Consider the following 109,391-nt stretch of genomic DNA (forward strand, 5'->3'; position numbering starts at 1 on the left):
ATCATGACGCGGTCGAAATCGTCGATGGGCCTGTTGCCGGTGGCGCTCGCCGCCGGCGCGCTCTACCGCATCGCCGCGCGCAACCTGCTCGACCGCTCCATCGCCGCGGTCGGTGCGGTCCTGCTCGTGCTCGCCTTCGGCGTCGTCGTCGCGCTGGAATGGCAGGTGATCGCCAGCTTCCTGGAGGACCCGCAGCACTTCACCGGCCGCGCCGCGATCTGGTCGGCCGAGACCGCCTTCATCCGCGACCATCCGCTGATCGGCTCGGGCTTCGGCACCTTCGGCAATACCGGCATCCGCTCGCCGATCTATCAATATGTCGGCGCCGGCTGGGTGTCGCAGATCGGCGAGGGCCATAGCGGCTATCTGGAGATGCTGGTGACGCTGGGCGGCATCGGCTTCGCCATCGGCATGGCGGGACTGATCGTGCAGCCCTTCATCCAGTTCTGGCGCCCCGGGCGCGGCAGCTATCTGGACGCGCTGCTGTTCACGCTGTTCGTGTTCGACGTGCTGCACAATTTCATGGAATCGGATTTCGTCCAGGTCACCTCGGCGCAATGGGGCCAGATGCTGATGGTGATCGCGCTCCTGCGCGTCACCGCGCGCGAGGCGAAGGAGACGCTGGCATGACGCCGTTCTTCTCCGTGGTGATCCCGGTGTTCAACCGGGCGGATGTGCTGGGCGCGGCGCTGTCCTCCGTGCTGGCGCAGGGCGAGCAGGATTTCGAGATCGTCGTGGTCGATGACGGCTCGGCGGACGATCCCAAAGCGGTGGTCGACGCCCTGGCCGATCCGCGCATCCGCCTCCTGCGCCAGGACAATCGTGGCGGCGGGGCGGCGCGCAATACGGGCATCGGCGCGGCGCGGGGGCGTTTCATCGCCTTCCTGGATTCCGACGATGTGTTCCTGCCGGGTCATCTTGCAACCATGCGCGGGCTGCTCGCGGGCACCGCGCGGACCGCCGGCTATGCCCGTATGCTGGTCGACCGTGGCGACGGGCGCACCTTTCTCAAGCCGCCGCGCGCGATCGCGCCGGGCGAGGACATGGCGCGCTATCTGCTCTGCGACCGCGGCTTCGTGCCGACGATCACCACGGTGGTGCCGGTCGATCTCGCTAAGGCGACGCTCTACAACGAGAACCTCCGCGAAGCCGAGGACACGGATTTCGCCATCCGACTCGCACTGGCCGGTTGCGCCTTCGTGATGGCCGAGGCGCCCGGGGCGGTATGGCACGACCGCTACGATCCCAGCCGCCAGTCGGCCGGGCGCAGCAGCGCGCGGATGGCGGCCTGGCTGGACGCCATGAAGCCGAGGATCCCGCGCAAGGCGTGGCTCGGCGGCCGTGGCTGGGCGGTGGCGAAGGGCGTCGCGCTGCGCCATCCGCTGCGCGCCTTGCGTTATTATCTGAGCGCGCTGGTCCATGGCTGTTACCGCCCGGGGCTGGCGGCCATCGTGTTCTTGCAGATCTTCCTGCCCGACAGCGTCTATCGCGCCGTCGCCGATCACGCGATCGGCTGGCTGCGCGTGGGCTTGCGCCCGGCGCGGGACGAGCGCGTCGCAATCCCGACCGAACGGCCATGCTGACACGCCGCGCCGCGTTGGCGGGCCTCGGCGGATCGCTGCTGGCGACGCAGGCCGCCGCTCTGCGCCCCAGCGAAGACGACACGCCGCCGCTGCGCGCGCTGGCGAGCGCGAACGGTTTGCTGTTCGGCGCGGCCAACAACACCTACTGGATGCGGGACCCTGACTTTGCGTCCGCCTTCGCCCGCGATTGCGGGATTCTCGTCCCGGAATACGAACTCAAGCGCGAGGTCACCGAACCGTCGCCGGGCGTCTACGATTTTTCCGGCGCCGATGCGCTGCGCGACGATGCGCGGGCGCGCGGCATGCTGTTTCGCGGCCATCCGCTCGTCTGGTTCGCCGCCAATCCGCCCTGGCTCGAAGCCGCCGTGGCGGCGGCGCGGGACAAGACGATCTTCACCGATTTCGTTCGCGCCGCCGTGGGACGCTATCGCGGCGAGGTGCATTCGTGGGACGTCGTCAACGAGGCCGTCGAACCCAAGGACGGCCGCGCCGATGGATTGCGCGATACCTTCTGGCTGCGCAAGTTCGGCCCGTCCTATATCGATCACGCTTTCGCGGCGGCTCGGGCGGCCGATCCGCACGCCTTGCTCGTCTACAACGAATACAGCATCGAGACCGACAGCCCCGAGCGCGACCTGCGCCGCCGCGCGACGCTCAATCTGTTGGAGGGACTGATCGCCCGTGGCGCGCCCATCGGCGCGCTCGGACTGCAAGGCCACATCACGGCCTTCGGCCCACCGGTCAATCAGAAGAAATTCGCTGCTTTCCTCGATGCGGTGCGCGCCATGGGCCTGAAGCTGCTCGTGACCGAGCACGATGTCGACGATAGCGGCGGGCCGGCCGATGCCGCGAGCCGCGACCGCGCCGTCGCCGACGCCTCGCGCCGTTATCTCGATGTCGCGCTGGACAATCCGGCGACGCTCGGTGTCCTGACCTGGGGATTATCGGACCGCTTCCTCAAGCCCGAAGGCGCGCGCGATGCGCTGCTGCGCGGCACGCCGCGCATGCTGCCCTATGATACGGCGATGCGGCCGACGCCGATGCGCGACGCGATCGCGCGGGCGTTGATGGGCGCGCGAAAGCGCTAAGCGGCCTTCCTCGTCGTCGCCGCCGCGATCCGCCGGCGCAGATGCGCGGCCAGGCGCGGTGCGGCGAATTCGGCGCCGAACATGAAGCGCAGCAGCGGGCCGAAACTATTCGCCGCCGCCAGGCCCACGAAATAAAGACCGGGCACCGAGGCCTCGAATTGATCGCTCAACACCGGCGTGCCGTCGACCTGCTCGACCCTGCCGCGCAGTTCGGCGTCGAGGAAGGGCAGGCGGGCGAGGTCGGGCTTGTAGCCGGTCGCTGCCACGACGTGGTCGGCGAGGAGCGTGCTCGTGGCGCCCTGGTCGTCTGTGAGATCGAGCGCGACGCGGCCGTCGGCCAGCCGCGCGCCTTGCAAGGTGACGCCGAGCGCCTTGGGGATCGTTCCCTCGACCTTGTCGCGCGTGAACCAGCCCGGCGCGGGGCCGAGATGGCGGCGGGTGACTTCCAGGCGCAGCGCCTTGGGCAGGCGATGAAAGAGGAGCGGCGCGTTCACGCAGAAGAAAGAGCGCCAGCCCGGCCCGATGCCGGTATCGGGCTTCTGGATCTGGCCGATGATGGTGGGCTCTTCGTCGCCCGGCGCGATGTGATAGGCGATCGTCTTGCTGCGCGCGACGATCTTCACGCGGGCGCCGGCCTCGTGGAAGCAGAGGGCGGTGTCGATGGCCGAGGCGCCGGCGCCGAGCACCACGACATCCTTGCCGCGGAACCGTTCCGCCGTCTTGTGGTCGAAGGAATGCGAGACGTGGCTCGCGGGAAGCTGCTTCAGCTCCTCCGGCAGCGATTTGAACCAGGTGATGCCGACGGCCATCACCACGCGCCTGGCATGCACCACCGCGCCGCTCTCGAGCGTCAGCGTGTAGCCCTTTTCGCCGCGCAGGAGGTTGATGACGTTGAGCCGTTCCAGAGTCGGCACGTATGTCCTGGTGAACCAGTCGGCATAGGCGATGAAATCCTCGAGCGCGACCGGGATCTTCTGCGCCGAATAGACCTTGCCGTTCGCCGCGCACCACGCTTCAAGCGTGGACGCCTTGTCCGGCGCCGACAGGTTGGAGGCGAAGCCTTCCGACTTCAGGCACATGCCCTTGGGCATGTGGTCGCGCCAGGTGCTCATCGGCTTGCCGAAGATGCGGAAGGAGACGCCGGCCGCCTGCAGATGGGCGGCGAGCGAAAGGCCGTAGGGGCCGGCTCCGACGATGGCAACCTCGACGCAATTCAGCATGGAGCAACATCCCCGTCCCAATTCGGGACAATTCCGATTTCGGCACGGCGAAATCCGCATTTCGCCGCATCCTGGCGGAATGTTCCAAGCCGCGTGCCATCTTCAGAATTGATTGAGGCTCGATCATTACGATTACGTCATGGGCCCGCGCATCCTTCTCAGCACGACCGTGCAATGGCCGTCCTTTGCGCGGCTGGCCGGGGCCTTTGCCGGGGTCGGCGCCGAGGTGGAGGCGCTGCTGCCGTCCGGCCATGTCGCGGGCAAGAGCCGGTTCGTGGCGCGCACGCACGCCTACGATCCTTTGTTTCCGCTCGGCGCGCTGGCGCGCGCGGTTGTGGCCGCGGCGCCCGATCTGGTCGTGCCGTGCGACGATCGCGCCCTGGCGCATCTTCTCGCCCTTCCGGGACGCCATGCGGCGCTGGTCGAGCGGTCGCTGGGACGCCTGGAGAGCTATGCGACGCTCACCGCGCGGCGCGATTTCATCGGCGCGGCGCACGCGGCCGGTATCACGGCGCCCGACACCATCCGCCTCGGCGGCGCGGCCGATTTGGAGGCCGGGCTTGCCGCCATCGGCTTTCCCGCCGTCCTGAAGGCGGATGGGAGCTGGGGCGGCGACGGCACGGCCGTCGTTCATAATCCGGCGGAGGCCCGCGCCGTCTATGAGCGGCTCGCCGCGACGCCGTCGCGCGGGCGCAGCGTGCTGCGCGCGATCCTGCGCCGCGACGCGAATTTCCTGCGCGAGGCGCTGTCGCCACCGGTCCGCACGGTCAATCTCCAGGCCTTCGTGCCGGGCAGGCCGGCCACCAGCGCCTTCGCCTGTTGGAAGGGCCGGGTGCTGGCGAGCATCCATATGGACGTGCTGGAAACGCTCTATCCGCGCGGGCCGGCCACGGTCATGCGGCGCATCGACTGTCCGCGTATGGAACAGGCGGCGGTGCAATTGGCCGAGCGGTTCGGCCTTTCCGGCCTGCACGGCCTCGATTTCGTCCGCGACGAAAAGGGGCAGCCGCACCTGATCGAGATGAATCCGCGCGCCACCCAGGCCAGCGCTTTCGCCCTCGGACCGGGCCATGACCTGGCCGCCGCGCTCGCCGGCTGCGTGACCCCGGCGGCCCGCTGGCCGAGGCCGCTGCTCACCGAAAACCCGGTGATTGCGCTCTTTCCCCAGGAATGGCGGCGCGATCCGCAAAGTCCCTGGCTCCACAGCGCCTATCCGGACGTGCCGTGGGACGATCCCGGCGTGCTGCGCGCCTGCCTGGCCCCGGGCCAGAAGCCGCCGGAACGGCGCGATCCCGAACGTTCACCGGCATTAACCCTTCGTCAGGCGGTGGGGCGGTAAATCTGGCAGTCGAAGCAAAAGGCTCGCACGCGTCGCCCGCGGCGAAAAGGGCATGTCGTTCCAGGGGATTAACCCAAACTCCGCCGCGCCCGACGCCAGCAACGGCCCGAGCCTTTCCGACATCCTGTCCGGATTGCGCGCGCGCACGGGGCTGATCCTGTGCGTGACCGCGCTCGTGGTCGCGCTCGCGGTGGTGATCGTGACGCTGCTGCCGACGCGCTACACCTCGTCGTCGGTCGTGATGCTCGACCCGCGCAAGAACACGATCGCCGATCTGTCGTCCGTGCTGACGGCGCTGCCGACCGACCCGTCCTCGATCCAGAACCAGCTCCAGGTCCTGCAGTCGCGCGACCTCGCCGCCGAGGTCATCGCCAAGCTCAAGCTCTATGACGATCCGGAATTCAACCCATCGCTGCAGCAGAGCGTCGGCGGGCTGCTGGTCTCGTCGCTCAATCCGCGCAACTGGTTCGCCGAGCGCGACGCCGCCACGGCGATCGACCCGGCGGTGCAGAAGGACGCGATCATCGACGCCTTCCTGAGCCATATGTGGTCGGAGTCGCTCGGCCTTTCGACCACCATCACCGTTTCGTTCAGCTCGCGCGACGCCAAGAAGGCGGCGCTGATCGCCGACACCGTCGCGCAGACCTATGTCGACGATCTGGTCGAAGCCAAGCTCAGCGCCTCGGAAGCGACGAGCACCTGGCTGACGCAGCGCATCCGCGAACTGGGCAGCCGGGTGGCGGCGCAGGACGCCGCGGCGCTGACCTATCGCGCCCAGCACAATCTGGATTCCAGCGCCGGCGGCACCTCGCTGATCGAGGCCCAGCTCGGCGGCATCAACGGACAGATCGTGCAGGCGCGCGCCGACCTCTCGGCCAAGGCGGCGATTTACAACCAGGTCCAGAACCTCATGAAGGCGGGCAATCCCGTCGACATCTCGCAGATCGTGGCCTCGCCCCTGATTATCCAGCTTCGCACCCAGCAGGCCGATCTGTTGCGCCAGCAATCGGCGCTCGCCATTCCCTACGGCCCCAAGCATCCCAAGCGCATCGAGGTCGACAACCAGCTCAAGGACCTGCAGCAGAAGATCGACGAGGAGGGCGCGCGCATCGCAAGCTCGCTCGCCAGCGACGTCGCGGTGGCGCGGGCGCAATTGAACTCGCTGCAAGGCAGCTTCAGCACGACGCAGCACCAGGCCTCCGGCCAGGACATGACGGCGGTGAAGCTGCGGGCCTTGCAGGCCGACGCGGATACGTCGCGCAAGCTGTACGACGCGTTCCTGGGCCGCCTTACCGCGATCCAGGATCAGGAGGGCCTGCAATATCCCGACGCGCATGTGATCAGCCGCGCCCCGGTGCCTTCGGCGCCGAGTTCGCCGCAGCGCATGCTGATCGTGTTGGCGTCGATCCCGGCCGGTCTTCTGCTCGGATGCCTCGCCGCGCTTCTTGCCATGCGCTTCGCCGGCGTGCAGCGGCCGGTGCCTGTCGTCGTCCGCCCAGCGGCGCGGCCGGTCGCGCCGGTGCCGGCTCCCATTCCCGTTCCGGTCGCCGCGCGCGCCGGACCGCCGCTGCTCGCCGACGTGCCGGGCGCGCTGGCCGAAGGCGCCGCGGATCACATCGTCGACTGGCCGGCCTCGCCCTTTGCACGCGCCATCGGGGCGCTGCTCGGGCGGGTGATGCCGAACCGCAATCTCGGGACCGGACGCATCGTCGCCGTGACGACCTCCGAATCGCCCGCCGCCGGCACCACGGTCGCGCTGGCGCTGGCGCGCGCGGCCGCGGCACGGGGCCTGCGCACCATCCTGGTCGACGGCCATCTTGCCAAACCCGTCCTGGCGGAGGCGGCCCGCATCCGTCCGCAAGCCGGCCTGCTGGAGGTGCTCGCCGGCGCCGTGCCGCTGGGCCGGGCGCTGGTCCGCGATCCGCGCTCGGACGCAATGCTGCTCGCGCTGGCCCGGCCACCGCGCGATCCCCAGGCGGCCGTCGCCTCGCCCAAAGTGGGTGAGCTCTTCGCGCATCTGCGCACCATCTGCGATCTCGCCATCGTGGCGGCGCCGTCCGTGCTCGAATCCTCCGAGGCGCCGTCGCTCGCGCGCCTGTCCGATGCCGTCGTCATGGTCGCCCATCCCGATGAGCGGCCCCGGCCCGGCCTTTCCCAGGCGCTGGCGGCGCTGGTCAAAGGGCGCTCGGCCCCGGTCGGCGTGGTGCTGGTCCGCTAGCGCGGCCATTTACCTCATCCGGAGACATGGCGGGCAATTTACACGGAAACGGCCAAGTCCGGCTTGCCCTGACCCCCTGCTTCCCGTTAAGTGCGGCCCGTTCAAAGCTATGGGGCAATCGCCATATGCCGTTTGACTTGAATAGTACTCCGTTTCGCATCGCCATCGGCGCTGTGCTTCTGATTCTCGGCCTGGTGCTCGGCTGGTTCGGCCACAAGGCGTTCAGCGCGCCGCCGGACATCCCGGTCGCGTCGCAATATGACGACTGGCGCCTGACCTGCCCCAAGCGCAGCGAGAAGGATCTTGGCTGCGAGATGCAGCTCGACGTGCCCGACGACAAGGGCCAGACCGAGCTTGCGCGCCTGCAGATTTACAAGCCGAAGAACTCCGCCACGAGCGAGATGCTGGTGACCGTGCCGTTCAACGTGCTGCTTGATCCGGGCATCGGCATCGTGTTCGGCACCGACAAGCCCAAGCTCTATCAATACGAGTATTGCGGCGGTCTGGGCTGCGTGGTGCGCGTCAAATACGACGCGGATGTCGAGAACGCGATGGTCGCCGCCAGCCAGGCGAAGATCCTGCTCGCCGGTCTGGACGGCAAGGCCGCGGCCCTGCCCTTTTCCCTCAAAGGCTTCGTGGAAGCGCACAAGGCGTTCGTGAGTGACGCCGCCAAGCGCCGTTCCTGGTGGTGGAGACTCTGGTCGTGATGTCATTCCGTTCAACGTTCGTCGGCGCGCTGGCGCTGAGCCTGCTTTCCATCGGCGCGGCGCAGGCCCAGGGCGCGCCCGCCGGCGGCGGCGCTCCGGTCCAGCCGTCCGAAACCAAGCAGTTCGGCGATTGGATGGTGCGCTGCTATCCGGTGAAGTCGCCGTCGCCCTGCGACATGTTCGAGCTTCTGGCCAACAAGCAGAACCAGCAGCGCATCCTCTCGATCTCGATCGCCTATGTGCCCAGCAGCGACAAGCACGTGATCCAGATCGCGGTGCCGCTCGGCGTGCTGATCCAGAAGGGTCTCGTGCTGTCGGCGGACACCTATACCTCGCCGATGCTGCACTACCGGCGCTGCGATCGCGGCGGCTGCTATGTCGAGATGCTGATGCAGCCCGACGCGGTGGGCGCGCTGTCGAGCGGCGGCGACGCCGGCAAGATCATCGTCTATGCCGATGCCGGCAAGGCGTTCGAGATTCCCTTCTCGCTGAAGGGCTTCAACGACGCGCATGGCGCCATGCAGGATCTCGCCCGCAAGAAGACGCAGGCCAATCCGCCGGCCGAAGCGCCGGCGCCCGCTCCGGCACCCGCCGCGCCGGCGCCCGATCAGACGCCCGCGCCTTCGCCATAGGGCTTCGTCCGGATTCTGGAACGATGGAAAGGGCGGGACGGCTAAGCCGTCCCGCCCTTTAATTTTGCCGTCAGGGATCGCAACGCCGAGCCGATGCGGTCGCGGAAGGCGATGCCGATCGCGATCGCGATGACGGCCACGGCGATCGCCGGCCAGCCGCCCAGCGAATGCCACACCGACTTGACGGCGGCCCAGCCCGCCGCGCCCAGGACGAGCAGCGACGCCGACCAGATCAGCGCCGACGTCACATTGGCGATCTGGAACGGCCAGAAGCGCATCTGCGAAATGCCGGCGACCAGCGGCACGGTGGCGCGAAACGGCCCCAGGAAGCGGCCGATGAAAATTCCCCACACCCCCCAACGGCCGAAGAACACCAGCGCGGTATCCATCTGCGCGCGATAATGCGAGATCGGCCAGGTCGAGAGGACGTGCGCCTTGAAGCGGTGACCGATCCAATAGGAGATCCAGTCGCCCAGGATGGCGCCCACCGCCGCCGCCGCCCAGACCGGGAAGTAGCTCCAGAAATCCGCATCGATGGCGCGCAGCAAGGCGCCCAGCGCGATCAGGATCGTCGTGCCCGGCACGAGGAAGGAGAGCCCGGCGAAAGATTCGCCGAAGGACACGATGAAGGCGATGGCGAAAGCCGATTCGGGATGGTGCCTGGCGAAGGCGAGCAGCCAGTCGGCCGCGTCCGAGATCCAGGCGAGGAAACCGTGCATCAAGATGAAATCCGCTTAAGGAACGCCGCGCGAGTGGGAGTGTTACAAGTTGGATATGGTGGCATTTGGGCCGCCTGTCCAACGCGGCCGCGACAGTTTCGACATATTTCGGGACTTTTCGTTTGTTAATTGACCCCTCGGCGGGGGCACTGCCAGATATCTCACGGTACAAGCGAGACAAGAATGAGTGGTCCCGGCAGCCAGAAGGGCGTTTTCAGCGTGGCGGCGGAGCAGACGGATCGGGCCTGGCGCTGGAGCGCGTCCCGCCTTCCCGGCGGCAGGACCACGCTTTGGGTGCTGCTTGGGCTTCTCCTGATCGGCCTGATCGGCTGGCGAATCTACTCCGCCGGCTCGGCCAGCCACAACACCCGCTTCGGCATGGGCGGGCCGCAGGCCGTCGGCGTGGCCACGGCCACCAATGGCGACATGGACATCACGCTCAACGCGCTCGGCACGGTGACGCCGCTCGCCACCGTGACCGTGCGGCCCCAGGTCGGCGGCCAGATCGTCAAGATCGCTTTCACCGAGGGCCAGATGGTGAAGGCCGGCGACGTCCTGATGCAGATCGATCCCGCGCCCTTCCAGGCGGCGCTCGACCAGGCCAAGGGCCAACTCGCGCGCGACGCGGCGAACCTGAACAACGCCTTGGTGGATTTGAAGCGCTTCGAAATGCTGAACCAGGCCAAGGCGATCTCGCAGCAGCAATATGCGACGCAGCAGGCGCTGGTGGACTCCGACCGCGGCGTCGTCCTGTCCGACCAGGCCAATGTGAAGAGCGCCGCGATCAATCTCGGCTATGCGCGCATAACCGCGCCGGTCGCCGGACGCGTCGGCCTGCGCCAGGTCGATCTCGGCAATGTGGTGTCGGCCGGGCAGACCAACGGCGTCGTCGTCGTGACCCAGGAGCAGCCGATCTCGGTGCTGTTCTCGCTGCCGGAGGACAACATCGCCGACGTCATGGCGCGCACCCGCTCGGGCGCGACGCTCACCGTCTATGCCTATGACCGCGGCCAGACCGTGCAGTTGGGCACCGGAACGCTCGCGACCGTCGACAACCAGATCGACACGACGACCGGCACGGTGAAGGCCCGTGCCCTGTTCGACAATTCCGACGGCAAGCTGTTTCCCAACCAATTCGTCAATGTGCGCCTGCTGGTCGATACGCGGCACGACCAGACGCTGGTGCCGGTGGCGGCGGTGCAGCGCGGCGCCGAGGGCAACTATGTCTTCGTCGTGCAGCCGGACAAGACCGTGGCGCAGCGCACCGTGACGCTCGGTCCCGGCAACGCCACGATGGTCGCGATCGCCCAGGGACTGAAGCCCGGCGACGTCGTCGTGGTCGACGGTGCCGACCGGCTGCGCGACGGCGCCGAAGTCAGCCTGCCCAACGCGCCGGCGCCCACCGCCCAGCCGAGCGTCGCGCCGGCGGGCGCCGCGGGCGGCGGCGATGCCGACCGCGCCGCGCGCCGCGCCAAGATGCAGGCCGCCCTCAAGCAATATTGCAGCGCCGATCTGGCGAAGTATTGCCCCAACGTCGCCCCGGGCCGCGAGACGATGATGTGCGTCATGCAGAATCGCGACAGCTTCAGCGACGCCTGCACGGCGGCGCTCAAGAAGCTCCGGCGCGCCGGAGGCGGCGGCCGGCACGGCGGCGGAGGCGGCGGACCCTAGACGGGACGCAGCCCCATGAATCCTTCCGCCCCCTTCGTCCTGCGTCCCGTCGCGACATCGCTTCTGATGATCGCGATTCTGCTCGTCGGCCTCGTCGGATATTCCTATCTGCCGCTGTCGGCGCTGCCGGAGGTCGACTACCCGACCATCCAGGTCCAGACCTTCCTGCCCGGCGCCTCGCCGGAAGTGATGACCTCTTCGGTCACCGCGCCGCTGGAAAAGCAGTTCGGCCAGATGCCGGGCCTCGACCAGATGTCGTCGGTCAGTTCCGCTGGCGCCTCGATCATCACGCTGCAATTCGATCTTAGCCTCAGCCTCGACATTGCCGAGCAGGAAGTGCAGGCCGCGATCAATGCCGGCGGCAATCTGTTGCCGCAGAACCTTCCGGCGCCGCCGGTCTACGCCAAGGTCAATCCGGCCGACGCGCCGATCATCACGCTGGCGATCAGCTCCCGGACGATGCCGCTGACGCAGGTGCAGGACCTCGCCGACACGCGCATCGCGCAGAAGATCTCGCAGCTTTCCGGCGTCGGCCTCGTCAGCATCGCGGGCGGCCAGCGCCCGGCGATGCGCATCCAGGCGAACCTTCAGGCGCTCGCTGCCTACGGCCTCAACATCGACGATCTGCGCACCACCATCGCCAACGCCAATTCGAACGCGCCCAAGGGCAGTTTCGACGGCGCGGCGCAGTCCTACACCATCGACGCCAACGACCAGATCCAGAGCCCACAGGACTACAAGGACATCGTCGTCGCCTACAAGAACGGCTCGCCGGTGCATCTCTCCGACGTGGCCAGCGTGGTGGAGAGCGCCGAGAACGTGAAGCTGCTGTCCTGGATGAACAAGACGCCGGCGATCCTGCTCAACGTGCAGCGCCAGCCGGGCGCCAACGTCATCGCGGTGGTGGATTCGATCAAGGCGATGCTGCCGCAGATCAAGGCGGGGCTGCCGGCCGGCGTCGACGTGACGGTGCTGACCGACCGCACCACGACGATCCGCGCCTCGGTTTCCGATGTCGAGTTCGAACTCGCCCTCGCCGTCGTGCTCGTCGTGCTGGTGATCTACCTGTTCCTGCGCAACATCCCGGCGACCTTCATCCCGAGCCTGTCGGTGCCGCTTTCGATCATCGGCACCTTCGCCGCGATGTACCTGCTCGGCTACTCGCTCAATAACCTGTCGCTGATGGCGATGACCATCGCGGCCGGCTTCGTGGTCGACGACGCCATCGTGATGATCGAGAACATCACCCGCTATCTCGAAGCCGGCGATACCCCGCTCGAAGCCGCGCTGAAAGGCTCGGGCGAGATCGGCTTCACCATCGTGTCGCTGACCGTGTCGCTGATCGCGGTGCTGATCCCGCTGCTCTTCATGCAGGAAGTCGTCGGGCGGCTGTTCCGCGAATTCGCGGTGACGCTCGCCATCACCATCCTGATCTCCGCCCTGGTCTCGCTGACCCTGGTGCCGATGCTGTGCGCCAAGCTCCTGCGCCGCCACAAGGAGCCCAAGCCGGGCTCGATCGCGGAGAAGGCGGAAGCCTATTTCAACCGCGTGATCGCCCAATACGACCGGGCGCTGCAATGGGTGCTCGACCGCCAGCCCCTGACGCTGCTGATCGCCGTCGCCACGCTGGCGCTGACGGTCGTGCTCTACATCGTGATCCCCAAGGGCTTCTTTCCGACCCAGGATACCAGCCTGGTGCAGGGCATCACCGAGGCCGGGCCTACGGTCTCGTTCGACGAGATGTCGCGCCGCCAGCAGGCGCTGGCTGCGGCGCTGCTCGAAGATCCCAATGTCGCGAGCCTCTCCTCCTTCATCGGCGTCGACGGCAACAACGCGACGCTGAACAGCGGGCGCTTCCTGATCAACCTGGTGCCGAAGGACGAGCGCTCCGACAGCATCACCGACGCGGTTTCCGGCATCCTGGACCGCGCCCGGCAGGTGGCGGGGATGTCGCTCTATCTCCAGCCGGTGCAGGACCTGACGATCGATTCCACGGTCAGCCGGGCGCAGTACCAGTTCGTGCTCGAGGACGCGAGCACGGCGACGCTGACCGGCGCGGTGCCGAAGCTGCTCCAGGCGCTGTCGGCGCGGCCGGAACTCCGGAACGTCTCGACCAGCTTCCTCGACCGCGGCCTGTCGGCGACCGTGATGGTCGACCGCGACACCGCGGCGCGCTTCGGCATCACCGCGGCGACCATCGACAACGCGCTCTACGACGCCTTCGGCCAGCGCATCATCTCGACCATCTTCACCCAGTCCAACCAGTACCGCGTGATCCTGGAGGCCGATCCGGGGATCCAGAACTCGCTGGGCTCGCTCGGCGACATCCATCTGCCTTCGGCCGGCGGCGGACAGGTGCCGCTATCGGCCTTCGCCCGCGTCGACTCCAATCCGGTGCCGCTCGAGATCGACCATCTGGGCCAGTTTCCCTCGGCCTCGATCTCCTTCGACGTCGCGCCCGGCTATTCGCTCGGCGCCGCGGTGGACGCGGTCAAGGCGGCGGAGGCCGCGGCGAACCTGCCGGCCAGCATCACGACCGTGTTCCAGGGCTCGGCGCTGGCGTTCCAGTCGGCGCTGTCCAACGAATTGCTGCTCATCCTGGCGGCGATCGTCACCGTCTATATCGTGCTCGGCGTGCTCTATGAGAGCTTCATCCATCCGATCACCATCCTTTCGACGCTGCCTTCGGCCGGCGTCGGCGCGCTGCTGGCGCTGATCGTGTCGGGCAACGATCTGGGCATCGTCTCGATCATCGGCATCATCCTGCTGATCGGCATCGTCAAGAAGAACGCCATCATGATGATCGATTTCGCGCTGGAGGCCGAACGCAACGAGGGCAAGACGCCGCGCGAGGCGATCCACCAGGCCGCGCTGCTGCGCTTCCGCCCGATCCTCATGACCACGGTCGCCGCTTTGTTCGGCGCGCTGCCGCTGATGGTCGGAAGCGGCACGGGATCGGAGCTGCGCCATCCGCTGGGCATCTCCATCGTCGGCGGGCTTCTTGTGAGTCAGCTTTTGACCTTGTTCACCACGCCGGTGATCTACATCTATTTCGACCGGCTGGGCGGCCAGATCCGCGACTGGCGCGCGAGGCGCGCGACATGAGCTTCTCCGAGACCTTCATCCGCCGGCCGATCGCCACCACGCTCCTGACCATCGGTCTGGCGCTGGCCGGCGGCGTCGCCTATTTCCTGCTCCCCGTCGAGGCGCTGCCGAACATCGACGTGCCGACGATCTCGGTGACCGCGTCCTTGCCGGGTGCCAGTCCGCAGACGGTGTCGACCAGTGTGACGACGCCGCTGGAGCGGCATCTGGGCGTCATCGCCGATGTCGACGAGATGACCTCGACCAGTTCGGTCGGCTCGGCCCGCATCACGCTGCAGTTCAATGCCAAGCGCAATATCGACGGCGCGGCGCGCGATGTGCAGGCGGCGATCAATGCGGCGCGGGCCGATCTTCCCGCCTCGCTGCGTTCCAACCCGACCTATCGCAAGGTCAATCCGGCCGACCAGCCGATCCTGATCCTATCGCTGACCTCGACCACGCTGTCGCCCGGGCAGATCTACGATTCCGCCTCGAACATCCTGCAGCAAAAGCTCTCCACGGTGGACGGCATAGGCCAGGTGCAGATCGCCGGCGGCTCGCTGCCGGCGGTGCGGGTCGAGCTCAATCCGCGCGCTTTGTTCAAATACGGCATCGGGCTGGAGGACGTGCGCGCCGCGCTGTCGGCCGCCAACGCCAACGCGCCCAAGGGCGCGGTGGAGGAAGGCACGCAGCGCTATCAGGTCTATGTCAACGACACCGCCACCAAGGCCAGCCAGTACAAGACGCTGATCGTCGCCTACCGCAATGGCGCGGCGGTCAGGCTCACCGACGTGGCGGAGGTCGACGACAGCGTCGAGGACGTGCGCAATATCGGCATGTCGAACAACCAGCCGGCCATCCTGGTGCTCCTGTTCCGCACCCCTGGCGCCAACATCATCCAGACCGTCGACAATGTGAAGGCGGTGCTGCCGCAGCTCCAGGCCGCGCTGCCGCCCTCGATCCATCTCGACATCGCGATCGACCGCACCGGCACGATCCACGATTCGCTGCGCGACGTGCAGCGCTCGATGATGGTCTCGATCCTGCTCGTGATGTTCGTCGTCTATCTCTTCCTGCGCGACGGGCGGGCCGCAATCATTCCCTCCGTCGCGGTGCCCCTGTCGCTGATCGGCACCTTCGGGGCGATGTACCTGCTCGGCTACACGCTCAACAACCTGTCGCTGATGGCGCTGACCGTCGCCACCGGCTTCGTGGTGGACGACGCCATCGTGGTGCTGGAGAACGTCTCGCGCCACATCGAAGGCGGCATGTCCCGGCTCGAGGCGACGATCGCCGGCACGCGCGAGGTCGCCTTCACCGTGCTGTCGATGAGCATCTCCCTCGTCGCCGTGTTCATCCCGATCCTGCTGATGGGCGGCATCGTGGGGCGCTATTTCAACGAGTTCGCCATGGTGCTGACCGTGGCCATCACCATCTCGCTGATCGTGTCGCTGACGACCACGCCGATGCTCTGCGCCATCCTCGACCTGCACCGGGTCGGCCGCGGCCAGGGCCCGCTGCTGCGCCTTTCGGAGCGCGCCTTCAACGCGGCGCGCGATTTCTACGCCCGCACGCTTTCGGTTGCCCTGCGGATACCGGGCTGGATCGCGCTTGTCCTGCTGGTCACGATCCTCGCCAATTTCGTCCTCTACTATTACGTGCCCAAGGGCTTCTTCCCGGACGAGGATACCGGCCAGGCGTTCGGCATGATCCGCGCCGGTCCGTCGATCTCGTTCCAGCTGATGAAGCAGAAATTCGCCCAGTTCATGAAGATCGTGAGCGAGGATCCGGCGGTCCAGGACGTCACCGGCACGATCGGCGGCGGCGGCGGCGGACCGCGCGGCGGCGCCACCAACACCGGCAGCGTCTTCGTCCAGTTGAAGCCGCTCGCCGAACGCGGCGGGCTGACGACCGATCAGGTGGTCGCGCGCATCACGCCGAAATTCTCCGCGGTCACCGGGGCGCGGCTGTTCCTGAGCGGCGGCCGCGACGTCCGCGTGGGCGGGCGGCAGAGCAGCGGGTCCTATCAGTACACGATCACCGCCGACACGCTCGAAGAGCTCGAGCAATGGCTGCCCAAGATCACCGACGCCTTCAACGACATGCCCGAGATCGACCAGGTCAATTCCGACCGCGGCGACCAGGGGCTCGAAATCGCGCTCAAGATCGACCGCTCCACCGCGGCCCGGCTCGGCGTCAGCACCTCGCAGATCGATAACACGCTCTACGACGCGTTCGGCCAGCGCCAGGTTTCGACGATCTACGAGGACATGAACCAGTATCACGTGGTCATGGAGGTGGCGCCGCAGTTCTGGCAGAGCCCCGAGACCCTCAAGGACATCTACGTCAGCACTTCCGGCGGCTCGATCAGCGGCACCCAGGCGTCCGGCGCGGTGGCCGGAACCACCATCGTCACGCCGACGGCCGGAGCGGCGGCATCCGCCACCGCCGTCGCGGCGCCGACCGCGGCCGACGTCGCCGCCGATCTGGTGCGCAACCAGCAGGCCAATGCCCTGGTCAACAGCGCGCGCGGCGGCGCCTCGACCGGCGCCTCGGTCTCGACCCGGCAGGAGACGATGATCCCGCTATCGGCGGTGGCGAGCTACGGCCCCTCGACGGCGCCGCTCGGCATCAACCACCAGGGACCTTTCGTGGTCACGACCTTCTCGTTCGAACTCGCCAAGGGCGTATCGCTCGGCCAGGCGACCGTAGCGATCCAGAAGAAGATGGCCGAGATCAAGGTGCCGGTCTCGATCCAGGGCATGTTCGCCGGCACCGCCAAGGCGTTCACCGACTCGGTCAACAGCCAGCCGGTGCTGATCCTCTCCGCCCTGATCACGATCTACATCGTGCTGGGCGTGCTTTATGAGAGCTATGTGCATCCCTTGACGATCCTCTCGACGCTGCCCTCGGCGGGCGTCGGCGCGGTGCTGGCGCTGTTCCTGTTCCATGTCGAGTTCAGCCTGATCGCCATGATCGGCGTCATCCTCCTGATCGGCATCGTGAAGAAGAATGCGATCATGATGATCGACTTCGCCATCCAGGCCGAACGGCACCAGGGACTGAGCCCGCGCGACGCGATCTACCAGGCGTGCCTGCTGCGCTTTCGGCCCATCATGATGACGAGCTTCGCCGCGATCCTGGGCGCGTTGCCGCTCGCTTTCGGCTATGGCACCGGCTCGGAGCTGCGCCAGCCGCTCGGCATCTCGATCGTCGGCGGATTGCTGCTGAGCCAGATCCTGACGCTGTACACGACGCCCGTCGTCTACCTTTACCTCGACCAGTTCCGGCGGTGGTGCAAGGTATACTGGGAGCGGTTCTACGCCTGGCTCCTGGGCGAAGCGCCGCCGATGGCGGCAAAGTGAACAACCTCTCCCGCAAGCGGGAGAGGTCACAAATTCGGCAGGTTCTCGGTGTCCGGCGCGCCGTTGCGGATTTCGGCGTTGCGGTGCTGGCGATAGAGGCTGCGCGTCGTGGCGTAGAGGTCGACCGAGGTCCGCTCGATCTGGTCCAGATTGTCGACATTGCGCGCCCTGAGATCGACGATCTCCGAGCCGGCGCGGATCATCGAAAAGAGGGTCGAGTTGTTCCACTTCAGGTAGGTGAAGGGGTCCAGCGCGACGTCGCCGCCGATGCCGACGACATCGCGCGGATTGCTGGGGCCGGCCAGCGGCAGCACGAGATAGGGCCCCTCATCGGCGCCCCATACCGCCAGCGTCTGGCCGAAATCCTCGCCATGGCCGGGAATGCCCATCCTGGCGGCGACATCGAACACACCCCCCACTCCGAGTGTGGAATTGAGGACGGCGCGGCCGAGCGTCTCGCTGCCCCGGGTGGTCTCGCCCTGCAACAGGTCGTTGGCGAAGATCACCGGCGAATCCAGGTTCGACAGGAAGTTGTGGATGCCGTCGCGCACGAAGCCCGGCGTCACGTGGTTGTAGAACACCGCGACGGGGCGGGCGACCGCATGATCGACCGAGTGATCGAAGTCGAAAATCTGCCGATTGGTCTGCTCATAAGGGTCGTTTTGACCGGTCGGGTCGGTGGTGGCGCAGCCGGACAGTGCGGCGGCCAGCGACAGAACCGCGAGGAAGGAAGGAATACGCGTCATTGCCCCATACCCATGCATTGGCAGAATCGATCTCAGTTCCGAATATAACTCAACATATTGGGATTGGTGCCCCCGACCGACAAGGGGCCGCGACAATGCGCCAAAAGAAAGCAGTTTTATTCAAATGCCGCCATACCACTGATAGCCCTGATCCTCCCAGTACCCGCCCTTGCCGCCGCCGATCCGGTCGTAGCTCGCGACCAGATCGATCCGCTGCACATATTTGGGCATTTTATAGCCAAGTTGGCGCTCCGCGCGCACCCGGATCGGGGCGCCGTTCGCGACCGGCAGGGCCTCGCCGTTCAATTCATAGGCAAGAATCGTCTGTGGATGAGTCGCCTCGAGCAGGTCGAGGCTCTCATAATAGAACGGAGGGGGAATGAGATTTCCTTGGGCGTCAACATCCTCCGTCCCCATCGGATCGGCGCAATAGAACACGACATAGCGCGCCTCCGGCTTCGGCCCGGCCAAGGCGAGGATGGCGGCCAGCGGCGCGCCGGTCCATTGCCCGATGCAGCTCCAGCCCTCGACGCAATCGTGGCGTGTGATCTGGGTGCGCGGCGGGAATTTGCGGATATCGGCGAGCGACAGCTTGAGCGGGTTCCTGACCAAGCCGCCGACCGGGATGATCCAGTCCTTGAAGCCCTGGGACAGGTGGACGTTGTAGTCGTTGGTGTTGGGGTTGAGCGTGCCGTTGGGCCGGAACACCGCCGCGATGTCGGCCTTGGCGAACTCCGGCGCCAGCGCATGGCCGCCGGCGAACAGCAATTGGGCGCGCCGCGTCAGCTTCTCGACCTCGCCCAGCAGGTTCACCGCCCAGGGCGCGTCCGCGATGCCGGTGCAGCCGGCCAGCACCAGCGTGGCGAGCGCGGCCGTGCCGCGCACGAGCACGCCGCGGCGCGAGGCGCGGTCAGACATCGCTCCTCTCCTTCTCGATCGCGAAGTAGCCGGTGATCATGGAGCGCAGGCCGTTGAGCGGCGCCGACGCGATCAGCGCCGCCATATGGACGAAGAAGAAGCCCAGGAAGGAGAACGCGACGATGAAATGGAGGGTGCGCGCGCTCTGCCGGCCGCCGAACACCCAGAGCAGGAAGGGAAAGGCGCTGTCCATCATCGGCGACATGGTGAGGCCGGTCAGCACGATCAACGGTCCCAGCACGCACAGCACGAAGAAATAGGTCAGGCGCTGAAGGCCGTTGTAGTGCTTGGCCGCCTCGCCCTTGGGGAATTGCAGCTTGGCGTGGGTGACGATCTCGTGCGGCAGGCCGGTGAAATCCTTCTTCGTCGGCAGCAATTCCTTGGTGAAATGGCCGCTCCAGAACGCATAGGCGAAATAGGCGACGGCGTTGACCACGAGCAGCCAGGCGAAGGCGAAGTGCCAGAGCCGGCCGAGCGCCAGGCTGGGCGAGGCGCTCGGGATCGTCGCCCAGGCCGGGAAGCCGCGCACCGTCTTGACGCCGTCGGTGTCCGAGGCGCCGAACACGCCGTCGGTGTTGAACGTCCAGGGGCCGATCTGCGTCACGCCCCAGAAATGCTCGCTGGTGCCCTGCGCGGTCATCGCCAGGATCGGGCGGTCGAAGTGGGATGTGATCCCCCAATAGAGCGCGGGATGGGCGTTGAAGATCTGAAGACCGGTCATCAGCATGACCAGCATGCAGACGGCATTGATCCAATGCAGCAGGCGCACCGGCACCGTGTGCCGGTAAAAAAGATAGGTCGGCGGGCGCGGCCCGCGCGGCGGCAGATGCAGCGCGGCGCGGATGCGGTCGATGACCATGTCCTCGCCGACTTTCCCTTGCGGCAACGATTGGGTTGCGTCCGTCATGGCTGATCCCGATGGGGCGCCGGGACCATAGCAGTCCCATGAACCGAATTCGCCGCAGTTGCCGGTTTCGTTACAGGCTTCCACTATCGCCCCCGCGGCCCGCAAAGAGGCCGGTTTGAAATCGACTTAGGAAGGGCTGGTTCATGGCAGATCGCGTCAAGGGAAAGGTCGCTCTCGTCACCGGCGGGGCCAGCGGCATCGGGCGGGCGAGCGCGCTCCTGCTTGCCAGGGAAGGCGCCAAGGTCGCCGTCACCGATATCCAGGACGACCAGGGCAAGGATGTCGGCGGCGCGATCGCGAAGTCCGGCGGCGAGGCGATCTACCTGCACCACGACGTCGCCAGCGAAGAGGCCTGGGAAAGCGTCGCCGCCGCGGTCAAGGCGAAATTCGGCCGGCTCGACATCCTGGTCAACAATGCCGGCATCGCCATCGCCGGCTCGGTGCTGACGATGACGCTGGCCGATTGGCGGCGGCAGACCGCGATCAATCTCGACGGCGTGTTCCTGGGCGTGAAGCATTGCCTGCCGCTGCTGCGGGCGAGCGGCGGCGGTTCCATCATCAACATCTCCTCGCTGGCGGGGCTCAAGGGATCGCCGACGCTGGCCGGCTATTGCGCCACCAAGGGCGGTGTGCGGCTGTTCACCAAGGCGGTGGCGCTGGAGTGCGGCGCGGCACGTGACAATGTAAGGGTGAACTCCATTCACCCGGGCATCATCGAAACCCCGATCTGGGCCGGCATCGTGCCCGGCGGCGCCGGCGCCAATGCGCCGAACCTCGACCAGATTTCCGAAATGGCCGTGCCGATCGGCAAGAAGGGCGTGCCCGAGGATATCGCGCAGGGCGTGCTCTACCTCGCCAGCGACGAGTCGCGCTACGTGACCGGGAGTGAGCTCGTCATCGACGGCGGGATGTCGACGCGCTAGCCCCGCAAAATGTCCGGCCGTCGTCGCCCGACGGTCGACGGCGTCCGGGCGGCGCGGTAGAAGTCCGCTGTCGAAGTGGGGGCTTCAGCATGAGCGATACCGTCATGGGCGCGGCGCCTGTGCGCGGCGCGCCGTTCGCGCCATACCACAGGTGGGATCGCAATTTCTTCCTCGCGCTGGTGCTGGCCATCTGGGTCGGCATCCTGATGGGCTTCGGCGGCCAGATCGCCGATCGCCTCCGCAGCGGCGCCCCGCCCTATCCGTGGATCGTGCACGTCCATGCGGTCGCCTTCGTGGGCTGGCTGGTGCTGCTGACGGCGCAGGTGCTGCTGATCCGCCGCAGGCGCCCGCAGCTTCATGCCCGGCTCGGCATCTGGATGATGGGGCTGGCCGCCTTCATGGTCGTGATCGGGCCCGCGACCGCGATCGTCATGCAGCGCCTTCACTTCGGCACCAAGGACGGCGATCCCGCCTTCCTGGCGGTGCAGCTCACCGACATCGTCGCGTTTGCGATCCTCGTCACCGCCGCATTTCTGAAGCGCAACGATCCGTCCGCGCATAAGCGGCTGATGCTGCTGGCGACGCTTTACATCTCCGATGCCGGCTTCGCCCGCTGGCTGGGAGTCGCCATCGGCAAGATGATGGGCGCCTATGACGGGTTCTGGCCGTTCCTGGCCGAGGGTTTCCTTCTGCCGGACCTCCTGATCCTCTCGCTCGGCGCCTACGACCTCGTCACCCGCAAGCGGCTCCATCCGGCTTATGTGGGTGGCGCGGCCTGGGCGGCGGCGCTGCAACTCACGGCAACCTATCTCTATAATCTGGCCCCGTTCTGGAAGGGCTGGGCAACCCACCTGATCGGGCATTGAGGCTCCGGCCCCCTTTTTCCGGCCGAGCGGTGCTCGACAAACTGATACCGGTTACCATGCTCGAAATATGAAGCGGGGGCTGGCAATGTGCCGGCCGCTTGCACGCATCGAGGGACGGAAATGGCCAGAGACCGGCTGAAAGTGCTCACCGCCATCATCGACCAGGGAGTGATCCCGGTGTTCTACCACCCCGACGTGGAGGTCTGCGCGAAGGTCATCCAGGCCTGCGCCAATGGCGGCGCGAAGTGCATCGAATTCACCAATCGCGGCGACTTCGCCGCGCATGTTTTCCTGGAGGTGACCCGACATTTTGCGAAAACCGATGGTAGCGTTATCATGGGGGTTGGGTCGGTGGTCGATGCTCCGACCGCCGGCCTCTACATCGCCAATGGAGCCAATTTCGTCGTGGGACCGATGACCAATCCGGAGGTGGCGCGCCTGTGCAACCGCCGCGGCATTCCCTACAGCCCCGGCTGCGGCAGCGCGACGGAGATCTCCGAGGCGCAGGAGCTGGGCTGCGAGATCGTCAAGGTCTTCCCAGGCGGGAGCGTCGGCGGCCCCGCCTTCGTCAAGGCGGTGCTGGGGCCCATGCCCTGGACCAAGATCATGCCGACCGGCGGGGTCGAGGCGACCGAGGCGTCGTTGCGCGAATGGTTCGGCGCCGGGATCGTCGCGGCGGGCATCGGCTCCAACCTCATCAGCAAGAAGCTGCTCGACGCCAAGGACTATGACGGCATCGAGAAGAAGGTCCGCGATACCGTGCGTCTGATCAAAGAGATCCGTGGAAGCAAGTGATGGCCGATATCCTGAACATCCGTCCCGCCAAGGACTGCAAATGGGACTGCGTCTCCTTCGGCGAGGTGATGCTGCGCTTCGATCCCGGTTTCGGCCGGGTGCGCAACAGCCGGCAGTTCACCGTGTGGGAAGGCGGCGGCGAATACAACGTCGCCCGCGCCATGCGCAAATGCTGGGGCAAGCGCGCTGCTGTGGTGACCGCGCTGCCGGTCAACGATCTCGGCTGGCTGGTGGAGGATTTCATCTGCCAAGGCGGCGTGGACATGAGCCACGTCATCTGGCGCGAGCATGACGGCATCGGCCGCAACACCCGCGTCGGGCTGAACTTCACCGAGAAAGGCTTCGGCATCCGCGCCGCGCTGGGCTGTTCCGACCGCGCCAATTCGGCCGCCTCGCAGATCCGGCCCGGCGAAGTGAACTGGGAGAAGATCTTCGGCGAGGAAGGCGTGCGCTGGTTCCACACCGGCGGCATCTTCGCGGCGCTTGCGCCCAACACGAGCGAAGCGGTGATCGAGGCGGTGGAAGCCGCGCGCAAGCACGGCACCATCGTCTCCTACGACCTCAACTACCGCGCCTCGCTGTGGAAGAGCCAGGGCGGGCAGGAGGGCGCGCGCAAGATCAACCGGCACATTGCGAAATACGTCGATGTGATGATCGGCAATGAGGAGGATTTCACCGCCTGCCTCGGCTTCGAGGTCGAGGGCATGGACGAGCACATCTCCGCCATCGATCCCGCGAATTTCAAGAAGATGATCCTGACGGCGGTGAAGGACTATCCGAACTTCAAAGTCGCGGCGACGACGCTGCGCAACGCGAAGACCGCGACCTTCAACGACTGGTCGGCGATCCTCTATGCCGGCGGCGAATTCTTCCAGTCGATGATGCGCGAGAATCTGGAAATCTACGACCGCGTCGGCGGCGGCGACGGTTTCGCCTCCGGCCTCGCCTATGGCTTCCTGGAAGGCAAGGGTCCGCAGGCGGCGGTGGAATACGGCGCGGCGCACGGCGCGCTCGCCATGACCACGCCCGGCGACACGTCCATGGTCAACGCCAAGGAAGTCGAAGCGGTGATGAAGGGCAAGGGCGCCCGCGTGATCCGCTGATGACGCCGCTGAAGCTGCATCCCGACCGTTTCTTTCCGCCCGATCCGGCGACGCGCGCCGTCGCGCGCGCGCTGTTCGCCAGAGTGGAAAAACTCCCGATCCTGTCGCCGCACGGCCATACCGATCCCAGATGGTTCGCGACCGACGCGCCGTTCGAGGATGCGACCAGCCTGTTCCTGTGGCCCGATCACTATGTGATACGGATGCTCTATTCCCGGGGCGTCGCGCTGGAGGCTCTGGTTTTCCGCAATCCAAACGCCGACCGCCGCGCGGCGTGGAAGCTGTTTGCTTCGCACTACGCCGCGTTTCGCGGCACGCCGTCGCGGCTGTGGCTCGACCATGTGTTTTCCACCGTCTTCGGCATCGACGTGCGGCTGAGCGCGGACACCGCCGACCTCTATTACGACACCATCGACGCCGCGCTGGCGACGCCGGCCTTCCGGCCGCGCGCGCTGTTCGCGCGCTTCAACATCGAGAAAATCGCCACCACCGAGGGCGCGCTGGACACGCTGGCCGATCACGACGCGATCGCGCGCGACTGGCCGGGCCATGTGGTGACGACCTATCGCCCCGACGACGTGATCGACGCGGACAAGCCGGAGTTCGACGCCAGCGTGGAAATCTTCGGTGCGCTGACCCGGGAGGACACCGCGACCTGGGCCGGCTATCTCGCGGCGCATCGGACACGCCGGGCATTTTTCCGCAGCCACGGCGCCACCGCGACCGATCACGGCCATCCGACGGCGGCGACGGCCGATCTTTCGGACCGGGAGGGCCAGGCCCTGCTCGACCGGCTGCTGCGCGGCAAGCGCGAGCCCGGCGACGCCGAGCTGTTCCGCGCCGCGATGCTGACCGAGATGGCCAAGATGTCGTGTGACGACGGCATGACGATGCAGATCCATCCGGGCGTCTGGCGCAACCACAATCCCGCGCTGTTCGCGAAATACGGCCCGAACATGGGCGCCGACATCCCGATGCGCACCGATTATGTAAATGCGCTCAAGCCGCTGCTCGACCGGGTCGGCAACCACGCCGATCTGACGATCATCCTGTTCACGCTGGACGAGACGAATTACGCCCGCGAGCTGGCGCCGCTCGCCGGCCACTATCCGGCCCTGAAGCTCGGGCCGGCCTGGTGGTTCCACGATTCGCCGGAAGGCATGCTGCGCTTCCGCCGCCAGGTGACGGAAACCGCCGGCTTCTACAACACGGTGGGCTTCAACGACGACACCCGCGCCTTCTTCTCCATTCCGGCGCGGCACGATCTGGCGCGGCGCATCGATGCGGCCTATCTCGCCGAACTGGTCGCCAGCCACCGGCTGGACGAGGACGAAGCCCAGGACGTGATCGTCGATCTCGCCTACAATCTGCCCAAGGCCGCCTACAAGCTCTAACCTTCGCGAGTCCCATGTCCAAGATCCGCTCCGCCCGCGTCATCGTCACCTCGCCCGGCCGCAATTTCGTCACGCTGAAGATCGAGACCGAGGACGGCGTCACCGGCCTGGGCGACGCGACGCTGAACGGCCGCGAGCTTTCGGTCGCGAGCTATCTCACCGACCACGTCATCCCCTGCCTGATCGGGCGCGACGCGCACCGCATCGAGGACATCTGGCAATATCTCTATCGCGGCGCCTATTGGCGGCGCGGGCCGGTGACGATGTCGGCCATCGCCGCCGTCGACACCGCGCTGTGGGACATCAAGGGCAAGGTCGCCGGCCTGCCGCTGTATCAGCTTCTCGGCGGCGCCTGCCGCGAGGGCGTGATGGTCTACGGCCATGCCAACGGCAAGACGATCGAAGAAACGGTCGCCGAGGCGCTGCGCTATCAGGAAGAAGGCTATAAGGCCGTCCGTCTGCAATCGGGTATCCCCGGCCTCGCCTCGACCTATGGCGTGTCGAAGGACAAGAAATATTACGAGCCGGCCGACGCCGACCTGCCGACCGAGAACGTCTGGTCCACGGTCAAGTATATGCGCACGGTGCCCGATCTGTTCGCCGCGGCGCGCGACAGGCTCGGCTGGGACATCCACCTGCTGCACGACGTGCATCACCGGCTGACGCCGATCGAGGCCGGGCGGCTGGGCCGCGACCTGGAACCCTACAAGCTGTTCTGGCTGGAGGACGCGGTGGCGGCGGAGAACCAGGCCGGCTTCCGCCTGATCCGCCAGCACACCACCACGCCGCTCGCGGTCGGCGAGGTGTTCAATGCGATCTGGGAGGCCAAGCAGCTCATCGAGGAGCAACTCATCGATTACATCCGCATGACCGTGGTACATGCGGGCGGCATCACCCATCTGCGGCGTGTCGCGAGCCTGGCCGATCTCTATCACGTGCGCACCGGCAGCCATGGCGCCACCGACTTGTCGCCGGTATGCATGGCGGCGGCGCTGCATTTCGACCTCTCGGTGCCGAATTTCGGCATCCAGGAATACATGCTGCACACCAAGGAGACCGACGCGGTCTTCCCGCACGCCTATACGTTCGCCAACGGCATGCTGCATCCGGGCGAGGCGCCAGGCCTGGGCGTCGAGCTCGACGAGACGCTGGCGGCGAAATATCCCTACAAGCGCGCCTTCCTCCCTGTGAACCGGCTCGAGGATGGTAGTATGACGAACTGGTGAGCACGCTCTTATCGCCGCCGGTCTTCCACCTCGCCGCCCGCGACGGCAATCATCTGCGCCTCGACAGTGACGGCGATGCGGTCGCGCATGTCTTGGTGCTGGAAGACGATATCGTCCGTGTCCTCCTGCTGCCGGACGGCATACTGAAGCAACCGAAAACCTGGGCCATCGCGCCCGGCCTGGAAGACGTTCCGGCCGAAGGCCGCGACCGGTTTGATCTCTCGGGATTTGCACTGCCGCGATACGATCTGCGAGAGGCCGACGGCAAACTGATCGTCAAGACCGCGAAGCTCGCTTTTTCGATCCGCTTGAGCGGGTTTTTCTGTTCCTGGTCCGATGCGAGCGGCGCGCCGCTGCTGAAGGACCGCCCGACCCAGGCCTATAATTTCGGCTGGTGGGACGAACGCGTGCATCACTATCTCGTCCGCGATCCGGCGGAAAAATATTTCGGCCTGGGCGAGCGCAGCGGCGAGATGGACCGCGCCGGCCGCCGCTTCCGCCTGTCGAACGTCGACGCGATGGGCTACGGCGCGCGCAATACCGATCCGCTCTACAAGCACATCCCGTTCTATATCACGCGAAAAGCAGACGGCGCGTCGGCGGGACTGTTCTATGACACGCTATCGGACTGCACCTTCGACATGGGCTGCGAGCACAGCAATTATCACGGCCTGTTCCGAGGCTTCACCGCCGACCATGGCGATCTCGACTATTACGTGATCGCCGGCACGCTCCCGGAGATCGTGCGCCGCTACACCTGGCTCACCGGCCGTCCCGCCTTCCTGCCACGCTGGTCGCTGGGCTATTCCGGCTCGACCATGAGCTACACCGACCGACCCGACGCCCAGGCCGCGATGATGGAGTTCATCGCCAAGTGCGAAGAGCACGACATTCTTTGCGATTCGTTTCATCTGTCGTCGGGCTACACGTCCATCGGCGACAAGCGCTACGTCTTCCATTGGAACCGCGACAAGTTTCCCGATCCCGCCGCCTTCGTGCAGAGCTACGCCGACAGGGGGGTGCGGCTGATCCCCAACATCAAGCCGGCGCTGCTCGCCGACCATCCTTTGTTCGAAGAGGCACGCGCCAATGGTCTGCTGATCATGGACGGCCAGGGCGAGCCCGAATGGGTGCAGTTCTGGGGCGCGGTCGGCGCCTATCTCGATTTCACCAACGCCGCGACGATCCTGTGGTGGCGCGAAAAGGTGACCTCGGCATTGCTCGATGTCGGCATGGCCGGCACGTGGAACGACAACAACGAGTTCGAGATCGTGAGTCCGAGGGCGGTGGCGCACGGCTTCGGCACGCTCGCGCCGGCCATCGCGACGAAACCGCTGCAGACCCTGCAGATGATCCGCGCCTCGCGCGATGCCCAGCGGGCGCATGCGCCGGGCACGCGCCCTTTCCTGGTCAGCCGCAGCGGCGCCGCCGGCATGCAGCGCTATGTCCAGACCTGGTCGGGCGACAACTACACGAGCTGGGAAACGCTGAAATACAACATCAAGATGGGCCTCGGCCTGGCGCTGTCGGGCGTATCGAACACCGGCCACGACGTCGGCGGCTTCGACGGGCCCAGGCCGGACGCGGAACTGTTCGCGCGCTGGGTCGGTTTCGGCATCTTCATGCCGCGCTTTTCGATCCATTCCTGGAACACCGACCGCACGGCGAACGAGCCCTGGATGCATCCCGAGGTTACGCCGCAGGTCCGCGACCTGATCAAGTTCCGCTACCGGCTGCTGCCGTATCTTTACGATCTGATGTGGCGCCATGCCCGGCACTACGAACCGATCATCCGTTCGACTTTCCACGACTTTCCCGACGACCCGCGCTGTTGGGAAGAGAACGACGACATGCTGCTCGGCCGCGCGCTGCTGGTCGCGCCGGTCGTCGAACCCGGCGCCGCGGCCCGCGCGGTCTACCTGCCGGCCGGCGCGCGCTGGTACGACTGGTGGACAAGCGAGGCGTTCGACGGCGGCCAGACGGTCACGCGTGCCGCGCCGTTCGACCGTCCGCCGCTCTTCGCCCGCGAGGCCAGTGTCGTCGTCCTGAACACCGCCGAACAGCATTTCGGTGCGCGCGTCGACCAGCGCGGCTTCCAGATATTCCCCGTGACGGAAGGCGCCTTCGAAGCCGAGATCTTCGATGACGACGGCGAGAGCGAGGCCTGGCGCGAGGGCCGCTATCGGCTGTGGCGTGTGCGCGTGATGTGCACGCAAGATACCGTCGATATCGCGATAACCGCGACGGACGACGGATCGCCCGTCGAATGCGATGCCGAGATCATCGTGCCGGTGACGGAAGAGCGGCGCGTGTCGGTGTCCGGCGGACGCCTACTTTAATTCCCGATCCAGCCCTGCGCCACCGCCGCGTCGTGGCGATTCTTTTCCGGGCCGCCCAGCGCTTGGCGGTCGAAGCCGATGCGTTTGAACCAGTAATGCAGGCCGAGCAAATCGGTGAAGCCCATGCCGCCATGGACCTCGGTCGCGGTGCGCGCGACGAAGGTGCCGACTTCCGCGGTGTGCGCCTTGGCGTGCGCCGCCATGCGCCGCGCCTGGTCGGGGAAGGCGTCGAAGGCGTAGGCCGCGTACCAGATCAGCGCGCGGCAGGGTTCGAGTTCGGCGACCATCTCGGCGCACAGATGCTTGACCGCCTGGAACGAACCGATGACGCGGCCGAACTGCTTGCGCTCCTTGGCGTAATCGACCGCCTTTTCGATCATGCGACCGCCGGCGCCCAGCGTATCGGCGGCGAGCATGATGCGCCCGGCGTCGATCATGCGGTCCAGCGTCGCCTGCGGATTGCCCGACGACAGCGGCTCGGCCTCGACGGCGTCGAAATTCAGCACGCCGACCGTGCGCGTTACATCGATGGTAGTGAGGACCACCTTTTCCAGGCCCGCGGCGTATCCATCGACGACGTGCAGGCCCCCGAATTTGTCCGCAACGATGAAAAAATTCGCCTCTTCGAAGTCGAGACCGAAAAGAGATTTTCCGCTGAGCTTGCCGTTCTTCACCGTGATGCCTGCCCCGTCTCGCGCGCCGCCGGCCTGTTCGCTGACAGCAACGCCGGCGATGCGCTCGCCGGTCGCGAGCCCAGAAAGATATTTCCGCTGCTGTTTTTCCGAGCCCGCGCCAGTCAATGCCAGCGGTGCCATCACATAACTGCCGACGAACGGCATGGGGGCGACATATCTTCCAAGCGCTTCCGCAACCAAAGCAGCATCCAGCAATCCTAGGCCCAGGCCGCCATATTCCTCGGGTATGAGGATGCCCGGGACGCCAAGCTCGGACAGAACGTTGATGATGTAGTACATTTGCCAGTGGCTGCGTTCTCTGTCGCGTATGCGATCGAGGGTGCACTCGCGCTCCAGCGTGCGGTTGATGCTCTCCTGCATCATCGTCTGTTCGGAGGTGAGGCCGAATTCCATGTCAGGCCTTCGCCGCTTTCGGCTCGCGCGGCATGCCGAGGCCGCGTTCGGCGATGATGTTCTTCTGGATTTGCGCCGTGCCGCCGCCGATGATCAGGCCAAGGTCGAACATATAGTTCCACTGCCAATTGCCGTTGTTGCGCAAATGCGGGCTGCCGCCATAGAGGATGCCGAGTTCGCCCAGCGCGTCGATCGCGAAAGCCGCGAGCTGGTGATTGAGTTCGCAGCCCATCAGCTTGACGATCAGTCCGGCAACGCCTGGATCTTCGCCTTTCAGGCGCGACGTCAGAAGGCGCAGGCCGTGGAATTCCATCGCGTGCACGCGGGCCTGGAGCTTCAGCAGCCGGTCGCGGAACACCGGATTGTCCATCAGGCGGCTTCCGTCGACGGTCTCTTCCTTCATCAGTTCGATGATGGCTTTGAGGCGCGTGCCCGCTTGGTTGGGATCGCCCAGCATGCCGCGCTCGTGCTTCAGCGTGGCGTTCGCCACCATCCAGCCGAGGCCCCGCCCCGCGACGACGCCGGATTTCGGCACGCGCACATCGGTGAAGAACACCTCGTTGAACTCGGCGCGGCCGGTCATCGTCACCAGCGGGCGCACTTCGATGCCGGGCGTCTTCATCGAGAACAGGATATAGGAGATGCCCTCGTGCTTGGGCTTATCGGGCTCGGTCCGCACCAGGCAGAAGATCATATCGGCCTGTGCCGCGGTCGAGGTCCAGATCTTCTGGCCGTTGATGATGAAATCGTCGCCGTCTTCCGTCGCGCGCGTCGTGAGTGCCGCGAGGTCGGACCCCGCGCCCGGCTCGCTATAGCCCTGGCACCACACGATCTCGCCGCGCAGCGTCGGCGCGATGTATTTGCGTTTCTGCTCTTCCGATCCGACTTCGAGCAGCGTCGGCACCAGCATGGAAATGCCCTGGCCGCTCATGCCCATGGGCAGGCCGGCCGCGATGAACTCCTCCGCGATGATGCGCGATTTCAGCACGTCGGGCGCGGCGCCGTAGCCGCCATAGTCCTTCGGGATGGTGCGCGCGGCATAGCCGTGCGCGATCAGCAGCGTCTGCCATTCGCGGACGTCACCGGCGGGCGGCGCGCGGTCGCCGAAGTCCCGCGCGAAGTCGCGGACCTCGTCGCGGAAGACTTCGTATTCGGGGGAGTAGGAGAGGTCCATCGTTCTTCGCTCTCTCCACCGTCATCCCCGGGCTGTCCCGGGGATCCATGCTCACGACTGCCGCATGGGTGTTCATAGATGGCCGGGACAAGCCCGGCCATGACGGTCAAAGGAGGATTGGTTACAGCCGCTCCACGATCGTGACGTTGGCGAGGCCGCCGCCTTCGCACATCGTCTGCAGGCCCCACCTCTTGCCGCGATCCTTGAGCGCATACAGAAGCGTCGTCATCAGCTTGGTGCCCGAGGCGCCGAGCGGATGGCCGAGCGCGATCGCGCCGCCATTCACGTTCAGCCGCTCCGGATCGGCGCCGGTCTGCTGCAGCCAGGCGACGGGGACGGAGGCAAAGGCTTCGTTGACCTCGAACAGGTCGATGTCGCCGACCTTCATGCCGGCCTTCTCCAGCGCGCGCTTGGTGGCGGGCAGGGGGGCTTCCAGCATGATCACCGGATCGCCGCCGATCACCGTCATGTGATGGATGCGCGCCAGCGGCTTCACGCCCAGCGCCTTCAGGCCCTTCTCGTTGACCACCAGCACGCCCGACGCACCGTCGCAGATCTGCGAGGAGGTCGCCGCCGTGATCGCGCCGCCTTCGCGCAGCAGCTTCACGCCCTTGATGCCGTCCAAGCTCACGTCGAAACGGATGCCCTCGTCGGCGGTGTGCTGCGATTCCGTGCCGTCCTCGGCCTTGATCGTCAGCGGCACGATCTCGTCCTTGAACTTGCCGCCCTGGGTCGCGGCGATTGCCTTCTTGTGGCTCTCATAGCCGAAGTGATCGAGCTGGTCCTTGTTGAGGCCGTACTTGCTCGCCATCATTTCGGCGCCCATGAACTGGCTGAACTGGATGTTGGGATATTTCGCCTGCAGCCCCGGGCTCATATAGGTGCCCATGCCGTTCTGCATCGGCAGCGCGGCGCTAGCGCCCATCGGCACGCGCGTCATGCTCTCGATGCCCATCGCGATCACCGCGTCCATCGATCCCGACATCACCGCCTGCGCCGCGAAGTGCAGCGATTGTTGCGAGGAGCCGCACTGGCGGTCGACCGAGGTGCCCGGCACATGCTCGGGCAGGCGCGAGGCCATCACCGCGTTGCGCGCGACGTTGATCGCCTGCTGGCCGACCTGGCTGACGCAGCCGCAGATCACGTCCTCGACGAGATCAGGATCGGCGCCGGAACGGTCGAGCAAGGCATTGATGACGTTGGCGCCAAGATCGACCGGATGCCAATCCTTCAGCTTGCCGCCGCGCTTGCCGCCGGCGGTCCGCGCCGCCGCTACGATATAAGCCTCACTCATGACGTTACTCCCGATGGTTTTCCGGGCGCCGTTTTAGCACCGCGACCGATGGCTCGCACCAGCGGAAAATCGCATCTTTTTGGTTGCCGCAGCGGAAACGGGGCTCGCGCGCTGGGAGCGAGACGAACGTCACGGCGATGAGGAACGCGCAAGGCGGAGCCGTGGACGGCGGGATGGATCGCGGCCGCGAAATTTCCGGTGGTCTCCGACATCGCCGATCCCGAGGCGAGCCTTTCCACGCTCACGACGTCCGGGGTCGAGGACGCCCGATCCGCGTCGGTTGCCGCCTGAACCGGTGCGTGCCAGCATCGCCGCATGGCGGATGATGGACGCGCGAAGATGAGCCCCGCGACGGTCGCGGCCCAGGCGCTCGGCTGGATCGACGAGAAGACGCGCGCGGTGTCGCCGCCGCTGCATCCCTCCTCGACCTTCCTCCGCGATCCGGACAACCAATACCGCTCCGGCCGTGTCTATGCCCGTGCCGACAACCCGACCTACGACCAGGCCGAGGCCGTGCTGGCCAGCCTGGAGAACGGCGCGGCGGCGGCGCTGTTCGCCTCCGGCATGGCGGCGGCGACGGCGGTGTTCCTGGCGCTGAAGCCCGGCGATCATGTCGTGGCGCCGAAGGTGATGTACTGGCTGCTGCGGCGCTGGCTGCTCGGCTTCGCCACCGATTGGGGCCTTCAGGTCGACCTCGCCGACATGACCGATCCCGCCGCGGTGAAGGCGGCGATGCGGCCCGGCCGCACCAAACTGGTCTGGGCCGAGACGCCGGCCAATCCGACCTGGGACATCACCGATCTCGCGGCGATGGCCGACATCGCCCATGCCGCCGGCGCGCGCCTCGCCGTGGATTCGACCGTCGCGACCCCGGTGTTCACACGGCCGCTCGACCTTGGCGCCGACATCGTCATGCATTCGGCAACGAAATATCTCAACGGCCATTCCGACCTGATCGGCGGCGCGCTGGTCACGCGCCGGGAAGACGCGGCCTGGGCGCGGATCAAGACGCTGCGCAGCCAGCTCGGCGGCGTGCCGGGAACTTTCGAGGCCTGGCTGCTCCTGCGCGGCATGCGCACGCTGTTCCCGCGCGTGCGCGCCGCCGCCGCCAGCGCGCAGGTTCTCGCCGAGCATTTCCGCGGCCATCCGCTGGTGCTCGACGTGCTTTATCCGGGCCTGGCCAATTTCCCCGGCCATGACATCGCGGCGCGGCAGATGATCGGCGGCTTCGGCGGCATGCTGTCCATCCGCGTGAAAGGCGGCGAGGCGGCCGCCATCGCCACGGCCGCGAACGTGAAACTTTGGAAACGCGCCACCTCCATCGGCGGCGTCGAAAGCCTGATCGAGCAGCGGGCGAGCGTCGAGGGCCCGGATACGCCCTGTCCCCGGGACCTGCTCAGGCTTTCCGTCGGCATCGAGGAGACGGCCGACCTGATCGGCGATCTCGAAGACGCGCTCGTCGCCGCACATCGCTAGCGCGCCGGAACGGGCGGGGCCGCGGATCGTTTACGTCCCAAGCACAGCTTCGGGAGTTCACGATCTTGATCCGCGCCGCCATTGCCGTTGCCGCATGGCTTGCCGCGACCGGATTCGCGAGCGCCCATGCGGAACATCCGGCGCCCCAGATCGAAGCGACGGGAAGACCGACGCCGATCGGTCATGTGAGCCGCGACGTCAGTCCGGTCGGCTTTACCTATACCGAAGCGCGTGCCGGCTTCGGCGTGCCGGCCGCGCCGATGAGGCGCGGGCGCCATCTGCTCCACCACGCGGCGCCGCCGCGCAAGAGCGCGCCCCGCCCCCGGTTGACCGCCTCGGCGCATTGACGCCGGCCGCAAAAGCCTTGGGACAAGTCGCCGGCCGGCCTTTTCCGTCCGGCTGAATCGTGCATTTTCGCCGTGAGGCATAGTGGGCGATGCAATGACGGCGCGGCTGGAAGTCATCGTCGGGCCGATGTTCTCGGGCAAGACCGAGCTTCTGATCGCGCGCCTGCACCGCGCGCTCTACGCCCGGAAGCGCCTGCGCATCGTCAAGCCGGCGCACGACACGCGCACCCAGGGCTTCATCGCGGCGCGCGCGGTCAATCCCGACGGCACCACCGAGGTCACCGACAAGCTCTCCGCCATCCTGGTGGGCAGCGAGGAGGATTTCTGGCGCGTCGCCGGCCCGGAGGACTACGACGTGCTCGCCGTCGACGAGGCGCAGTTCTTCCCGCTGGACGAGCCGATGCGCGACAGCCTGGGCTGGTTCGGCCGCGCCATCCGCGACTTGCTGCGCCTGCGCCGCGCCACGCCCTTGCGCATTATCGTCGCCGGGCTCGACATGGACTTCGCGGAGAACCCGTTCGGGCCGATCCCGGGCCTGATGGCCATCGCCGACACGGTCGACAAGCTGACCGGCGTCTGCATGATCTGCGGTTCCGACGCCGGCTATATCAGCCACCGCGTCGTGCCGGGCGAAGCGCAGCTCGTGGTCGGCGACGCCGGCGAGTACCAGGTGCGCTGCCGCGCCTGCTACGAACCGCCGGGCCCGCGCGCGGCGGAATAGGGCGCGTCGGTATTCAGACGGCCTTGACGGCTTTGGTCTTGCGCGCCTTGGCCGCGGGCGGCGGCGCGTTGGCCGCTTCGAGGCGGTCGGCCTCTTCCTTGGCGAGGCGCAGCGCCTTGAGCTTCTCGGTCTTGGTATCGAGCGCCTTGCGTTCGGCGTCGACCATCTGCTTGACGAGGTTGGTGCGGGCTTCGGCGAGTTCAAAATGATTTTGCGCCCGGCGGCGGGCGCCGTCGCGCTCGCCGGGGCGGGGTTCGGATTTCTGCATGAAACCTCCGTGGTCGAAAAAAAGAGCCGGCGGCGGACATCCGCCACCGGCCCTTCGAAGCGTCACAGGCGCATCAGACGGCCTTGAGATTGGCCGCCTTGGAGCCGCGCGCATCCGGCTGGATGTCGAACGAGACCTTTTGGCCTTCGGCCAGCGAGCGCATGCCCGCCGCCTCGACAGCGGTGGCGTGGACGAACACGTCCTTGCCGCCGCCTTCCGGCGCGATGAATCCGAAGCCCTTTGCGGTGTTGAAGAACTTCACGGTACCGATAGTCATTGCAGTATTTCCTGACAACAGAGATTCCGTCCGCGCACATGCGCGGCCGGCGCGGAAAGAACGAAGGCATCAGCTGTCAGAAGTTTTCCGGTAGGTTCGGCGCGCTTGGACGGCGGGTCGTATCGACGGGAGCGCTTCGTCTGACGGGACGTAAGAACCACGTGCCCACATCATAGTCGTTTGGAAGTTTATTTACAATGCACCCGCGGATAAACCGCGGTTTGCACTGCACAACGGCGCCCGGACGCCTCGGTCTTCCTTGTAATGAGGGCCGGGCAGGCCCATATGAGGAGTCGCGGCAAATCCTTGCCTCCCCGAAAGACGGTTCGATTTCCGGCGTGCACCAGTCGCCTCGTGCCTGGCGTGCCACGCGAGTGGCCCCGTTTGCGCGAGTTTGCGTGGGCCTGCCGGAGACCGCGGCGGCGGGGCATGGAGCATACGGCTCCGGCGCCTTGCCGCCGCTGGCGCCGACCGAAGGACCAAAGATGCCGACCCGCATGCTGAGCCGGACCGTGACGTTCCGCCGTCCGTTCGTGCTGGACGGTTTCGAGCGCGTCGAGCCCGCCGGAACCTATACCGTCGACACCGAAGAGGAAACGATCGACGAGGTCTCTTTCGCGGTGTGGAAGCGCTGCGCGACGGTGATGCATGTCACCCATGACGGCGCCACCGAATATGTCCGCATCGATCCGGAGGATCTGCGCAAGGCGCTGGCGCGCGACGAAGGTTCCGAGGAGCCGGACGGCGCCGTCCAGGCCCAACTCGATGCCGGGCGCCGGCGCAACACGGCCCGCCTGGCGCGGCGCAAGAAATACTGAGCGAAAGACCGCGAGCATGAGCAACGATTTCGAATTGAGCCGCATCTACGCCGAGGGCTGGAACGCGGCGTGGAAACTGTCGCCGGCGCAGGCCTCGGTGCTGGAAAAGCGCGGCATGGCGGCGCTCAATCCCTATGCGGTGGGCCGCGAACACGACCGCTGGTCCGAAGGCTTCGGCCGCGCGCTGGGCGCCTCGCCGAAGACCGCGGCGCGCGGCGCGCCCGGGCGCTGGGGCGCGCGCCGGTGAGCGACATCCACCGCATCCGCTACCGCCGGCCCGAAACGCCGTGGAGCCTGTCGCAGATGACGACGCAGAACGCCGTCGATGCCGCGGCGCAGATCAAGCGCCTTCAGGCGCTGGGCTATACGGTGGCCGATGTGGTGCCGCCGCTGGCCGAGAAGCCTTCGACGCCGGCGCCGGACGGTCCTCTGCTTTAGCCGATCACGATTTTCCTGCGCGGCTTCTTCGCCTTGGGCGGCGGCGCGTTGGCGGCGGCGAGCGCCGCGGCTTCGCGGTCGGTCTCTTCCTTGGCAAGGCGCAGAGCGCGCAGCTTGGCGGTATTGGCGTCGGTCGCCTTGCGGGCCTGGCTGATCTCCTGCTGGATCACCGAGCTTGCCTGGCGCGGCACGGCGAACTGGTCCATCGCCTTGCGATGGGCGGCGGCGCGCGCCGGCGGGCTTAAGGGATTGTGATAGGCGGCCATTGGGCGGCTCCTTTCTGGCAAAAGCGCCGGCGGCGGACGCATGCGCCCGCCGCCGCACCGATCATTCAGGCCGATTTGAGATTGACGGCCTTGCTGCCCTTGGCGTCCGGCTGGACGTCGAAGGAGATCTTGTCGCCTTCGTTCAGCGAGTGCATGCCGGCCGCTTCGAGGGCGGTGGCGTGCACGAACACGTCCTTGCCGCCACCGTCCGGCGCGATGAATCCGAAGCCCTTGGAGCTGTTGAAGAACTTGACTGTACCGATCGTCATTGTCGTTTTCCTAAACTTTACGTTTTTCCGCGCGCGCGACATGCGCGTTCGGACGGGGGTCGCGAAGCATCAGGTGTTGTGAGGGAAGGGTTCCGTGTCGTCCGGCGCGCCTTTGGCGGGTCGATATCAACAAGAGCGCTTCGTCTGACGGGACGTAAGAACCACGTGCACTTGATATGGGCCTTTGTCGCGGGGATTGCAAGGCGCGTACCGGTCCACCTGGCCGCGCGGCGGGTTTCGCGCGGCGACTCAGCGCTCGCGGGTCCAGACGAAAGTGTGGCCGAACAAGGGGATCAGCACATAGGCGCGGATGCGCAGCGTGCCATCGTCCTGGATCGACATCGTGGCGGCGTAGTCCTCGCCGTCGTCGGGATTGTAGATCCTGCCGTCCTCCCAACTGTTGTCGCCGGTGCGGCGCAGATCGCGCAGCACCGTCAATCCCAACAGCGGCCGCCCGCGCAGCGCCGGATCCTTGTTCTTCAGATCGACCAGCGGCAGTCCCTGGGCATCGTTGGGCCACATGAACCAGACGATGGCGGCGCAGAGCCGCTCGCCGCAGGGCTTGATCTCGATCTTGATGCGCTTGTTGTCGTGCAGCCAGACGCCGACCGGCGTCGGGCTCGCCGCCCGGGCTGGCGCCGCCGCGAGAAGCGCGAGCAAAACAAAGCCGGCGGCGCGGCGCAGGACGGCGAGCCTTGCCGGAGTTCGGGCCGCGGAGGCTCTGGCGAAGGCAGTTTGCGCCACGGACATGATACGCGATCCCACGCTTGGCCGGCCCGCCTGCCGGCCAAGGCCGCAGTCTAGCCGATGGAAAGATCGCGCCTAGCCCGACGTTCCGACCGCTATTCGTCGGTCTTTTGCGGCCAGGAATGGAGGGCGCGCAGCGTCGGCGTCTTCTTGGTCTGGTTTTCGCCCATGCGCCGGATCAGGCGGTCGAGCGCATCGACGCCGGCGGCCAGGTTCGGTCCCTTGTTGAGCATCACGCATTCGGCCTGGACGGACATCGCCGCGTCCGTCATCTCGCCGCGCGAGGGCAGGCCCTCCTGGATGAGTCCCTCCAGCACCTGGGTCGCCCAGATCGCCGGGACCTGCGCGGCCTCGCAGAGCCAGAGGATCTCCTCCTGCATTTCGGCGACGCGCTCGAAGCCGATCTCCACCGCGAGGTCGCCGCGCGCGATCATCACCGCGAGCGGCTGGCGCCCGGCGGCCTGCACGATGATCTCCGGCAGGTTCAGGACGGCGGCGGGCGTTTCGATCTTTGCGACCAGGCCGAGCCGCTGCCAGTCCGGCCGCCGCGCCGCGAGTTCCTTCTGCAGCACCGCGACCTGCTTGCCGTTCTGCACGAAGGAATGGCCGACGAGGTCGGCGTGGCGCGCGACGAAATCGAGGTCGCGCAAATCCTTCTCGGTGAGCGGATCGAGATCGAGATCGACGGCGGGAAAATTGAGCCCGCGCCCGGCCTTGATCTTCACCCCCTTCAGGCGCCCGTCGGTGATCTTCACCGCGAAGCCGCCTTCGACGGCCGCGACGATCGTGCCGCGCAGCTTGCCGTCGTCGACCGAGACCGCGTCGCCGACCTTCAGCCGCTCCAGCACCCCCTTGGGCGCGCAGGTCGCCTGGAAGCCGAAGGCCTCGCGGCTGGCGTCGATCTTGGGGCAGAGCAGCAGCGTGTCGCCGACCAGAAGATGCTTGCGATCCGGCGGCGCGATGGTCTTTTCCATGCGCACCTTGGGGCCGGCGATATCCATCAGCACGCGGACCGGGCGCGCCGCGGCGCGGGTATTTTCGATCATGCGCCGCCAGACCTCGGCGTCGTCATGGCCGCAATTGATGCGCACGATGTCGGCGCCGCGCGCCACCAGATCGGGCACCAGCCGGGGATCGTCGGCCGCCTCGGTCCCGAGCGTCACCATGATGCGGCCGGAGCGGCCGTCGCGCGGCGGGCCGAACAGTTCGGCGGTGTTGGCCGCGAGCCGGACCGCGCCGCGGAAGAACTGGCGCTCGCCGGGACGCCGAAGATCGTCCGTTCCCGCCATCCGCCCCAGCGCCCAGGCGATGGTGTCGAGCGTCGTCAGGACATGGCCCTCGCAGCGGCCCAGCGAGGAAAGCCCCAGGACCATCAGGCGGCGCTGCAACTGGCGCAGATCGGCCCGTCTGAGGATGAGATAATGCGCGAAATTGAGCGGGCTTGCCACGAAGGCGCGCCGGTCGATCCGGGCGCGCCAAGTGCGGTAGAGCGCCTTTCCGTCGGCCGCTATCTCGTCGCGCAGCGCGCGGACATCGCGGAGCAGCACCGCAATCGAGTCGAGTTTTTCCAGGCCCATCGCGCGGCGGCTCCCAAGGGAAGATGACACGCGAGGATGACGGTTCGCCGGCGCGCCGGCGTTGAGCGAGGTCAGAGAGGTGCCGCGCGCATTCGATGCGAAAACGCGGTTCGAAGCGCGAGCCTTCGCCGCAAGCCTTTGATCCGCCGCCCCAAAGCGCATGGACAGCGCGGCGCGCGCGGGGGCGGGACACCGGCGCGCGGCCGCCCGACCGCGCGCGAAACGCGCAATCTCCCCTGCCTGTGACACGTCCGCTCTGGGTTCCATCGGAGGGACGTGGCGACCGCCCGGCGCCTTTTCAAGATATCCTCGCCCGGCTGCGCAGGTTGCAATGGCGCGCTTAAGGCACGGCGCGGCGCTTGCGCGGCACGGGCGCCAGCTTGATCTCCACCCGGCTGCCGGTGGCGGCGGCGTATTTGCGCAACGACGCCATCGAGGGCGACCGCCCACTCTCCAGCCGCGCCACGGCCGATTGCGAGGTGCCCATGCGCCGCGCGACCTGCGCCTGGGTGAGCCTGGCCCGCGTGCGGGCGGCGAGCAGTTCGTTGATGAGGGCGAACTCCTCTTCGAGGGCGTCGTATTCCTCCTTGACGGCGGGGTTTCTGAGCATCTTCCGCTTGAACGACACGATGCTTCTCATTCGTGTTTGTCCTTCATGGGCGACGGTGCAAAATCTCAATTTTGCTATATCTATCAGAGGTTGCGCCGGCTGCAATCTGGCTTGCAAGATGTTCCATTTGAGAACAAAGTGGCAACCGCCATCTCCTAGATCCTCGCGCACGCAGGCCCCATGCTCGTTCAATGCCGAATCATCCCCTTGTCCCGAAGGACATCACTGCCCGCTACCACGTGCAGGAGTGGCGGCACGGTTTGGCGATCCTGTCTACGGCGCACCCGAAGGAATGGAGCGAAGTTCTCGAAGCCCTTCGCGAGTTTCGGCTTCTCAAGAGCGACATTCTCAAGCCCGGTGGCAGGAAATCCGAAGTCGCCGGCAAGATCGACAGGGCGCTCACGGCGCGCGGATGGCGAGAGAAAGCCTTCGACACGAAGATTATCGTGGATGACGTTCCGCACCCATCGCCGACGCACTCCGTGGATTGCTACAAGAATCGGATCGCGCTCGAAGTCGAGTGGAACAACAAGGATCCGTTCTATGATCGCGACCTCAACAATTTCCGCCTGCTCTTCGATCTGCGGGCCATCGACGTCGGTGTCATCGTGACACGCTCAAGCGAATTGCAGGCGATTTTCGACGATCTGGGCCGAGGACCAAGCTATGGGGCTTCGACAACGCATTTCGCGAAGCTGCTGCCACGCATCGAAGGCGGTGGCGGAGGCGGGTGCCCCATCGTCGCCTTTGCGATCAAAAAGGAATGCTATGTCGACGACAGCGTCTGACGATCTTCGCGCCTTTGTCGGCAACCAGCGCTTCGGAACGGTGCTGGCCGATCCGCCGTGGCGCTTCGCCAACCGCACCGGAAAGATGGCGCCCGAGCACAAGCGGCTCGCGCGCTACGAAACGATGACGGTCGAGGAGATTTGCGCCCTGCCGGTGCCGCAGGTCGCGCGCGACCGCGCGCATCTTTATTTGTGGGTGCCGAACGCGTTGATGCCGGACGGGTTGCGCGTGCTCCAAGCGTGGGGGTTCACGTACAAGACCAATCTCATCTGGCATAAGGTGCGGAAGGACGGCGGCCCGGACGGCCGCGGGGTTGGCTTCTATTTCCGCAATGTGACCGAAATGGTTCTGTTCGGCGTGCGTGGAAAGAACATCCGCACGCTCGCGCCGGGACGCCGGCAGGTGAATTTCCTGGCGACGCGCAAACAGGAGCATTCGCGCAAGCCGGATGAGCAGTACGCGATTATTGAGGCATGCTCGGAAGGGCCGTATTTAGAGATGTTTGCGCGTGGTCGGCGCGATGGATGGACCTCGTGGGGCGCGCAGGCGGATGATGGATACCAACCAAGTTGGAAAACCTATGCACATAACTCAGGCGTCCTTCGAGCCGTCGGCGGTCGATAGGCGATAAGTTCAGATGGCAGAAGTTCAGCATGCGCAAATTAAAACCAAGCTGCTCGAACAGCTAGTCCCTCTTATTGACTTAGCAGATATCAGCAACAAGGCTCCAGCGGATCGAGAGGCTCATGCTCTATCTCGCGCGGTGGCGGCTGCGGCAATCAAAATCTCGGCCGAGGCAGACAATTCGATAGCGGCCGGTTCATTGGTCGATGGTGGAAAGGACAATGGCATTGACGCGATCTACTATGACCAGCAAGCTAAGACGCTTTTTTTGGTTCAGTCTAAATGGAGTAACTCTCACGCCAGCGCAATCGAAAGCGGCGAAATTCTAAAATTTCTCCAGGGCGTACAAGACTTAGTCTCACTGAAAAAGGATCGTTTTAACGAAAAAATTCAGAAACGATGGACCTTGATCGAAGACGCACTCAACAAGCTGACTAGCGTGCGGATGGTGGTCGCCTATCCGGGTTCGGGAAAGGTCGATGCTGACATCCAAAGCAAGATCGACGATTTCGTTCGAAGCCAAAACGATACATCTGATCTTTTCTTTTTCTCGGCTCTCACACAACGTGAATTGTTTCAGCATTTTGTTCAGGAGGCCGCGCCGCCTCAGATCAATCTAACAATTCGCCTTGCACATTATGGCCTAGTTGAAAGCCCACTCCGCGCTGTTTACGGCCAGGTTTCCGCAATTGACGTGGCTCAGTGGTATAGAGCGCATGGGAACAATTTGTTTGCGGGAAATATTCGAAACTTTCTTGGTTCCTCTGAGGTCAATGCTGCTATTGCCGAAACGCTAAAGTCCGAAGCCGAGAACTTCTGGTATTATAATAACGGAATTACGATCATCGCAGAGGATCTCAAGCGTCAACCCATAGGCGGTAATGATCGAAGCGTCGGAGTTTTTGAATGTAAGAACATCACGGTCGTCAATGGCGCGCAGACCGTCGGAACCATTGGCCGAACATTAATTGATGATTCTTCCGGATCATTCTTGCAGGCTCGATTGATAGTTGTGGACGATCCGGAATCCTCGCTGGGCAAGAGGATCACGCGCGCATCCAATACTCAGAATAAGATTGATGCACGAAATTTTGTGGCCTTGGATTCGGAGCAAGAGCGGATTCGTACTGAGTTGCTAATCGAAAAGGTTAGCTATGAATACCGAGAAGGAGAGCCACTGGAGTCGACGGCCGACGGTTTTGAATTCATCGAAGCTGTAACAACTCTTGCATGCGCTGGTGGCGATATGTCTTACGTTGCGTTGGCAAAGGGCTATGTTGGTGGCTTATATGCTGACATTACCGCAGCGCCATACAAAGCATTGTTCAACTCTTCAACCTCGTCGAGATATCTGTGGAGCGTCGTTAAGCTTGCTCGTCGTGTTGATAAAGCGATTCGTACTGCACCTGATCAATCCCCAACTGCGCGGGGAATAATTGTTCATGGCAACCGATTTGTCATGCACTGTATATTGCGGCGGTTGAGTCTCAACGGGGACTTGGCCCATGGTGATGCAATCTCGAACGAGGCCGTTGATGAGGCGGTGAACCACGTTCTTATTGGCGTTGGAAACGTCGTTAAAGAGAACTACGCGGACGCGTACCTAGCGCCGCTTTTCAAAAATGTCGGCAAGTGTTCCGATATTCGCGCCAAGTACGAGGGCGTTGGCGTTCAGCTCAGCCTCATTTGACTCTTGCTGTGCGAGTGGACGCCTACCGGCTCCTACTCCCAAACGTCTTCGGCACGCCCGGCCTTGTGGCCCGCTTCATCCTCGCGCCGCGGCTGGTTTTCTGATGTTTTGGCCCGCGCTGCGCGCCGCCCGCGTCTTCGCCGTCCCCCGCGCCATCCCGCACCGCCTTGAGGAAGGCGTCGTCCACCGCGCGGTCGACTTCGCTCTGCCTTGCGAAGGGATCGTCGGCGACGGCCAGTTCCACCGCCGTCAGGCGCTTGAGTTCGTCGCGCAGGCGGGCGGCTTCCTCGAACTCCAGGTCGGCGGCGGCTTCCTTCATCCGCTTCTCCAAATCGGCGATCGTCGCCTTGATGTTGTGGCCGACGAATTCGCGGCCCTCTTCGCCCACGCCGGCGTCCACCATCACATGGTCGCGCTCGTACATGCTGCCCATGATGTCGGCGATGTTCTTCTTCACGCTCGCCGGCGTGATGCCGTGCGCGGTGTTGTAGGCGCGCTGCTTCTCGCGGCGCCGGCTCGTCTCGGCCATGGCGCGCTCCATCGAGCCCGTCACATGATCCGCATACAGAATGACCTTGCCGTCCACGTTGCGCGCGGCGCGGCCGATGGTCTGGATCAGCGAGGTCTCGCTGCGCAGGAAGCCCTCCTTGTCGGCGTCCAGGATCGCGACCAGGGCACATTCGGGAATGTCGAGGCCCTCGCGCAACAGGTTGATGCCGATCAGCACGTCGAAGGCGCCGAGCCGCAGGTCGCGGATGATCTCGATGCGCTCCAAGGTTTCCACGTCGGAGTGCATGTAGCGCACGCGGATGCCCTGCTCGTGCATGTATTCGGTCAAATCCTCCGCCATCTTCTTGGTCAGCGTGGTGACCAAAGCGCGGAAGCCCTTCTTGGCGATGTCGCGGCATTCGGCGATCAAATCGTCCACCTGGTGCTCGACCGGGCGGATCTCGACCGGCGGATCGATCAGGCCGGTCGGCCGGATCACCTGCTCGGTGAAGACGCCGCCGGTGCGCTCCATCTCCCACGGGCCGGGCGTGGCGCTGACATAGACGGTGGCGGGGCGCATCGCGTCCCATTCCTCGAATTTCAGCGGCCGGTTGTCGATGCAGGAGGGCAGGCGGAAGCCGAATTCGGCCAGCGTGTATTTGCGGCGGTAGTCGCCTTTGTACATCGCGCCGATCTGCGGCACCGTCACGTGGCTCTCGTCACAGAACACCAGCGCGTTGTCGGGGATGTATTCGAACAGCGTCGGCGGCGGCTCGCCGGGCTTGCGTCCCGTCAGCCAGCGCGAATAGTTCTCGATGCCGGCGCAACTGCCGGTCGCCTCGATCATCTCGATGTCGAAATTGGTGCGCTGTTCCAGGCGCTGGGCTTCCAGCAGCTTGCCTTGCTCGCGGAATTCCGCGAGGCGGGTGATCAGCTCGGCCTTGATGCCCTTGAGGGCCTGCTGCAGCGTCGGGCGCGGCGTGACGTAGTGCGAATTGGCGTAGATCTTGATCGTGTCGAGGCTGCCGGCGGGGCGGCCCGTGAGCGGATCGAATTCGGTGATCGAGTCCACCACATCGCCGAACAGCTCGACGCGCCAGGCGCGGTCTTCGTAATGCGCCGGGAAGATGTCCACCGTGTCGCCGCGCACGCGGAAGGCGCCGCGCGTGAAATTGTTGTCGTTGCGCCGGTATTGCAGGGCGCTGAGCTGCTGCTGCATCTCCATGCGGTCGAGCTTCTTGCCGCGCGCGATGGTGACGGCGGTGCCCGAATAGGTCTCCACCGCGCCGATGCCGTAGATGCAGGAGACCGAGGCGACGATGATCACATCGTCGCGTTCCAGGATCGCGCGCGTCGCCGAATGGCGCATGCGGTCGATCTCCTCGTTCACGCTCGAATCTTTTTCGATATAGGTGTCGGTGCGCGGGATATAGGCTTCCGGCTGGTAGTAGTCGTAATACGAGACGAAATACTCCACCGCGTTGTTGGGGAAGAAGCTCTTGAACTCGCTGTAGAGCTGGGCGGCCAGCGTCTTGTTCGGCGCGAGGATGAGGGCGGGGCGCTGCACCGCCTCGATCACTTTGGCCATGGTGAAGGTCTTGCCCGATCCGGTGACGCCGAGCAGCACCTGGTCGCGCTCGCCAATGACGCCGTGATTGACGACGCCGCTGTCGTCTTGTGGGCGCGCGCCCTCGCCGGTGCCGAGGCCCTCGCCCTTGAGGCCGGCGACGAGATCGCCGATGGCGGTCGGCTGGTCGCCGGCCGGGGTGTATTCGCTGACCAGCTTGAACAGCTTGCCGCCTTCGGATTTTTCCGGGCGGGCGGGGCGATGGGGCACGAATCCGGCGAGTTCGGCGCCGGAGGAACCGTGCAGCGGCAGGTTGCCGATGGGCGGCGGCGCTGGATCGTACGCATCGCCCGCCGGCACGAGATTGAGCGGGACCGCCTCCACCGCGCCGCGGAACTTGGCCGCCGCTTCGCTCACGCCCTTGGGGGAGCGTGCCTTGCCGCGGGTGCGCGGAACCATGCCGTTGTTGTGCGCCATGCCGCCAATATAAGCGGCCATGGCCGTCTTTGCAGCCCGGCACCTGCCGCCTGCCGACAGAAAGATGCACTGCAAGACGACACATGCTATCGTGGCCGCCGAGGAATTTGCATGACCGCCGCCCAGACGGACGTGTGCTTCGTTGTGCCGGATTTCTCCTCGGTGCAGCACACGCCGATCGGCGTCTCGGTGCTGACGGCGGCCTGCCGGGCCCAGGGGCTCACGGTCGGCACGGTCTACGCCAATCTCCTCCTGGCCGCGCGCGTCGGTTACGACCTCTATGAGGAAATCTGCGCCATCCTGCCGACGAAGCAGACCGGCGAATACGTCTTCAAGCCCTTCGCCTATCCGCCCGAGGTCCTCGCGACAATTCCGGACGGCGACCTGCCGTTGCGCTCGCGCGAACTCGTTGCCGCGATGGAACCGGCGATCGCCGCGCATCTGAACGAGGTCGTGGCCGCCATCGCGGCGCGCCGCCCCCGCATCGTCGCGCTCACCAGCACCTTCCAGCAGAACATGAGCGCCTTCGCGATCGCGCGGCGCGTGCGCGCCGCGCTGCCCGACGCGCTGATCGTGATCGGCGGCGCGAATGTCGCGGGCGTGATGGCGACCGGCCTTGCTCGCGTGTTCGACTGCGTGGATTATTTCTTCGACGGCGAAGGCGACATCGTCTTTCCGGCGTTCTGCGAGGACCATCTGCGCCGCGGCGTGCGGCCGGCGGCGCGCATCGTCGCCTGTGAGCCCGTCTCGGACATGGCGGCGTCCCCCGCCGCGGACGAATCCGATTTCGTGGCGGCCCTGCGCGAACTCCAGGACGCCGGCCGGCTGCCGGCCACGTTGCCGCACTACGCCGACTACGAATCCTCGCGCGGCTGCTGGTGGGGCGTCAAGAACCACTGCACCTTCTGCGGCCTCAACGCCAAGGGCATGGCGTTCCGCGAAAAAAGCGCCGACCGTGTCGTCGACGAGATCGCCGAGGTCGCGGCGCGGTGGCCGGGGCGGGTGGTCCGCACCGTCGACAACATCATGCCGACCAGCTTTTTCGAGAACGTCCTGCCGCGCCTGGCCGCCAAGGCGCATCGCCCGGAGCTGTTCTACGAGGTCAAGGCGAATCTCAAGGAGGCGCAGATCGCCCAGATGCGGCGCGCCGGCATCGCCTCGATCCAGCCGGGAATCGAATCCCTCTCGACCCCGGTGCTCAAGCTGATGCGCAAGGGCGTTTCGGCGCACCAGAACATCACCCTGCTGCGTCTCTGCGAGACTTACGGGATGCGGGTCGGCTGGAACCTGATCTACGGTTTTCCCGGCGAGAAGCTCGAACACTATCGCGAGTCCCTGGCGCTCATGCCGCTGATCGCGCATCTGCGCCCGCCGGACGGATTTTCGCGCATCATGCTCGATCGCTTCAGCCCCTATCACAGCGACGGCGAAAGCTTCGGCATCGCCGGATCGGTGCCGTTCGAAAGCTATTACGGTCTCTACCCGCCGGACGCGCCGCTCGACGACATCGCCTATCATTTCTGGGGCCGCTATACGACGCCGCTGCTCGACGACGCGCCGTTGCGCGCCGAACTGGCCGCCGCGGTGGACCGCTGGCACAGCCTGTGGCGGGGCGGCGCCAGGCCCCGGCTCCGCATGATGCGGACCGGGGGCGGCAAGCTGATCGTGGCGGACACCCGCGGCTTCTCCCTGCCGTCGGTGACGCCGCTTGCCGATGGCGCCGGCGAGGCGCTCGTCTTTTTCGAGCGTCCGCGGCGGCCCGGCGAGCTGTCGGACGCCGCCGCCGCCCATGTCGAAGAGCTCCTTGCGCACCGCTTCGTCGTCGCGCATGAGGGGCTGCTGCTCAGCGTCGTCGTGCGCGAGCCGACAAATGACGTTCAGCCGGTTGCGGCGCTCGCCACGGCGTGATCCGGTTCGCCAAAGAAAACGCCTTCCCGCCGACTTTGAAATTCAGGCACAATGCCCGCGGATTCGGAGCGAACGACACCATGCACCAGCGCAGATTCATCGAAGCCGCTCTCGAAGGCGTGCTGTTCAATTCCCGCTGGCTGATGGCGCCGGCCTATGTCGGGCTCGTCGTCTCGCTCGCCATGCTGCTCGTCACCTTCGTCCGCGAATTGATCGAGGCGCTGCCGCTCGTGCTGCACATGACGAACGAGGAGATCATTCTCCTGGTGCTGTCGCTGATCGATCTGTCGCTGGCGATGAACCTCGTCCTGATCGTGGTGTTCTCCGGCTACGAGAATTTCGTCTCCAAGATCGACACCGGCGGCAGCGAGGACCGGCCGGACTGGATGGGCACGCTCGATTTCTCCGGCCTCAAGATGAAGCTGATCGGCTCGATCGTGGCGATCAGCGCGATCTCGCTGCTGCGCGCCTTCATGACGGTGAGCGACTTCACCCAGCCGGTCGACGCCGCGCGGCTGGGCTGGATGATCGGCCTGCACATGACCTTCATCGTCTCGGGCCTTTTGTTCGCCATGATGGACTGGGTCGCCTCGCAGATCGGCGAGAAGGGCAAGCTCGAGAGTCCGCACGACTGAAGGATCATGCCATGGCTGGTTCGAAGGCCGGGTAGTATTGCCCCATCATCCGCCCGCTATAGGCGACAAGGTTGTCGTGGCCGCTGGCCGCGTCGCGCACGCCCGACGTGAAGAACGGCGTCAGGATGGCGGCGAGCATGGCGAAGGCGGTGGCGTCGGCGCCGCAGGGATCGTCGCCCATGAGGTAGCGCTTGGTGCCCAGAAGCACCGAGAGGCTCTTCAGGCTGCGCGCCGCCAGCCAGACGATCTCGTCGGGCCCGTGCCGTCCCAGCCCATGGCCATGCAGAGTGGCGCGCACCTGGGCGCGGGCGGCGGCCCGCGCGCCGTCCGGCGCGCCGTCGAAGAAATGCGCCGGCCCCTTGGCGAAATTGGCGTCGTCGATCCAGCGCGCATGCACCAGCGCGAAGTAAAGGTGGTTCTCCAGCATCCGCTCCACGGCCCAGGCTTCCGCCTTCTGTTCATCCGTCAGCGCGCGATCGAAATCGGCGCCGTGCGCCTCTTCGAGATGGTGCCGGATGAAGGTCGAATCCGCGATCACCACGCCGTCATCGGCGATGAACGGCACCTTCCCGGTGGGCGATTGGGGCGGCGCGCCGCGCTCGCGCCGGTAAGGGATGGCGGCCATCCGAAGCTGCACCTCCGTCTTCATCACGAAAGGGCTGGGGTCGGGAAGGCCGAAGGCCGGGCCGAAGCCGTACAGGGTGATCATCGCGGGGCGCCCTCCAAGGTGCGGGCTTTTCTTATCCGCCGCCTCCTGACAACATGCTGTCAGCAGTCTGGCAGCAGGATCGGGCGCCATAGAGGGACCTTCGCCATGACTGGGAGCCTGTTCGACCGATTCCCGCTGCCCGCCTGCGCGCGGCTCCTGGGCTGGACGCTGCTCGATCACGATGCGGCGCGCGGCTGGATCAAGGTCGGGTTCGAGGGGCGGCCCGACTTCGCCAATTTCGCCGGCACGATCCAGGGCGGCTTCCTCACCGCCATGCTGGACGACACGATGGGCCCCGCGATCGTGCTCAAATCGGGCGGGCGGCTGAACGCGCCGACCATCGACCTGCATGTGCATTTCCTGGCTCCCGCCAAAGTGGGGCGGTTCGTGTGCGAGGCCGAGGTCGTCCAGCTCGGCCGGACCATCGCCTTCGTCGAAGGCCGCCTCCGCGACGCGTCGGGCACCGCGGTCGCGCGCGGCACGGCGAGCGGCCGCGTCGTCGCGCTGGCGGCGTAGCGCGTCATGCGACGGGCGGAACGGCTTTTCCAGATCATCCAGATTCTGCGCCGCTCCAAGCGCCACCCGATCCGCGCCGGCGACATCGCGGAGGAGTTGGAGACCTCGCTGCGCACGGTCTATCGCGACATCGCCCAGCTTCTGGCGGAGCGCGTGCCGATCCGCGGCGAGGCCGGCATCGGCTATATCCTGGAAGACGGTTTCGACATGCCGCCGCTGATGCTGACGGCCGACGAGATCGAGGCCGCGATGCTCGGCGCCCAATGGGTGATGGGGCGCGGCGACGAGGGCCTGGTGCGCGCGGCGCGCGACCTCGTCGCCAAGATCGGCGCGGTGGTGCCGGCGCATCTGCGGCCTTTGGCGCTCGATTCCACGCTGCATTCGCCCAATTGGCGGCGCATCGAGACCGACGCGGTCGACATGGCGCGGGTGCGCGCCGCGATCCATGCCCAGACCAAGATCCGCATCGCCTATGGCGACGAGCAGGGCCGCGAGACCGAACGCACGATCTGGCCGATCGCGGTCAGCTATTGGGATACGGTGCGCGTGGTGGTCGGCTGGTGCGAATTGCGCAAGGCCTTCCGCAGCTTTCGCACCGACCGGTTGCGCGCCGCCGATTTCACCGCCGAGCGCTATCCGATCCCGCGCACGCGGCTGACGGCGCAATGGAAGAAGGAGATGAACGAGCAGGTCGAGCGCGGCGACTACGAGAAGCGCCGCGCGGCGCGGCGCACCTGATCAGGCATGCGGTCCCGTGAGGAGCCGCAGCGCCGCGACCGCGATCCACAGGGCGCCGACGAATTGCAGCAGCGCCGGATGCGGCAGCCAGTCCGGGCGGGCGGCGACACGGCGTCCTTGCAAGCCCGCCTCGCGCATGCCGTTCCGCTCCACGGCGCCGGATCGGTTCCGGCGCACCGGCGAAAGCAACGCAAGCCAAGCCGCAAGGTTCCGGCGCATGTCATTCCTCATCCGATGAACGATGTCGCAAAGGTGTTGATGATCCGTTGCCGGCGGACGGACATTCCCGGTACGGACGACAAGCGCAAGCGCCATCTACCCAGATCGGGTACTCCGGCCGTGGACGGCCGCCGCCAACTGTTGGTAGGCGATGTCCACAGGTCTTCCAGTTGTGATTGCGCCAGGGGACAGGGCTGGCGCCGGATCGACGGGGCGTCGCAGCCGACGGGGTTGGCACATGTCGAATACGGACGAGGCCCGCATCGCCGGGCGGCTTTCGGTTGCCTATATGATGACACTCGCCAGCGAGGTTTTGCGGCGTTTTCCGGTCGATATGCTTGATCTTCTGCTGATCACGACGATCGCGAATTTCAACCAGATGGCCGAGGCGGGGACGGAACGCCGCCACGCGCCGGAGCCTGTCGGCATCAGCCGCAACGCGGTCAGCCGCGCGATCAACGTGCCGCTCGAAACCGTGCGCCGGCGCATCGCGGGGCTGATCGACCGGAAGATCCTGGTCGAACGGCCCGATGGGATCGTGTTCACGCCCGACAATCCGATCGGCCTGGGCAACAACGCCGATCTGTCGGCGCTCAACCTCGACCTGCTGCGCCGGCTCTTCCGTGGCCTCAAGGCCGAGGGAATCGATCTGGACTAGATCGCCGCCGCGCATCTTGCCAAAGTCGGTTCGCGCCGCGGGCGAGCGCGCGGCACCACGGCTCGCGTTCGGCTGGAGGCAGGGACATGCAGGAAACCAAACCGCCGCGTTCCAAACGCGTCATCCGCAAGGACGCCACGCCGGACGATCTGCTTCCCGAGCCCGGACCGTCGGTGCGCGATCATCCCTATTCGCGGTTCATCGCCCATTGCGTGGCGGAGTTCATCCTGCGCTCGGCCGAAGGCATGAGCGAGGTGTTCGACCACGATTACGAGGCGGCGATCCTGTTCATCAGCATCTCCAACCGCAATTCGGAGAAGGTCATGAGCGATCCCAAGCTGCGCAAGGCCTATGGCAGCTACCAGACGACGATCCCGCCCGAGCACACGCTTCTGAGCAACCGCATGGCGCTGGCGCGCGCCACCGGGCTGCCACGCGAGACGGTCCGGCGCAAGGTGGGCAAGCTGATCGAAAAAGGCTGGGTGGTCGAGCTGCCGGGCGGATTGCGGGCGCGGCCCGACCTCAACCGCCACCGGACCTATATCGCGTCGCTGGAGCCGCAGGCCCAGAACCTGCGCCGCCTGTTCACGCTGCTGCTGAGCACCGGCGCGCTCAATCCGGTGTGATTTCGGAGTTCACCCTCCCACAAGGAGAGGGTGGAATTTACTTCACCGCCGCCAGGGCCGTCGCCACGTCGGCGGCGTCCTTCTGCGCGGTCGCAAGATCGGTCGCCGCGAGACCGGCGCGCACGGTATCGGCCGCCGCTTCCAGCGCCGTCTTCTTCGCCGCGTCGGTGGTGTCGGGAATGGCGCCGGCGCCCGAATTGGCGCACGGGTTCAGGTTCTTCGGATCGAAGCCGGGGCCACCCGGCCCGACCAGGCAGTTCAGCGCGTGATGCAGGTGCATCTGCGTGCCCGCAAGATCGGAGGCCTTGCTCGCCAGGCCGGCATGGGTGCCGGCCGTGACGATCTCGCCCGCCGCGTCGGCCGCCAGCACTGGCAGCGGCGCGAGCAGCAGGGCCGCGATCGCGGCCCCGCTCAGCACATCGCGTGCTCTCATCGTTTTCATCCTACCAGACGGTCGCGAGATTGCGCTGCAGCGCGCGCGTTCCCGGCTTGCTGTAGCGGTTGGCGAGGATCGCCGACACGGTCGCGCCGCGGCCGTAGAAATCGGCGTTCGAGTCATCGTTCGCCTTCACCACCGAGCCGTTGAAGGTCAGCCCGCCATAGGCGCCGGTGCCCGAGCTCCACACCACGATATCGCCGCCGCGCACCGTGGTGGCGCCCTCGGCCGCCGAACTCAGCGTCACGACGGTCAGCCCAGCGCCGGCGCCGAGCTTGGTCTCGCCCTGCTGGATGCCGCGCAGGCCGCGCTCGGTCATGATGATCATCACCAGCTCCGCCTGCTGCAGGCCGATCTGCAGGCCGAACGAGGCCGAGGCCAGCGAGAAGAAAGCGGGCGAACTCCAGGTCCGGCCGCTGCGCCGCAAGAGCACGCCGTCGCCGCCTTCGGCGCCGAAGATGAAGCCGCCCTTGACCAGGCGGGGCACGATCAGCACGGCGCGGGCGGTGTGGATCATGCGGGCGGCCTGCGCGAAAGCGGGGTCGCTGCGGAAATGATCGACGGTGCGGTTGGCTTGCGCCAGCAAGGCGGTTTCGTCGGAGGCCTGGGCGGCGGAAGCGCCGATCAAGGCAGCGGCGAACGCCACCGCAGCGGCGAGCTTGGCAAAGGCTTTCATGGAATGGGGGTCCTTTTCAGTGCGCGGTTAGCCTAAACCTTTGGCCCAGGCTTATGAAGCCGATCCGCCGCGCCTTGTGTGCGCTGCAGCATGGAGATCCGCATCCTTGACGGCCACGCTCTTAAACCCCACATGTGTCAAGTGGTTCCCGGGGATGAACAGATGAGCGACGCCGCACCGCAACCCGCCGTACCGGCCGCCGCACCGCCCTCCACCGACACGCGAACGCTGGCGATCATCGTCTACGGGCTTTATATCGGCGCGGTGGTGACCGGCGGCCTCGCCGGGCTGGTCGGCGTGATCCTGGCCTATATCAAGCGCGACGAGAGCCGCGGCACGATCTGGGAGAGCCATTTCAACAACGCGATCCAGGCCTTCTGGATCTGGCTCATCATGTTCGTGGTCGGCGTGGCGACCGCCTGGATCGTGGTCGGCATCTTCGTGATCGGCGCGGCTTTCATCTATTTCCTCTATCGCACCATCAAGGGCCTGGTCGCGGCCATCGAGTCGAGACCCTATGTCTGAGGTCCCGGCGCGAGGCGAATTGCGCGTCGTCGTCCTGATTGCCTATGGGCTGTTCCTGCTGGCGCTGGTCAACGGCGTCACCGCGATCGCCGGCGTCATCCTCGCCTACCTCAAGCGCGACGAGGCGCGGGGCACGATCTGGGAAGGCCATCTGCGCAATCTCATCTGGGTGTTCTGGATCGGCGTGGTGGTGGCCTGCGCCGCGCTGGCGCTGATCCTGCCGGCGCTGTCGACGCTGGTCTTCTCGCTGATCGCGACCAACGGCAATCCGCCGCCGTCGCTGGTCGGCGGCCTCGCCGCGCTGGTGCCGCTTCTGTGGCTCGCCGGCGTCATCTTCGTGATCTGGTATCTCTACCGCACGATCGGCGGCTTCGTCCGCGCCCTGGACGGCAAGGCGTATTGACGAATCCTACTCGCTGTCGAAACGCTCGTCGGGCAGGCGGTGCGGGTTGGCGATGGCGTGGCCGATCGGCCGCGTGCGCATCAGGAACAGCCCGATCACGCCCAGCATCAGCGCGAGCGAGAACGAGTAGGGCACGAAGCTGTAGATCTGCCATTGCACGGCGGCGGCGGCATGGAAGCTCATCCCCATCTCGGCGCCCCACAGCGTGCAGCTTCCGATCCCCGCCTCGCTCACCGTGCAGCCCGGATACATCGCGGTGAACACCACCGCCATCGGCACGATCAGCGCCGCCAGCGGCAGCAGCAGGAAGGTGAGCGCCGCGCAGAGCGGACGGCGCGCGAACAGGCTTGCGATGGTCGCCGCGAAGGCGATGGCGAGCAGGACGAAGGAGTTGGAATTGATCGTCCAGGCGAGGCCGAGCGCATCGCGCAGGCCGCCGCCGAGCGCCAGGCCGCGGCACAATTCCGGCCCCGGCGCGCATTGCGCCCCCAGCGCGACGAGGCGCACGATCCAAGCCATCACCGCCGGTCCGATCAGGACCGCGATGCACGCCGCCCAGATATTCCGCGCGGTATGACGTCGCACGATTTCGTCTTCGCCCATGCCCGCATGTTAAGCATCTCCGTCCCCTCAAATGAGGGGAATTCTCGTCACATGCTTAACACCGGAACTTTCCGGTTTCCGGCATCAGGCCGTGGCGGACGGCCGCGCCTTCACGCGCTCGAACCAGGCGACGAGGTTCTTATAGTCCGGATTGATCGGCTGGCCGACCGCGGCGCCGAAGCCGAGGAAACCGAACAGCAGGATATCGGCGAGGGTGAAGCGGTCCCCGCACAGGAACTTTTTCCCCGCGAGCTGGCCGTCGAGCCATTTGAGGCGGTCCTGGGCGATCTTCTTGAGGCCGGCGGAGGCCTCCGGCGCGGTGGGGATACGGTCCTTGAAGAAGGCGTGGCCTTCGCCGAAGCGGAAGCCGTTGGCCAGCGGCTCGCAGATGTTGAGATCGACGCGGCGCGTCCACATGCGGGTCTCGGCCTTCTCCTCCGGCGTGGCGCCGATCAGCGCCGGCGTCGGATTCTTGTCCTCGATATATTCGCAGATCGCGGTGATCTCGGAGATGTAGCCGCCGTTGTCGAGTTCGAGCGTCGGCATCTGGCCGTGCGGGTTGCGCTTGAGGTGCTCCTCCTGGCGGTTCTCGCCCTTCATCAGATCGAGCTGCTGGATGGGAAGTGTGATTCCCTTCTCCGCCAGGAACATGCGCACGACATGCGGATTGGGTCCGATGGAATTGTAGAGCTTCATGAGGGCCTCCCCGAAATTTCGCCGGACGTTAAGTGGGAGCGCGATTTCGGTCAAACAGACCGTTAGGGAAGCAAATACCGTCCGATTGCGCGCAGCGCCGCGAAAGGATTCGCGCGGAGCCGCGGAGAACGCGGAGCGCCGCGTCCTCCGCGGCTCCGCGTGAGTCAATCGCCGAGGACGCGCACGATGGCGCGCGTCAACGTCGCCAAATCGTCCTCGCCGATGGTCAGCGCCGGGGTCAGGTAGACGATGTTGCGGAAGGGCCGCACCCAGACGCCCTGCTCGACCAGCCGCGCCTTCAATCCGTTGAGATCGTCGATGGCATCGAGCTCGACGACGCCGATGGCGCCGCGCACCCGCACGTCCCTGACGCGCTTCATGCTAAGGCACGGCCCGAGCCCCTTGGTCAGGCCAGCGCCGATATCGACGGCCTGCATCAGGCGGTTCTCCGCCTCGAACAGATCGAGCGAGGCGTTGGCCGCGGCGCAGGCGAGCGCATTGCCCATATAGGTCGGCCCGTGCATCAGCGCGTGCGCCGGATCGTCGGACCAGAAGGCGTCGAACACCTTGGCGGTGGCAAGCGTCGCGGCAAGCGGCAGCGCGCCGCCGGTGAGCGCCTTGCCGACCGTCATGATGTCGGGCGCCACCTGCGCGGCTTCGCAGGCGAACATCGCGCCGGTACGGCCGAAGCCGGTGAAGATCTCGTCGAAGATCAGCAGCAATTCGTATTTGTCGGCCGCCGCGCGCAGGCGGCGCAGCACATGCTCGTCGTGGAACAGCATGCCGCCGGCGCCTTGGACCAGCGGCTCGACCAGGATGGCGGCCAACTCGTGGGCGTGGCGTTCGAGGAAAGTATCGAAGGCGGCGGTTGACTCCTCGTCGCGCGGCAAGCCGATCACATGGTGCTGCGGCAGGAGGCCGGCGAAATGGCTGTGCATGCCCTCGTCGGGATCGCACACCGCCATCGTGCCGATGGTGTCGCCGTGATAGCCGCCGCGGAAGGCGAGGAACTTCGTCCGTCCACGGATGTTCCGGTTCAGCCAGTACTGCACCGCCATCTTCATCGCGACCTCGACCGCGACCGAGCCGGAATCGGAGAAGAACGCTCGCGCCATGCCGCCGGGCGCCACGGCGCAGAGCCGCGTCGCCAGCGTCAGGGCCTGCTCGTGCACCAGCCCGCCCAGCATGACATGGGGCATCTTCGCCGCCTGGGCGGCGATGGCGCCGGCGATGTGCGGATGGTTGTAGCCGTGCACGGCGGTCCACCAGCTCGCGATACCGTCGACCAGCTCGCGCCCGTCGGCGAGCACGATGCGCGTGCCGTGGGTGCGGTCCGCCGCCAGCGGCGGCCGCGCGGTTTTCATCTGCGTATAGGGCAGCCAGATATGCGGCAGGCCGGCGGTGTACCAGGAGGGATCGGTCATCGCGTCTGTATAAGCACTACCGCAAAGCGGCGTCATCCGTTATCGACATCGCCACCCCCTCACCCCGACCCTCTCCCCAAAAGGGGGAGAGGGGGAGTTCTTATGTCCACCCTCGACGCCTTCGCCCTCGAAAAACTCGCGCAACTCGAAGCGGCGCAGCGGCGGCGCACGCTCGCCGAAACCGCGCGGGAAGACGGGGTGTGGGTGACGCGCGGCGGGCTGCTGCTGCTGTCCTTCTCGTGCAACGACTATCTCAACCTGGCGCGGCATCCGGCGGTGAAGACCGCCGCCATCGCGGCGGTCGAGCGCCACGGCGCCGGCGCGGGCGCCTCGCGCCTCGTCACCGGCAACCACCCGCTGCATGCCGAGCTGGAGACGCGGCTGGCGCGGCTGAAGGGAACCAAGGCCGCCTGCGTGTTCGGCTCCGGCTATCTCGCCAATGCCGGGATCGTGCCGGCGCTGGTCGGCAAGGGCGACCTGCTGCTGGTCGACGAGCTGGCGCATTCCTGCCTGTGGGCCGGGGCACGCCTGTCGCACGCGAAGGTCCTGACCTTCCGCCACAACGACGCCGGTCACGCCGAGGACTTGCTGCATGCTCATCGCGCGGCGCACGCCCACGCGATGATCGTGACCGACACGGTGTTCTCGATGGACGGCGATCTGGCGCCCGTCGCCGGCTTGTCGGCGCTGGCGCGCAGCCACGATGCCTGGCTGATGACGGATGACGCGCATGGCCTCGCCGTGGTCGAGCCTGACGCGCGCGCCGAGCTTCAGATGGGCACGCTGTCCAAGGCGCTGGGATCCTATGGCGGCTATCTGTGCGCCTCGCGCCCGGTGATCGACCTGGTGAAGACCCGCGCCCGCACGCTGATCTATTCGACCGCCTTGCCGCCGGCCAGCGTCGCCGCCGCCATCGCCGCGCTGGAGGTGATCGCCGCCGACCCCGCGCTTGCCACGCGGCCATTGCAAAATGCGAGAGAGTTCACGCGCCTGCTCGATCTTGCGCCGGCGCAAAGCCCTATCGTGCCGATCGTGCTGGGCGCCGAGCGCGCCGCGCTGGACGCCTCCGCATTGCTGGAAGAAGAGGGCTTCCTGGTCACCGCGATCCGCCCGCCGACGGTGCCGGCCGGGACGGCGCGGCTGCGCCTGGCGTTCACCGCCGGCCATCCGCGAGACGAGATCGCCCGGCTCGCCCGCGTGCTGCGCGAGCGGGTTCTGGCATGAGCGCGTACTTCGTGACCGCCACCGGCACCGATATCGGCAAGACCTTCGTCACCGCCGGCCTGATCCGCCATCTGCGCAGGCTGGGAAAACCCGTCGCCGCGCTCAAGCCACTGGTCAGCGGCTATGACGACGCATCGGCCGTCGCGAGCGATCCCGGTGCGCTGCTTGACGCGCTGGGCGAGGTGGCGACGCCCGATGCCGTGGCGCGGCTGGCGCCCTGGCGGTTCGCCGCCCCGCTCTCGCCGGACATGGCGGCGGCGCGCGAGGGCCGCGCCATCGACTTCGCCGCGCTGGTCCAATTCTGCCGCGCGGGCATGGCGGCGAACACTGGCACGCTGTTCATCGAGGGCGTCGGCGGGATCATGGTGCCGCTCGACGGCACGCACACCGTGCTCGACTGGGCGGGCGCGCTCGGCCTGCCGCTGATCCTGGTCGCCGGTTCCTATCTGGGCACGCTCAGCCATACGCTGACGGCGCTCCGCGTCATCGCCGCCGCGAAGCTCGACGTGGCGGCGCTGGTCCTCAACGAGAGCATCGGATCGGCCGTGCCGCTGGGCGAGACCGCGGCCACGCTGGCGCGCTTCGCGCCGAAGGTTCCCATCGTCGCGCTGGCGCGCGGCACCAGCGATTTCGCGCCGCTCGCGGCCCTGCTGAAATAATATTTCCCGCCCCGCCTGTTGCGGCCAGGGCCGGTCTCCCCCATCTATGGCGCGCCTCTGGGACAGACGGGAACGGCTTGCGCAAGGTGCTTCTATTGACGCTGGGTTGGGTGCTGACGATCTTCGGCGCCGTCTTGTGCGTCACGCCGGTGCCGGTGCCGCTGATCGGCCTTTTGCCGCTCGGCGCCGGCCTGGCGTTCCTGATCGAGAATTCGCGTACCATGCGCCGCGCCATCCAGCGCATGCGCCATCGCGTGCGCTGGTTCTCCCACATGCTGGAGCATTTCACCCATCGCGGGCCCAAGACGCTCGGGCGCATCCTGCACCGCTCGCACCCGGCGCCGATCGCGCGCAAGGAACGCTTCGATGCGCGCGGGCAAACGGAGAACAAGGACTGATGGCCATTCCCTTCGTCCGGCAATTCGATCCACGTTATGGCGAGGAGGTGCGGGTGACGCCGCGGATCAGCCGCCTCGTCGCGAACAATCCCGGGCCGTTCACCTTCATGGGCACCGGCGTCTACATCGTGGGCGGAAAGGAGGTCGCGGTGATCGATCCCGGCCCCGACCTGCCCGAGCACATCGAGGCGCTGAAGCGCGCCCTCGATGGCCGGCGCGTCAGCCACATCCTGCTCACCCACACCCATACCGATCACTCGCCGGCGGCCGGGCCGCTCAAGCAATGGTCGGGGGCGCCGACCTATGCTTTCGGGCCGCACGGCTCGGGCCGCGACGACGGACCGAAAGTCGAGGCCGGCGGCGACATGGATTTCGTGCCCGACATCCGCGTGACCGACGGCGAGATCCTGCGCGGCGACGGCTTCACCCTCGAATGCGTCTACACGCCGGGCCACACCTCGAACCATATGTGCTACGCGCTGGCCGAGGAGAAAGCCCTCTTCACCGGCGATCACATCATGGGCTGGTCGACCACAGTGGTGACGCCGCCCGACGGCGACATGGCGCAGTACATCGCGAGCGTGGAAAAGCTCCAGGCCCGCGACGACGCCATCCTCTATCCGACCCATGGCGCGCCGGTGAGCGATCCGGGACCCTTCCTCGCCGCCTATCGCGAGCATCGCCTGGACCGCGAAGCCCAGGTGCTGGCGAGCATCGCGGCCGGACGCGACACGATCCCGGCCATGGTCGAGCACATGTATGCCGATGTCGACAAGCGCCTGCACCCCGCCGCGTCGCGCTCGGTGCTGGCGCACCTGATCAAGCTGGAGCATGAGGGCCGGGTCGTGAACACCGGCGGCATTTGGCGCCTCGCCGCGTGAGCATCGCGCTGCATTCCGCCCGCCTGTGGAGCGCCGGCGACGGCGTGCGCGAGGGGCTGTCCGTTCTGGTCGAGGGCAACCGCATCGCCCGCATCGCGCCGCGCGGCGAGATCGGGGTGGCGGATCAGGTCGTCGAACTTCCCGGCTGCACGCTGCTGCCCGGGCTGATGGATCTGCATTCGCATCTCTTCCTGCATCCCTACAACGAGACGCCATGGGACGATCAGGTGCTGAAGGAGGCCGAGGCCTATCGCACCGTGCGCGCGGTGAACCATGCGCGGGCGACGCTGGCGGCGGGCTTCACGACGCTGCGCGATCTCGGCACCGAGGGCGCCGGCTATGCCGATGTCGCCCTGAAGCGCGCCATCGCGGAAGGGCTGACGCCCGGCCCGCGCCTGCTCGTGGCCGGGCCGGCCATCGTCGCCACCGGCTCCTACGGCCCGGCGCGGCGCAATTTCCGTCCCGATTGCTGCTTTCCACAAGGCGCCGAGGAAGCGAGCGGCATCGACGCGGTCGTGCGCGCGGTGCGCCACCAGGCGGCGCATGGCGCGGACTGGATCAAGCTCTATGCCGATTACCGCGCCGGGCCGGACGGCGAGACGGTGCCGACCTTCTCCATCGACGAGATGCGCGCCGCCTGCGACGCGGCTCATTCGCTCGGCCGGCCGGTGGCGAGCCATGCGACCAGCGACGAAGGCATGCGTCGTTCGGCGATCGCCGGCGTCGATACGATCGAGCATGGCTATGGCGGCACGCGGGCGACTTTCGATCTGATGCGGCTGAAGGGCATCGCCCTGTTGCCGACGCTGATGGCGGCGACATCGATCAGCCTCTATCGCGGCGATCATGTGCCGGGCGGGCCCGCCAGTCCGCGCATGGCGCAGGCGGCGAATGCGTTCCGCCTGGCGCGCGAGGCCGGCGTCGTCATCGGCTGCGGCAGCGATGTCGGCGTCTTCGCGCATGGCACCAATCTCGACGAACTGATCGCGATGGCCGGGCTCGGCATGAGCGCCGACGAGGCGCTGACGGCGGCGACGGCGGTGAACGCGCGCATCCTGCGCCGCGAAAACGATCTTGGCCGCGTCGCGGAGGGCTTCCTCGCCGATCTCATCGCCGTGAACGGAGATCCCACGGCCGATCTCGCGGCGCTGGCCAAGCCGGCCTTTGTGATGACGGATGGCATGTGGCGGTAACCTCTCGCGCAAGCGGGAGAGGTTATTCCACCTTGCGCAGAAAGCTGCGTTCCTCGCTCAGGATGAAGCATTCGTCTTGCGCGAAGCGGAAATTCGCCAGTGCGTTTTCGTCGGCCTTCAGCCGGGCGCGATACTGCTCATAGGCCGCCAGGCTATCGAACGAGATCAGCGCCAGCGCGATGTTGTCTGTCCCCTCATGCGGCATCCAATAGCCCACGAGATCGCCGCCGCAGGCCGGGATGATCGTCAGCCATTTTTTGGCATAAGCCTCGAACGCATCGCGCTTGTAGGGATCGAGCACGTATCGGATGCAGCAGGTCACGGTCATGGCGGTCTCCTCGAATGGACGAAGGCTACGCCATGGACGCGCCGCCATGCTTCGACTAGGATCGAACCATGAAATCCGGCCCCGACATCGCGCCCGTCGCCGCCCTGCTGGGCGATCCGGCCCGCGCCAATATGCTGACCGCGCTGCTCGCCGGCCGGGCGCTGACCGCCGGCGAATTGGCGCGCGAGGCCGGTGTCACGGCGCAGACCGCGAGCTCGCATCTTGCCAAGCTGACGCAAGGCGGGCTGGTCGTGCCGCGCCGCCAGGGGCGCCATGCCTATTACGCACTCGCCGGCGCCGAGGCGGCGGCGCTGCTCGAGACGCTGCTGCGCTTCGCCGATCGCACCGGCCACCGCCGCACGCGCACCGGCCCGGCCGAGCCGGCGCTGCGCCGGGCACGGGTCTGCTACGACCATCTGGCCGGCGATCTCGGCGTGGCGCTGTTCGACGGATTGCTGGCGCGGGACCTGCTGGTGCGGCGCGGTGAAGAACTGGCGTTGTCGCGCAAGGGCGAAGCCTTCGTCCGCGACTTCGGCATCGATCTCGACGCCGCGCGGCTGGCGCGCCGGGCGCTGTGCAAGGATTGCTTGGATTGGAGCGCGCGCCGCAGCCACCTCGCTGGGGCGCTCGGCGCCGCGCTGCTGGACCGCCTCTACGATCTGGGCTGGGCGAAGCGCGAGCGGACCAGCCGCGCCGTGACGTTCACGCCGCCGGGACTTCGGGCGTTCGAAAGAACGTTCGCGGCCTAGCCTACCGCACCGCCTGCAGATAGCCGCGCACCAGCGCCGCCGCGGCGCCGGCGTCGTTCACGCCGGTGCGGCTCTTGACGCGGATGTCGAGGCAGGCGCCGTACTTGCCGGCTTCCCGCACGCGGATCGCGACGTCCTGCTTGAGGCCGAACCAGAAGCTGGTATGCACCGCCTCGATCGTGCCGTCCTTCTCGTCGAAGGCGACGATGGCGAAGCCCAAATCCTTGGCGCGCTGGAAGGCGCGCCAGAACAGCGTCGCCTGCTTGTGCTGGTTCACCGCGCCCAGCAGCACGCAATAGGGCTTGATGTCGGGATAGGCCTTCTTCTGCGCCGCCGCCACGGTGGTGCGCTTGCCGCCGACCGTGATGATGTTGGCGCCGTCATAGTCCGGGCCGTTTTCGGCGCCGGCCCGCAGCGGCAGCAGCGCCACGAACAGCGGCGGAAATTCCGGATTGGTCGAAACATCGTGGATCGGCGGCGAGAACAGCGTCAGCCGAAGCTGGTTGAGCGGCACGAACACCACCAGGAGCGAGCCCGCCAGCCCCAGCACGCCGAATTTCCATCCGGCGCTGTTGTTGCCGCCGAGCGCGCGCGCCAGCCACAGCCCGCCGATCACGGCGCCGGCGAGGGCCAGCAGGAACCCCGGCGCCAGAATCTTCAGCCCCGTCGCATAGTCCCACCAGCCCAGCCGCGTGCCGTAGGACGCGCCGAGCGCGACGACCGCGCCCGGCACGAAACACACAAGCGAGACGAGGGCCGCGGCACGTTGGGATCGCATGGGGCGTCAGGCTACTCCGCGGCGGTGGGCAGGCGATAGGCGGTGAACTGTTCGCGCAGCGCCGTCTTCTGGATCTTGCCGGTGGCGGTGTGCGGGATGTCGGCCACGAACTGCACGTCGTCCGGCATCCACCACTTAGCGATCCTGCCCTTCAGATAATCCAGAATCTCCTCCCCCGTCGCGGTCTTGCCGGGCTTGAGCACCACGATCAGCAGCGGCCTTTCGTCCCATTTGGGATGGCGCACGCCGATCACCGCGGCCTCGGCCACGCTCGGATGGCCGACCGCGATGTTCTCGATCTCGATGGAGGAGATCCATTCGCCGCCCGACTTGATCACGTCCTTGGAGCGGTCGGTGATGGTCATATAGCCTTCCGGATCGATGGTGGCGACATCGCCGGTGTCGAACCAGCCCTCGGCGTCGAACGCCTCGGCGCCTTCGCCGCGGAAATAGCCGGACGCGACCGCCGGCCCGCGCACCTTCAGGCGCCCGAACGCCTTGCCGTCATGCGGCAGGGTGTTGCCGGCGTCGTCGGTGATCTTCATCTCGACGCCGAACACCGGATGGCCCTGCTTGGCTTTGTAGTCGAGCTGCTTGTCGTAGGGCAGCTCCGCGATGTGCGGCTTGAGGGTGCCGAGCGTGCCGCACGGGCTCATCTCGGTCATGCCCCAGGCATGGATCACCTGCACGCCGTATTTGGTCTCGAAGGTCTCGATCATCGAGCGCGGGCAGGCCGCGCCGCCGATCAGCACGCGCTTCATGTGCGGCAGCGTCTTGCCGGTCTGTTCGAGATATTGCAGCAGCGCCAGCCACACGGTCGGCACCGCCGCGGTCATCGTCACCACTTCGTCGGTCAAAAGCTCGCAGATCGAATTGCCGTCCATCTTCGGCCCCGGCATGACCAGCTTGGCGCCGACCATCGGCGCGACGAAGGCGATGCCCCAGGCATTGGCATGGAACATCGGCACCACGGGCAGGATGGCGTCGCGGCCCGAGAGGCCCTGCGCGTCGGTCTGCGCCACCATCAGCGTGTGCAGCACGTTGGAGCGGTGGGAATAGAGCACGCCCTTGGGATTGCCCGTCGTGCCGGAAGTGTAGCAGAGGCCGCAGGCATCCTTCTCGTCGACCTCCTTCCATTTGTAGGTGCCGCTGGCGCCGGCGATGAACTCCTCATAGGCCACGAGGTTGGGGATCGCGGCTTTCGGCAGGTGCGCCGCGTCGGTCAGCGCGACATAGAGCTCGACCTTGGGCAGTCTGGGCGCGAGCTGCGCCACCAGATCGGCGAAGGTGATGTCGAAGAACAGGACTTTGTCCTCGGCGTGGTTGGCGATGTAGACGAGCTGGTCGGGGAACAGGCGCGGGTTCAGCGTGTGATAGACCGCGCCGACGCCGGTGATGCCGTACCAGGTCTCCAGATGCCGCCAGGTGTTCCAGGCCAGCGTCGCGACCCGGTCGCCGGGCCGGATGCCGAGCCGGTCGAGCACCTCGGCCACCTTGCGCGACCGCGTGGCGATCTCGCCATAGGTGGTGCGGTGGATCGGCCCTTCGACCGAGCGGCTGACGATCTCGCGGTCGCCATGCCAGATCGCGGCATGGTCGATGATCTTGTGGACCAGCAAAGGCCAGTCCTGCATCTGCCCGAGCATGGGGCGTTCCTCCTATATCTCTGGTGGGCATCTTAGGAACCGCGAGTGGGACGGGCAACGCGGCGGCGCGCGAGGCCGAAACCGCCGTCAGGTGCGATCGGGATCGATCCCGTCCTCGAAGATCGCCTCCACCGGCTGGCCGAACAGCCGGGCGATGCGGAAGGCGAGCGGCAGCGACGGATCGAACTTGCCCGTTTCGACGGCGTTGACGCTCTGGCGGGCGACGCCGAGGCGCTCGGCGAGCTCGGCCTGGCTCCAGCCCTTTTCGGCGCGCAGGACGCGAAGGCGGTTCTTCATCCCAGCCAACGCCGATAGGCGCCCACCGCCAGAAATCCCATGAGCTGGGCCACGAGTAGGCATTCCATGCCCAGGACAAAATAGATTTGCGGATGATCCAGGCGCGCCGGCAGTAACGGGAAGGGCACCAGGTGCCAACTCAGGACGATCATGGCCGGAACCATCGCGACCACGGCGCCCAGGCTCCCCCAGAACCACGCGGTCTTGTGGGTCTGAAGCATCACCTCGTCCGCGTAGCGGTAGGCGACGAACCCCAGCGAGGCGCAGCCCATGGTCAGGATCGCGAAGGCGGCGGCCTTCGACCACGACACGCCGGGCGGCATGGCATGCGCGATGACGAACAGGCCAAGCAGGAGGATGCCGATCGCCGCCGACGCAGCGCCCCAATAGCCCTTCCAGGAATATCGCATATCAAGTGTCCTTGTCGAAAAGACAAGGAAACATGACATATCGCGGACCGATATGTCAAGTGAACTGGACAGATCTCGCCGGCGCCGGCGTCCGGCCGCATCGCGCTTTGCCGCTGCCGGACGACCGCCGCGAACTGGCGCGATCACGGGGGAAGCGCGTGGAAGACGACGGTGGCGGCCGGATTTCGCGGCGGAAAGGCGCTAGGGTGGCGCCCCATCGAAACGGAGCCTCCATGTTCGTCACCGTCAACGGCGCACGCCTCTTCTTCGACACGGTCGGCGCCAAGCTTTCGCCCGAGAGCGAGCGGATGGCGGAGAAGCCGTCGCTGATCGTGATGCATGGCGGGCCGGGCTTCGATCATTCGACCATGCGGCCCTATTTCGACCGCTTCGCCGACACGCATCAGGTGATCTATATCGACCATCGCGGCAACGGACGCTCGGGCGGCGAACCCGCGACCTGGAACCTCGCCCAATGGGGCGACGACGTGAAAGGGCTGTGCGACGTCCTCGGCATCGAGAAGCCCTTGGTGTTCGGCCAGTCCTTCGGCGGCATGGTGGCCATCGCCTATGCGATCCGCCATCCCGGGCATGCGTCCAAGGTGGTGTTCTCCTCGACCGCGGCGCGCATCCATCTGGACGAGACCTTCGCCATCCTGGAATCGCGCGGCGGCAAGGAGGCGCGCCGGATCGCCGAGGCGTTCTGGCTGAAGCCCGACGACGCGGCCTTCGCCGACTACATACGGGTGTGCATGCCGCTCTACAATCCGCCGAACACGCCGGCCGCCGACCAGGCGGCGGCGCGCCGCCGCGCCATCATGAAGCCGCAGGTGACGCGCTATTTCTCGCTGGGCGAGATGCTGACGATGGATATGCGTCCCGGTCTCGCGAAGGTGACCTGCCCCGCGCTGGTGCTGGCCGGCGGCTACGATCCGATCACGCCGGTGAGTTGCGCGCGCGAGATCTTCGACGCGCTGCCGGTGGGCGTGCGGCGGCTCGAGCTCTTCGAGAATGCCGGCCACGGCGTCTATCGCGACGAGCCCGAGCGGGCGGAAAAGCTGCTGCGCGGTTTCTTCGCGGCTTGAGCGGGCCGCCTCTGGTATAGAAGACGCCCGTCTTCGTCCGGAGTCCGCCATGCCCCTTTCCAATGCCCAGATGCGCGACGTCGAGAGCGTCCTGCACCCCTACACCAATCTCGTGAAATTCCGCGAGACCGGTCCGATGATCATCGAGCGCGGCCAAGGCGTGCGCGTCTATGACGAGAGCGGCAAGGACTATATCGAGGCGATGGCGGGGCTGTGGTGCACCGCGCTCGGCTGGGGCGACAACGAGTTGGCCGAGACCGCGGCGGAGCAGATGAAGAAGCTGTCCTTCGGCCATCTGTTCGGCGGCAAGAGCCACGAGCCGGCGATCGCGCTGGCCGAGAAGCTGAAGGAGGTCGCGCCGTTTCCGGTCGGCAAGGTGTTCTTCGCCAATTCGGGGTCCGAGGCCAACGACACCCAGGTCAAGCTCTACTGGTATGCCGCGAACGCGCGCGGCGAGACGAAGAAGAAGAAAATTCTTTCCCGCACCAAGGCCTATCACGGCGTGACGCTGGCGAGCGCCTCGCTCACCGGCCTCGCCAACAATCACCGCAGCTTCGACCTGCCGTTCGACTTCGCGCGCTTCGCCGAATGCCCACACTATTACCGCGCTGCCGAGCCGGGCGAGACGGAGATGCAGTTCTCCGCCCGCATGGGCGCGAACCTGGATGCGCTGATCGAGAAAGAAGGCGCCGACACCATCGCCGCGATGATCGCCGAGCCGGTGATGGGCGCGGGCGGCGTGATCGTGCCGCCGGAGGGCTATTTCGACCAGGTGGTGCGCGTGCTGGAGAAGCACGGCATCCCGCTGATCGCCGACGAGGTCATCACCGGCTTCGGCCGCACCGGCAACTGGTTTGGCTCGGCGACCTACGGCTTCGAGCCGGAGAGCATGTCGATCGCCAAGGCGCTGTCGAGCGCCTATCTGCCGATCAGCGCGGTGCTGTTGTCGCCGGAGCTGTCGGAAATCGTGGAGCAGGAATCGGGCCGGATCGGCACGTTTGGACACGGCTTTACGTACAGCGGCCATCCCGTCTCCGCCGCGGTGGCACTCAAGACCATCGAGATCTATCAGCGCCGCGATCTGGTCGGCCATGTCCGCCATGTGGCGCCGCTGTTCCAGAAGCGGCTGCGCGCGCTCGGCGAACATCCGCTGGTCGGCGAGGCGGTCGGCGTCGGCCTGATCGGCGCCATCGAACTCGTCGCCGACAAGGCGACGAAGCGGAATTTCGAACCGGCGAAACAGGCCGGCGCGACGCTCGGCAACTTCGCGCAGGACGAGGGCTTGATCGTGCGCCCGCTGCTGGGCGACCGTGTCGCGCTCTGCCCGCCGCTGGTGATCACCGAGGCCGAGATCGGCGAGCTGTTCGACCGTCTGGAGCGTGCCCTCGCCAAAACGCTCGATTGGGCGACGCGGGAAAAGCTGATCGCGGCCTGACCATCGCGTCGATGCAATAGTTCCATGCTTCGCGCCGCTTGCCCAATGGTGTGTAATTCTGTAAGCACTTACATAACGGTGGATTTCGCACGCCTGAGGCGCGGAATTGCCCTTGTCTAAGATCGAAGGAAGGAACTCGCATGGCCAATCTCGCCAGACGGATGGCCGTCGGGGCCGCGCTGTTGTTTTGCGGTTGCGCGCGGGCCGCCGCGCCGGCCGCCCTGACGCCGGCCCAGGACCACGCGGTGATCGACGCGGTCGCACGCCTGGTGTCCGCCCATTACGTGATCCCGGAAAAGCGCGACGGCATCGTCGCCGAGCTGCGCCGGCGCGAGGCCGCCGGCCGCTACACCATCGCCAACCCGGCGCAATTCGCGCAGATCCTGAGCGACGACATGGTCGCGATCGCGCAGGACCGGCACATGTGGTTCGACTACGACCCGGCCGCCTACCAGGCCGCGCTGTTGCCGCGCGACGCCAATGACAGCGATCCGCTGTCCGACGCGGCGTCGGCGCGCGACAACCAGGGCTATGAGGAGATGCGCATCCTGCCGGGCAATATCCGCTATGTCCGGCTCGCCGGTTTCGAATGGAGCGGCGAGGCCACCAGCAAGGTGATCGCCGACGTCGCGCGCTTCCTGCATGGCGGCGACGCCATCATCCTCGACATCGCGGGCAATGGCGGCGGCGCGGGCGAGGCGGTGCAGGCGCTGGCGAGCTATTTCCTGGCGCCCGACGGCCGCGTGCTGATGAACTTCCACGACACCTTCGAAGGCAAGGACTATGCGACGCGGGTGATCGACAAGCTCGACGGGCCGCGGCTCACCGGCATTCCGCTCTACGTCCTGATCAGCGGGCGCACCGGATCGGCGGCGGAGGAATTCACCGCCCATGTCCGCTATTTCAAGTTCGGCACGCTGGTGGGCTCGAACACGGCGGGCGCCGCGAACAACGATCATGTATTTCCGGTCGCGCCCTTCTTCGTGCAGAGCATCTCGATCGGGCGGCCCGAGCATCCCGTCATGCACGGAAATTGGGAGGGCACCGGCCTGGCGCCGGACATCGCCGCCGCGCCCGGGCAGGCGCTGGCGCAGGCCGAAATCGTGGCGCTGACGGCTCTGCGCGCCAAGACGACCGACACCGCGCGCCGCGAGGACTATGACTGGGCGCTCGTCGCCGCCAACGCCGCGCTGCATCCGGTGCGGCCGGACCCCGCCGTCCTCGCCGCCTATGCGGGCAAATATGGGACGAGGAAAATCTGGCTCGCCGACGGCGTCCTGATGTACCAGCGCGAGGGCCGCGAGGCGACGGCGCTGACCCCGCTCGCGGATGACCTTTTCGCTATGGCCAGCACCGCCGAGGTCCGGGTGCGCTTCCGCCGCGACGGCGGCCGGATCACGGGCTACGACACGCTCAGCCCCGACGGCCAATCCATCCCCGTGCCGCGCGATTGAAGGGCGCGCGCCGGTAGGATAAAGTAGCAACTCTTCCTACCGGGTGTGTCATGGCCAAGGTCCGGAAAATCTCCATCGCGCTGCCGCAGGAAATGCTCGACGACATCCGCTATGCGGTGGATTCGGGGCAGTACGCCTCGGCCAGCGAAGTCGTGCGTGAAGCGGTGCGCGAGTGGAAGGGACCGAAGAAGCATCCCTTCCCGCCGAACTATCCCTATGTCGACAACATCGATGATCTGCGCCGCATGGTGCAGGAGGGGATCGCTTCGCTGGATCGCGGCGAGGGGATCCCGGCGGAGAAAGTCTACGCCGAGATGCGCGCGCGCATTCGAGAGGTGGCGCGCTCCAAGAAGCGCAAATGACGAAGGTCATCTATGCGCCGGCGGCCGAGTTCGAGCTTGTCGAGATCGGCGGATATATCGCGCTCGACAGCGAGCGCAACGCGGAAGCGTTCGTGACGAAACTTCGGGAAAAGGCCACCCGAATTGCCCTCAACCCGCGCATCTATCGCATGCGAGACGACCTGTCGCCGGGATTGCGTTCGGCGGCGCTCGGAAACTATCTGATCTTGTTTCGCATCGTCGCTGGCGGCATCGAAGTCGCCCGCATCGTCCACGGCGCGCGCGATCTGCCGCGGCTGTTCGAGAAATAGGCCGCGCGCGCCGGCACCTCTCTCGGCACCGGTCCGCGCTGCCGGGGCCCGCCGTCAGGCGATGACCGGTTGCCGGTCGGCGAGCAGCCGCGCCGCCAGCGGCCGCGCTTCCATCCCGATCTCGGGCCGGCGATAGACCAGCTCCTTGCCGTTCCAGACTTCCAGCGTGTGGCACTGGGCGGGCTTCATCGCATGCGCCAGGATCTTGGCGCGCATCTCGCTCTCGAACTGGACCGAGAAGGCACAGGCGAGCGAACCGTCTTCCTCGAGATAGCAGATTTCATAGGCCGGCATGTTCAATCCTCCAACGAAGCACCCCGCTGGCGCACCGGTTCTCTATCGCGCGGCCGTGTAAGTCGAGTGACAATCGCGGCCACGAACATCACGAAGTTTCCACGACTGTCGCGGCTTGGTGAAGAATTCGGTAAGGCACGGAACGGACCGCGCCGTCGCGTCTTATCTTGCAAGGCGCCGCAGCGGATATCGCATCCGCGCGGCCGCTGTCGTCAATCGAGTTGTCGTCAATCAAAGAGGCCTGCCATGACCGGACCCTTCTCGCTCGCGCCGCTGCCGTGGGGCGAAGCCGCGCTCGAACCCGTGATCTCCGCCCGCACGATCGGGTTTCACTATCACAAGCACCACAACACCTATGTCGAGACCCTCAACAAGCTGGTCGCCGGCACGCAATATGCCGATCTGCCGCTGGAGCGCGTCGTGCAGGCGACGGCCGGCGCGGCCGACGGTTCCAACGAGAAGAAGGTCTTCAACAATGCCGGTCAGGTGTGGAACCACGATTTCTACTGGCGTTCGCTGTCGCCCAAGCCCGGCAAGCTGACCGGCAAGCTGGCCCAGGCGGTGGAGCGCGATTTCGGCTCGGCCGACGCGCTGGTGGAGAAGCTCGCGACCGGCGGCAAGGAGCAGTTCGGCTCCGGCTGGGTCTGGCTGGTGTCGAAGGGCGGCAAGCTCGCGGTCGAGAAGACCGCCAATGCGGCCTCTCCGATGGCCAAGGACGTCAACTGCCTCCTGACGCTGGATGTGTGGGAACACGCCTATTATCTCGACTATCAGAACGAGCGGCCGAAATATCTGGAGGCTGTGCTGGCGAAGCTGATCGACTGGAATTTCGCGGCCGAGAACCTCGACAAGGAAGACCACGCGGTCCGCGCCGCGGCGGAGTAAGTCGAACGCGGGAATTGAAATGCTGGCTGTCATCCCGGCCAAGCGATGCGTGAGCATCGCGCTGAGCCGGGACTCATGGCCCAGCGTCTCGATGGGTCCCGGTTCTCGCTGCGCTCGACCTGGATGACAGAAGTTGGTTTGCTGCCCACCGCATGCTTTACGCGCATTCACCCTCTTCCTTCATGGTCCGTGAATGAAGCTGCCGTAACCTTCGCCGCCTGGGCAGGAATCCGCGATGGCGGCGACATTCGGCAAGCGTTCGGTGCAGACGGCGATCCCTCGCATGACAGCGATGGCGCCGGCGCGCGCGCCCGTCGTCGCGGCGCCGGCCGCCGTGACGCTGCCCCGCGTGGAAGCGCCCACGATCCGCTTTCCCGCGGTCACGATCGGCCTGCTGGTTCTGCTCACCCTGGTTTTCATGTGGGAGGTGCATGCCGCGCCCGTCCTGCATCGCGGGATGTCGCCCAGTGTCGGCGCGCTGATCGGCTTCGGCGCGGTCGACCGCGCGCTCGTTCTGGACGGCGGCTGGTGGCGCATCCTCACCGCGCCGCTGCTGCACGCCAATCTCGGCCACCTGCTCTCCAACGGCGTCGTGCTGGGCCTGATCGGTTTCATGCTGGAGCCCCTGATCGGCCCGCGCTGGTTCGCCGCGATGTATGCCGTGGGCGCCATCGGTGGCTCGCTGTGTTCGATCGCGCTCAACGCGGCGAACCTTCCGGCGGTCGGCGCCTCCGGCGCGATCATGGGCGTGCTTGCCGGTGCCTTCTTCTGCGGCTCCAGCGCCAAGGCGGGGCCGAAGGGCCGCAAGATGCAGACTTGGGCGCTCAGGCTGATGCTGCCGGCGCTCATTCCGCTCGCCGCCAATTCGCATGTCGATTACGCAGGTCATCTGGGCGGCGTATTGGCTGGCCTCGCCATGGGCGTGCTGATGCACATGGCCTGGCCGCGCGGCGCGGAGCGGCCGGAGCTTGGCGGCGCCGCCGCCACGGTCGGCGGCGCGGTGCTGGCCGGCGGGCTGCTGGCCCTGCTGCTTATCCCGCACAGCGCCGTGACCGCGGCGGTCGCCGCCGGGGCGCCCTCGACGCTGATGCCCGAGGAGCAGGTCCCGGAAATCGCCACGGTGACATCCGACGGTGCCCGCGATTTGCTGGCGCGCTATCCGCACGACCCGCGTGCCCATCTGCTGCGCGGCTACGCCTTCCTGCGCGACGACCACGATCTCGCCGACGCCGAAGAGCAGTTCCACCAGGCGCTGGCGAGCAAGGACGTGGCCGGCCTCGATCCGGATTTCGCCAAGACCGTCACCGTCCTCCTCGCGCTGACCGTCGCCTATGAGAACCGCCCCGACGAAGCCCGGGCGCTGGGCGCGCCGCTCTGCGGCTTCGCGGCGCAGCGCCTGCCGCAGATTTCCGGCAATCTGCGCGACAAGGGCATCTGCGCGTAGCCGGCTTTCGCGCCCGCCATGCGTCCTGTAAGTCCTTACCCATGACCGACTATGTCCGCCAGAAGGGTACCGCCGCGTTCGGCACGCGGCTGCGGCGCCTGTCCGACCGCCTCGACCGCCAGGTGCTGGCGGTCTATCGCGAGCACGATTCCGCCTTCCAGCCGCGCTGGTTCGCCGTGGTCGGCGCGCTGCGCGAGAAGCAGGGTCTCACGGTCGGCGAGCTGGCGGCGCTGCTCGGCATCACCCATGCCGCCGTCAGCCAGTTGCGCGGCGAATTGGTCGCCGCCGGGCTGGTGCGCGCCAAGGCCGATCCCGCCGACGGCCGCCGCCAGCTTCTGGAGCTGTCGCCGAACGGTAAGCGCGCGGTGGCGCGGCTCGAACCTTTGTGGGCGGCAATAGGCGCGGCCACCAGCCAGCTCGTGGCCGGCGCCGCGCCGCGCCTGCTCGACGACATCGGCAAGCTCGAAGCGGCGCTGGACGAGACGGAGCTGGCCGAGCGGGTGCGCGCGGTGCTGGCGAGGTCGTCCTGACCCCCAATCCGGGTACGCCTTTGAAATAAAATGGCAATCCCGGTCCGAAACGGCACATGAAATATTCGCGAAGCGCTTGACGTTGACGTAAGCGCCGTTCCACTATCCGCGAACTGAGAAATTGTCAGGGAGATCGGGCGACAAGGCGCCAAGCCGAGCGACCCGAAAGGGAGACCATGAACCACGTAAACCGCACCTACAGCATTCGCCAACTCACCAAGGAATTCGACGTCACCGCGCGCACGCTGCGCTTCTATGAGGACGAGGGCCTGATCGCGCCGGAGCGGCGCGGCCAGACCCGGATCTATGGCAGCCGCGACCGCGTGCGCATCATCCTGATCCTTCGGGGACGGCGCGTCGGCTTCTCGCTGAACGAGATCCGCGAGATCCTCGATCTCTACGACACGCACCACGATGGCGGCGTGACGCAGACGCTGCACGCGCGCAAGAAGTTCGAGGAGCAGCTCCACAAGCTGGAGCGCCAGAAGGTCGACATCGAGGATTCGCTGACCGAACTGAAGCGCGCGATCTCCACGATCGACGACGCCATTTCGAAGGGCCAGCTCGCCAAGCCGGTGCACGCGCACCAGGTCGCGGCGGAATAGGCTACGGCGCGAGCGCGGCGGTGGCCGCCGCGCTCAGGCCGGCCGGCCCGAACGGATGGCGCACGGTGATGGCGCCGAGCTTGGCGCCGTCCTTCATGTCTTCGCTGAGAAGCGTGGCGCATCCCGCTTCGGCGGCGGAGGCGAGCAGAACCGCGTCCCAATAGGAAAAGCGGCCCGCCATCGCTTCGCGGGCGGCGATGCGGTGGGCGTCTTCCGTCGCGGCGAACGTCGCGAATGTCGAAAGATAGGTCAGCGCCGCGCGACCGGCGTCCGCGTGCATCAATATCTTCTTGCGCGTCGCCGCCGTGAAAAACTCGCCCATCGCTTGCAGGCCAAGCATGCAGTCGCGCGAAGCGGCGTCAACCACGATCCGTTGCGCAACGGCCTGTTTCCGCGGATCGCGCGGATCATGAAAGTAGACCAGCAAATTGGAGTCGAGCGAAAAGCGCCTAGCGCTCATGCATCTCGTCGCGTGTAAGCTTACGGCCCTTCGACGGACGCGCACGCTTTGCGATCTCGAACATCTCCTTCAGCGCGGCCTCCTGTTCGGGCGTAAGCACGCGCACGGCGCTCTTCTTCTCGGCGGGATGGATCTCGACGGCCAGTTCGCCATGCCGGTAGACCGAGACGGGCTCGCCGGTCTCCTGCACCTCGCGCACGAGCTGCGAGAAACGCTGGTTCGCCTCCCTGAGATTGACCTTCCGCATCCTTGCTCTCCAATGTAGCACATATGTAGCACAATCTTGCCCATGCGGCAACCGCCGCGTCGGCTATGCTCGCGCCAGAAGCAAAAGGAACGCGCCATGGCCTACAAGGAAATCCTCACCGACATTTCCGAGAACATCCTCACCATCACGCTCAACCGGCCGGAGAAGCTCAACGCCTTCACCGCCACGATGATGAACGAGCTGATCGACGCATTCCGCGCCGCCAATGCGGACGACGAGGTCCGCTGCATCATCGTCACCGGCGCCGGCCGCGCTTTCTGCGCCGGCGCCGATCTTTCGGCCGGAGCGGCCACCTTCGACGCCACCAAGCGCGCCGACCGGCCGGAGCGTAACGCCGGCGCGCCCGACGCCAAAGACTTCAACTGGTCCGACGAGCGGGTGCGCGACGGCGGCGGCCGCGTGACGCTGGAGATCTTCGAAAGCCTCAAGCCCGTCATCGCGGCGGTGAACGGCCCGGCCGTCGGCATCGGCGTCACCATGCTGCTTCCGATGGACATCCGCATCGCATCCGAGACCGCGCGCTTCGGCTTCGTGTTCTCCCGCCGCGGCATCGTGCCGGAAGCGGCGTCGAGCTTCTTCCTGCCGCGCATCGTCGGCATCGCCCAGGCGCTCGCCTGGTGCTTCTCCGGCAAGGTGTTCGACGCGGCCGAGGCGCTGAAGGGCGGGCTCGTCAGCGAGGTCGTGCCGCCGGACCAGCTCCTGCCCCGCGCCAGGGCCATCGCGCGCGAGATCGCCGACAACACCGCGCCGGTCTCCGTCGCGCTGATCCGCCAGATGATGTGGCGCGGGCTCGGCATGGATCACCCGATGGAGGCGCATAAGGTCGACAGCCGCGGCATCTACTCGCGCGGCGCCTCGGGCGACGTGAAGGAAGGCGTGGTCGCCTTCCTGGAGAAGCGCCCGGCGAAATTCCCCGACATCGTCTCCAAGGACATGCCGTCCTATTACCCGTGGTGGAGCCCGCGCAAATATTCTTGAGTTTTGATGGGTCACGCGGAGACGCGGAGAACAAATCTCCGCGGCTCCGCGTGAATCGGACGTTGCGCCGACGGTCCTGGCCCGTGCTAATGTCCCGAACCAGAAGTTTGCTGAATTCAAAATAAATTGGGTGTCATGGCCCGCGAATGCGGGCCACCCAGGTGAAATCTGCCGCGGTGGTGCGGATTTCAACTGGGTCCGCCGCATTCGCGGCGGATGACACTGAGTGCCGCGAATTTCAGGTTAAGGACACTGGCGTCGAATCGATCTTCGAGGGGGGAAATTCCGATGATGCGTAGGATCGGCACATGCGCCGCTTTGGCTTCGCTCGCTCTCGCTCCCGCCGCGCTGGCCGACGACAGTTCGGCGATGCTCGGCGCCGGCGGCATCGTGCTGACCAAAAGCGCCGACATCCGCATGGCGAGCGAGGATCTGTTCCTCAGTCCCCAGGCGGTGAAAGTGCACTACGTCTTCGCCAATGACGGCGCCCAGGACATCGACACCATCGTCGCCTTCCCGCTGCCCGACATCGACAATTACGAATATTCGGAATCCCCCATCGGCACCACGCTCGACACGACGCCGAATTTCGTCGGCTTCAAGCTTCTGGTCGACGGCAAGCCGGTGAACGCGACGGCGGAGGTGCGCGCCATCCAGAACGGGCGGGACGTGACGGCCCAGGTACTGGCCGCCGGCGCGCCGCTCGATATCGTGATCGGCGGCGGCTACGACAAGCTGCAGAAGCTGTCCAAGGCCGCGCGCGCCAGCCTGATCAAACAGGGCCTGCTCGAGGGCGACGACACCTACACCCACGCCAAATGGACGACGACGACGAAATATTGGTGGAAGATGCATTTCCCGGCCCACGGCACGGTCGCGGTCGACCACACCTACCAGCCGGTGACCGGCCAGACCTTCTTCACCACCAATGCGCTGAGCGACAAGGACGAGTACGCCGGCTACACGAAGGACTACTGCATCGACACCGGCACGCGGGCGGCGATCGCCGCCGGCTTCGCCGCGCTGAAGAAGGCGGGCGGCAATGACGGCATGTTCAACCAGTATACGACGCAATTCGTCATCAAGACCGCCAACAATTGGAAGGGGCCGATCGGCCGCTTCCACCTGACGCTCGACAAGCTGAAGCCCTCGAACATCCTGTCGCTGTGCTGGTCCGGCAGCCTCGTCAAGACCGGCGCGACCCGGTTCGAATCGACGCTGACGGATTTCGCGCCGAAGGCCGACATCAAGCTCCTGGTGCTGGAACAACCGGCGCCGGGCCAGCAGTAGAGTTACCCTCCCTCAAGGAGTGGGTCGTCACCGGCTGAACTTCTCGCTCAGCACGATCGACGACACGGTGCGCGCCACGCCGGCGGTGCGGCCGATGCGGTCGAGCAGGGCGTCGATCCGCGCCGGCGTCTCGGTCTCGGCGATCGCGATCAAATCGAAGCTGCCCGCCACCGCCGCCAGCGAGCGGACCTCCGGCATCTTCTTCAGCTCCGCCGCCACCCGGTCGGCGCGCTTGGGATCGCTCGCGATCATCACCACGGCGCGCAGCTTGGCCGCGTCCGCCGCGTCGGAGAGGCGCACGGTATAGCCCTTGATGGTGCCCTCGCGCTCCAGCCGCGCGATGCGCTCCTGCACGGTGGAGCGCGCCAGCCCCAGCTTGCGCGCCAGCGAGGCGGTCGGCTCGCGCGCATTGGCGCGCAGCAAAGCGACGAGCCTGGCGTCGGAATCGCGCATGGGTGAAATCCGGCGAATTGCCGGAGAACCCTGCGATTCGCCGGAAGGAAATGCAAGCCTCGGCGCATTGCCGTCTGCGAAACGTCGTTCTCATCCTTCACACTTCGTCATCGCCCGGCTCGTCCGGGCGATCCATTTTTGCTGCCAATTGGATCGCCCGCATGCGCGGGCGATGACGGCTTTGGAGGTGCGTATGAAAAACGTCATGCTGGTCGGTGGCGGCAAGATCGGAATCGCGATCGCCGCGCTGCTGTCCGAAACGGGCGATTATCGCGTGACGGTCGCCGACCGCGACGCCGCCTCGCTGGCGCGCATGCCCAAGACGAACGTGACGACCCGCGTCGTCGAGATCGCCGACGCCGCGTCCTTCGCGCGGGAGGTCAAGGGCCATGACGTGGTGCTCTCGGCCACGCCCTATCATCTGACCGCCATCGTCGCCGAGGCCGCCAAGACGGCCGGCGCGCACTATCTCGACCTGACCGAGGACGTCGAGTCGACCCGCACCATCAAGCGCCTGGCGAAAGGCGCCGACACCGCCTTCATTCCGCAATGCGGCCTCGCCCCCGGCTTCATCTCCGTCGTCGCCGCCGACCTCGCCAAGAAGTTCGACAGCCTGCGCGAGGTGCAGATGCGCGTCGGCGCGCTGCCGGAGTTTCCGACCAACGCGCTGAAATACAATCTCACCTGGTCGACCGACGGGCTGATCAACGAATACTGCAATCCCTGCGAATCGATCCGCGACGGCCGGCGCGGCGAAGTCCCGGCGCTCGAAGAGCTGGAGGAATTCGCGCTCGACGGCACCGAATACGAGGCGTTCAACACCTCGGGCGGCCTGGGCACGCTGTGCGACACGCTCGACGGCAAGGTGGAGAACCTGAACTACAAGACCGTGCGCTATCCCGGCCACCGCGACATCGTGAAGATGCTGGTGCGCGATCTGCGCCTCGGCCTGCGCCGCGATGTGCTCAAGGACGTGCTGGAGACCGCGATCCCGATCACCTATCAGGACGTGGTGCTGATCTTCGTCACGGTGTCGGGCCTGCGCGAGGGCCGCCTGACGCAGGAGAGCTACGCCAGGAAGATCTACGCGCAAAAGGTCGGCGGCCGGCTGATGAGCGCGATCCAGATCACGACCGCGGCGGGCATCTGCGCGATGTGCGACATGCTGGTGGGCGGCAAGCTCCCGCAGAGGGGTTTCGTGCGCCAGGAAGAGGCGAGCCTCGCCGACTTCCTCGCCAACCGCTTCGGGCGGTATTATGCGGGCGGCGCATAGAAAGGGGCGCGCGGAGACGCGGAGTGCGCGGAGGCCCTCCTCCGCGTTCTCCGCGTCTCCGCGTGAATCCGTTTCGCTTCGGCAAATCGAATAGCGGGTCACACATGCACGACGAATTCCTCTCCCATTTTCGCATCGAACCCACCGGTTCGCACATCGTCCGCTCGCCCATCGACGGCGCCGAGATCGGCCGTGTCGCGTTCGACGACGCCGCCTCGGTCGAGACCAAGATCGCGCAGAGCGCCATCGCCTTCCGCGCCTGGCGCGACGTGCCGGCGCCGCGCCGCGGCGAGTTGGTGCGCCTGTTCGGCGAGGAATTGCGCGCCAACAAGGACGCGCTCGGCCGCCTCGTCACGCTCGAAGCCGGCAAGATCGGCCAGGAAGGCCTCGGCGAAGTGCAGGAGATGATCGACATCTGCGATTTCGCGGTCGGCCTGTCGCGCCAGCTCTACGGCCTCACCATCGCCTCCGAGCGCCCCGGCCACCGCATGATGGAGACCTGGCATCCCGCCGGCCCGGTCGCGGTGATCTCGGCCTTCAACTTCCCCGTCGCGGTATGGGCGTGGAACGCGGCGCTGGCACTGGTCTGCGGCGACAGCGTCTTGTGGAAGCCGAGCGAGAAGACCCCGCTCACCGCGCTCGCCGTCCAGGCGCTGTTCGAGCGGGCCGCCAGGCGCTTCGGCGACGCACCGGCGAACCTCTCGCAGGTCCTGCTCGGCGAACGCGATGTCGGCGCGGCGCTGGCGAGGGACGCGCGCATCCCCGTGGTCAGCGCCACCGGCTCGACGCGGATGGGCCGCGACCTGGCGCCGGTCGTCGCGGCGCGCTTCGGCCGGGCGATCCTCGAACTCGGCGGCAACAACGCGATGATCGTGGCGCCGTCGGCCAAGCTCGATCTGGCGGTGCGCGCCATCCTGTTCGCCGCGGTCGGCACCGCCGGCCAGCGCTGCACCAGCCTGCGCCGCCTCTTCGTGCATGACAGCGTCTATGATCGTCTCGTGCCGGCGCTGAAGTCGGCCTATGCCAAGCTCGCCATCGGCAGCCCGCTCGCGCCGTCCACCCTGGTCGGCCCGCTGATCGACAAGGCGGCGTTCGACGCCATGGAACGCGCCCTCGCCGCCGCGAAGGCGGAGGGCGGCCGCGTCACCGGCGGCGGCCGCGCCCTGGAAGGCGAATTCCCGAACGCGCACTACGTCCATCCCGCCATCGTCGAGATGCCGGCGCAGACGCCGACCGTCGCCCGCGAGACCTTCGCGCCGATCCTCTATGTGATGCGCTATTCGGATTTCGACGCGGCGCTGGCGCTGCACAACGCCGTGCCGCAGGGCCTGTCGTCCTGCATCTTCACTCTCGACATGCAGGAGGCGGAGCGCTTCCTGGCCGCCTCGGGCAGCGATTGCGGCATCGCCAATGTGAACATCGGTCCGTCGGGCGCCGAGATCGGCGGCGCTTTCGGCGGCGAGAAGGAGACCGGCGGCGGGCGCGAGAGCGGCTCGGATTCCTGGAAGGCCTATATGCGGCGCCAGACCGCGACCATCAACTATTCCAACGCCTTGCCGCTCGCCCAGGGGATCGAGTTCGGGGTGTAGCATTCTTTCGTCATCGTTCGGACAAGCCGGGCGATGACGGTTTTGAGGCGAGGGAACTGGAAATCCCCCTACGACGTCCCCACATCTCGCCTGTCGAATTGGAGAGGTTGGCAATGCTTACCGCGATCCTGTTCTGGCCGTTCGCGTTCTGGTTCTTCGGGCCGTTTCACGGGCTGTTCAGCCTTCTGATCCTCATCCTGATCTTCGGGCTGATTTTCGGCCGCCGCCGCTATTATTACGGCTATTACCATCCCTGGTGGGGCCACGGACCCGATCCCGACAGCCGCGCCGGGGCGCGGCGCATCCTGGAAGAGCGCTACGCCAAGGGCGAGATCCAGCGCGACGAATACCTGCAAAAGCGCCAGGACCTCGGCGGCTGAGGAATTAACGCTTCCTTCACCAGTTTCTTCACCCCGGCCTGTACTTCGCCTAGCCTTGGCGCGTTCACTCGGGGACGCGTGGGGATGCCTAGGACCGTGGCGCAATTCACCGGCATGATCGTCACCGCGATCGTGGTGTTCGGCACCGATGTCGACATCTTCACCGCGATGCCGCTGGGGATCGTGGCCGGCGCGCTCGCGACCTTCCTCGTCGCGCTGTCCGACGAGAAGCGCAAGCTCGCGAAGGCTTAGCCGCCGTCCGGCGGGATGGTGTTGAGCGCCTCTTCCAGCTCGGCGAAGGAAGGCTGCGCCTCGCTCGGCACGCTGCCGCGGCCGATCTCGACCGAGACCTGCGCCGCATTGCCGTGCAGATGCGCCACCAGGATGTCGCGGATGACGTGATAGAACTGCGCGTCCTCGTCGACGATCGCCTTCAGCCGCGCCCCCATCGGGCCGACGATGCCATAGGCCAGGAACACGCCGAGGAAGGTGCCGACCAGCGCCGAGCCGATCATGCCGCCCAGCACTTCCGGCGGCTCGCTGATCGCGCCCATCGTCTTGATGACGCCGAGCACCGCGGCGACGATGCCGAGCGCCGGCAGCCCGTCCGACATCGTGGTCAGCGCGTTGGCGCCGACCAGCGCCTCGTGATGGTGCTTTTCGAGCTGCTTCTCCATCGCGGTCTCGACCTGGTGCGGGTCTTCCAGGCTCATCGTCATCATGCGCAGCGTGTCGCAGATGAAGTCGGCGGCGAAATGGTCCTTGGTGATCTTGGGATAGCGCTTGAAGATCGACGAGTCCTCGGGTTTTTCAATATGCGCTTCCAGCGCGATGAGGCCCTTGGACTTCATCGTCTTGGTGAGCAGGAACAGAAGGCAGAGCAGATCGCGATAGTCGCCCGGCTTCCAGGTCGGGCCGCTGATCACCTTGCCGAGCGAGCCCATGATCTTCTTGAGCGAATACATCGATCCGCCGATCAGCATGGCGGCGATCGCGGCGCCGAAGATGGTGAGCATCTCGTGCGGCAGGGCCTCGAACACGACGCTCAGCGAGCCGCCGGTCATCAGATAGCCGCCGAACACGCATGCGAAGAGAACTACGATGCCGCCGATCTGAAGCATGGCCCGCCCACGAGAAGTCAGGCGGTTACTATTAAGAAAAGGGCTTAAGAAGCGCTGAATGGGGTTCCCGCGGCCGCGGCCCGAGGGCTCAGCGCGTTGCCGGATCCTTAATTTCGGCGAGCTTGCGCGCCACCAGCGCCGCCAATTGCTCGGCCACGGCGTCGCCGTGCTGCGCCGCCTCGTCCTCGGTGCGGGCCGAGCGGATCACCGCGCCCAGATGCAGGTTGGTGACCGTGGCGTCGGGTTCGATTCCGAGCTGCGCGATCGAATCGAGATAATGGCAGAGCCCGTTGGCGATGCGCCCCGTGGCGGTCAGTCCCGCCGTGCCGGCGAGGCCGCGGATCTCGTGCGTCGCGGAAAACGCCGTGGGCCAGTCCTGCGCCTGCATCGCGGCTTCGAGCTGTTCGACGAGCGCGAGCACCGCGCCGCGCAGCTCGGAGGTCTTCATCGCGATGACCCGGCTCGCCTTGGCGAGCGTCTCGCCGCTCTTGAGCTTGGCCATCGCCTGCTTGCGCGCGCCTTCCGACAGCAGCCGCGGATAGCTCGCCGTGGCAACGGGCTCGGAACCGTCTGCTGGTTTGGCCATGGCGTTTTTCCTCAGCGGACCGCCAGGTCGTTTTCGAAGTCTTCGCGGCGGCGGAACGGCCCGGCATAATCCTCCACCGCATGGCGGCGGCGGTCGGGCCCGAAATAGTCCGCCGCCTTCACGAAGGGCCGCGGCCGGTCGACGATCTCGCCGATGCGCTGGAACAGATGGGCCGCGGTGATCGGCTTGGCCAGCACTTCGGTCACGCCCGCGTCGCGCGCCGCCTCGATGCGGTGGCGTTCGGTGTGGCCGGTCACCATGATGATCGGGATGTAGGGATTGGGGCTGTTCTTGGAGGTGCGCACCTCGCGCGCGAAGTCGAGCCCGTCCATCGGCTTCATCGACAGATCCGAAAGGATGATGTCGGGCTGCTTGTCGCGCAGGAGCACGAAGGCGTCCGCGCCGTTCGTCGCCTCGAACACGGTCGCGATGCCGAGCGCGTTCAGCAGCGAACGCAGCAGCATGCGCATATGCTGATTGTCCTCGACGACCAGCGCCTTTAAGTGATCGAATGCCCCCCCGGACATGGCCTACCGCCTCACGCTACGCAAACGACGCTTCGCCGAACCGCGCCACCGCACGGCAATGCGGCGGCGGCGGGCCCTTTGTGACGATGTACCCAGCAACGTCAATATAGGCTTCGCTTTATTTGTCACCGACAGGTTAGAAACCGCCGGTTATTAATTGGTTACAAAAGTTACCCAGGGCGAACAACATGCTTTCGCGGATGCAACACTGGGTGGGACAATTCGCCGTTGGCGCGACCTCGATGACCGTCCGGGCGCTGATCGCGCCCGTCGCGTTCGGGGCGCACGCCTTTGTGGTCGACGAAGCCGGCCGTGTCGGCCTGGTGCGCCATTCCTACCGGCCCGGCTGGTCGCTGCCGGGCGGCGGGGTCGCGCGCGGCGAGCCGGCCGCCGCCGCCGTTTTGCGCGAGCTCGGCGAGGAACTGGGCGACGTCCGCGGCGATCCGCCCGTGTTTTTCGGGCTTTACACGCGGCGCCGCGGATGGGCGACCAACGTGATCGCGCTCTATCGGGTGGCGAACGCCCGGGTTGTGTTCCGGCCGAACCTCGAGGTCCGCGAGCTCATTTTCGTCGATCCCGAAGCGCCGCCGCCGGGAACCGCGCCGGGAACCCGGCGGCGCCTCGCCGAATTCACCGGCAAGGCGCCGCTCAACCCATATTGGTGATCGCGGCCGGCGGCGTCACACCGGATCCCACCCGAACGTGCCCGTGGTCGGCAGAAGGTCGGTGAAGCTCGGCTTCATCGCCGCCATGCAGTGGTCGGCGATCGTCGCCGGCGTCCAGCCTTCGATCTTGCCCAGGCCGCGCACCGGGCGCGGTTGGCTCATCAGGAAGATCTCGTTGCCGCGCGCGGTGAAGATCTGGCCGCTGACCTCCTTGCACGCCGGCGAGGCGAGCGACACGGCGAGCTGCGCCACCTGGTCGGCGCGCATATGGTTCTTCATCCGCTCGACGCGCTTGGCCGAGGCCTCGTCCTTCACCGGGATGGTCGCGATCATGCGCGACCAGGCGAACGGCGCGATGGTGTTGGAGCGCACGTTCTTGGCCGCGCCCTCCATCGCGATGATGCGCGACAGGCCGACCACGCCCATCTTCACCGCGGCATAGTTCGCCTGGCCGATATTGCCGATCAGCCCGGAGGTCGAGGTGAACAGGACATAGGAGCCTTCGTTCTGCTCGCGGAAATGATTGATCGTGGCGCGCGTCACGTTATAGGCGCCGTTCAGGTGGACATCGACCACCATGTCCCAGTCGGCGTCGCTCATCTTGTGGAACATGGTGTCGCGCAGGATGCCGGCGGGATTGATCACCGCGTGCAGGCCTTTGAACGCGTCCAGCGCCTGTTCGATCATGTGCGCGACGCCCTTGCGGTTGGTCACGCTGTCGGAGTTCGACACCGCGCGTCCGCCGCTCTTGCGGATCTCCTGGGCGACCTGTTCCGCCGGCCTGGCCGAGCCTTCGTCGCCGCCCGCCACCGCGCCGCCCAGGTCGTTGACCACCACCGCCGCACCCTCTTTTGCCGCGAGCAGCGCGCATTCCTTGCCGATACCGTTGGCGCCGCCCGTCACCAGAACGACCTTGCCTTCGAGTACGCCCATGTGTTTCCTCCGCCGTCGATTTCGTTGAACCCAAGACTACCGAGCCCTTATTGAGCGACGCAAGCGAACCCACCTGGACGATCCGGCCGGAGCGGCCCGAGGACGCGCCCCTGGTCGAGGCGTTGAACGAAGCGGCGTTCGGTCCGGGGCGTTTCGCGAAATCGGCCTATCGGCTGCGCGAAGGCGTCGGCCAGGTCGCGTCGCTCGCCTTCGTCGCCATCGAGGACGCGCAGTTGCGCGGTTCGGTGCGCTTCTGGCCGGTGATGATCGGCGGCCACAAGGCGCTGATGCTGGGCCCGCTCGCGGTCGAGGCGAAAGAGCGCGGCCGCGGCATCGGCGTGGCGCTGATGGAACGCGCGCTGGACGAAGCCAGGAAACGCGGCCACGAAGTGGTGATCCTGGTGGGCGACGAGCCCTATTACGCGCGTGTCGGCTTTTCGAAGCTTCCGCCGGGCCGCATCCGCTTTCCGGGGCCGGTGGACCAGTCGCGCATTCTGGGCTTGTCGCTGAAGCCCGGCGCCGCGCTGAATCTTTCCGGCGAAGTCCGCCGCGCCAAACTCGACGAAGCCGTCTGCGCCGACGGTGCTGGGGTGGGGTAGATCAGCCTTCCTGTTCGATCTTCTCGCGCGCCGCCGATGCGAGGAAACTCGACCTTGTAAGACCGCGCGCCGTCGCCGCCTCGTCGATCGCGCTGAGCAATCCGGAATCGAGCGACAGGTTCGCCTTTGCCGGCCGGCCGCTGTCCATCACCAAGGGAACCATCGCCAGCGCGGCGTCTTGCGAAAGCGCGCGCGCCACGTCCTTGTCCTTGCGCAATTGCTCCGCCGAACGCGGCTTCGGGATTTTTTCGCCATCGGCGACGGCGTCCTCCACCCACAGCCGGATGGCCTCGGCGGCATTCTTCAAGGCTTCGTCCGTCGTCGAAGCGCCCGAAGTGCAGCCCGGCAGATCCGGCACCACGATTCCATAGGCCCCGGGCTTTCCATCGATCAGGACGACATAACGCGCCATTTTCTTCATTCCTTCCAGCCGGCCTGCTTTGCCACGAGCCTTGCCACGCCGGGCGAAAGCGTGCGGTGACGCGGCAGGACGATGCGTCCGGGCCGGTCGGGGTGCTTGAACACGTCGTGCGAGCCGCCATGGCGCACGACCCAGCCATCCCGCATCAGCCGCGCGGCGACTCGGCTGCGATCGGTCTCCGCCGTGGACATTCAATGCGTATATATTTGCGCACGCTCGGATGTCAAGAACGCGGGCCCGCGCCGGGCGCTATTCGACCGCCGCCTTTCGAGGCCGGCCCCGCTTGCGCCGCGCCACCGGCCGATAGTGCGCGGCAAAGACGGTCGGATCGCCGTCCAGGGCGCGCAGCGTGACCGCGATCGGCTCCGGCAACACGTCGGCTTCGCGATAGCTGCGTATGGTCCGCTCGGCGACATCGAGCATCGCCGCCGTCTCGGCCGTGTTGAGCCCGTGTTTGCGTTCGAACGCCGCCAGTTCGCGTCCGGATAACGGTCTCTGCTGTTCGGCCAATGTCCGCAGCGTCGCCGCGCTGTAGTCCAATCCGTTGTCCCAACCGATTCCCGAGCCGTAGCCGACCGGTCTCACCCGGCGAAACGCGGCCTGGTCCTCGGCAAAGCCGGCGAAATGCCGCGAACTGTGCACCAGGCCCGTCAGGTCGACGCGCGATTTCGTGCCGTCGTCCCACGTCACGCGCAGCGACAGCTTCTCCTTCGCCGCCTCGACGGCCTTCACGCGGGGTGGGTTCTTGCTCTTCGTCAATGCAGCTCGTCCCGTTTGCGCACTCGAAATTCGCGAAGCGCGCGAGCGTCGGCATCGGGAGAATATTACGGCACATTCTGCCGGATTTCAAGAGAAATAACGGCAGATAATGCCGCCTTTACCGCCCCTCGATCCGCCACGCGATCAGCAGCGTCCCCAGCAGCAACAGCAGCGCCAGCCAGCTCGGCAGCAGCGGCTGCTGCTCGACGCTGGTCACGCGATAGGCGCCGTTGGCGCGCAGGCCGATCCAGTTCGCGCCCGAAGCGTTGCCGCTCGCACCCACGCGGCGGACATCCGGCACGCCGTCCGCCAGCCAATGCACCGAACCGCCACTCGCATCCGCGATCGGCGACAGGATCGTCTGCGTCGCGCGCATGTCGGCGACCTCCTTGGGGTTCAGCGGCCCCGCCGCCGCCACCGCGGTCAGCGTCCCGTCGGTCAGCCGGTAGAGGCCGAGCTCGTCGGCCTTCGCGCTGGCGCGCCACACGCCGGGCTCGACCTTGCTCAGCGTCAGCGTCGCGGTCTTGCCCGATGGATAGGTCAGCGTCACCGGCTTGGCGCTATCGGCCATGGTGCGCCGCTCGACCGCGATGCGGCCGTCGGCGATGGTCGCGGCCAGGCGCTCCTCTTCCAGCTCCGGCTCCTTCATCAGCCAATGCGCCAGCCGGCGCAGCAATTCCGCCTGCGGCCCGCCGCCCTCGAAACCGCGCGCCCACAGCCACACCTGGTCAGAGAGAAGCTCCGCGACGCGGCCCTTGCGCACATTGTCCAGCACCAGCAGCGGCCGGTCGCCCGGCCCGCTCATCAAGGTCTCGCCGGCGATCTTGTTGGCGCCGATGACGCGGAACCAGCGGCCCCAGCTCGGCGGCGAAGTCTCGGTGTTGGAGCCGGGCAGGTCGCGCGTCACCGGATGCGCCAGTCCCTGCGCCGTCACCACCGGCTTGAACGCCTGGGTCACGATCTCGCCGGTCGGCTGCGCCGGCAGCACGGCGGCGAGCGGGGTATGCGAGATGCCCATCGGCCCGGCGAATTCCGGCCCCGACGACACCAGTAGCGCCCCGCCATTGTCGACATAGTCGGCGAGGTTCTCGAAATAGGGCAGCGGCAATATCCCGCGCTCGCTGTAGCGGTCGAAGATCACCAGGTCGAAGCTGTCGAGCTTCTCGCTGAACAGCTCCTGGGTCGGAAAGGCGATCAGCGACAATTCGTTGACCGGGATCGTCGGGTCCTGCTTCGACGGCGGCCGCAGAATCGTGAAGTGGATGAGATCGACCGACGGGTCCGATTTCAAAAGGTTGCGCCACACCCGCTCGCCGGCATGCGGCTCGCCGCTGACCAAGAGCACGCGCAGCCGGTCGCGCACGCCCGACACGGTGACCACGGCGCGGTTGTTCTGCAGCGTCAGTTCCGATGGGCCGGGTTCGGCCTCCACCTCGACGACGTTCTCCCCGCCGTGCTTGACCGGGATCTGCAGCGTGGCGTTCTGGCCGACCGGCACGGTCTGCGCCCCCAGGCTCGTCCCGTCGATGCGCAGTTCGATCTGCGCCGTCCCGCCGCCGCCCGAGCCGAAATCGTCGATGCGCACCACCATCGGCGCGCTCTGTCCGACGATGGCGAAGCGCGCCGCGCTGACGATGGTGAGCTTCCTATCCTTCTCGCCGCGCCGCCCGGCGATCAGGGCGTGGATCGGCGCGTGGATCGAAAGCTTGTCCGGCGCCGGCGCGTCATGCACCTCGCCGTCGGTGATCAGGATCGCGCCCGCGATCCGTTCCGGCGGCACGTCGGCCAGCGCGGCGTTGAGCCCGGCGAAAAGCTGCGTGCCGTTGTCCTCTCCGGTCGCGGTCGTCGCCACCACGCTTTCGCGCACTTCCAGGGTCTTGTCGCCGGCAAGCTGTTTTTTGATCGCGGCCAGCGCGGCGTCCTCCTGCGCCTTGCGGTCGCCGACGCCCATGCTCTGCGAGCGGTCGATCACGATCGCCATCACGTCGGGCAGGGGGCTGTGCGTCTCGTTGACGATCAAGGGATTGGCGATGACGAAGATCAGCGCCGCGAACACCAGCGCCCGCGCCCAGGCGCCCCGCGCGCGCAGCGCGAAGGAAAGAATCGTCAGCGCGACGGCGATCCCGATCGCGGCCCAGAGCAGGGCCAGCGGCACATGCGGCGCGAAGTCGATGCTGAGATTCACGGCTGGCGGCCCATGCGCTTGAGCAGTGCCGGCCAATGCACCATGTCGGCCTTGTAGTTGCCGGTGAAGGCATACATCACCAGGTTGACGCCGAAGCGATAGGCCATCTCGCGCTGGCGCTCGCCGCCCGGCACCACGTCGACCATCGGCGCGCCGTCGGGCCGCACCGCCCAGGCCGCCGCCCAGTCATTGCCGCCGATGATCACCGGCGAGACGCCGTCGCCGCCGCGCGCCGGCGCCGCGCCGGCATTCGGATCGGCCGGCGGCAGCGCCTCGACCCACACCTTGCCGCCGTCCCAGCGGCCGGGAAAATTCTGGATGATGTAGAACGTCTTGGTCAGCACATGATCGGACGGCACCGGTTCGAGCGGCGGCAGGTCGAGCTTGGCGACGAGGCGCCTCAGCGTCTGCTCGCCCGGCGACTGCGCGCCGCGCGCCGCGCCCAGTGTCAGGTCGCGGGTGTCGAACAGGATGGTGCCGCCGTTCCTCATATAATCGCTGACCTTCGACAGCGCCTCGGGCGTGAGGTCCTTCTCGCGCGGGTCCATCGGCCAATAGAGCAGGGGGAAGAACGACAGATCGTCCTTCGCCACGTCCACGCCCATCGGCTCCTGCGGCTCATAGGAGGTGCGGGCCCGCAATTGCATGCCGAGCCCCGTCAATCCGGCGCGGCTCATGTCGTCGAGGTCGGGAAGTCCCGTGATCACATAGGCGAGGCGCGTATCGTCCGCCGCCTTCAGGTCGAACGCATCGTCGGCGCGCGCGTCAGGCGCGTGGACGGCGAACAGGATCGCGAGCGCGCCGGCCGCGACGCGCGTCAGCCGCAGCCGCGACAGATATCCGCGCATCCACAGCGACAGCAGGGCGTCGAGGAACAGCAGCGCGATCGCAACCGCCAGGAACCATGGCGCCAGCGCCGTCACGGTCGATTGCGGATAGGGCTCGGTATCGATCCCGGTGAACGGCAGCAGCACGGCATCGGCCTTCACCGCGTTCAGCGCGTCCTCGGTGCCGGCGACGCCATAGAGGCCCGGCGGATGGATCGGCGAGGGCACGGTCCTGGCCAGATCGGCGGCGCGGATCGGCAGCACTTCGGCCGGCGGCCGGCGGGCGCGGCCGAAGCCGTCCAGCGTCGTGACCGGCGGCAGCGTGGTGGCGCTTTTCATGTCGCTCGGCCGCTCGCCCGCCGACAGCGCCAGCAGCCGGCGCATCATGTCGACATAGAGGCCCGACAGCGGCAGCGACGACCAGCTCGGCCCCGCCGTGATGTGGAACAGCACGATGAATCCCTTGCCCCTGTTCTCGGCCGTGACCAAGGGCGTGCCGTCCGCCAGTCTTGCCCAGCTCCGGTCGGCGAGCTCGACCGAAGGCTCCGCCAGAACCTGCCGCGTCACCGCCACGTCGGACGGGATGGAAAGCCCCGCGAAGGGACTGGATTCGGAGAACGGCGCCAGCTTCTGCGGCTCGGCCCAGGCCAGCGCGCCGCCGAGATAGCGTCCGCCGACGCGCAGCTTCACCGGCACCAGATCGTCGGTGCCGCCGGTCATCCGCCCGCCCGCGAAGCGGATCAGAAGGCCGCCGCCGGCGACGAATTTCGCCACCTTGTCGTAATCGCTGCCGGTCACCCGCGCGACATCGGCCAGGATCAGCACCGACACGTTGCGCGCCAGCACGTCGCTCACCGTGCCCTTGCGCACCTCGGCATAAGGCGCCAGCGCGCGTTCCAGATAATAAGTGTCGGAAAGCAGCGGTTGGGTATCCTCCGCGACATCGGCCGCGACCAGGCCCACGGCGCGGCGCGATCCGCCGCCGCCCAGAAGCTGCACCGCGCCCGCCGAATCGGCATTCGCGATGGCGATGCGCGTCGTCTCGTTGCGCACTTCCAGCGGCAGGCTGATATGCGCGTCGGCCTTGGCGCGCCCGTCCTCGAAACGGAAAGCGCCTTCCGCCAGCATCTCGCCATGGCTGCCCAGCGCCTGCACCCGGCCGCCGCGCACGCCATCGGTTCCGGCGCGCAGCACGCTCACATCGAAGCCGTTCGCCCGGTTGGCCGGCGGCAGCAGCGCCAGCGCGCCGGTGCCCGGCGCATCGGCATGGATCGTCAGCGCGCCGGCGCGCGCCAGCGCGTCGGCGGTGGCGCCCGCCTCGCCGTCCTCGATGCCGTCGCTCAGCCACAGGATTTGCGGCCGCGCGTCGAACTTTGCCTTGGCGATCGCCGTCGCGGCGCGACGCCGATCCGGCAACCACGGCTCCGGCGTCAGCGCCTGCGCGATGCGCGCGGCGCGGCCGGCATCCATCAGGCTGACATCGGGAATGTCCGCCGTCGGCACGATGGCGACGGCGCGGCGCTGCTGCGCGGCGCTGCGCAGCACATCGGCGATCACCGCCTGGCGCGCGTCCCAGCTCGCCGCCGAGGTCCAGCCATTGTCGACCACCAGCACGACCGGCCCCGTCCCCGCCAGCGTCGGTCCCTTGCCGAACAAGGGCTCGGCGAGCGCCACGATCACCGCGGCCGCCGCAATCAGCCGCAGCAGGAGAAGCCACCACGGCGTGCGCGCCGGCGTCTCTTCTTTTCCGGACAATCCAAGAAGCAGGCGCAGCGGCGGAAACACCAGCCGGCGCGGCAAGGGCGGCGTCACCCGTAAGAGCCACCACACCGCCGGCAGCACGATCAACGCGCCGAGGATGAACGGCGCGCCGAAGCTCAATCCCGCGAGCAAGCCTGCCACGTCAGGCGCCGCTCATATCGGCATAGAGCGCGATCAGCGCGGTCTCTGGCCGCCGGTCCGTGCGATGCGCGATGTAGGACCAGCCCAGCCGCCGCGCCAGCGCGCCCAGCGTTTCGGCATGCGCCTTGAACCGCGCGCGATAGGCCGACGCCACGCTCTCGGCGCGGCCGATGGTTTCGCCGAGATCGCCCTTGGCGTCTTCGAAGCGCACGCGCCCGGCATAGGGGAAGTCCTCTTCCGCCGGATCGATGATGTGCACGATCTGTCCGGTCACCGCCGAATGCGAAAGCCGCCGCAGCGTCGCCTCGACCGCGTTCAGCGGCGAGAGAAAATCGCTGAACCAGACGAACTGCGCGTTCTTGGTGATCGCCGCGTCGGGCGGCAGCGCCTCCGGTCGTCCGGGACCGTCAAGAAGCGTGTGCCCGATGCGCCGCAGCGCCGCGCGCGAACTGGCCGGCGCATGGCCGTCGCCATAGAGCGCGACACGCTCGCCGCCGCGCACCAGCAGCGACGCCAGCGCAAGGCCCAAAAGCTTGGCGCGTTCCGCCTTGGTGGTCTTGCCGCTCGCGAACTGCATGCCGGCCGAGGTATCGCACCAGAACCACACCGACTGCGCCGCCTCCCATTCACGCTCGCGCACGAACAGATGCTGCGACTTGGCCGATTGCCGCCAGTCGATCGCGCTCGCCGCGTCCTCCGGCGTATAGCGGCGGAACTGCCAGAAGCTCTCGCCCATGCCGGCCTTGCGCCGTCCGTGCACGCCGAGACTCACCGCCGCCGCCAGCCGCTCGGCATCGAGCAGCAGCGGCGGCAGGCCGGCGCCGAGCGCCTCGGCTTCGTATTGCAAATTGGTGTTGGGACTCAAAGAATGCTCCGGCTGAGCCTTTCGATGACGGAGGTCACCGTCATGCCTTCGGCGCGCGCCGGGAAGGTGAGCGCCATGCGATGGCGCAGCACCGGCTGCGCCAGGGCCTCGACATCGTCGGTCGAGGGCGCCAGCCGCCCCTCGATCAGGGCGCGGGCCCGCACCGCCAGCATGAAGGCCTGGCTCGCGCGCGGGCCGGGGCCCCAGGCGACCGCGTCGCGGATGTCCTTCAAAGCTTCCTCGCCGGGCCGCGCCGCGCGCACCAGCTTCAGGATCGCGTCGACCACTTTCTCGCCCACGGGAATATGGCGGACAATTTGCTGCGCCAGCAGCAGATCGGCCGCGGTGCACACCGCGACCGGCTTCTCCTCTTCGCCGAAGGTCGTCGCCGCCAGCATGCGCCGCTCGGCCTCCTTGTCGGGATAGCCGATGTCGATCTGCAACAGGAACCGGTCGAGCTGCGCCTCGGGCAGCGGATAGGTGCCTTCCTGCTCCAGCGGGTTCTGCGTCGCCAGCACATGGAACGGCTTGGGCAGGTCATAGCGCTGGCCGGCCACGGTGACGTGCCGCTCCTGCATCGCCTGCAAGAGCGCCGATTGGGTGCGCGGGCTGGCGCGGTTGATCTCGTCCGCCATCAGCAATTGGGTGAACACCGGCCCGGCGATGAAGCGGAAGCTGCGCTTGCCGTCCGCCTCTTCCAGGACTTCGGAGCCGATGATGTCGGTCGGCATCAGGTCAGGCGTGAACTGGATGCGCTTCCAGTCGAGGCCGAGCACGATGCCCAGCGTCTCGACCAGCTTGGTCTTGGCGAGGCCCGGCACGCCGATCAGAAGGCCGTGGCCTCCGGCGAGCAGCGTCACCAGCGTCTGCTCGATCACCGCGTCCTGGCCGAAGATCGCCCGGCCGACCGCCTCGCGCACCTTGGCCAGCGTGGCCGCGGCGCGCTCCAGATGGGCGGCGGCGCCGGAACTCTCAGCCACGATGTCGTTCATAAAGGGGGGTCCGGATGCTTGGTTGCCGGTCCGCTGGCAGCACCCTATCTTCCTGGATGCGCCGGGACGTGACTTATCTACCCCGGCGGTGCACACGCAACAAGCAAAACACCCTCCCCGCACAGGGCCGTGATGCCCCGCGCCGCACGGCGGCGCAATGATGGACATGGCTTAACCGACATGAGCGGCGGCGGATCCCCCCCTCGGCCTCGCAAGCCTGAGGCGGGCGCCTTATTTCGCCAAGCCTCTCTCCGCGGATCGGATGGGCTTTCTCAGTTTCCGTTGATATTTCCGGTTTGCTCGATGTTCCTTTGCTGCTGAGCGGCACCGGCCCGCACCGACTGGCAATTCGCGTCGCACGTGCTCCCCGTCGAGCCGCCCGATCCGCCGCCGCCGCTCAACATCGATCCAATGATGCGGGCCATGTTATCGCGCGACTGGGGCCTGCCGAGCGGCCGGCACGCGGTTTCGTTCCAGAACTGCAGGCAGCGCACGCTGTCACCGGATAGCTTGACCAACACCGTTCCCGGCGATCCGCCGTTGAATGTGTAATGGCCGGTCAGAATGTCGGCGCCCTTCTCCCGTTTTTCGTGAACATCCGACACGCTGGCGATATCGTACCGCCACATCAGCCAGCTCTGCGAATCCTGCCGAATGATGCCATCCAGCTTGCGGGCGAGAGGATCGTTGGCGAGGCGTGCTTCGGCGGCGGCAAGCCGGCGTTCCGCATCGGCTTGTTCCCGCGCCCGTTGCGCCGCGACCTGGGCGTAATCGACGAATTGGGATTCGCGCGTATCGACTTGGAATTGAATGCGCTGCCCCTCGCTATTCGTCGAATCGTAGCCTCCGGAGAGGCTTGCCTTGTCGCAATGGGCGGTCAGTTCGCCCGCGCCGAACATGATATGGCACGTATCTCCGTCACGGCGGCCGCGGAAAGGCTCCGCTCGCAGACCGCCGGTGGTCTGCACGCTGCCCTGTATGGCCGTCCCGTCGAACTCGACGGCAATCTGATAATTTCCCGAGACATTTCTCGTTCTCGCGGGATTGAAGGTCGGTATGCCCAGGCCGGCCGGCCGTCTTCCCGGGAAAAAGAACATTCCTTCGTAATGGCCGGTATAAGTGACTTTCCCCTTGAAATCGTCGGGCAAGGAGTTGCCGGCCGAATTCTCCGTAGCCGCATCCCGCGACGGAGGTTGATCCGAGTAAGACTGTGCGTGGGTCGCGGTCAGCGCGGCAAGAAGCATCGCGATGGAAGAGACAAACAGACTCAAATGCTTTACCGCCATGGCGCGCGTCCCCCGCTCCCGTGTAAGTGCAAATGAAGACAAAGAAGTGAGCAATTTGGCTAGCATGCGGTCTAGAATTTGTCCATTGGCCGGATATGGCGGCACGATGGTGGACCAACCGATATGAGCGGCGGATTTCCCTTGGGCCTCGCAAGCCTGCAGCGCGACGCCGCCGCCGGGCGCGGCCTGCCGCCGGTGGAGAAATGGAACCCGGCCCATTGCGGCGACATCGACATCCGCATCGCGCGCGACGGCACCTGGTATCACGAGGGCAGCCCGATCGGCCGCAAGGAGTTGGTCCGCCTTTTTTCGACCATATTGCGCCGCGACCCCGATGGCTTCGTCCTCATCACCCCGGCCGAGAAGATGCGCATCGTGGTCGAGGACGCGCCGTTCCTCGCCGTGCTGCTGGACGTGGAGGGCGCGGGCCGCGACCAGAAGCTCGTCTTCACGACCAATGTCGGCGACCAGACTATGGCCGGCCCCGCCAATCCCATCCGCGTCGAGACCGATCCCGCGACGCAGGAGCCGGCGCCCTACGTCCATGTCCGCAAGGGGCTGGAGGCACGCATCGCGCGTCCGGTGTTCTACCAGCTCGCCGATCTCGCCGTGCCGGGCGAGGGCGAGCATCGCGGCCTGCTCGGCGTGTGGAGCGGCGGCGCATTCTATCCTTTGGGCCGTCCCGAATGAGCGCGCCGGAGGAATCGCCCGTCCAGATCGGCCAGCGCATCGTCAGCGGCGGCATCGACCTGTTGCGCTCGCGCCTGTTGCACGAACCGCCGCTGCTGCCGCTCGTGCCGACCCGCAGCGACTACGACCTCAATCCGCAGAACCGTCCGGCGAAGAAGCCCGACCTCACCCCCGCCGCCGTGCTCCTGCCGCTGATCCTGCGCCGCGAGCCGCATGTGCTTTTGACCCAGCGCACCGACAGCCTCACCCAGCATGCCGGGCAGGTCGCCTTTCCCGGCGGCCGCGTCGAACCGAACGACGTCTCGCTGGTCGAGACCGCGCTGCGCGAGACGCAGGAGGAGACCGGCATCGAGCCGGCCTTCGTCACCGTCGCCGGCTTCCTCGACGCCTACGAGACCGGCACCGGCTATGCCATCCTGCCGGTGGTCGGCATCCTCTCCGAAGGCTTCGCGCTCGCGCCCCATGAAGGGGAGGTCGCCAGCATCTTCGAGGTGCCGCTCGCCTTCCTGCTCGATCCCGCCAACCGGAAGAAACAGTCCCGCGAATTCCAGGGCCGCACGCGCAGCTTCTATGCCTTCACCTATGAAGACCATTACATCTGGGGCGCGACGGCGGCGATGCTGATCGATTTCGGCGAGCGGATCAGCCGGCCATGACCCGCACCATCCTCGAACGCGTGCTGCTGTTCGCCTTGCCGTTCGTCCTGTTCGGCGGCTACGTCCTGCTGCTGCGCCTGCGGCCGCTGGCCCGCCGGCCGGCCACGCCCTGGACCTGGCTTGTCGTCGCGGGCCTGGCGCTGGTGGCGCTCAGCTTCCTCGCGCTCGGCTTCCTGGAGGGCGAGCCGATCACCGGCACCTATGTCGCGCCGCATGTGGTGAATGGCCGGATCGTTCCGGGCTATGTTGCGCCGCTACCGGAGAAGAAGCCTTGAAACTCGATCCCAAGCGCCACGCCTGGATGACCGCGCCGGAGACGCGCGCCGTGTTGAACGCGCTGGGCGGCGCGGGCAAATTCGTCGGCGGCGCGGTGCGCAATGCGCTGCTGGGAAAGCCGGTCGCCGACATCGATATCGCGACGCCGCTCCTGCCCGATGACGTAACGGCACGCCTGAAGGCCGCCGGCCTCGGCGCGGTGCCGACCGGCATCGAGCACGGCACGGTGACGGCGGTCGCCAACGGCAAGCCGTTCGAAGTCACCACCTTGCGCCGCGATGTCGCGACCGACGGGCGCCGCGCCGTCGTCGCCTTCACGACCGATTGGGCGCAGGACGCCCAACGCCGCGACTTCACCATGAACGCGCTCTATGCCGATGCCGATGGCGAGATCCTCGACACGGTCGGCGGCGTCGCCGATCTACAGGCCGGCCATGTCCGCTTCGTCGGCGATGCCGCGACCCGCATCCGCGAGGATTATCTGCGCATCCTGCGCCTGTTCCGCTTCCACGCCTGGTACGGCAAGGGCCCGATCGACAGCGCCGCGCTGCACGCCGCCGCGGCGGAGCGGGGCGGGCTCACCATGCTCGCCGGCGAGCGGGTGTCCAAGGAGATGCTGCGCCTGCTGGAGGCCGACGATCCGGTGCCCGCGCTGCGCCAGATGGCGGCGAGCGGCATCCTGACCGACATCCTGATCGGCAATCTGAACATTCCCCGCCTCGAAAAGCTGGTGCGGATCGACGCCGAAGCCTTCTTCGCGCCCGACGCGATCCTGCGCCTCGCCGCGCTCTTGCCGGCCGACGCCGCCGAGGCCCGCGCCGTGGCGAAGGAATGGCGGCTCTCCAACGCCGACGCCGACCGCCTCGCCGACATCGCCGGGGCGCGCGAGAAAATCGTGTCCTATCTGTCGGTGAAGGAGATGCGCAAGCTGCTCTACCGGCTCGGCGCCGGCCCGTTCAAGGACCGCGTCTTCCTGAAATGGGCGGAGGATCCCAAGGAGTCGAATGCCGTTCAGTGGCGCATGCTGCTCGCCGTCGCCGATGCCTGGGAGCGCCCGCGCTTCCCGCTGACCGGCCGCGAGGTGATGCTGGCCGGCGTGCCGGAAGGCCCGCTGGTCGGCCGCATCCTGGAGGAGGTCGAGGACTGGTGGATCGACGCCGACTTCATCGAGGACGAATTCTCCCTCGCCGAACGCCTGAAAGCCGTGGTCCAGGCGACGGCGTATTGAGCGTGAGGGGCGAGATGTCCGCGCGAATTTCGTTCTGCCTGGGACTATTCGTGATCGTCGGTGTGTGTTGCCGGATTTCCGCGTCGGCCGCGCATCCGAAATACTGCATCGACATGATCTTCGAACCGGGCGGCGGGATCCTGCTCGACGGACGGCGGGTTGCGGTCGGTCCGGATTTCGATGAGGCGCTGAAGGCGATCTCCCGTTCGGACGGCCCGCATCGCCTTTGTCTTGTTCCCAATAAGCGCAACAGATACGCCGAAGTCGCGGCGGCTCTGGCCGCCATCCAGAAAGCCGGGCTTCAGATCAATATGACGGCCTATGAGAGGTCCAATTAGCGCATGTCCTTCCAAATCCTCGACACGCTCACGCTCCCCGGCGACCCCTACAAGCCGAACGACGATGCCTTCGGCCATGCCGACAGCGCCGCCGTGGTGCTCGACGGCGCCACCAGCCTCGGCGATCCCTTGATGCCCGGCGACAGCGACGCGGCCTGGATCGCGCATTTCGGCGCGCGGCGGCTGATGGCGCACGCCAAGGACGGCGACGCGCCCAAGGACGCGCTGCGCCACACGCTCGCCGACGCGGAAAAATCCTTCAAGGCGCTGCGCCGCCGCGCGCCCGAGGCGATGTGGGAAATGCCTTTCGCCTCGATGGCCTTTGCCGCCGAGGCCGAAGGCGGTTTCGATTTCCTGTGGTATGGCGACTGCGCCGGTGTGCTGCTGCGGCCCGGCGAGACGGTCGAGGTCTTGGGCGAATCCTTCGCCAAGAAGGCGCAGGAATCCGCCCATGTCGCGCGCCTCGCCAAGGAGAAGAATCTGTCGCCGGCCTCCGGCGCCAACCGGCCCGAATATCTGCCGTCGCTGCGCAAATCGCGCGCGCGGCTCAACAGCGGCAGCCATTGGGCCTTCAGCCCCGACGAACGCGCCGCCGAACATGTCGCGAGCAAGCACGTCGCGGCGCCGGCGGGTTCGAGCCTGTTGCTCGCCTCGGACGGCTTCCTGGCGCTCGCCACGGATTATGGCGCCCACACGGTCGATAGCCTGATGGCGAAGGCGCTGAGCGCCGGCCTCGCCGCGCTGGCCGAGGAGCTGCGCGCCATCGAGGCGGCCGATGCCGAAGGTCACAAATTCCCGCGCTTCAAGAAAAGCGACGACGCCACCGCGGTGCTGCTGCGGCTGGGTTAGAGCTGTTTCGGTTTGGATTGAATCATTCAAAGAATAGCCGTCATCGCCCGCTTCATGCGGGCGATCCAATTTTCTTTGTGCGGCCAAATTGGATTGCCCGGACGAGCCGGGCAATGACGGCGTTTTGAACGAGCGATTCCACTTCAAGCCGCTCTACCCGGCGGTTCCCTGCATCAGCATCCAGCCGCCCTGCCAGATCATCTTGATCGCGACATAGAGCACGATGAACAGCCCGGCATAGCTGACCCAGGGATGGCGGTTCAGCACCTTGGCGATCACGCTCGCCGCGATGCCCATCAAGCCGATCGACAGCATCAGGCCGACCGCCAGCACCGCCAGGTTCTTCTGCGCCGCGCCGGCGACCGCCAGCACGTTGTCGAGCGACATGGAAAGGTCGGCGGCGGCGATCTGCACGATCGCGCGGCGCACCATCGCGGTGCTCGCCTCGGCGTTGAACGGCCCGCCGAGCTTGTTCGCGACGGTCTTGAGCGCGTCGAGCGAGTTCTTCTCCTCGGCGGCGTCGCGGATGTCGCGATAGAGCTTCCAGCACACCCACAAAAGCAGGATGCCGCCCGCGAACATCAATCCGATGACTTCGAGAAGCTGGACGGTGATGGAGGCGAGGCACACCCTGAGCACCACCGCGGCGACGAGGCCCCAGAAGATCACCTTGCGGCGCACGATCTGCGGCACGCGGGCCGCCGCCATGCCGATCACGAGCGCGTTGTCGCCGGCCAGCACGATGTCGATGAGGACGACTTGCAGGAGCGCGAACAGGGAGGCGTGACTGAACGAAAGCTCCAAAACAACGCACCTCGTCGGACGGAAAGAATCAGGGCCAGCGTGCTTCCGGCGGCATCGATACCAGGATGGCGTCGATATTTCCGCCGGTCTTCAGGCCGAATTGCGTGCCACGGTCCCACAACAGATTGAACTCGACGTAGCGGCCGCGGCGTATGAGCTGGTGGTCGCGGTCCGCCGCGGTCCAGGCCTGCTCCATTCGCCTACGTACGATTTGGGGATAGATCGTGGCAAATGCGAGTCCCACGTCGCGGGTAAAAGCGAAATCCTCGCGCCAGTCCCCGCTGTCGAGCCGGTCGTAGAAGATTCCCCCGGCGCCGCGCGGTTCCCCGCGATGGGGTAGGTAGAAGTACTCATCGCACCATTTCTTGAAGCGCGGGTAGTAGGTCGCATCGTGCGCGTCGCACGCCTGCCGCAGTGCAGCATGGAAATCGGTGGCATCCGCGTCGTTGGGAAACATCGGCGTCAAATCGGCGCCGCCGCCGAACCAGGATTTCGTCGTCACCATATGGCGGGTGTTCATGTGCACCGCCGGCACATGCGGGTTCTGCATATGGGCGATCAGCGAGATGCCCGACGACCAGAAGCGCGGGTCCTCCTCGGCGCCGGGGATCGTCCTGGCGAATTCGGGGGAGAATTTTCCGTACACGGTCGAAACATTGACGCCGACCTTCTCGAACACGCGGCCCTTCATGACGCTCATCACGCCGCCGCCGGCGTCCGCGCCGTCCTCGCCGGGCCGCGACCAGGCCTTGCGCTCGAACTTCCCCGGCGGCCGGTCGGCAAGCTGGCCGCCATGTTCTTCCTCGATCGCCTCGAATTGCGCGCAGATGCGGTCGCGCAGGGTTTCGAACCAGGCCCGCGCCTCGGCCTTCCGCTCGTCCGTCGCCTCCGTCATGCGAACTTCCCTGTCTGGCGCAACGCCTCTCCCAGTACCATCGCGCCGGCCTGCGCCACGTTGATCGAACGCAAGCCCGATTTCATCGGAATGCGCAAGCGTGCGTCGGCGCGATCGTGAACGAAACCCGGCACGCCCGCGCTCTCGCGCCCCAGCACGATGCAGTCGTCCGCCGCGAAGGCAAAGTCCGTGTACGGCATCGCGCCCTTCGACGTCAGCAGCACGATCCGCCCCGCCGCGCGCCGCGCCAGGAACGCCGCCCAGGAGGCATGCCGGACCATGTCGGCCTGTTCGAGATAATCCATCCCCGCCCGGCGCATCCGCGCCTCGCCGAGGACGAAGCCGCAAGGCTCGACGATATCCACCGCCACGCCTAGGCAGGCGCCCAGCCGCAGCAAACTCCCGGCATTCTGCGGAATATCCGGCTCGAACAGGACGAGACGCATGGAAATACCCTGGTTGACAGGAAGTTATATTTCCTTTATAGGAAATATATAAAGGAATTCTGCCGTGAACAAATATGATCGTCTGGGTGCTTTTTTAAGGGAACAGGGCCGCGAGAGTGTGCCGATGACCTTCGCCGAGATCGAACAGGTCGTCGGCGTGAAGCTGCCGAAGTCGCGGATGTATCAGGCGTGGTGGAGCAACAGCACGTCCAACAATGTGATGACCCGGGTGTGGCTCGATGCCGGCTACCGCACCGAACAGGTCGATGTCGCCCATGGCCGGCTGGTCTTTCGCCGCGTCGCGTCCGGAGGCGGCGCGCAACGCTCAACCGGGATGCGGGAGGAGACGCCGATGTTTCGGACTGAAGTGCAGACGGCGCCTTCGGGCGGCAAGCTTACGCGCCATCCCGCAAGCGGGGCGCTGAAAGGCATGGTCACGATCGAGCCGGGATACGACATCGCGAGCTCCGATCCGGAAGACGTCGCGGAATGGGAAGCCGCCGCCGATCGCACGGCCGATCTGGTGGACGCCGGAATGAAGCGTCGGCCGTGACGAGCCCGTTCCTGCTCGATACCTGCGCCTGCATTTGGCTGTTGGAGGGCGCGCTGCCGGCGCCCTCCGATCAGCTATTGGCCGACGCCTATCTTGCCGGGATCGCGACCTTCGTCTCTCCGATTACGGCGTTGGAAGTCGGAACATTGGCGCGCAAGGGCCGCTTCAAGTCGAAGCTCACGCCGCAGCGCTGGTTCGAGACTCTTCTGCGGCAGCCGGGGATGGCCCAGGCTCAGATGACGGCGGAGTTGTTGATCCAATCCACGGAACTGCCCGACTGCGATCACAAGGACCCTTACGACCGCATCATTGCCGCCACCGCGCGCGAATATGGCTACACCGTGATGACCCGCGACCGCGCGCTACTCGATTACGGCCGGCAGGGCTATCTCGCGGTGCTCGAATGCTGATGCGTCACTTCGTGCCAAGCCTGTGAATTTCCGGCATTTTCTGCGTCATCGTGCCGCAAGACCCACCAAATCCGTCTCTCTATTTTACCCCCGCGAAGCGGCGCGCGCTTGAGAGTCCCGGGGGTGGTGCGCACGCGGTTTTCCCGCCGCCCGGAGCGTCACGAACGAATATAAAGGTGAAGCCTTGGCCACCACGACGACCGCCGAACCGACGCGGCGCGACTTCCTCTACATCGCCACGGGCTCCGTCGCCGCCGTGGGCGCCGCCGCGGCTCTATGGCCGCTGATCGACCAGATGAACCCGAGCTCCGCCGTGCTGGCGCTCGCCTCCATCGAGATCGACCTGACGCCGATCCAGGTCGGCCAGTCGGTCACGTTCAAATTCCGCGGCCACCCGCTCTTCGTGCGCCGCCGCAGCCCGGCCGAGATCGCGACCGCCAAGGCGGTGCCGGTGTCGGAGCTGATCGACCCCATCGCCCGCAACCTCAACCTGCCCGACGACGCCCCGGCGACCGACGCCAACCGCGAGACCCATCCCGAATGGCTGGTGGTCTCGGGCGTCTGCACCCATCTGGGCTGCACGCCGACCGCCTATGAGGGCGATTTCGGCGGCTGGCTTTGCCATTGCCACGGTTCGCAGTACGACGTCGCCGGACGGGTGCGCAAAGGCCCGGCGCCGCAGAACCTCGAAATCCCCGTCTATTCCTTCCTCTCGCCCACCCGCGTCAAAGTCGGTTGAGGAGCATCCAGATGTCCGGTCCGTCGACCTATGTGCCCGAAACGGGCTTCACCCGCTGGCTCGACCAGAGGCTGCCGATCCTTCGGTTCAGCCACGACACGATGCTGACCTTCCCGACGCCCAGGAACCTGAACTTCTGGTACGCCTTCGGCGCCATCCTGACCTTCTGCCTCGGCGTGCAGATCGTCACCGGCATCGTGCTGGCGATGCATTTCGATCCATCCGCCACGGTCGGCGCGGTGCCCGGATCGAGCGCCGCTTTCGACAGCGTCGAGAGCATCATGCGCGACGTGAACTACGGCTGGCTGCTGCGCTATGTGCACGCCAACGGCGCCTCGATGTTCTTCCTCGCGGTCTATGTTCACATGTTCCGCGGCCTCTATTACGGCTCCTACAAGGCGCCGCGCGAGATTCTCTGGATCCTCGGCGTCATCATCTACCTGCTGATGGTGATGACCGCGTTCATGGGCTACGTGCTGCCCTGGGGCCAGATGTCGTTCTGGGCCGCGACCGTCATCACCAATCTGTTCTCCTCGCTGGATCAGGTCACCGGCGGGCTGAAGGTCGGCAGCCACATCGCCACCTGGCTGTGGGGCGATTTCGCGGTCGGCGGCCCGACGCTGAACCGCTTCTTCTCGCTGCACTACCTCCTGCCGTTCATCATCGCGGCGGTGGTCGGCCTGCACATCTGGGCACTGCACGTGCCAGGCAACAACAACCCGCTCGGCATCGACGTGAAGGGGCCGCAGGACACCGTGCCATTCCATCCCTATTACACCGCGAAGGACGCCTTCTATGTCGGGCTGTTCGCCATCCTGTTCGCCGTCTTGGTGTTCTTCGCGCCCGACTTCGTCGGCAATCCGGACAATTACATCCCAGCCAATCCGCTGGTGACGCCGGCCGACATCGTGCCCGAATGGTACCTGTTGCCGTTCTACGCGATGCTGCGCTCGATCCCGCAGAAGCTGATCGGCGTGTTGGTGCTGGGCGGCGCCATCGTGACGCTCGCCTTCATCCCCTGGCTCGATACGTCGAAGGTGCGCTCCAACCGCTTCCGGCCTTTGATGAAGCAGTTCTTCTGGCTGTTCGTGCTGGACTGCCTCGTGCTCGGCTATTGCGGCTCGCAGGGCGTCGATGCCGCGGTCGTCGGCATTCCGCTGGTGTGGGTCGCGCGCCTCGGCACCGCCTATTACTACGGCTTCTTCTGGGTGCTCATGCCGTTGATCGGCCTGATCGAGACGCCCAGGCCGCTTCCCGATTCCATCGCCAAATCCGTGCTGGGCGCCGCCCACGCACCCGCCGAGTGAGGACTTCCATGCGCTTCGCACTCGTAGCCGGCCTCCTGCTCGGCCTTTCCGCCGCTCCCGCGCTTGGCGCGGACGGCGACCAGGCGCCGCTCAAGTCGCCGCCCCAGGGCTGGTCGTTCGAAGGCCCGTTCGGCAAGTTCAACGAGGCCGACCTGCAGCACGGCTTCCAAGTCTACAAGGAAGTCTGTTCGGCCTGTCACAGCCTGAACCGCGTCGCCTTCCATACCCTCTCGGAATCCGGCGGCCCCGGCTTTTCCGACGTCCAGATGAAGGCGATCGCCGGCGCCTACAAGGTGCTCGCCGGCCCCAACGACAAGGGCGACACGGTCGACGACAAGGGCAATCCGCTCACCCGCGCCGGCACGCCGGCCGACACCTTCCCGCCGCCCTTCCCGAACGAGGAAGCGGCCCGCGCCGCCAATGGCGGGGCGCTGCCGCCCGACCTCTCGCTGATCGAGAAGGCGCGCGCCGGCGGCCCGAACTATGTCTATTCGCTGATGACCGGCTTCCACGAGACGCCGCCCAAGGGCTTCACCGTCACGGCGAACAAGTACTACAACCCCTACTTCATCGGCTGGAACATCTCGATGCCGCCGCCGCTGGCCGACGGCCAGGTGACCTTCGCCGACGGTGCGCCGAACAGAATCGCCGACGAGGCCTATGCCGTGGCCAATTTCCTGGCCTGGACCAGCGAGCCGCATCTGGACGACCGCCACCGCATCGGCGTCGGCGTGATGCTGTTCCTGATCGTGCTCTCGGGTCTGCTCTATCTGTCCTACCGCAAGGTCTGGAAGGACGAGGCGCACTAGACGCAACCCAGCTGTCATGGCCCGCGCATGCGGGCCACCCAGTTGACGCCGGAGTGAACGCTGAAAGTTCGCTCCGGCGTCCTCATTTTTGACGATGACCTTGTGATCACCTGGGCGGCCCGCATTCGCGGGCCGTGACACCGCAGGAAGGCATGCTAAAAGCAACCCCATGACCACCACCGTCCTCGGCGTCATCGGCGGCAGCGGCGTCTATGACATTCCCGGCCTCGAAAATCCGCGCTGGAAGAAGATCGCCTCGCCCTGGGGCGCGCCGTCGGACGCGCTCCTGTTCGGCACCTACAAGGGCACCGATCTCGTCTTCCTGCCACGCCACGGCCGCGGCCATATCCAGACGCCGTCGACGATCAACTATCGCGCCAATATCGACGTGCTCAAGCGCGCCGGCGTCACCGACCTGATCTCGGTTTCCGCCTGCGGTTCGCTGAAGGAAGAACTGCCGCCCGGCACTTTCGTGATCGCCGACCAGTTCATCGACCGCACCTTCGCGCGCGAGAAAAGCTTCTTCGGCCCCGGCCTGGTGGCGCATGTCTCCATGGCCCATCCGGTCGACGGCCATATCGCCAACGCGCTCGACATCGCCTGCGCGGAAGAGGGCATCGCCTATGCCCGCGGCGGCACCTATATCTGCATCGAGGGTCCGCAATTCTCCTCGCTGGCCGAGAGCAATCTCTACCGTTCCTGGGGCTGCAGCGTGATCGGCATGACCGCGATGCCCGAGGCCAAGCTCGCCCGCGAGGCGGAGCTGCCCTACGCCATCGTCGCCATGGTGACGGATTACGATTGCTGGCACCCCGACCACGACCATGTGACGGTCGATGCCGTGGTGAAGATCATGCACGCCAATGCCGAGCATGCGCGCAAGCTGATCATGAACGTGGCCGGCAAGCTCGGCCCGATCCACACGCCGTCGCCGGTGATCGAATCGGTGCTCGACACCGCGATCATGACCGCCCCCGCCCAGCGCGATACGCGCCTGATCCGCAAGCTCGACGCGGTGGCGGGGCGCATACTGCCGAAACGCGCGTCACGGCCGAAAGCGAAGCCCAGGGCGAAAAAGCGCCGCTGAATCGCGATCCGGCGTTTTTCTTTGGATCGCGCGCCAAAATCCTCTAAGGGATTGCGGTAAGCCTCAAAGGCCCGCCCCCGCCATGAACTTCAAGGACACCATCCGGACCATTCCGGATTACCCCAAGCCCGGCATCATGTTCCGGGACGTGACCACCCTGTTCGGCAATCCGCGCGCCTTCCGCCGCGCGGTCGACGAGCTGGTGCAGCCCTATGCCGGCATGAGCATCGACAAGGTCGCGGGCATCGAGGCGCGGGGCTTCATCCTGGGCGGCGCGGTGGCGCATCAGCTTTCCACCGGCTTCGTGCCGGTGCGCAAGAAGGGCAAGCTGCCCTTCACCGTCCTGGGCGAGGACTACGACCTCGAATACGGCACCGACCGGGTGGAGATCCACACCGACGCGGTCAAGCCGGGCGACAACGTCATCGTGGTCGACGATTTGATCGCCACCGGCGGCACCTGCGTGGCGGCGATAAGGCTTCTGGAGCGCGCCGGCGCGAACGTGATCGGCTGTTCCTTCGTGATCGACCTGCCCGACCTCGGCGGCGCCGACAAGATCCGCAAGCTCGGCAAGCAGGTGACGACGCTGGTGGCGTATGAGGGGCATTGATTTTCCTCTCCCGCTCGCGGGAGAGGACGCGAAAACTTGCACTTGGCGGAGCGCAGCGCAGCCAAGTGCTTAGTTTTCGCTGGTGAGGGGCGAAGCTTGGCGCCGCTGCCCCTCACCCGGCTCGCTCCGCTCGCCGACCTCTCCCGCGAGCGGGAGAGGTTATCGCGCCTCGCCTTCGAGGGATGATCATGAAGCTCTACACCAACCCCGCCTCGCCTTTCGCGCGCAAATGCCGCGTCGTCGCGCACGAATTGAATCTCAAATTGGAGGAGATCGTCGTCGCCAACGCCCGCGACGACGAAAGCATCCGCCGCATCAACCCGCTGAAGAAGATTCCGATCCTGATCCTTGACGACGGCTCGGCGCTGTTCGATTCGGCGGTGATCTGCGAATACCTGAACAATATCGGCGGCGGGAAGCTTTTTCCCGGCATGACGATCTGGCGCAGCGTCTCGGGCCGCTGGCGGGCGCTCGGGCTGCAGGCGCTGGCCGACGGCATCATGGATGCCGCGGTCGGCTGCCGCTACGAGCGGCTTGTGCCGGAGGAACGCCCGAACCAGGACCACATCGCCCGCCACATGACGACCGTGACGGCCGGCCTCGACGCGCTGGAGCGCATGAAATTCCCCGAGACGCCGACCATCGGCGAGGTCGCCACGGGTTGCGCCCTGGGCTATCTCGATTTCCGCTATGCCGACCTCGCCTGGCGCGAGGGCCGGCCGAAACTGGCGGCGTGGTTCGAGGGCTTCTCGAAATTCGCCTCGATGCAGGCGACGGCGCCGCACTGATCCGTACCCTCCCGTAAACGGGAGGGCTCCTGTGCGCTAGAGCCCGCCGACATTTCCCGCTAAACACCGCCCCATGAAAATCCACGGCAAGCACTACCGCTCCGTCTGGCCGGTCGGCGAGGATGCGTTCGGCATCATCGATCAGACCAGGCTGCCCTTCGAGTTCGTCACACTGACGCTCACCTCCGCCGACGACGCGGCGCACGTCATCAAGGCGATGATCACCCGCGGTGCGCCCTTGATCGGCGCGGTCGCGGCTTACGGCCTGGCGCTCGCCGTGCGCGCCGACCCGTCCGACGAGAACCTCACCGCCACCCACGACAGGCTGGCCGAAACCCGCCCGACCGCGATCAACCTGCGCTGGGCGCTGAAGCGCATGCGCGACGCGATCCGCAACCATCCGCGCGCAGAACGCGCCGCCCTGGCCTGGCGCGAAGCGGCCGCCATCGCCGACGAGGACGCCGCGATGTGCGAAGCCATCGGCCGGAACGGCCTCGACATCATCCGCGACCTGCACCGCCAGAAGAACCGCAAGCTCAACATCCTCACCCATTGCAACGCCGGCTGGCTGGCGACGGTGGACTGGGGCACGGCGCTGGCGCCGATCTACATGGCGCATGACGAAGGCATTCCGCTGCATGTCTGGGTCGACGAGACCCGCCCGCGCAACCAGGGCGCCTCGCTGACGGCGTTCGAGCTTGGCGCCCATGGCGTCGCCCACACCATCATCGCCGACAATGCCGGCGGGCATTACATGCAGCACGGCCAGGTCGACCTCGCCATCGTCGGGACGGACAGGGTTACGGCAAATGGCGACGTCGCCAACAAGATCGGCACCTATCTGAAGGCGCTCGCCGCCAAGGACAATGGCGTGCCGTTCTACGTGGCGCTGCCGTCCTCGACCATCGACTGGACGCTGGCGAGCGGCGCCGACATCCCGATCGAGGAACGCTCCGCCGACGAGGTCTTGAAAATGACCGGCCGCACCCCATCTGGAACCATCCAGACGGTCGAGATCGCGGCACCCGGTTCTCAAGCGGCGAACCCCGGTTTCGACGTCACGCCCGCGCGCCTCGTGACCGGTTTCATCACCGAGAAGGGGACTTGCGCGGCAACGGAGCAGGGCCTACGCAGCCTCTTCCCCGCCGCCTGATGGCCCTGTGTTGGGCGGCGGGGACTCTCACCGAGATCTCGAAAACAATACGATGTGTTCCGGCCGGTTCTACGGCCCCAAGATGTGGTGGTTGAACGACGATGAAGTCCCGCTGGTCCGATTCCGAAGCCGATGATTTCGTGACGCGCTATGGCGAGAAGGGCGTCGGCGCCGATCTCGCGCTGCGCACCTATACGACACGCCTGCTCGGCTCCGACCCGCGCCTGGTGCTGCATGGCGGCGGCAACACCTCGGTCAAGACCAAGGCCAAGGACCAGCTCGGCGAAGAGGTCGATGTCATTTGCGTGAAGGGTTCCGGCTGGGACATGGGCAATATCGAGCCCGCCGGCCTGCCCGCCGTGCGCCTGGCCGAGCTGCGCCGCCTGCGCAAGCTGCCCAAACTGTCCGACGAGGACATGGTCAATTTCCAGCGCATCAACCTGCTCGACTCCTCGGCGCCGAACCCGTCGGTCGAGACGCTGCTGCACGCCTTCCTGCCGCACAAATTCATCGACCACACCCATTCGACCGCCGTGCTCGCCTTGACCGATCAGCCCGACGGCGAGGCGGTGGTGCGCGAGGTCTATGGCGACCGCGTCGCCTATGTGCCCTACACGATCCCCGGCTTCGCGCTGGCCAAATCGGTGGCCGACGTGTTCGACAGGAACCCGTCGGTCCAGGGCCTCGTTCTGCTCCAGCACGGCATCTTCACCGTCGGCGAGAACGCGAAACAGGCTTACGAGCGCATGATCGAGTTCGTCACGCTGGCCGAGGAGCGCCTCGCCCGTCAGCGCAAGGCGCGCAAATCCGCCGCCCTGCCGGCGCATCTGGCGAGCGTGCCGCAAATCGCGCCGATCCTGCGCGGCGCCGTCGCCATCGCGCGCAATCCGATGGCCGGCACGGTCAAGCGCCAGATCCTCTGCTTCCGCACCAGCCCGGCGATCCTGGACTATGTGAACGGCGCCGAGCTTGCGCGCTATTCCCAGGTCGGCGTGGTGACGCCGGACCACACGATCCGCACCAAGAACTGGCCGCTGGTCGTTCCCGCGCCGGATGCGCACAAGCTCGACGACTGGAGGAAGGACGTGCACGAAGCCGTCGAGGCCTTCGTCGCGCGCTATCACGATTATTTCCGCCGCAACAACGAGCATTCCACGCCGAAGAAGAAGGAGCTCGATCCCTTGCCGCGCGTGATCCTGGTGCCGGGCATCGGCCTGTTCGGCGTCGGCGCCTCGGCGAAGGACGCCGCCATCGCCGCCGACATCGCGGAGAACACGGTGGAGGTCATCACCGACGCGGAAGCCATCGGCGAATATCGCTGCATCTCCGAGAACGACATGTTCGAGGTCGAATACTGGTCGCTGGAGCAGGCCAAGCTCGGCAAGGGCACGGAGAAGCCGCTTGCCCGCCAGGTCTGCGTCATCACCGGCGGCGGCTCGGGCATCGGGGCTGCGACCGCGCGCGCCATGGCGGCGGAGGGGGCGGAGATCGCCATCCTCGACCGCGACCACGACATGGCGGTCAAGGCCGCCAAGGCGGTGCACAGCCACGCGCTCGCCATCCAGTGCGACGTGACCGATCCGGCCTCGGTGACGGCGGCGTTCGACAAGGTGGTGGAAGCCTTCGGCGGCGTCGACATCGTGGTCTCCAACGCCGGCGCGGCCTGGCAGGGCGCCATCGGCGGCGTGGACGACGCGGTGCTGCGCAAATCCTTCGAGCTGAATTTCTTCGCGCACCAGTCGGTGGCGCAGCACGCCGTGCGGATCATGAAGCTGCAGGGCACCTATGGCTGCCTGCTGTTCAACACGTCCAAGCAGGCGGTGAAC

General features: G+C 66.7%; 120 protein-coding genes (2 of these 120 running past the window's edge). 73 read left to right on the plus strand and 47 right to left on the minus strand.

From position 1 onward, the window contains the following. The 3 genes in view from WDM86_12260 to WDM86_12270 are tightly spaced (each overlapping or abutting the next) and all read left to right on the plus strand, a layout consistent with a single transcriptional unit that may run on beyond the window. On the plus strand, nt 1–630 hold the final stretch of the coding sequence (locus WDM86_12260; protein MEI9990803.1) for an O-antigen ligase family protein. It extends 663 nt beyond the left edge of the window; only the last 630 of its 1,293 coding nucleotides appear in the window; the start codon falls outside the window, past its left edge; its stop codon occupies nt 628–630. After that, entirely contained in the window at nt 627–1,583 is a 957-nt protein-coding gene (locus WDM86_12265) for a glycosyltransferase family A protein (GenBank protein MEI9990804.1), read from the plus strand. Before WDM86_12260 ends, WDM86_12265 begins: the two co-directional genes overlap by 4 nt. Beyond that, on the plus strand, nt 1,577–2,671 hold the full coding sequence (locus WDM86_12270) for an endo-1,4-beta-xylanase (GenBank protein MEI9990805.1): 1,095 nt from the start codon (nt 1,577–1,579) through the stop codon (nt 2,669–2,671). Before WDM86_12265 ends, WDM86_12270 begins: the two co-directional genes overlap by 7 nt. Here WDM86_12270 and WDM86_12275 read toward each other — a convergent pair. Continuing rightward, a complete protein-coding gene (locus WDM86_12275) occupies nt 2,668–3,891 on the minus strand; it encodes an NAD(P)-binding domain-containing protein (GenBank protein MEI9990806.1) in 1,224 nt (407 codons plus the stop codon). The genes WDM86_12270 and WDM86_12275 overlap by 4 nt on opposite strands. A 139-nt stretch (nt 3,892–4,030) precedes the next feature. Between WDM86_12275 and WDM86_12280 the strand changes: the two genes are divergently transcribed. The 4 genes from WDM86_12280 (at nt 4,031) to WDM86_12295 (ending at nt 8,787) form a co-directional block, all read left to right on the plus strand. Beyond that, the gene (locus tag WDM86_12280; GenBank protein MEI9990807.1) at nt 4,031–5,230 is read left to right on the plus strand and encodes an ATP-grasp domain-containing protein; all 1,200 of its coding nucleotides are present in this window, start codon (nt 4,031–4,033) and stop codon (nt 5,228–5,230) included. A gap of 52 nt (nt 5,231–5,282) precedes the next feature. Then, nucleotides 5,283–7,448 (plus strand): exopolysaccharide transport family protein, encoded by a 2,166-nt coding sequence (locus tag WDM86_12285; protein MEI9990808.1) that lies wholly within the window; start codon nt 5,283–5,285, stop codon nt 7,446–7,448. Nucleotides 7,449–7,585: 137 nt separating this feature from the next. Continuing rightward, a complete protein-coding gene (locus tag WDM86_12290) occupies nt 7,586–8,155 on the plus strand; it encodes an invasion associated locus B family protein (protein MEI9990809.1) in 570 nt (189 codons plus the stop codon). Beyond that, nucleotides 8,155–8,787 carry an invasion associated locus B family protein gene (locus tag WDM86_12295; GenBank protein MEI9990810.1) on the plus strand — a complete coding sequence of 211 codons (633 nt, stop codon included), beginning with the start codon at nt 8,155–8,157 and terminating at the stop codon, nt 8,785–8,787. The genes WDM86_12290 and WDM86_12295 overlap by 1 nt, the downstream gene beginning before the upstream one ends. Nucleotides 8,788–8,828: 41 nt before the next feature. Here the strand turns inward: WDM86_12295 and WDM86_12300 are convergent, their stop codons facing one another. Then, the gene (locus WDM86_12300; protein MEI9990811.1) at nt 8,829–9,506 is read right to left on the minus strand and encodes a DedA family protein; all 678 of its coding nucleotides are present in this window, start codon (nt 9,504–9,506) and stop codon (nt 8,829–8,831) included. Nucleotides 9,507–9,689: 183 nt separating this feature from the next. On the opposite strand from WDM86_12300, the gene WDM86_12305 reads away from it, so the two are divergent. The 3 genes from WDM86_12305 to WDM86_12315 are packed head-to-tail and all read left to right on the plus strand — an operon-like array spanning nt 9,690 to nt 17,626. Continuing rightward, nucleotides 9,690–11,177 (plus strand): efflux RND transporter periplasmic adaptor subunit, encoded by a 1,488-nt coding sequence (locus tag WDM86_12305; protein ID MEI9990812.1) that lies wholly within the window; start codon nt 9,690–9,692, stop codon nt 11,175–11,177. A gap of 15 nt (nt 11,178–11,192) precedes the next feature. Beyond that, nucleotides 11,193–14,282 (plus strand): MdtB/MuxB family multidrug efflux RND transporter permease subunit, encoded by a 3,090-nt coding sequence (locus WDM86_12310; protein MEI9990813.1) that lies wholly within the window; start codon nt 11,193–11,195, stop codon nt 14,280–14,282. Beyond that, nucleotides 14,279–17,626, plus strand: coding sequence for an efflux RND transporter permease subunit (locus WDM86_12315; protein ID MEI9990814.1), 3,348 nt, complete (start codon nt 14,279–14,281; stop codon nt 17,624–17,626). Before WDM86_12310 ends, WDM86_12315 begins: the two co-directional genes overlap by 4 nt. A gap of 26 nt (nt 17,627–17,652) precedes the next feature. Here WDM86_12315 and WDM86_12320 read toward each other — a convergent pair whose 3' ends face one another. The 3 genes from WDM86_12320 to WDM86_12330 all read right to left on the minus strand — a co-directional run bounded on the left by WDM86_12320 (nt 17,653) and on the right by WDM86_12330 (nt 20,197). Next, on the minus strand, nt 17,653–18,372 hold the full coding sequence (locus WDM86_12320) for a VacJ family lipoprotein (GenBank protein ID MEI9990815.1): 720 nt from the start codon (nt 18,370–18,372) through the stop codon (nt 17,653–17,655). 120 nt (nt 18,373–18,492) lie between these two features. Further along, nucleotides 18,493–19,290 (minus strand): molybdopterin-dependent oxidoreductase, encoded by a 798-nt coding sequence (locus WDM86_12325; protein MEI9990816.1) that lies wholly within the window; start codon nt 19,288–19,290, stop codon nt 18,493–18,495. Further along, nucleotides 19,283–20,197, minus strand: coding sequence for a cytochrome b/b6 domain-containing protein (locus WDM86_12330; GenBank protein ID MEI9990817.1), 915 nt, complete (start codon nt 20,195–20,197; stop codon nt 19,283–19,285). The genes WDM86_12325 and WDM86_12330 overlap by 8 nt, the downstream gene beginning before the upstream one ends. A gap of 143 nt (nt 20,198–20,340) precedes the next feature. On the opposite strand from WDM86_12330, the gene WDM86_12335 reads away from it, so the two are divergent. The 7 genes from WDM86_12335 (at nt 20,341) to WDM86_12365 (ending at nt 28,843) form a co-directional block, all read left to right on the plus strand. Next, a complete protein-coding gene (locus WDM86_12335; GenBank protein ID MEI9990818.1) occupies nt 20,341–21,120 on the plus strand; it encodes a glucose 1-dehydrogenase in 780 nt (259 codons plus the stop codon). Nucleotides 21,121–21,209: 89 nt separating this feature from the next. Further along, the gene (locus WDM86_12340) at nt 21,210–21,986 is read left to right on the plus strand and encodes a hypothetical protein (protein ID MEI9990819.1); all 777 of its coding nucleotides are present in this window, start codon (nt 21,210–21,212) and stop codon (nt 21,984–21,986) included. A gap of 120 nt (nt 21,987–22,106) precedes the next feature. After that, the gene (locus WDM86_12345; protein ID MEI9990820.1) at nt 22,107–22,781 is read left to right on the plus strand and encodes a bifunctional 4-hydroxy-2-oxoglutarate aldolase/2-dehydro-3-deoxy-phosphogluconate aldolase; all 675 of its coding nucleotides are present in this window, start codon (nt 22,107–22,109) and stop codon (nt 22,779–22,781) included. Next, nucleotides 22,781–23,884: a sugar kinase gene (locus WDM86_12350; protein ID MEI9990821.1), complete on the plus strand. Its 1,104-nt coding sequence runs from the start codon at nt 22,781–22,783 to the stop codon at nt 23,882–23,884. The genes WDM86_12345 and WDM86_12350 overlap by 1 nt, the downstream gene beginning before the upstream one ends. Then, entirely contained in the window at nt 23,884–25,278 is a 1,395-nt protein-coding gene (gene uxaC, locus WDM86_12355; GenBank protein MEI9990822.1) for a glucuronate isomerase, read from the plus strand. The genes WDM86_12350 and uxaC overlap by 1 nt, the downstream gene beginning before the upstream one ends. A gap of 14 nt (nt 25,279–25,292) precedes the next feature. Continuing rightward, on the plus strand, nt 25,293–26,504 hold the full coding sequence (gene manD, locus WDM86_12360) for a D-mannonate dehydratase ManD (protein MEI9990823.1): 1,212 nt from the start codon (nt 25,293–25,295) through the stop codon (nt 26,502–26,504). Further along, nucleotides 26,501–28,843, plus strand: a complete 2,343-nt coding sequence (locus WDM86_12365) for a glycoside hydrolase family 31 protein (GenBank protein ID MEI9990824.1) — start codon at nt 26,501–26,503, stop codon at nt 28,841–28,843. The genes manD and WDM86_12365 overlap by 4 nt, the downstream gene beginning before the upstream one ends. Here the strand turns inward: WDM86_12365 and WDM86_12370 are convergent. From WDM86_12370 to WDM86_12380, 3 genes are all read right to left on the minus strand, one after another. Then, complete coding sequence (locus WDM86_12370; protein ID MEI9990825.1) at nt 28,840–29,931, minus strand: acyl-CoA dehydrogenase family protein; 1,092 nt, start codon at nt 29,929–29,931, stop codon at nt 28,840–28,842. The two genes, WDM86_12365 and WDM86_12370, sit on opposite strands and share 4 nt — an antisense overlap. 1 nt (nt 29,932) lies before the next feature. Beyond that, complete coding sequence (locus WDM86_12375) at nt 29,933–31,105, minus strand: acyl-CoA dehydrogenase family protein (protein MEI9990826.1); 1,173 nt, start codon at nt 31,103–31,105, stop codon at nt 29,933–29,935. A gap of 121 nt (nt 31,106–31,226) precedes the next feature. After that, nucleotides 31,227–32,399 (minus strand): acetyl-CoA C-acetyltransferase, encoded by a 1,173-nt coding sequence (locus WDM86_12380; GenBank protein ID MEI9990827.1) that lies wholly within the window; start codon nt 32,397–32,399, stop codon nt 31,227–31,229. Nucleotides 32,400–32,738: 339 nt separating this feature from the next. On the opposite strand from WDM86_12380, the gene WDM86_12385 reads away from it, so the two are divergent. The 3 genes from WDM86_12385 (at nt 32,739) to WDM86_12395 (ending at nt 34,943) form a co-directional block, all read left to right on the plus strand. After that, nucleotides 32,739–33,875 (plus strand): PLP-dependent aspartate aminotransferase family protein, encoded by a 1,137-nt coding sequence (locus WDM86_12385; protein MEI9990828.1) that lies wholly within the window; start codon nt 32,739–32,741, stop codon nt 33,873–33,875. A gap of 65 nt (nt 33,876–33,940) precedes the next feature. Continuing rightward, nucleotides 33,941–34,222, plus strand: a complete 282-nt coding sequence (locus WDM86_12390; protein MEI9990829.1) for a hypothetical protein — start codon at nt 33,941–33,943, stop codon at nt 34,220–34,222. 94 nt (nt 34,223–34,316) lie between these two features. Next, nucleotides 34,317–34,943, plus strand: a complete 627-nt coding sequence (locus WDM86_12395) for a hypothetical protein (protein MEI9990830.1) — start codon at nt 34,317–34,319, stop codon at nt 34,941–34,943. Nucleotides 34,944–34,956: 13 nt separating this feature from the next. On the opposite strand, the gene WDM86_12400 is transcribed toward WDM86_12395, so the two are convergent. Beyond that, on the minus strand, nt 34,957–35,211 hold the full coding sequence (locus tag WDM86_12400) for a hypothetical protein (GenBank protein MEI9990831.1): 255 nt from the start codon (nt 35,209–35,211) through the stop codon (nt 34,957–34,959). A 73-nt stretch (nt 35,212–35,284) separates the two neighbouring features. Continuing rightward, nucleotides 35,285–35,488, minus strand: coding sequence for a cold-shock protein (locus WDM86_12405; GenBank protein MEI9990832.1), 204 nt, complete (start codon nt 35,486–35,488; stop codon nt 35,285–35,287). A gap of 398 nt (nt 35,489–35,886) precedes the next feature. Here WDM86_12405 and WDM86_12410 point away from each other — a divergent pair, with 398 nt between their 5' ends. From WDM86_12410 to WDM86_12420, 3 genes are read left to right on the plus strand one after another with little or no spacing between them, the layout of a single operon-like run. Beyond that, nucleotides 35,887–36,306, plus strand: coding sequence for a hypothetical protein (locus WDM86_12410; GenBank protein MEI9990833.1), 420 nt, complete (start codon nt 35,887–35,889; stop codon nt 36,304–36,306). 16 nt (nt 36,307–36,322) lie between these two features. After that, nucleotides 36,323–36,553 carry a hypothetical protein gene (locus WDM86_12415; protein MEI9990834.1) on the plus strand — a complete coding sequence of 77 codons (231 nt, stop codon included), beginning with the start codon at nt 36,323–36,325 and terminating at the stop codon, nt 36,551–36,553. Further along, nucleotides 36,550–36,744, plus strand: coding sequence for a hypothetical protein (locus WDM86_12420; GenBank protein MEI9990835.1), 195 nt, complete (start codon nt 36,550–36,552; stop codon nt 36,742–36,744). Before WDM86_12415 ends, WDM86_12420 begins: the two co-directional genes overlap by 4 nt. Here WDM86_12420 and WDM86_12425 read toward each other — a convergent pair. The 5 genes from WDM86_12425 to WDM86_12445 form a co-directional block, all read right to left on the minus strand. Then, complete coding sequence (locus WDM86_12425) at nt 36,741–37,010, minus strand: hypothetical protein (GenBank protein MEI9990836.1); 270 nt, start codon at nt 37,008–37,010, stop codon at nt 36,741–36,743. The genes WDM86_12420 and WDM86_12425 overlap by 4 nt on opposite strands. Before the next feature lie 65 nt (nt 37,011–37,075). Continuing rightward, complete coding sequence (locus WDM86_12430) at nt 37,076–37,279, minus strand: cold-shock protein (GenBank protein MEI9990837.1); 204 nt, start codon at nt 37,277–37,279, stop codon at nt 37,076–37,078. Nucleotides 37,280–37,528: 249 nt separating this feature from the next. Beyond that, nucleotides 37,529–38,029: a DUF2147 domain-containing protein gene (locus WDM86_12435; protein ID MEI9990838.1), complete on the minus strand. Its 501-nt coding sequence runs from the start codon at nt 38,027–38,029 to the stop codon at nt 37,529–37,531. 92 nt (nt 38,030–38,121) lie between these two features. Next, nucleotides 38,122–39,603 carry a pyruvate kinase gene (locus tag WDM86_12440; protein ID MEI9990839.1) on the minus strand — a complete coding sequence of 494 codons (1,482 nt, stop codon included), beginning with the start codon at nt 39,601–39,603 and terminating at the stop codon, nt 38,122–38,124. 340 nt (nt 39,604–39,943) lie between these two features. Beyond that, nucleotides 39,944–40,243, minus strand: coding sequence for a helix-turn-helix transcriptional regulator (locus WDM86_12445; protein MEI9990840.1), 300 nt, complete (start codon nt 40,241–40,243; stop codon nt 39,944–39,946). A gap of 161 nt (nt 40,244–40,404) precedes the next feature. Here WDM86_12445 and WDM86_12450 point away from each other — a divergent pair, with 161 nt between their 5' ends. From WDM86_12450 to WDM86_12460, 3 genes are read left to right on the plus strand one after another with little or no spacing between them, the layout of a single operon-like run. Next, the gene (locus WDM86_12450; protein ID MEI9990841.1) at nt 40,405–41,001 is read left to right on the plus strand and encodes a BglII/BstYI family type II restriction endonuclease; all 597 of its coding nucleotides are present in this window, start codon (nt 40,405–40,407) and stop codon (nt 40,999–41,001) included. After that, nucleotides 40,982–41,626, plus strand: coding sequence for an MT-A70 family methyltransferase (locus WDM86_12455; protein MEI9990842.1), 645 nt, complete (start codon nt 40,982–40,984; stop codon nt 41,624–41,626). Before WDM86_12450 ends, WDM86_12455 begins: the two co-directional genes overlap by 20 nt. 13 nt (nt 41,627–41,639) lie before the next feature. Beyond that, nucleotides 41,640–43,316 (plus strand): AIPR family protein, encoded by a 1,677-nt coding sequence (locus tag WDM86_12460; protein ID MEI9990843.1) that lies wholly within the window; start codon nt 41,640–41,642, stop codon nt 43,314–43,316. 22 nt (nt 43,317–43,338) lie between these two features. Here the strand turns inward: WDM86_12460 and uvrB are convergent, their stop codons facing one another. After that, a complete protein-coding gene (gene uvrB, locus WDM86_12465; GenBank protein MEI9990844.1) occupies nt 43,339–45,870 on the minus strand; it encodes an excinuclease ABC subunit UvrB in 2,532 nt (843 codons plus the stop codon). A 90-nt stretch (nt 45,871–45,960) separates the two neighbouring features. Here uvrB and WDM86_12470 point away from each other — a divergent pair, with 90 nt between their 5' ends. Further along, on the plus strand, nt 45,961–47,757 hold the full coding sequence (locus WDM86_12470) for a RiPP maturation radical SAM C-methyltransferase (protein ID MEI9990845.1): 1,797 nt from the start codon (nt 45,961–45,963) through the stop codon (nt 47,755–47,757). Nucleotides 47,758–47,837: 80 nt separating this feature from the next. Continuing rightward, nucleotides 47,838–48,392 (plus strand): TIGR00645 family protein, encoded by a 555-nt coding sequence (locus WDM86_12475; protein ID MEI9990846.1) that lies wholly within the window; start codon nt 47,838–47,840, stop codon nt 48,390–48,392. Between the two features lie 4 nt (nt 48,393–48,396). Here WDM86_12475 and WDM86_12480 read toward each other — a convergent pair whose 3' ends face one another. Continuing rightward, nucleotides 48,397–49,101 carry a glutathione S-transferase family protein gene (locus WDM86_12480; protein ID MEI9990847.1) on the minus strand — a complete coding sequence of 235 codons (705 nt, stop codon included), beginning with the start codon at nt 49,099–49,101 and terminating at the stop codon, nt 48,397–48,399. A gap of 105 nt (nt 49,102–49,206) precedes the next feature. Here WDM86_12480 and WDM86_12485 point away from each other — a divergent pair, with 105 nt between their 5' ends. Together WDM86_12485 and WDM86_12490 are read left to right on the plus strand one after the other, a co-directional pair. Further along, nucleotides 49,207–49,617 carry a PaaI family thioesterase gene (locus tag WDM86_12485; GenBank protein ID MEI9990848.1) on the plus strand — a complete coding sequence of 137 codons (411 nt, stop codon included), beginning with the start codon at nt 49,207–49,209 and terminating at the stop codon, nt 49,615–49,617. A gap of 6 nt (nt 49,618–49,623) precedes the next feature. Then, complete coding sequence (locus WDM86_12490) at nt 49,624–50,355, plus strand: YafY family protein (protein MEI9990849.1); 732 nt, start codon at nt 49,624–49,626, stop codon at nt 50,353–50,355. Here the strand turns inward: WDM86_12490 and WDM86_12495 are convergent, their stop codons facing one another. Then, complete coding sequence (locus tag WDM86_12495; protein MEI9990850.1) at nt 50,356–50,574, minus strand: hypothetical protein; 219 nt, start codon at nt 50,572–50,574, stop codon at nt 50,356–50,358. Nucleotides 50,575–50,812: 238 nt separating this feature from the next. Here WDM86_12495 and WDM86_12500 point away from each other — a divergent pair, with 238 nt between their 5' ends. Next, nucleotides 50,813–51,232 (plus strand): hypothetical protein, encoded by a 420-nt coding sequence (locus WDM86_12500; protein ID MEI9990851.1) that lies wholly within the window; start codon nt 50,813–50,815, stop codon nt 51,230–51,232. 86 nt (nt 51,233–51,318) lie between these two features. After that, complete coding sequence (locus tag WDM86_12505) at nt 51,319–51,858, plus strand: hypothetical protein (protein ID MEI9990852.1); 540 nt, start codon at nt 51,319–51,321, stop codon at nt 51,856–51,858. 37 nt (nt 51,859–51,895) lie between these two features. On the opposite strand, the gene WDM86_12510 is transcribed toward WDM86_12505, so the two are convergent. Beyond that, complete coding sequence (locus WDM86_12510) at nt 51,896–52,291, minus strand: hypothetical protein (GenBank protein ID MEI9990853.1); 396 nt, start codon at nt 52,289–52,291, stop codon at nt 51,896–51,898. A 10-nt stretch (nt 52,292–52,301) separates the two neighbouring features. Further along, complete coding sequence (locus WDM86_12515; protein ID MEI9990854.1) at nt 52,302–52,970, minus strand: lipid-binding SYLF domain-containing protein; 669 nt, start codon at nt 52,968–52,970, stop codon at nt 52,302–52,304. Between the two features lie 162 nt (nt 52,971–53,132). Between WDM86_12515 and WDM86_12520 the strand changes: the two genes are divergently transcribed. Together WDM86_12520 and WDM86_12525 are read left to right on the plus strand one after the other, a co-directional pair. Further along, the gene (locus tag WDM86_12520; protein MEI9990855.1) at nt 53,133–53,495 is read left to right on the plus strand and encodes a hypothetical protein; all 363 of its coding nucleotides are present in this window, start codon (nt 53,133–53,135) and stop codon (nt 53,493–53,495) included. Then, nucleotides 53,488–53,898: a hypothetical protein gene (locus WDM86_12525; GenBank protein ID MEI9990856.1), complete on the plus strand. Its 411-nt coding sequence runs from the start codon at nt 53,488–53,490 to the stop codon at nt 53,896–53,898. Before WDM86_12520 ends, WDM86_12525 begins: the two co-directional genes overlap by 8 nt. 6 nt (nt 53,899–53,904) lie before the next feature. Here the strand turns inward: WDM86_12525 and WDM86_12530 are convergent, their stop codons facing one another. The 3 genes from WDM86_12530 to WDM86_12540 all read right to left on the minus strand — a co-directional run bounded on the left by WDM86_12530 (nt 53,905) and on the right by WDM86_12540 (nt 56,621). After that, nucleotides 53,905–54,483, minus strand: a complete 579-nt coding sequence (locus tag WDM86_12530) for a hypothetical protein (protein ID MEI9990857.1) — start codon at nt 54,481–54,483, stop codon at nt 53,905–53,907. A 102-nt stretch (nt 54,484–54,585) separates the two neighbouring features. Next, entirely contained in the window at nt 54,586–55,197 is a 612-nt protein-coding gene (locus WDM86_12535; GenBank protein MEI9990858.1) for a glutathione S-transferase family protein, read from the minus strand. A gap of 164 nt (nt 55,198–55,361) precedes the next feature. After that, complete coding sequence (locus WDM86_12540; GenBank protein MEI9990859.1) at nt 55,362–56,621, minus strand: adenosylmethionine--8-amino-7-oxononanoate transaminase; 1,260 nt, start codon at nt 56,619–56,621, stop codon at nt 55,362–55,364. 102 nt (nt 56,622–56,723) lie between these two features. On the opposite strand from WDM86_12540, the gene WDM86_12545 reads away from it, so the two are divergent. From WDM86_12545 to WDM86_12565, 5 genes are all read left to right on the plus strand, one after another. After that, nucleotides 56,724–57,845, plus strand: a complete 1,122-nt coding sequence (locus WDM86_12545) for an aminotransferase class I/II-fold pyridoxal phosphate-dependent enzyme (protein ID MEI9990860.1) — start codon at nt 56,724–56,726, stop codon at nt 57,843–57,845. Continuing rightward, nucleotides 57,842–58,504, plus strand: coding sequence for a dethiobiotin synthase (bioD, locus tag WDM86_12550; protein MEI9990861.1), 663 nt, complete (start codon nt 57,842–57,844; stop codon nt 58,502–58,504). Before WDM86_12545 ends, bioD begins: the two co-directional genes overlap by 4 nt. Before the next feature lie 77 nt (nt 58,505–58,581). Further along, nucleotides 58,582–58,902: a hypothetical protein gene (locus WDM86_12555; protein MEI9990862.1), complete on the plus strand. Its 321-nt coding sequence runs from the start codon at nt 58,582–58,584 to the stop codon at nt 58,900–58,902. Next, nucleotides 58,902–59,783: an MBL fold metallo-hydrolase gene (locus WDM86_12560; GenBank protein MEI9990863.1), complete on the plus strand. Its 882-nt coding sequence runs from the start codon at nt 58,902–58,904 to the stop codon at nt 59,781–59,783. The genes WDM86_12555 and WDM86_12560 overlap by 1 nt, the downstream gene beginning before the upstream one ends. Further along, nucleotides 59,780–60,976 carry an amidohydrolase family protein gene (locus tag WDM86_12565; GenBank protein MEI9990864.1) on the plus strand — a complete coding sequence of 399 codons (1,197 nt, stop codon included), beginning with the start codon at nt 59,780–59,782 and terminating at the stop codon, nt 60,974–60,976. The genes WDM86_12560 and WDM86_12565 overlap by 4 nt, the downstream gene beginning before the upstream one ends. Nucleotides 60,977–60,998: 22 nt before the next feature. Here the strand turns inward: WDM86_12565 and WDM86_12570 are convergent, their stop codons facing one another. Continuing rightward, nucleotides 60,999–61,304 (minus strand): NIPSNAP family protein, encoded by a 306-nt coding sequence (locus WDM86_12570; protein ID MEI9990865.1) that lies wholly within the window; start codon nt 61,302–61,304, stop codon nt 60,999–61,001. Between the two features lie 68 nt (nt 61,305–61,372). Here WDM86_12570 and WDM86_12575 point away from each other — a divergent pair, with 68 nt between their 5' ends. After that, nucleotides 61,373–62,053 carry a helix-turn-helix domain-containing protein gene (locus WDM86_12575; protein MEI9990866.1) on the plus strand — a complete coding sequence of 227 codons (681 nt, stop codon included), beginning with the start codon at nt 61,373–61,375 and terminating at the stop codon, nt 62,051–62,053. 1 nt (nt 62,054) lies between these two features. Here WDM86_12575 and WDM86_12580 read toward each other — a convergent pair whose 3' ends face one another. From WDM86_12580 to WDM86_12595, 4 genes are all read right to left on the minus strand, one after another. Continuing rightward, nucleotides 62,055–62,831: a DUF1499 domain-containing protein gene (locus WDM86_12580; protein MEI9990867.1), complete on the minus strand. Its 777-nt coding sequence runs from the start codon at nt 62,829–62,831 to the stop codon at nt 62,055–62,057. Nucleotides 62,832–62,842: 11 nt separating this feature from the next. Then, complete coding sequence (locus WDM86_12585; GenBank protein ID MEI9990868.1) at nt 62,843–64,477, minus strand: 3-(methylthio)propionyl-CoA ligase; 1,635 nt, start codon at nt 64,475–64,477, stop codon at nt 62,843–62,845. An 87-nt stretch (nt 64,478–64,564) separates the two neighbouring features. Next, nucleotides 64,565–64,774, minus strand: coding sequence for a helix-turn-helix transcriptional regulator (locus tag WDM86_12590; protein ID MEI9990869.1), 210 nt, complete (start codon nt 64,772–64,774; stop codon nt 64,565–64,567). Beyond that, nucleotides 64,771–65,184, minus strand: coding sequence for a hypothetical protein (locus WDM86_12595; protein MEI9990870.1), 414 nt, complete (start codon nt 65,182–65,184; stop codon nt 64,771–64,773). The genes WDM86_12590 and WDM86_12595 overlap by 4 nt, the downstream gene beginning before the upstream one ends. A 233-nt stretch (nt 65,185–65,417) precedes the next feature. Here WDM86_12595 and WDM86_12600 point away from each other — a divergent pair, with 233 nt between their 5' ends. From WDM86_12600 to WDM86_12620, 5 genes are all read left to right on the plus strand, one after another. Further along, a complete protein-coding gene (locus WDM86_12600) occupies nt 65,418–66,269 on the plus strand; it encodes an alpha/beta hydrolase (GenBank protein MEI9990871.1) in 852 nt (283 codons plus the stop codon). A 49-nt stretch (nt 66,270–66,318) separates the two neighbouring features. Continuing rightward, nucleotides 66,319–67,704, plus strand: coding sequence for an aminotransferase (locus WDM86_12605; GenBank protein MEI9990872.1), 1,386 nt, complete (start codon nt 66,319–66,321; stop codon nt 67,702–67,704). A 140-nt stretch (nt 67,705–67,844) separates the two neighbouring features. Beyond that, entirely contained in the window at nt 67,845–69,158 is a 1,314-nt protein-coding gene (locus tag WDM86_12610) for a S41 family peptidase (GenBank protein MEI9990873.1), read from the plus strand. 50 nt (nt 69,159–69,208) lie between these two features. Further along, on the plus strand, nt 69,209–69,520 hold the full coding sequence (locus WDM86_12615) for a type II toxin-antitoxin system ParD family antitoxin (protein ID MEI9990874.1): 312 nt from the start codon (nt 69,209–69,211) through the stop codon (nt 69,518–69,520). Beyond that, nucleotides 69,517–69,810, plus strand: coding sequence for a type II toxin-antitoxin system RelE/ParE family toxin (locus tag WDM86_12620; GenBank protein ID MEI9990875.1), 294 nt, complete (start codon nt 69,517–69,519; stop codon nt 69,808–69,810). The genes WDM86_12615 and WDM86_12620 overlap by 4 nt, the downstream gene beginning before the upstream one ends. 54 nt (nt 69,811–69,864) lie before the next feature. Here WDM86_12620 and WDM86_12625 read toward each other — a convergent pair whose 3' ends face one another. Beyond that, a complete protein-coding gene (locus WDM86_12625) occupies nt 69,865–70,104 on the minus strand; it encodes a hypothetical protein (protein ID MEI9990876.1) in 240 nt (79 codons plus the stop codon). A gap of 246 nt (nt 70,105–70,350) precedes the next feature. Between WDM86_12625 and WDM86_12630 the strand changes: the two genes are divergently transcribed. The 4 genes from WDM86_12630 to WDM86_12645 all read left to right on the plus strand — a co-directional run bounded on the left by WDM86_12630 (nt 70,351) and on the right by WDM86_12645 (nt 73,568). Then, entirely contained in the window at nt 70,351–70,989 is a 639-nt protein-coding gene (locus WDM86_12630; protein ID MEI9990877.1) for a superoxide dismutase, read from the plus strand. A 235-nt stretch (nt 70,990–71,224) separates the two neighbouring features. Beyond that, nucleotides 71,225–72,433 carry a rhomboid family intramembrane serine protease gene (locus WDM86_12635; protein ID MEI9990878.1) on the plus strand — a complete coding sequence of 403 codons (1,209 nt, stop codon included), beginning with the start codon at nt 71,225–71,227 and terminating at the stop codon, nt 72,431–72,433. A gap of 41 nt (nt 72,434–72,474) precedes the next feature. After that, a complete protein-coding gene (locus WDM86_12640; GenBank protein MEI9990879.1) occupies nt 72,475–72,963 on the plus strand; it encodes a MarR family transcriptional regulator in 489 nt (162 codons plus the stop codon). Between the two features lie 176 nt (nt 72,964–73,139). Further along, complete coding sequence (locus tag WDM86_12645; GenBank protein ID MEI9990880.1) at nt 73,140–73,568, plus strand: MerR family DNA-binding transcriptional regulator; 429 nt, start codon at nt 73,140–73,142, stop codon at nt 73,566–73,568. A 1-nt stretch (nt 73,569) separates the two neighbouring features. On the opposite strand, the gene WDM86_12650 is transcribed toward WDM86_12645, so the two are convergent. Further along, nucleotides 73,570–74,028 carry a PIN domain-containing protein gene (locus WDM86_12650; protein MEI9990881.1) on the minus strand — a complete coding sequence of 153 codons (459 nt, stop codon included), beginning with the start codon at nt 74,026–74,028 and terminating at the stop codon, nt 73,570–73,572. Further along, complete coding sequence (locus WDM86_12655; protein ID MEI9990882.1) at nt 74,018–74,275, minus strand: type II toxin-antitoxin system prevent-host-death family antitoxin; 258 nt, start codon at nt 74,273–74,275, stop codon at nt 74,018–74,020. The genes WDM86_12650 and WDM86_12655 overlap by 11 nt, the downstream gene beginning before the upstream one ends. Nucleotides 74,276–74,371: 96 nt before the next feature. Between WDM86_12655 and WDM86_12660 the strand changes: the two genes are divergently transcribed. Both WDM86_12660 and WDM86_12665 read left to right on the plus strand, forming a co-directional pair. Beyond that, entirely contained in the window at nt 74,372–75,274 is a 903-nt protein-coding gene (locus WDM86_12660) for a crotonase/enoyl-CoA hydratase family protein (GenBank protein MEI9990883.1), read from the plus strand. A gap of 288 nt (nt 75,275–75,562) precedes the next feature. Further along, nucleotides 75,563–76,564, plus strand: a complete 1,002-nt coding sequence (locus WDM86_12665; GenBank protein ID MEI9990884.1) for a DUF4424 family protein — start codon at nt 75,563–75,565, stop codon at nt 76,562–76,564. A gap of 27 nt (nt 76,565–76,591) precedes the next feature. Here WDM86_12665 and WDM86_12670 read toward each other — a convergent pair whose 3' ends face one another. Further along, a complete protein-coding gene (locus tag WDM86_12670) occupies nt 76,592–77,017 on the minus strand; it encodes an Lrp/AsnC family transcriptional regulator (protein MEI9990885.1) in 426 nt (141 codons plus the stop codon). 193 nt (nt 77,018–77,210) lie between these two features. Here WDM86_12670 and WDM86_12675 point away from each other — a divergent pair, with 193 nt between their 5' ends. From WDM86_12675 to WDM86_12690, 4 genes are all read left to right on the plus strand, one after another. Next, nucleotides 77,211–78,290, plus strand: coding sequence for a saccharopine dehydrogenase family protein (locus tag WDM86_12675; protein ID MEI9990886.1), 1,080 nt, complete (start codon nt 77,211–77,213; stop codon nt 78,288–78,290). A gap of 104 nt (nt 78,291–78,394) precedes the next feature. Then, nucleotides 78,395–79,879: an aldehyde dehydrogenase family protein gene (locus tag WDM86_12680; GenBank protein MEI9990887.1), complete on the plus strand. Its 1,485-nt coding sequence runs from the start codon at nt 78,395–78,397 to the stop codon at nt 79,877–79,879. A gap of 113 nt (nt 79,880–79,992) precedes the next feature. Further along, nucleotides 79,993–80,259 (plus strand): SHOCT domain-containing protein, encoded by a 267-nt coding sequence (locus WDM86_12685; GenBank protein ID MEI9990888.1) that lies wholly within the window; start codon nt 79,993–79,995, stop codon nt 80,257–80,259. A gap of 84 nt (nt 80,260–80,343) precedes the next feature. After that, the gene (locus tag WDM86_12690; protein ID MEI9990889.1) at nt 80,344–80,511 is read left to right on the plus strand and encodes a hypothetical protein; all 168 of its coding nucleotides are present in this window, start codon (nt 80,344–80,346) and stop codon (nt 80,509–80,511) included. Here WDM86_12690 and motA read toward each other — a convergent pair. The 3 genes from motA to WDM86_12705 all read right to left on the minus strand — a co-directional run bounded on the left by motA (nt 80,508) and on the right by WDM86_12705 (nt 82,493). After that, entirely contained in the window at nt 80,508–81,380 is an 873-nt protein-coding gene (gene motA / locus WDM86_12695; protein ID MEI9990890.1) for a flagellar motor stator protein MotA, read from the minus strand. The two genes, WDM86_12690 and motA, sit on opposite strands and share 4 nt — an antisense overlap. 88 nt (nt 81,381–81,468) lie before the next feature. Then, nucleotides 81,469–81,966, minus strand: coding sequence for an Hpt domain-containing protein (locus tag WDM86_12700; GenBank protein ID MEI9990891.1), 498 nt, complete (start codon nt 81,964–81,966; stop codon nt 81,469–81,471). Nucleotides 81,967–81,977: 11 nt separating this feature from the next. Continuing rightward, the gene (locus WDM86_12705) at nt 81,978–82,493 is read right to left on the minus strand and encodes a response regulator (GenBank protein MEI9990892.1); all 516 of its coding nucleotides are present in this window, start codon (nt 82,491–82,493) and stop codon (nt 81,978–81,980) included. Nucleotides 82,494–82,735: 242 nt separating this feature from the next. On the opposite strand from WDM86_12705, the gene WDM86_12710 reads away from it, so the two are divergent. Beyond that, nucleotides 82,736–83,158 (plus strand): NUDIX domain-containing protein, encoded by a 423-nt coding sequence (locus WDM86_12710; GenBank protein ID MEI9990893.1) that lies wholly within the window; start codon nt 82,736–82,738, stop codon nt 83,156–83,158. 15 nt (nt 83,159–83,173) lie between these two features. Here the strand turns inward: WDM86_12710 and WDM86_12715 are convergent, their stop codons facing one another. Next, nucleotides 83,174–84,091: an SDR family NAD(P)-dependent oxidoreductase gene (locus WDM86_12715; GenBank protein ID MEI9990894.1), complete on the minus strand. Its 918-nt coding sequence runs from the start codon at nt 84,089–84,091 to the stop codon at nt 83,174–83,176. Nucleotides 84,092–84,141: 50 nt separating this feature from the next. Here WDM86_12715 and WDM86_12720 point away from each other — a divergent pair, with 50 nt between their 5' ends. Then, on the plus strand, nt 84,142–84,690 hold the full coding sequence (locus WDM86_12720; GenBank protein ID MEI9990895.1) for an N-acetyltransferase: 549 nt from the start codon (nt 84,142–84,144) through the stop codon (nt 84,688–84,690). 1 nt (nt 84,691) lies between these two features. Here WDM86_12720 and WDM86_12725 read toward each other — a convergent pair whose 3' ends face one another. From WDM86_12725 to WDM86_12760, 8 genes are all read right to left on the minus strand, one after another. Continuing rightward, nucleotides 84,692–85,102 (minus strand): type II toxin-antitoxin system HicB family antitoxin, encoded by a 411-nt coding sequence (locus WDM86_12725; protein ID MEI9990896.1) that lies wholly within the window; start codon nt 85,100–85,102, stop codon nt 84,692–84,694. Nucleotides 85,103–85,107: 5 nt separating this feature from the next. Next, on the minus strand, nt 85,108–85,302 hold the full coding sequence (locus WDM86_12730; GenBank protein MEI9990897.1) for a type II toxin-antitoxin system HicA family toxin: 195 nt from the start codon (nt 85,300–85,302) through the stop codon (nt 85,108–85,110). 58 nt (nt 85,303–85,360) lie between these two features. Continuing rightward, entirely contained in the window at nt 85,361–85,870 is a 510-nt protein-coding gene (locus WDM86_12735; protein MEI9990898.1) for a hypothetical protein, read from the minus strand. 118 nt (nt 85,871–85,988) lie between these two features. Continuing rightward, a complete protein-coding gene (locus WDM86_12740; protein ID MEI9990899.1) occupies nt 85,989–88,055 on the minus strand; it encodes a hypothetical protein in 2,067 nt (688 codons plus the stop codon). After that, a complete protein-coding gene (locus WDM86_12745; protein ID MEI9990900.1) occupies nt 88,052–90,784 on the minus strand; it encodes a DUF4159 domain-containing protein in 2,733 nt (910 codons plus the stop codon). The genes WDM86_12740 and WDM86_12745 overlap by 4 nt, the downstream gene beginning before the upstream one ends. Before the next feature lies 1 nt (nt 90,785). After that, nucleotides 90,786–91,649: a DUF58 domain-containing protein gene (locus tag WDM86_12750; protein ID MEI9990901.1), complete on the minus strand. Its 864-nt coding sequence runs from the start codon at nt 91,647–91,649 to the stop codon at nt 90,786–90,788. Further along, entirely contained in the window at nt 91,646–92,641 is a 996-nt protein-coding gene (locus WDM86_12755; GenBank protein MEI9990902.1) for a MoxR family ATPase, read from the minus strand. Before WDM86_12755 ends, WDM86_12750 begins: the two co-directional genes overlap by 4 nt. 272 nt (nt 92,642–92,913) lie before the next feature. Then, nucleotides 92,914–93,927, minus strand: a complete 1,014-nt coding sequence (locus WDM86_12760) for a hypothetical protein (GenBank protein MEI9990903.1) — start codon at nt 93,925–93,927, stop codon at nt 92,914–92,916. Between the two features lie 123 nt (nt 93,928–94,050). Between WDM86_12760 and WDM86_12765 the strand changes: the two genes are divergently transcribed. The 6 genes from WDM86_12765 to WDM86_12790 are packed head-to-tail and all read left to right on the plus strand — an operon-like array spanning nt 94,051 to nt 97,964. Then, entirely contained in the window at nt 94,051–94,617 is a 567-nt protein-coding gene (locus WDM86_12765) for a DUF1285 domain-containing protein (protein MEI9990904.1), read from the plus strand. Further along, nucleotides 94,614–95,273, plus strand: a complete 660-nt coding sequence (locus WDM86_12770) for a CoA pyrophosphatase (protein ID MEI9990905.1) — start codon at nt 94,614–94,616, stop codon at nt 95,271–95,273. Before WDM86_12765 ends, WDM86_12770 begins: the two co-directional genes overlap by 4 nt. Next, entirely contained in the window at nt 95,270–95,548 is a 279-nt protein-coding gene (locus WDM86_12775) for a DUF6111 family protein (GenBank protein MEI9990906.1), read from the plus strand. The genes WDM86_12770 and WDM86_12775 overlap by 4 nt, the downstream gene beginning before the upstream one ends. Further along, the gene (locus WDM86_12780) at nt 95,545–96,777 is read left to right on the plus strand and encodes a CCA tRNA nucleotidyltransferase (GenBank protein ID MEI9990907.1); all 1,233 of its coding nucleotides are present in this window, start codon (nt 95,545–95,547) and stop codon (nt 96,775–96,777) included. The genes WDM86_12775 and WDM86_12780 overlap by 4 nt, the downstream gene beginning before the upstream one ends. Nucleotides 96,778–96,791: 14 nt before the next feature. Beyond that, nucleotides 96,792–97,115 (plus strand): hypothetical protein, encoded by a 324-nt coding sequence (locus WDM86_12785; protein ID MEI9990908.1) that lies wholly within the window; start codon nt 96,792–96,794, stop codon nt 97,113–97,115. A 3-nt stretch (nt 97,116–97,118) separates the two neighbouring features. Beyond that, entirely contained in the window at nt 97,119–97,964 is an 846-nt protein-coding gene (locus tag WDM86_12790) for a protein phosphatase 2C domain-containing protein (protein ID MEI9990909.1), read from the plus strand. Between the two features lie 153 nt (nt 97,965–98,117). Here the strand turns inward: WDM86_12790 and WDM86_12795 are convergent, their stop codons facing one another. Genes WDM86_12795 through WDM86_12805 form a run of 3 tightly spaced genes read right to left on the minus strand, consistent with a single transcriptional unit; the run spans nt 98,118 to nt 100,109 of the window. After that, nucleotides 98,118–98,768: a TerC family protein gene (locus WDM86_12795; GenBank protein MEI9990910.1), complete on the minus strand. Its 651-nt coding sequence runs from the start codon at nt 98,766–98,768 to the stop codon at nt 98,118–98,120. A 28-nt stretch (nt 98,769–98,796) separates the two neighbouring features. Then, nucleotides 98,797–99,663 carry an oxygen-dependent coproporphyrinogen oxidase gene (gene hemF / locus WDM86_12800; protein MEI9990911.1) on the minus strand — a complete coding sequence of 289 codons (867 nt, stop codon included), beginning with the start codon at nt 99,661–99,663 and terminating at the stop codon, nt 98,797–98,799. Beyond that, nucleotides 99,660–100,109: a tRNA (cytidine(34)-2'-O)-methyltransferase gene (locus tag WDM86_12805; GenBank protein MEI9990912.1), complete on the minus strand. Its 450-nt coding sequence runs from the start codon at nt 100,107–100,109 to the stop codon at nt 99,660–99,662. The genes hemF and WDM86_12805 overlap by 4 nt, the downstream gene beginning before the upstream one ends. 64 nt (nt 100,110–100,173) lie before the next feature. On the opposite strand from WDM86_12805, the gene WDM86_12810 reads away from it, so the two are divergent. From WDM86_12810 to WDM86_12855, 10 genes are all read left to right on the plus strand, one after another. After that, nucleotides 100,174–100,662, plus strand: a complete 489-nt coding sequence (locus tag WDM86_12810) for a hypothetical protein (GenBank protein MEI9990913.1) — start codon at nt 100,174–100,176, stop codon at nt 100,660–100,662. Further along, a complete protein-coding gene (locus WDM86_12815; protein MEI9990914.1) occupies nt 100,659–101,072 on the plus strand; it encodes a type II toxin-antitoxin system VapC family toxin in 414 nt (137 codons plus the stop codon). The genes WDM86_12810 and WDM86_12815 overlap by 4 nt, the downstream gene beginning before the upstream one ends. Nucleotides 101,073–101,256: 184 nt before the next feature. Continuing rightward, nucleotides 101,257–101,811: a ubiquinol-cytochrome c reductase iron-sulfur subunit gene (gene petA / locus WDM86_12820; GenBank protein ID MEI9990915.1), complete on the plus strand. Its 555-nt coding sequence runs from the start codon at nt 101,257–101,259 to the stop codon at nt 101,809–101,811. Between the two features lie 11 nt (nt 101,812–101,822). After that, a complete protein-coding gene (locus tag WDM86_12825; protein MEI9990916.1) occupies nt 101,823–103,118 on the plus strand; it encodes a cytochrome b N-terminal domain-containing protein in 1,296 nt (431 codons plus the stop codon). A gap of 8 nt (nt 103,119–103,126) precedes the next feature. Next, entirely contained in the window at nt 103,127–103,927 is an 801-nt protein-coding gene (locus WDM86_12830; protein ID MEI9990917.1) for a cytochrome c1, read from the plus strand. Between the two features lie 169 nt (nt 103,928–104,096). Continuing rightward, nucleotides 104,097–105,014: an S-methyl-5'-thioadenosine phosphorylase gene (locus tag WDM86_12835; GenBank protein MEI9990918.1), complete on the plus strand. Its 918-nt coding sequence runs from the start codon at nt 104,097–104,099 to the stop codon at nt 105,012–105,014. Nucleotides 105,015–105,096: 82 nt separating this feature from the next. Next, on the plus strand, nt 105,097–105,624 hold the full coding sequence (locus tag WDM86_12840) for an adenine phosphoribosyltransferase (protein MEI9990919.1): 528 nt from the start codon (nt 105,097–105,099) through the stop codon (nt 105,622–105,624). A 188-nt stretch (nt 105,625–105,812) separates the two neighbouring features. Then, nucleotides 105,813–106,412, plus strand: coding sequence for a glutathione S-transferase (locus WDM86_12845; protein MEI9990920.1), 600 nt, complete (start codon nt 105,813–105,815; stop codon nt 106,410–106,412). Nucleotides 106,413–106,485: 73 nt separating this feature from the next. After that, nucleotides 106,486–107,565: an S-methyl-5-thioribose-1-phosphate isomerase gene (mtnA, locus tag WDM86_12850; GenBank protein ID MEI9990921.1), complete on the plus strand. Its 1,080-nt coding sequence runs from the start codon at nt 106,486–106,488 to the stop codon at nt 107,563–107,565. A 101-nt stretch (nt 107,566–107,666) separates the two neighbouring features. Continuing rightward, nucleotides 107,667–109,391: the 5' portion of a bifunctional aldolase/short-chain dehydrogenase gene (locus WDM86_12855; GenBank protein MEI9990922.1), read on the plus strand. 333 nt of this gene lie beyond the right edge of the window; only the first 1,725 of its 2,058 coding nucleotides appear in the window; its start codon is at nt 107,667–107,669; its stop codon lies beyond the right edge, outside the window.

Origin of the sequence: Rhizomicrobium sp., assembly GCA_037200045.1 — a bacterium.
Classification (GTDB): domain Bacteria; phylum Pseudomonadota; class Alphaproteobacteria; order Micropepsales; family Micropepsaceae; genus Rhizomicrobium.

Excerpts from the sequence above, each read along its gene's own strand:
- WDM86_12570 (MEI9990865.1), bottom strand. The coding sequence starts at position 61,304 with ATGACCGTGACCTGCTGCATCCGATACGTGCTCGATCCCTACAAGCGC.
- WDM86_12715 (MEI9990894.1), bottom strand. The coding sequence starts at position 84,091 with ATGGGCGTACTCGAAGGCAAGGTCGTTCTGGTGACGGGCGGCGCCAAC.
- WDM86_12480 (MEI9990847.1), bottom strand. The coding sequence starts at position 49,101 with ATGATCACCCTGTACGGCTTCGGCCCGGCCTTCGGCCTTCCCGACCCC.
- WDM86_12690 (MEI9990889.1), top strand. The coding sequence starts at position 80,344 with ATGCCTAGGACCGTGGCGCAATTCACCGGCATGATCGTCACCGCGATC.
- WDM86_12725 (MEI9990896.1), bottom strand. The coding sequence starts at position 85,102 with ATGGCGCGTTATGTCGTCCTGATCGATGGAAAGCCCGGGGCCTATGGA.
- WDM86_12395 (MEI9990830.1), top strand. The coding sequence starts at position 34,317 with ATGACGGCGCGGCTGGAAGTCATCGTCGGGCCGATGTTCTCGGGCAAG.
- WDM86_12630 (MEI9990877.1), top strand. The coding sequence starts at position 70,351 with ATGACCGGACCCTTCTCGCTCGCGCCGCTGCCGTGGGGCGAAGCCGCG.
- WDM86_12300 (MEI9990811.1), bottom strand. The coding sequence starts at position 9,506 with ATGCACGGTTTCCTCGCCTGGATCTCGGACGCGGCCGACTGGCTGCTC.
- WDM86_12580 (MEI9990867.1), bottom strand. The coding sequence starts at position 62,831 with ATGCGATCCCAACGTGCCGCGGCCCTCGTCTCGCTTGTGTGTTTCGTG.
- WDM86_12505 (MEI9990852.1), top strand. The coding sequence starts at position 51,319 with ATGCAGGAAACCAAACCGCCGCGTTCCAAACGCGTCATCCGCAAGGAC.
- WDM86_12285 (MEI9990808.1), top strand. The coding sequence starts at position 5,283 with ATGTCGTTCCAGGGGATTAACCCAAACTCCGCCGCGCCCGACGCCAGC.
- WDM86_12600 (MEI9990871.1), top strand. The coding sequence starts at position 65,418 with ATGTTCGTCACCGTCAACGGCGCACGCCTCTTCTTCGACACGGTCGGC.
- WDM86_12430 (MEI9990837.1), bottom strand. The coding sequence starts at position 37,279 with ATGACGATCGGTACAGTCAAGTTCTTCAACAGCTCCAAGGGCTTCGGA.
- WDM86_12370 (MEI9990825.1), bottom strand. The coding sequence starts at position 29,931 with ATGGAATTCGGCCTCACCTCCGAACAGACGATGATGCAGGAGAGCATC.
- WDM86_12470 (MEI9990845.1), top strand. The coding sequence starts at position 45,961 with ATGACCGCCGCCCAGACGGACGTGTGCTTCGTTGTGCCGGATTTCTCC.
- mtnA (MEI9990921.1), top strand. The coding sequence starts at position 106,486 with ATGAAAATCCACGGCAAGCACTACCGCTCCGTCTGGCCGGTCGGCGAG.
- WDM86_12375 (MEI9990826.1), bottom strand. The coding sequence starts at position 31,105 with ATGGACCTCTCCTACTCCCCCGAATACGAAGTCTTCCGCGACGAGGTC.
- WDM86_12520 (MEI9990855.1), top strand. The coding sequence starts at position 53,133 with ATGAGCGACGCCGCACCGCAACCCGCCGTACCGGCCGCCGCACCGCCC.
- WDM86_12515 (MEI9990854.1), bottom strand. The coding sequence starts at position 52,970 with ATGAAAGCCTTTGCCAAGCTCGCCGCTGCGGTGGCGTTCGCCGCTGCC.
- WDM86_12310 (MEI9990813.1), top strand. The coding sequence starts at position 11,193 with ATGAATCCTTCCGCCCCCTTCGTCCTGCGTCCCGTCGCGACATCGCTT.
- WDM86_12500 (MEI9990851.1), top strand. The coding sequence starts at position 50,813 with ATGTCGAATACGGACGAGGCCCGCATCGCCGGGCGGCTTTCGGTTGCC.
- WDM86_12560 (MEI9990863.1), top strand. The coding sequence starts at position 58,902 with ATGGCCATTCCCTTCGTCCGGCAATTCGATCCACGTTATGGCGAGGAG.
- WDM86_12760 (MEI9990903.1), bottom strand. The coding sequence starts at position 93,927 with ATGGCGGTAAAGCATTTGAGTCTGTTTGTCTCTTCCATCGCGATGCTT.
- WDM86_12680 (MEI9990887.1), top strand. The coding sequence starts at position 78,395 with ATGCACGACGAATTCCTCTCCCATTTTCGCATCGAACCCACCGGTTCG.
- WDM86_12840 (MEI9990919.1), top strand. The coding sequence starts at position 105,097 with ATGAACTTCAAGGACACCATCCGGACCATTCCGGATTACCCCAAGCCC.
- manD (MEI9990823.1), top strand. The coding sequence starts at position 25,293 with ATGTCCAAGATCCGCTCCGCCCGCGTCATCGTCACCTCGCCCGGCCGC.
- WDM86_12610 (MEI9990873.1), top strand. The coding sequence starts at position 67,845 with ATGGCCAATCTCGCCAGACGGATGGCCGTCGGGGCCGCGCTGTTGTTT.
- WDM86_12315 (MEI9990814.1), top strand. The coding sequence starts at position 14,279 with ATGAGCTTCTCCGAGACCTTCATCCGCCGGCCGATCGCCACCACGCTC.
- WDM86_12830 (MEI9990917.1), top strand. The coding sequence starts at position 103,127 with ATGCGCTTCGCACTCGTAGCCGGCCTCCTGCTCGGCCTTTCCGCCGCT.
- WDM86_12485 (MEI9990848.1), top strand. The coding sequence starts at position 49,207 with ATGACTGGGAGCCTGTTCGACCGATTCCCGCTGCCCGCCTGCGCGCGG.
- WDM86_12665 (MEI9990884.1), top strand. The coding sequence starts at position 75,563 with ATGATGCGTAGGATCGGCACATGCGCCGCTTTGGCTTCGCTCGCTCTC.
- WDM86_12440 (MEI9990839.1), bottom strand. The coding sequence starts at position 39,603 with ATGGGCCTGGAAAAACTCGACTCGATTGCGGTGCTGCTCCGCGATGTC.
- WDM86_12475 (MEI9990846.1), top strand. The coding sequence starts at position 47,838 with ATGCACCAGCGCAGATTCATCGAAGCCGCTCTCGAAGGCGTGCTGTTC.
- WDM86_12400 (MEI9990831.1), bottom strand. The coding sequence starts at position 35,211 with ATGCAGAAATCCGAACCCCGCCCCGGCGAGCGCGACGGCGCCCGCCGC.
- uvrB (MEI9990844.1), bottom strand. The coding sequence starts at position 45,870 with ATGGCCGCTTATATTGGCGGCATGGCGCACAACAACGGCATGGTTCCG.
- bioD (MEI9990861.1), top strand. The coding sequence starts at position 57,842 with ATGAGCGCGTACTTCGTGACCGCCACCGGCACCGATATCGGCAAGACC.
- WDM86_12730 (MEI9990897.1), bottom strand. The coding sequence starts at position 85,302 with ATGTCCACGGCGGAGACCGATCGCAGCCGAGTCGCCGCGCGGCTGATG.
- WDM86_12335 (MEI9990818.1), top strand. The coding sequence starts at position 20,341 with ATGGCAGATCGCGTCAAGGGAAAGGTCGCTCTCGTCACCGGCGGGGCC.
- WDM86_12540 (MEI9990859.1), bottom strand. The coding sequence starts at position 56,621 with ATGACCGATCCCTCCTGGTACACCGCCGGCCTGCCGCATATCTGGCTG.
- WDM86_12425 (MEI9990836.1), bottom strand. The coding sequence starts at position 37,010 with ATGGCCGCCTATCACAATCCCTTAAGCCCGCCGGCGCGCGCCGCCGCC.
- WDM86_12280 (MEI9990807.1), top strand. The coding sequence starts at position 4,031 with ATGGGCCCGCGCATCCTTCTCAGCACGACCGTGCAATGGCCGTCCTTT.
- WDM86_12495 (MEI9990850.1), bottom strand. The coding sequence starts at position 50,574 with ATGCGCCGGAACCTTGCGGCTTGGCTTGCGTTGCTTTCGCCGGTGCGC.
- WDM86_12510 (MEI9990853.1), bottom strand. The coding sequence starts at position 52,291 with ATGAGAGCACGCGATGTGCTGAGCGGGGCCGCGATCGCGGCCCTGCTG.
- WDM86_12635 (MEI9990878.1), top strand. The coding sequence starts at position 71,225 with ATGGCGGCGACATTCGGCAAGCGTTCGGTGCAGACGGCGATCCCTCGC.
- WDM86_12805 (MEI9990912.1), bottom strand. The coding sequence starts at position 100,109 with ATGCGTCTCGTCCTGTTCGAGCCGGATATTCCGCAGAATGCCGGGAGT.
- WDM86_12640 (MEI9990879.1), top strand. The coding sequence starts at position 72,475 with ATGACCGACTATGTCCGCCAGAAGGGTACCGCCGCGTTCGGCACGCGG.
- WDM86_12615 (MEI9990874.1), top strand. The coding sequence starts at position 69,209 with ATGGCCAAGGTCCGGAAAATCTCCATCGCGCTGCCGCAGGAAATGCTC.
- WDM86_12450 (MEI9990841.1), top strand. The coding sequence starts at position 40,405 with ATGCCGAATCATCCCCTTGTCCCGAAGGACATCACTGCCCGCTACCAC.
- WDM86_12655 (MEI9990882.1), bottom strand. The coding sequence starts at position 74,275 with ATGCGGAAGGTCAATCTCAGGGAGGCGAACCAGCGTTTCTCGCAGCTC.
- WDM86_12270 (MEI9990805.1), top strand. The coding sequence starts at position 1,577 with ATGCTGACACGCCGCGCCGCGTTGGCGGGCCTCGGCGGATCGCTGCTG.
- WDM86_12380 (MEI9990827.1), bottom strand. The coding sequence starts at position 32,399 with ATGAGTGAGGCTTATATCGTAGCGGCGGCGCGGACCGCCGGCGGCAAG.
- WDM86_12595 (MEI9990870.1), bottom strand. The coding sequence starts at position 65,184 with ATGCGATATTCCTGGAAGGGCTATTGGGGCGCTGCGTCGGCGGCGATC.
- WDM86_12350 (MEI9990821.1), top strand. The coding sequence starts at position 22,781 with ATGGCCGATATCCTGAACATCCGTCCCGCCAAGGACTGCAAATGGGAC.
- WDM86_12620 (MEI9990875.1), top strand. The coding sequence starts at position 69,517 with ATGACGAAGGTCATCTATGCGCCGGCGGCCGAGTTCGAGCTTGTCGAG.
- WDM86_12660 (MEI9990883.1), top strand. The coding sequence starts at position 74,372 with ATGGCCTACAAGGAAATCCTCACCGACATTTCCGAGAACATCCTCACC.
- WDM86_12670 (MEI9990885.1), bottom strand. The coding sequence starts at position 77,017 with ATGCGCGATTCCGACGCCAGGCTCGTCGCTTTGCTGCGCGCCAATGCG.
- WDM86_12835 (MEI9990918.1), top strand. The coding sequence starts at position 104,097 with ATGACCACCACCGTCCTCGGCGTCATCGGCGGCAGCGGCGTCTATGAC.
- WDM86_12415 (MEI9990834.1), top strand. The coding sequence starts at position 36,323 with ATGAGCAACGATTTCGAATTGAGCCGCATCTACGCCGAGGGCTGGAAC.
- WDM86_12705 (MEI9990892.1), bottom strand. The coding sequence starts at position 82,493 with ATGTCCGGGGGGGCATTCGATCACTTAAAGGCGCTGGTCGTCGAGGAC.
- WDM86_12710 (MEI9990893.1), top strand. The coding sequence starts at position 82,736 with ATGACCGTCCGGGCGCTGATCGCGCCCGTCGCGTTCGGGGCGCACGCC.
- WDM86_12645 (MEI9990880.1), top strand. The coding sequence starts at position 73,140 with ATGAACCACGTAAACCGCACCTACAGCATTCGCCAACTCACCAAGGAA.
- WDM86_12490 (MEI9990849.1), top strand. The coding sequence starts at position 49,624 with ATGCGACGGGCGGAACGGCTTTTCCAGATCATCCAGATTCTGCGCCGC.
- hemF (MEI9990911.1), bottom strand. The coding sequence starts at position 99,663 with ATGACGGAGGCGACGGACGAGCGGAAGGCCGAGGCGCGGGCCTGGTTC.
- uxaC (MEI9990822.1), top strand. The coding sequence starts at position 23,884 with ATGACGCCGCTGAAGCTGCATCCCGACCGTTTCTTTCCGCCCGATCCG.
- WDM86_12845 (MEI9990920.1), top strand. The coding sequence starts at position 105,813 with ATGAAGCTCTACACCAACCCCGCCTCGCCTTTCGCGCGCAAATGCCGC.
- WDM86_12575 (MEI9990866.1), top strand. The coding sequence starts at position 61,373 with ATGAAATCCGGCCCCGACATCGCGCCCGTCGCCGCCCTGCTGGGCGAT.
- WDM86_12445 (MEI9990840.1), bottom strand. The coding sequence starts at position 40,243 with ATGAGAAGCATCGTGTCGTTCAAGCGGAAGATGCTCAGAAACCCCGCC.
- WDM86_12305 (MEI9990812.1), top strand. The coding sequence starts at position 9,690 with ATGAGTGGTCCCGGCAGCCAGAAGGGCGTTTTCAGCGTGGCGGCGGAG.
- WDM86_12325 (MEI9990816.1), bottom strand. The coding sequence starts at position 19,290 with ATGTCTGACCGCGCCTCGCGCCGCGGCGTGCTCGTGCGCGGCACGGCC.
- WDM86_12340 (MEI9990819.1), top strand. The coding sequence starts at position 21,210 with ATGAGCGATACCGTCATGGGCGCGGCGCCTGTGCGCGGCGCGCCGTTC.
- WDM86_12770 (MEI9990905.1), top strand. The coding sequence starts at position 94,614 with ATGAGCGCGCCGGAGGAATCGCCCGTCCAGATCGGCCAGCGCATCGTC.
- WDM86_12755 (MEI9990902.1), bottom strand. The coding sequence starts at position 92,641 with ATGAACGACATCGTGGCTGAGAGTTCCGGCGCCGCCGCCCATCTGGAG.
- WDM86_12435 (MEI9990838.1), bottom strand. The coding sequence starts at position 38,029 with ATGTCCGTGGCGCAAACTGCCTTCGCCAGAGCCTCCGCGGCCCGAACT.
- WDM86_12275 (MEI9990806.1), bottom strand. The coding sequence starts at position 3,891 with ATGCTGAATTGCGTCGAGGTTGCCATCGTCGGAGCCGGCCCCTACGGC.
- motA (MEI9990890.1), bottom strand. The coding sequence starts at position 81,380 with ATGCTTCAGATCGGCGGCATCGTAGTTCTCTTCGCATGCGTGTTCGGC.
- WDM86_12590 (MEI9990869.1), bottom strand. The coding sequence starts at position 64,774 with ATGAAGAACCGCCTTCGCGTCCTGCGCGCCGAAAAGGGCTGGAGCCAG.
- WDM86_12525 (MEI9990856.1), top strand. The coding sequence starts at position 53,488 with ATGTCTGAGGTCCCGGCGCGAGGCGAATTGCGCGTCGTCGTCCTGATT.
- WDM86_12405 (MEI9990832.1), bottom strand. The coding sequence starts at position 35,488 with ATGACTATCGGTACCGTGAAGTTCTTCAACACCGCAAAGGGCTTCGGA.
- WDM86_12535 (MEI9990858.1), bottom strand. The coding sequence starts at position 55,197 with ATGAAGCTCTACAATTCCATCGGACCCAATCCGCATGTCGTGCGCATG.
- WDM86_12765 (MEI9990904.1), top strand. The coding sequence starts at position 94,051 with ATGAGCGGCGGATTTCCCTTGGGCCTCGCAAGCCTGCAGCGCGACGCC.
- WDM86_12545 (MEI9990860.1), top strand. The coding sequence starts at position 56,724 with ATGTCCACCCTCGACGCCTTCGCCCTCGAAAAACTCGCGCAACTCGAA.
- WDM86_12650 (MEI9990881.1), bottom strand. The coding sequence starts at position 74,028 with ATGAGCGCTAGGCGCTTTTCGCTCGACTCCAATTTGCTGGTCTACTTT.
- WDM86_12685 (MEI9990888.1), top strand. The coding sequence starts at position 79,993 with ATGCTTACCGCGATCCTGTTCTGGCCGTTCGCGTTCTGGTTCTTCGGG.
- WDM86_12320 (MEI9990815.1), bottom strand. The coding sequence starts at position 18,372 with ATGACGCGTATTCCTTCCTTCCTCGCGGTTCTGTCGCTGGCCGCCGCA.
- WDM86_12455 (MEI9990842.1), top strand. The coding sequence starts at position 40,982 with ATGTCGACGACAGCGTCTGACGATCTTCGCGCCTTTGTCGGCAACCAG.
- WDM86_12265 (MEI9990804.1), top strand. The coding sequence starts at position 627 with ATGACGCCGTTCTTCTCCGTGGTGATCCCGGTGTTCAACCGGGCGGAT.
- WDM86_12675 (MEI9990886.1), top strand. The coding sequence starts at position 77,211 with ATGAAAAACGTCATGCTGGTCGGTGGCGGCAAGATCGGAATCGCGATC.
- WDM86_12585 (MEI9990868.1), bottom strand. The coding sequence starts at position 64,477 with ATGCTCGGGCAGATGCAGGACTGGCCTTTGCTGGTCCACAAGATCATC.
- WDM86_12345 (MEI9990820.1), top strand. The coding sequence starts at position 22,107 with ATGGCCAGAGACCGGCTGAAAGTGCTCACCGCCATCATCGACCAGGGA.
- WDM86_12295 (MEI9990810.1), top strand. The coding sequence starts at position 8,155 with ATGTCATTCCGTTCAACGTTCGTCGGCGCGCTGGCGCTGAGCCTGCTT.
- WDM86_12385 (MEI9990828.1), top strand. The coding sequence starts at position 32,739 with ATGAGCCCCGCGACGGTCGCGGCCCAGGCGCTCGGCTGGATCGACGAG.
- WDM86_12605 (MEI9990872.1), top strand. The coding sequence starts at position 66,319 with ATGCCCCTTTCCAATGCCCAGATGCGCGACGTCGAGAGCGTCCTGCAC.
- WDM86_12460 (MEI9990843.1), top strand. The coding sequence starts at position 41,640 with ATGGCAGAAGTTCAGCATGCGCAAATTAAAACCAAGCTGCTCGAACAG.
- WDM86_12790 (MEI9990909.1), top strand. The coding sequence starts at position 97,119 with ATGTCCTTCCAAATCCTCGACACGCTCACGCTCCCCGGCGACCCCTAC.
- WDM86_12825 (MEI9990916.1), top strand. The coding sequence starts at position 101,823 with ATGTCCGGTCCGTCGACCTATGTGCCCGAAACGGGCTTCACCCGCTGG.
- WDM86_12330 (MEI9990817.1), bottom strand. The coding sequence starts at position 20,197 with ATGACGGACGCAACCCAATCGTTGCCGCAAGGGAAAGTCGGCGAGGAC.
- WDM86_12700 (MEI9990891.1), bottom strand. The coding sequence starts at position 81,966 with ATGGCCAAACCAGCAGACGGTTCCGAGCCCGTTGCCACGGCGAGCTAT.
- WDM86_12785 (MEI9990908.1), top strand. The coding sequence starts at position 96,792 with ATGTCCGCGCGAATTTCGTTCTGCCTGGGACTATTCGTGATCGTCGGT.
- WDM86_12625 (MEI9990876.1), bottom strand. The coding sequence starts at position 70,104 with ATGCCGGCCTATGAAATCTGCTATCTCGAGGAAGACGGTTCGCTCGCC.
- WDM86_12775 (MEI9990906.1), top strand. The coding sequence starts at position 95,270 with ATGACCCGCACCATCCTCGAACGCGTGCTGCTGTTCGCCTTGCCGTTC.